A 111,135-nucleotide genomic window follows, 5' to 3' on the forward strand; every position below is an offset into this window, starting at 1 on the left:
GTTGCCAGCGTGACCAGCTCTTCGAGCGCGGCCTGGAGCTGAGCGGCGACGACCGGGTCGGTGGTGACCTGGAGCGCGGCATAAATCTCGTTGATGCTGTCGATCGGATTGACGCCGTCGACGACCGTGGGATTGTTGATCAACGCGCCGCGCACGCCACCTGCCACCGCAGTGTTAAGGCATGTCGGATTGGTCGGATCGATGATGCTCTCGGGCGCGCCCGAGGCGATCAGCGAGAAGCCCGTCAGGCAGTTGGCATAGAGGTCGTAATCGTCGCCGAAGGTGAGATTGTCGTTCACCGTCAGCGTTTCGTTCGAATAGAAGCCGCCGACCAGCCAGTCGACGATCCCCGCCTGGCCCTGCAAACGCAGTTCCTGCGTGAAGGTCTCGAACTTGGTCGTCGCGCCGCCATCGTCATCGCGATAGAGGATGTCGAGATTATTGTAGTCGGCATCCTGCCCGCGCACGAAGTCGTTGATGCGATAGGCGGTGATGCTGGTCAGCTCGGCGCCGCCGAGGTCCCACACCAGTTCGCCCGACAGGCCATAATCCTCGACGTCGCCGCGATAAGTGCGGCCCGGGGTGATGGCGATCTCGCGCTCGAACGTATCGTCGTTGATCTCGGCGCCGAGGCCGCGCAGCAGGGCTGCCACGGTCGAGGGGCCTTCACCAGCGGCGGTATAATCGCGTGCCGGCAGGTAGGTCGCGCCGCAGCATTCCTCGTTGCGGGTCGAATAGTCGCCGATCAGGCGCAGCGACACGTCGCTCGAAGGCTCCCAGAGAAGCTGGCCGCGCAGCAGCCAACGGTCGCGGCCGTTGATGTCGCGGCCCGAAATCTCGTCGGTCAGGAAGCCGTCGCGCTGGAGATAGACGCCGTCGACGCGCGCGGCGAGCGTTTCGCTCAAGGGCGCGGTGGCGCCTGCCTCGAAGCGGCGCAGATTGTAATTGCCGATCGTTGCCTCGACCGCGAGTTCGGGCTCGAACTCGGGCTTGGCGGTGATGACCGAGATGAGGCCGGCCGACGCGTTGCGGCCGAACAGCGTGCCCTGCGGGCCGCGCAGCACCTCGATGCGGTCGATCGCGCCCAGCTCCGACAGACCGGTACCGGTACGCGAGCGATAGACGCCGTCGATGAAGACGGCGACCGAGCTCTCGAGGCCCGCATTGTCACCGACGGTGCCGATGCCGCGGATACGCGCGGTGGCGCCGGCGGCTTCCGAGCTGGTCGAGGAGACGAGCAGCGAAGGGCTGACCTGTGTCAGCTGGCGGATGTCGCTGGCGCCCGAATTCTGGAGGATATCGGCGGTCACCGCCGAGACGGCGAGCGGCACGTCCGAGAGCGCCTCGTTGCGGCGCGTCGCGGTGATGACGATGTCGCTGGTGTCGCGATAGAAATCGTCTTCCTCGACGGTGCTGTCGTCGACCGCGGCGCCTTCGGTCGCGCTCTGCGCGACTTCGGCAGCACCGTCGTCGGTGTCGGTTTCCTGGGCGAAGGCCGGGGTCGAGAGCGCGAAGGCGCCGACCGAGGCCAGAAGGATGGATTTGCGCATGAACATGCCTCCCCTGAAATACGGAACGTGAAATCCTCACCGGACTACGCCAGCAACACGGCTCAAGGGAAGGTTTTTGGAGAGGACCTAACGCTTATTCGGGAGTGAATGCGGCCCAAATGCAACATCGTGCAGCGCAGCATTTACGCTGCACTGCACGATAGGTTGTCTATACTGTACTGATTTACCGCAAAGCGCGCAAATCCGCCAATGGTTACTTCGGCGCAACCACCATCAGCATCTGGCGCCCTTCCATGCGGGGGCGCTGTTCGACCTTGGCGATCTCGGCCGTATCTTCCTCGACACGATTGAGGACTGCCATGCCGAGCTGGTTATGCGCCATCTCGCGACCGCGGAAGCGGATGGTGAGTTTGACCTTGTCGCCGTTCTCGATGAACTGGACGACCTTCTTCATCTTCACCTGATAATCGTGGTCGTCGATATTGGGACGCATCTTGATCTCCTTGATCTCCTGCGTCTTCTGGGCCTTGCGCTTGGCATTGGCCTTCTTCTGCGCCTCATATTTGTGGCGCCCGATATCGAGAAACTTGGCGACGGGCGGATCGGCGTTGGGAGAAATCTCGACCAGGTTGAGGCCAATCTCATTGGCCTGCTCCATCGCCTCGCGGGTGAACATGACGCCCAGATTGTCGCCATTTTCGTCAATCACCCGGACCTTGGGCGACTGGATATGCTTGTCGTAGCGAGGTCCGGAAAGGGGCGGCGGCGACATCCCACGTCGCGAAAGGGGCGGTCGTATAGCGATTTCTCCTTTGAGTCGTTGTCTCTTCTGGGCACGAGGTAGGGATTTTCGCGCCCGAAATAAAGGGGGAGGCCGCCGCGCGGCCCCCGCCATGCGGCCAGCCGAGCCTCGGCCGATCAGGCGGCAGACCTAGGCGGCCTGCGCGTTTTGCAGATCGTTGAGAAATTGCTCGACGTCGATGCGCACCGCATCGGCGAGCTGCGCCAGTTCGCCCGAGGCTGCCTTGACCTGCGTCGCGGCCGCCATGACCGAGCCCGCGCCCTCGTCGACGTTGCGCGCGCGATCGGCGACGGTGTCGGCGACCCGCGCCGCGCCCTCGACGCCATGGCTGAGCTGTTCGGTCGCTTCCGATTGCTGGCGCACCGTCGCCGCGATGGCGGTCGCGGCCTGGCTGATCCGCTGGATCGCCTCGTCGACCTGGGTAAAGCCCGACACCGATCGGGTGATGCCGTCGGCCATGCCGCCCACGGTGCTGCCCGCCTTGGCGGTCGCCTCGCCGGTTTGCTCGGACAAGGCCTTCACCTCGCCCGCGACCACCGCGAAACCGCGCCCTGCCTCGCCCGCGCGCGCCGCCTCGATGGTGGCATTGAGTGCAAGGAGGCCGGTTTTCTTGGCCACATCGTCGATCATCTCGACCATCTGGCCTACGCTACCGGTCGCTTCCGACAATCGCTTGACCTCGCCCGCCGTGTCCGAGCTCTGCCGCGCCGCCAGTTCGGACGAGCTGCGCTGCTCTTCGATCTGGCGCGCGATGTCCGAGATGGCGAGGCGGATCTGGTCCGCCGCCGCTGCCGCTGCGCGCACGTGGCTCGACGCATTGCCCGTCTCGCGCGCCACTTCGGACAACTGCGTCGTGGTCATGCCGAGCTGCTCGACCATGAGGTCCGCGGTGGCATTCATTTCATCGGCTGCGCTTGCCAGCGTCGACACGGTCTCGTGCATGCGCCGGGTGAAGTCGTTGCCCGCATCGGCCAGCTGGCGGGCGCGCAGTTCGCGCTCCTCGACCGCGCGCTGTTCCGCCGCGAGCGCTTCCTCGCGCGCCTCGGCGTTGCGCCGCTCGGCCTCCAGCTTGGCGGCTTCCAGCGCCTCGCGTTCCTTGACCGCCGCCTTGAAGCGGCCCATCGTCTGCGCGATCTGCGCGATCTCGATCGAGCGCGCCTTGGTCGGCAGCCGCACATCGAAGCGTCCCTGTGCCATCAGGCGGGTCGCGCCCATGAGCTCGGCCATCGGCATCTGCACCTGGCGAATGGTCACCCAGACGAGCCCGACGATGGCCAGCATCGCGGCCAGCAGCAGCGCGGCCTGAAGCACGATCGACCACCCTGAGCGGCCATGCTGGCGCTCGACCCAGAACAGCGTCGCCGCCTCGGCCGCGTCGGTCAGTTCGAGCAATGGCTCGATCGCCTCGGTCGAGGCGTCGAACCAGGCATAGGCCCCCATCGGATAGGGCTGGGCCGTATCGCTGGCGGCATAGACGGGCGCGCGCACCTGGTCGTAGTCGACGAAGAAGACCTGCCGCGCATTGTTGATCGCCTTGTCCATGTCGAGATGCGCGGCATTGGCCGATTTCAGCATGCGCAGCGTTTCCCAGCTGTCGAGCACGCGGCCGCGATTCTCGATGATGGTGGCCCGCTGCAGCGGCGTGATCGTCTCGTTGGCAGCGATCTGGCCGGCGACGATGGCGCGCTCGCGCCCGGCATATTCGCCCATCTGCCACGACAGGTGCTTCAGCATCATCAGGTTGGAGATGCTGCCCTCGCTTTGCGCCTGCGCGGCGGCGGTAAAGCGCAATTCCTGCGCCGCGACGATGCGGCGGGTCGCCGCGCCGAGAAAGCGCATTGCCAGATTGGCATCACGCGAGAAACCCGGCTCGCGAATCGCCGCCAGCGCCTGCGTCTCGATCGCGGAAAATTCGCGTTCGGTGTCCTCGAAGGTCGCGAAGATCGCGCGCTCGCTGGGCGTCTGGGGGACGAACCCTTCGAGCGCTGCCTCCATCGCCCGATTACCCGCGAGCCGTTCGCGGCGGATATTGTCGAGCACCTCGCGGCTGACCGGGACGGGCGCCTTTAACGCCGTATAGGTCAGCCCGCGCGACATCGCCCAATGTTCGCCTGCCTCGACCACATCGGTGGTGAAGGCGTTGACGCGGCGCAGCTCGGCGGCCTGCTGGCGATCGTTGATGGAGCCCAGGAAATTGCCCGTCGCCATCGTCAGGATGATGAGCGCCATGATCGTGATGGTGATGATGATCGCGCGCGTCAGCGAAAAGGTGCCCTTCGACACGCGCGAAAAGGTCAGCGCCACTTGCGCCAAGGCCTGTTTGAAGAACGTCACCCGTCGATCCCGTCTGTCCCCGCCGAATCCCGAGCGATCCGGCCTCGCGTCCCGGTCTACGAGGTGACGGCAAACGATTGGTTAACGGTGGCTCAAGGAAAAATGCCTAATAAGCGTTATCGACGCGTCATCGTAACGAGTTCGGCGCCACCTCTTTTGGTCCGGGGTCGGGTCGTTCATGCCGCCCAGCGGGTCGTTGGTGGAATGACACTTGTAGTCGCCCAGCATCGCCGCCCTGCTTCGTCCTTCGTTGCAACAGGGAAGTGACGCATGAGCATGACGATGATGATGGCGCTGGCCGCCGCCGCCCTCCAGCCCGCCGAACCGAGCTGGTCCGACAAGGCGCTGATGGACCTAGAGGCGATCCGCGAGGCGGTCGCCGAGGGCACGCCAGCGCTCCACGATCCGGCCAATCCCTCTTATGCGCGTTGGTATGAAAACGGCTATCCACAGGCGCAATATCTCGCCCGGCAGGCCGACGGCTTCGGCGACTATATCCGCGCGCTGCGCTTTTATACGGCAGGGTTCGAGGACAGCCACATCGCCGCCTATATCGAGGAAGAGGCGCCCGACCGGCTCGTCACGCCGCACCTGCTCGGCAGCGATGCCGATGGGAATGTCGTGGTGGTCGGCAGCAAGGACGCGCGCATTGCGGTGGGCGACCGGCTGCTCGGCTGCGATGGAAAGTCGGCGCTGGCGTGGGTGGGCGAGCTTGTAACGCCCTTTTACGGCAACCGCGCCATCCCCCATTCGATGGGCAACAGCTATTGGGCCCTGACCTTCGGTTATGGCGGCGACGAGGATCGCCTGCCGAAGCGCTGTACGTTCGCGCGCGAGGAGGAGCAGCGCATCGTCGACCTCGACTATCGCCTCATCCCAAACAGCGAGTTGAACGACCTTTTCGCCGAATTGCGCGCCTCGGGCAGCGCATCGGGCGACACCTTTGCAGTCGACGCGGATCCCGACTTGTCATGGGTCCGCGTGGGCACCTTCATGCCGAGCGACGATATGGACGCGTTTCAGGCCGAGGTCGCCGACAAGGTGGAAGCGCTCCGATCGGCGACCGCACTCGTCCTCGACATACGCGGTAATGGCGGAGGATGGAGCGGCAAGGCCGATCTCCTGCTCCGCACCCTGTTCGGCGAGACCCTGCAACAGCAAGCTTACAAGAGCCTCGACTGGACCCTCGATTATCGTGCCAGCCAATATGTCCTCGACGCCTATGACTACAGGATCGAGAACATGATCGCCGGCGGCGCGTCGGAAGCCGACGTCACGAGGATAAGGAATGCGCGCGCCAATCTCGTCGACGCCGTCGCGGCTGGCGAACCGCTCGTCGCCTATATCGACGAGGACAATCCGCCCCCCGTCGCCGCCGATGCCGACAGTCCCGTACAGGGCAAGGTCTACATCCTCGCCGACGCGGGGTGCGGCAGCGCCTGCCTCGACTTTCTCGACAGCGCTTTGCAGATGCCGAACGTCACGCTGATCGGCCAGCCGACTCATGCCGACGCCATCTACAACGACGTGCTCACCGCGCCGCTCCCCAGCGGCTACGGGCAGGTCGTCTTCCCCAAGAAGGTATTCCGCAACCGCGTGCGCGACCACAATCAATGGTACTCGCCCGAGATCGCCTGGCCCGGCGGCCCGATGACCGACGAAGCGGTGCGCGCCTGGGTGAAGAGGCTCTAGCGATCAGCGCCCCGTCCGGCCTTAGGCGAGGTCGGGCGGGGTGGCTTCCTTCGCGGCCATCGCCACGAAAGCATCGAGGTCGACGATCTCCTGGTCGCGGCTGCCCAGGCGACGCAGCGCGACCTTGCCCTCCTCGGCCTCGCGCTTGCCCACGACCGCGATGATCGGGACCTTGGCAAGGCTGTGCTCGCGCACCTTGTAGTTGATCTTCTCGTTGCGAAGGTCGGTCTCGACGCGCAGCCCCGCTGCCTCGAGCTTCGTCGCCGCTTCCTTGGCGAAATCGTCGGCGTCGGAGACGATGGTGGTGACGACGATCTGCGTCGGTGCCAGCCACAGCGGCATCTTGCCGGCATAATGTTCGATGAGCATGCCGATGAAGCGCTCGTACGAACCGAAGATGGCGCGGTGGAGCATGACGGGGCGATGCTTCTCGCCATCCTCGCCGACATAGGTCGCATCGAGGCGTTCGGGCAGGACGCGGTCTGACTGGATCGTGCCGACCTGCCAAGTCCGCCTGATCGCGTCGGTCAGGTGCCATTCGAGCTTGGGCGCGTAGAAGGCACCTTCGCCCTCCAACTCTTCCCAGCCATAGTCCTCATTGTCCATGCCCGCGGCCTTCACCGCGTCGCGCATTTCCTGTTCGGCCTTGTCCCACATCTCGTCGCTGCCGAAGCGCTTTTCGGGGCGCGTCGCCAGCTTCACCGAATAGGTATAACCGAAGTCCTTGTAGATGCGGTCGGCGAGGCGGCAGAACTTGTGGATCTCCTCCACCACCTGGCCTTCGGTGCAGAAAATATGCGCATCGTCCTGCGTGAACTGGCGCACGCGCATGAGGCCGTGGAGCGCGCCATGGGGCTCGTTGCGGTGGCAACAGCCATTCTCGTAGAGCCTGAGCGGCAAGTCGCGGTACGACTTGATGCCCTGGTTGAAGACGAGGATGTGCGCCGGGCAGTTCATCGGCTTGATCGCCATCCAGTCGGCGTCCTCGGCGACATCGGGGGCGGCGGCCTCTTCCTCGCTCTCCACGTTCGGGACGATATCGGGGACCGCGAACATATTCTCGGCATATTTCCCCCAGTGGCCCGAGCGGGTCCACTGCTTGACGTCCATCAGCTGCGGGGTCTTGATCTCGCGATAGCCACCTTCGTCGATGGCGCGGCGCATATAGGCCTCGAGCGCGCGCCACATCTTGAAGCCCTGCGGATGCCAGAAAACGCTGCCATGCGCCTCCTGCTGAAGGTGGAACAGGTCCATCTCGGCGCCCAGCTTGCGATGGTCGCGCTTGGCCGCCTCCTCGAGGCGATGCAGATGCTCGGCGAGCTGTTTCTTGTCGAGCCAGGCGGTGCCGTAGATGCGGCTCAGCATCGGGTTCGACTGGTCGCCGCGCCAGTAAGCGCCCGACACGCGGGTCAACTTGAACGCCTTGGGGTCGAGATAGCCGGTGCTCGGCAGGTGCGGCCCGCGGCACAGGTCGATCCAGTCCGCTTCGCCCTTGCCGGTCTTGTACATGGTGATGGGCTCGTGCTCGGGCAGCTCCATCACCCATTCGGCCTTGAACGCCTCGCCATGGTCGATGAAGAACTGGCGTACCTTCTCGCGGTCCCACACTTCGCGGATCAGCGGCTTGTCGGCCTTGATGATGCGGCGCATCTCTTCTTCGATTTCGGGCAGTTCCTCTTCGGTGAACATCCCCCGGCCCGGCGCCGGTGCGAAATCGTAATAGAAACCGTCGTCGGTCGCGGGGCCGAAGGTGATCTGCGTGCCGGGATAGAGATTCTGCACCGCCTCGGCGAGGACGTGCGCAAAGTCGTGGCGCGCCAGTTCCAAGGCATCGGCCTCGTCGCGCTTGGTGACGAGCGCCAATTCGGCATCGCCCTCGAAGGGACGCTTCAGGTCGCGCAATTCGCCATTCACCCGCGCCGCGATCGCCGCCTTGGCGAGTCCCGGCCCGATCGATGCGGCCACGTCATGCGGGGTCGCGCCCGCGTCCATTTCCTTCACGCTGCCATCGGGCAGGCTGATCTTCACCATCTCGGTCATGGCATCCCACCTAGTGCAGGCGGCCAAGCGCTTCAACCAAAAGGCGAATTCAAGCTCGCTTGTCCTTATGTCAATGTCGCTTGACAAGCGTACTACGCCATGTCAAACACACTTTACAAATTGAAAAGGGAGTTTGACCGATGACCCAGAATGCCCGCGCCCTCATCTTCGGTGCGCTCATCATCCTCGCCGCCATGGCGGCCAAGCAGCTCGGCCTGTCGGACAAGGCGAGCTTCGTCATCATCATGGGACTGATGGCCGCATCGATCATCACGCTGCGCCGTGGCTGCACCCGCTGCGAGAAGGCCGTCTGATGAGCAGCCCGCACAAGCGCTATATGCAGCGCATGGTCCTCGCGTCGATCTTCTACATCGGCACGCTGATGATCGCCGCCTTCATGCATGACGAGGGCGATCCGGTGACCCCGCTCACCGTCATCCTCGCCATCCTCCCCGGCCTCGGGGTGATCGGCTATCTCTGGGCGATCGGGCGGCTCATCATCGAGCAGAAGGACGAATTCATCCGCATGCTCATCGTGCGCCAGTGCCTCTACGGCATCGGCATCGCCCTGAGCGCGGCGGCGGTCCACGGCTTCCTCTCCTCCTTCGACGTGGTACCGAGGATCGACGCCTTCTGGTGGCCCGTCGTCTTCTTCCTCGGCTTCGGCGTCGGCGGGGTGATCAACAAGATGCAGTTCGGCGCCTCGGGGGAATGCGCGTGAAGAACCGTCTGAAGGTCCTGCGCGCGGAGCGCGACTGGAGCCAGCAGGCGCTCGCCGACAAGCTCGGGGTCAGCCGCCAGAGCGTCAATGCCATCGAGACGGGCAAATACGACCCCTCGCTCCCGCTCGCCTTCACCATCGCCGAGGTCTTCGATCTCGCCATCGAAGAGATCTTCGACCCCAAGGGCTAGGCTTTTCCATGGCGCCCTCCCCGGCTAGGGAGGGCGCCATGAACGACCAGCCAACTATCCAGCACCTCGACGTCGAGGGCCGCCCGATCGCCTATCGCCACCGTCGTGGCAAAGGCCTCACCTATCTCTTCCTGCCCGGCTATGCCTCCGACATGGAGGGCGGCAAGGCCACGGCGATCGACGCCTATGCCGCCTCGGGCGGGCGCACCTCGCTGCGTATGGACTATTCGGGCACCGGCAGCTCGGCGGGCGATTTCGCGCAAGGCACGCTGTCGCGCTGGCTGACCGAGGTGCTCGCCGTCATCGACCGGCTCGCCAAGGGTCCGGTCATCCTCATCGGCTCCTCGATGGGCGGCTGGCTCGCCCTCGCCGCCGCGGTCCAGCGCCCCGACAGGGTCGCGGGCGTCCTCGGCCTCGCCGCCGCGCCCGACTTCACCGACTGGGGCTTCTCCGACGAGGAAAAGACCGCCATCGCCACCACCGGCAAACTGGAGCGAGCGAGCCAATATGACGACTCCGTCATGGTCACCCATCGCGGCTTCCTCCAGTCGGGGCTGGAGATGCGCCTCCTCGACGATCCCATCCGCTTCAACGGACCGGTCCGTTTCGTGCATGGCGAAAAGGACAAGGACGTCCCCGCCAAGATCGCCGCCAAGGCCCTGCAGAAACTGACCAGCCCCGACGTTCAGCTGCGCCTCATCAAGAATAGCGGACATCGCCTGTCCGAGCCGCACGAGATCGCGACCATCCTCGCCGAACTCCACGGCCTCGACCAGTTGATCAGCCAGAACGGAGCCACCGCCTGATGCATCTTCTCGCCGCCCTCGCCAGCCTCTTCCTCCTGCAGGACGCGCCCTCGCCCGCGCTTGTTTGCGGGACGGCGGCGGCGAGTGAAAATCGCGAATGCCAGGCCCAGCTGGCGGTGAAGGAAGGGCGCGCCGAGGATGCCGCCGCCATCTTCATGGCCATCGCCGCCGAGGCCACCAACCTCGTCGACACCGCCCGCGCGCAGGCCGCTGCCGCCTCGCTTTTCTTGCAGGCCGGACAGCATGAGGCTGCGCTCGAGGCGGCCAGCGCCGCGGCGGGCGCCAATGTGCTGGCCCCGCTGCAGCAGGGATGGACGCTGCTCGACAAGGCCTACAGTCTGCACCGGCTCGAGCGCTACGACGAGGCGAACAGCGTGCTCGCCAGCGCCGGCACGCTCATCCAGGACGATCCCTTCTACTGGCTCGCCGCGACGCAGATGGCGGGCGAACAGGGCGACTATGACGCTGCCCTCACGCGCATTACCCAGGCCGAGCAGCGCGCTCCCGATGCGCCCGAAGTGCTCTATGCCAAGGGCGAAGTGCTGCTCGCGCGCGGCGACCGCGACGGGGCCCGCGCCGCCTGGACCGCCGCCATCGCTGCCATGCCCGACCATCCGGTCGCAATGATGGCGCAGCAGGCGATCCGCGATCACCTCGATGCACCCTTGGCCGCCACTTCCGACGTCACGCCCGAGGAGCCTGCCCAATGACTGCCTTCCTCCACTCCATGCTGCGCGTCACCGACCCCGATGCCACCGTCGCCTTCTTCAAGCTGCTCGGGCTGGAGGAGCGCCGCCGCAAGGACAGCGAACAGGGCCGCTTCACCCTCATCTTCCTCGGCGTGCCGGGCGAGGATGCGGAGATCGAGCTCACCCACAATTGGGACGGCGAGGCCGAAGATTTCGGCGGCGGGCGCAATTTCGGCCATCTCGCCTTCCACGTTGACGATATCTACGCGACCTGCGCCGAGCTGATGGCGGCGGGCGTCACCATCAATCGCCCGCCGCGCGACGGGCGCATGGCCTTCGTGAAGACCCCCGACGGCATCTCGATCGAATTGCTCAACGCCTCGGGCGCGTTGCCCGAACAGGAGCCTTGGGCCTCGATGGAGAATGAGGGCACATGGTAGAGACCCGCGCCGGCTATGAGATCGACCGCGTCGGCGACGTGGAGATCGCCTGCGTCCCCGCGTTTAGCGACAATTACCACTGGCTGGTAAAATTCGGCGGCGCGGTCGCGGTGGTCGATCCCGGTGACGGTGCCGCCTGCCTGAAGGCCGCCGAGGCCCTGGGCTGGCGCATCACCCATGTCCTCGTCACCCACTGGCATCCCGACCATACCGGCGGCAATCTCGCCATCCGCGAGGCGACCGGCGCGCAGATATTCGGTCCCGCGCCCGAGGAAGAGAAGATCCCCGGCCTCGACGTCGCGCTCGGCGATGACCAGCTCTTCTCGATCGAGGGGCAGGCCATCACCGTCTGGCACGTCCCCGGCCATACGCTCGGCCATATCGCTTATGTTTTCCATGGCGAGGACGGAGCGCCCGGCCCCGTGTTCTGCGGCGACACGCTGTTCGCCATGGGCTGCGGCCGCCTGTTCGAGGGTACGGCGGCGCAGATGCACGCCAGCCTCCAGCGCTTCGCCGCGCTGCCCGCCGACACGCCGCTCTATTGCGCCCACGAATATACGCTGTCGAACGGCCGCTTCGCCGTCACCGCCGAGCCCGACAATGCGGCGATCGCCGAGCGCCTCGCCGCTGTCGAGGACGCCCGCGCCCAAGGCCGCCGCACCGTGCCCACCACCGTCGCCGAGGAACGGGCCACCAACCCCTTCCTGCGCGCCGCCGATGCCGAGCAACTTGCTGCCCGCCGCACCGCCAAGGACAATTTCTAAAGGACCCGGGTCCGCCCGCTCGTTCATCGTGGCGCAACCTGCGCGGGCGGAGGATCGTTACAAGGACGGAACCGCTTTATCAAGGAGTCGCCCGCATGACCCGTACCCTCGCCCTCCTCGCCCCGCTCGCCCTGCTCGGCGGTTGCGCCTCGCCGACGCCCTACGAAATGTCGCCGGACGCCGAGAGCGAATTGGCCGAGTTGCTCGGTGACCGCGTCCCCGGCGAACCCGTCTCCTGCCTGCCGCCCAACGTCACCTCCTCGACCGTCATCGATGAGCGCACGGTGGTCTACCGCTTCGGCGGCACGCGCTATCTCCAGACCTTCAATGCCGACTGCAACGGGCTTGACCGCATCGGCCACGTGCTCGTCATCGAAAGCCCGCTGGGGCGTACCTGCTCGGGTGACATCGCCAAGGTCTACGAGACCGCGACGGGCATGTATGGCGGCTTTTGCGCCTTCAACGATTTCATCCCCTATCGCGACGCGGACTAAGCACCGCACGGACGCGCGCCGCGCTCAACCCTTATAGAGCTTGCCCAGCCGGTCCTCATAAGCGGCGTTGATCTTGTGTCGCCGGATCGACTGCTTGGGCGTGAGCATCTCGTTGTCGACGGTGAAAGGCTCGTCGGCGATGATGAAACGGCGTACCTTTTCGATGACGCTGAGATCCTTGTTGACCCGGTCGACCGCCGCCGAAAGCGCTTTCTTCACCGCCGCATCGTCCATGCCGCGCGTCGCCTCCGCATCGGGCACCAGCAGCGCGACGATGTAAGGACGGCGATCGCCATAGACCATCGCTTGGCCCACCTCGGGCTGCAACGTCAGGATGCCCTCGATCCGCTGCGGCGCGACATTGTCGCCCTTGTCCAGCACGATGAGGTCCTTCTTGCGGTCGGTGATCTTGATCCGGCCCTTCTCGTCGAGATGGCCGACATCGCCGGTCAGCAGCCAGCCTTCCTCGTCGAGCACCTTGGCGGTATCGTCGCGGTTGCGCCAATAGCCCGCCATTACCAGCTCGCCGCGCACGCAAATCTCGCCATCCTCGGCGATCCTGACCTCGGTGTTCTTCAAGGGCGGCCCGACCGTGTCCATCCGCAGCCCCGCCGAGGGCCGATTGCAGCTGATCACTGGTCCGCTCTCGGTCTGGCCATAGCCCTGGAGCATGGTCAATCCCATCGCCTGGAAAAACAGCCCGACCTCGGGATTGAGCGGCGCACCGCCCGACACCATCGCCTTCATCCGCCCACCGAACTTGTCGCGCACCTTCTTGCGCAGCGTCTTCGACAGCAGCGCATCCATCGGCACGTCGAACAGGCTCGAGCGCCCGTGATAGCGCTTTTCCTCGATCTGCAGCGCACGGCGCAGCAGATAGGCCGCCAACCCGCCTTCCTTCTCGATGGTCTTGAGCATCTTGGCGCGCAGCATCTCGAACAGGCGCGGCACCACGACCATGATCGTGGGCTTCACTTCCTCGATATTGGCGGCGAGCTTCTCGAGCCCTTCGGCATAATAGATTTCCGCGCCCAGCCCGATCGGGAAATGCTGCCCGCCGGTATGCTCATAGGCATGGCTCGCGGGCAGGAAGGACAGGAAACGCTCCTCGTCCCAGCCGAAATCATTAGCGATGACGTCGACGCAGCCTTCCACATTGTGGAGGATCATGCCGTGATGCTGCATCACGCCGCGCGGCGCACCGCCCGTTCCCGAAGTGTAGATGAGGCAGGCGAGGTCGCCGCGCGTCTTCTGCCGCGCTTCTTCCTCGAAGGATTCAAGGTCGGCCTCGGTGGCGACGATCTCGTCCCAATAGTGGAATTTGGCGACGTCGGGCGACTGGCCGGTGATGATGTCGTCGATCGAGATGATATGATGGCATTCGCTCGCGAACAGCACCGCGGGAATGAGCGGCTCGGCCAGCTTCTGCGTCGACACGATCACCGCACGCGCGTCCGAATTGCCGAGGATATGCTGGTGGTCGCGCGTCGTGTTGGTGGTGTAGGTCGGCACGGTCACGCAGCCTGCCGCCATGATGGCGAGGTCGGCGATTAGCCATTCGGGCCGGTTCTCGCTGACCAGCATGACGCGGTCGCCTTCCTGCATCCCGAGATCGCGCAGCCCTTGCGCGAGGCCCGCCACCATCTGCGCGGCCTTCGCCCAGCTGATCGAGGTCCACTCGCCATTCTTCTTGGACCAGAGGAACGGCGCATCGCCCTTCTCGCGCGAGCGCGTGAAGAACATCGTCACCAAATTGGGGAAATGTTCGAGTTCGGTTTTTCTGCTCATCTATCGGGCACCCTCTCCGGTGACATCCTTCTGTGTGCGCGGATCGAAGGCCGCGACCCAGCGGTCGCCGACCCGTTCGACCGCATTGGCCTTGAAGCGCGAGGGGATCACGCGAACATTTTCATGACCCTTGGCCCGCAACGCGGCGGCGAGCGCCTCGGCTCCCTCGGCCTGTTCGACGAACAGGACATTGCCCGGCGCATAGACATTGGGCAACGCGATGGCCGCCTGCATTCCCATGCCGAAATCCACCGCCGCGATGATATTCTTGGCGGTCTGGGTGATGATCGTCGGACCGCCCGCCGCGCCGACGCCGAGCCACGGCGACCCGTCCTTGGCAAAGACGATGGCCGGGCTCATCGAGCTGCGCGGTCGCTTGCCCGCCGCGACCGCATTGGCCACCGGCCGGCCGTCCTCGCCGACCGGCGCGAAGCTGAAATCGGTCATCTCGTTATTGAGGAAATAGCCCCCCACCATCAGCCCCGAGCCGAACGGCCCTTCGATCGTCGAGGTCAGCGAGACGACATTGCCATAGGCATCGGCGACCGCGAAATGGCTGGTGCCCTGTTCGACCGGCCCGACATGCATCGCCATCGCCCGGGCGCCCTCGGGGTTGCCGACCGGCGCTTGCGCCATCGCCGCCTCAGGGTTGATGAGGCGGCCGCGCATCCGAAGATAGGCGGGGTCGATCATCCCCGCGACCGGCACGTCGACGAAATCGCTGTCGCCGAGATAAGCGCCGCGATCGGCAAAGGCGAGGCGCGTAGCTTCGGCGAACAGGTGCCAGAAGTCGGGGCTGTCGGGGCCCAGCGCGGCAAGGTCGAACCGCTCGAGCATCCCGAGGATCTGAAGCAATGTCGTCGCCCCCGAGGACGGCGGCCCCATCGAACAGACGCGATGCCCGCGATAGGCGCCGCACACCGGGGCGCGCTCCTTGGCCTCATAAGCAGCGAGGTCGGCGATGGTCATCGGTGCGGGCGCGATCGGCGCGCGGCTCACCCGCGTCGCGATTCCCGCCGCATTGGGGCCGCGATAGAAGGCCTCACGCCCGCCCGCCGCAATGGCTTCCAGCGTATCGGCGAGCACCGGGTTGCGCAGCATCGTCCCCACCGGCCACGGCTTGCCGTCGGGGCCGTAGAAGATCGCGCGGCTCGCCGCATCGACGCTCGCCACCCCGCCCGCATCGCCGAGCAACTCGTCGGTCTCGCGCTCGAGCATGTCATGGAGCCGTTTCGTCATCGGGAAGCCACCCCGCGCGAGACGGATCGCGGGCTCGAACAGCTCGGCCCAGGCGAGCCGCCCATGTTCTTCATGCGCCAGCGCCATCAGCGCGACATTGCCCGGCACCCCGACGCTGCGCCCGCCGGGCACGACGCTGGAAAAGGGCAGCGGCTCGCCATCCTCGCCGAGGAACCAATCGGGACCCGCCGCCGCCGGCGCCGTCTCGCGCCCGTCATAAGTGACGACATTGCCGGAAAGGTCGCTCCTCACCATGAAGCCGCCGCCGCCGATGCCCGAGCTTTGCGGCTCGACCACGGTCAGCGCGACCAGCACCGCAAGCGCCGCATCGGTCGCGCTTCCGCCCTTGGCCAGCATCGCCTCGCCCGCCGCCGTCGCGCGCGGTTCGGCCGAGGACACGGCGCCCTCGAACAGCGCGGGCGGGGCGATCTCGGGCGCCGATCGGGGCGTGCTGCACGAGGCGAGCAGCAGGGCGGTCACGGGAAAAAGGGAGCGCAGCATCGCTGGATCGCTACTCGGTTCCGACGATATCGGCAATGTTCGCGACGCCCTCGGCCTCGAGCCGCTTGGCGAGCTGGCCGTTCAGTCGCATGGCGAGCCCCGGCCCTTCATAGACCAGCGCCGAATAGATCTGGACCAGGCTCGCCCCCGCGCGCAGCCGGTCCCACACGTCGTCGACCGTCTCGATGCCGCCCGCCGCGATCAGCGGGATCTTGCCCTTGGTCTCCTTGGCAAAGGCTCTCAGCGCCTCCAGCGACTTGTCCTTCAGCGGTCGTCCCGACAGGCCGCCCGCCTCTCCCGCATGCGCCGAACGAAGGCTATCGGGTCGGTCGATCGTGGTGTTCGACACGATGATGCCGTCGATCCCCGTCTGGATCGCCACCCGCGCGATCCGCTTGGGATCGTCCTCGGCGAGGTCGGGCGCCACCTTTAGGAAGATGGGCGGCCCCTCGGCGCCGCGCGTCTCGCGCACGGTCGTCAGCAGTTCCTTCAGCGCCTTGGGGCTCTGCAATTGCCGAAGCCCCGGCGTGTTGGGCGAGGAGATGTTGACGGTCAGATAATCGGCATAGGGCGACATGGACACGACGCCGCGACGATAATCGGCGATGCGGTCCGCGCTGTCCTTGTTGGCGCCAATGTTCACGCCCATGATGCCGCGCCGATACTTGCGATGGCTGACCCGACCGCGCACCTTGTCCTGGCCCTCATTGTTGAACCCCATGCGGTTGATCACCGCGCGGTCCTCGGCCAGCCGGAACAGCCGCGGCTTCGCATTGCCCTCCTGCGGCATCGGCGTGACCGTCCCCACTTCGACGAAGCCGAAGCCGAAACCGAGCATGGCATCGGGCACCTCGCCATTCTTGTCGAAGCCCGCCGCCAGCCCGATCGGCCCCGGAAAATGCAGCCCCGCCACCTCCTGCGCGAGAATGGGTGCCAGTTTGGGCACCGGCTTCTTCGGCAGGAGCCGGAGCGCACGGATGGTCAGCCTATGCGCCTTTTCGGCATCCAGGCGGAAAATGAACGGGCGGGTGAGACCGTAGAGCATGGCCGCCTCCCTAGACCCGGCTTGCATCGTCCGGCAAGACGCTCGATACGCGCCCCCGACGCTGCGACTCGCCAATCGCGAACGACTCGCAACAGCCGGATTTCCCTTGAAAAGCGCCCCCCGCGCTCCTAGCTCGCCAATCGGAACGATTTGGTCCGATTAAGATTGAGACAGCGAGTCCCATGCGCCTGACCCACCTTGCCGATTATGCGGTCGTCATGATGACCGCCGCCGCCCGTCGCCCGGGCGAACGGCTGAGTGCGTCCGCCCTCTCGGAGGAAACCGGCGTCCCGCTGCCCACCGCGCAAAAGTTGATGCAGGCATTGGGCCGCGCCGGCCTCCTCGAAGGGCAGCGCGGCGCGGGCGGCGGCTATCGCCTCGCGCGGGCGGCACAGGCGATCAGCCTCGCCGACATCATCGAGGCGGTCGAGGGCCCGATCGCCATGACCCAATGTTCGGACGGCGCGACCGACTGCGCCCTCGACACGCATTGCCGGGTCAAGCCGCACATGGGCCTCGTCGGCCAGAAGGTCCGCGGCGCGCTGCAGGACGTCACCCTCGAAGAATTGAGCATCTGATGAGCGAACAACGCGAACTGACCTCCCGCGAGGAGATGAACCCCGAGGCCCGCGAGGCCCTCGACAAGGATTACGAGTGGGGTTTCTCCACCGACATCGAACAGGATTTCGCGCCCAAGGGCCTCGATGAAAGCACGGTGCGCTTCATCTCGGCCAAGAAGGGCGAGCCCGAATGGATGCTCGACTGGCGATTGAAGGGCTTTCGCGCCTGGCTCGAGATGGAGGAGGTCGACTGGGCCAAGCTCACGATCCCGCCGATCGACTATCAGGGCGCTTATTATTACGCCGAGCCCAAGAAGAAGCCGACGCTGAAGAGCCTCGACGAGCTCGATCCCGAAATCCGCCGCACCTATGAAAAACTCGGCATCCCGATCGAGGAGCAGAAAGTGCTCGCGGGCGTCGAGGGCGCGCGCAAGGTCGCGGTCGATGCCGTCTTCGACAGCGTCTCGGTCGCCACCACCTTCCGCGACGAATTGGAAAAGGCCGGCGTCATCTTCCTGTCGATTTCCGAAGCGGTGAAGAAGCACCCCGAGCTGGTGAAGAAGTATCTCGGCTCTGTCGTGCCGCAGCGCGATAACTATTTCGCCTGCCTCAACAGCGCGGTCTTCTCCGACGGCACCTTCGTCTACATCCCCGAGGGCGTGCGCTGCCCGATGGAGCTGTCGACCTATTTCCGCATCAATGCCGAGAATACCGGCCAGTTCGAGCGCACGCTGATCGTCGCCGAAAAGGGCAGCTACGTCTCCTATCTCGAAGGCTGCACCGCGCCGATGCGCGATGAAAACCAGCTCCATGCCGCCGTGGTCGAAATCTACGCGCACGAAGACGCCGAGGTGAAATATTCCACCGTCCAGAACTGGTATCCGGGCGACAAGCAGGGCAAGGGCGGCATCTACAATTTTGTCACCAAGCGCGCCATCTGCGCGGGCGACCGCTCGAAGGTCAGCTGGACGCAGGTCGAGACCGGCAGCGCGATCACCTGGAAATATCCGTCCTGCATCCTGAAAGGCGACGACAGCGTCGGCGAATTCTATTCGGTCGCATTGACCAACAATTACCAGCAGGCCGACACCGGCACCAAGATGATCCACATCGGCAAGAACAGCCGCTCGACGATCATCTCCAAGGGCATCAGCGCCGGCAAGAGCGACAACACCTATCGCGGCCTCGTGAAAGTGATGCCGGGGGCCGAGAATGTCCGCAACTTCACCCAGTGCGATAGCCTCCTCCTCGGCGCGCAATGCGGCGCGCATACCGTGCCTTATATCGAGGTGAGGAACCCGACTGCCACGATCGAGCATGAGGCCACCACCTCGAAGATCAGCGAAGACCAGATGTTCTACGCCCAGGCCCGCGGCCTCGACGAGGAAGCCGCCGTCGCGCTGATCGTCAACGGTTTCGCCAAGGAAGTGCTGAAGGAACTGCCGATGGAGTTCGCGGTCGAAGCGCAGAAGCTCTTGGCGCTGAGCCTTGAGGGGAGTGTCGGCTGATGATCCTCGCTGCCCTGTTCCTCTCCGCTGCCGTGCAGCAGGTCACGCCCGAGACGATGCAGCTTGCGCAGACGCATGATCGCTGCATGACGACCTTCGCCGTGCGCCTGTCGAAGGAAACCACCGACGACGAGGCGATCTTCGAACAGGCGCAAGCAGGGTGCGCGGAGCTCGAGCAGGCGCTCGATGCCCGGCTCGACGCCGATCTCGGCCCCGATCATGCTCCCGCCTTGAAGGCGCAGCTCGAGGTTGCCGCCAAACCCAATTTTCTCGCCATGCTCGATCGCATCCGCCGCGACCGCGCTGCCCGCGAACCGTCCTTTGAAGGAGAAGCGCAATGATCCGCTACGTACCCAAAGACATCGCCAAGGACGTCACCGCCTTCGTCGAAAAGAGCTGCAAGGATTCATCCGTGCACACCGATCAGGCCTCGGGCCGCGTTGCCATTGCGACGACGAGCAGCAAGGACATGGACGCCCTCTCGAAAAAGTTCGGCGCGAAGGGCCTGCGCTTCTGATGCGTTTCGCCTATCCCCTCCTTGCCCTCTTGCCCCTCGCGAGCTGCGGCAGCGCCGTCGCCGATGAGGGCAGTTGCCACGCGATCGAGCAGCGCTATTTGCCCGAATTCGAAGCGCTCGCCGAACGCGGTGAGGCGCTGGTCGACGGGATGGCCGACCCCCCGACGGCGCAGGATCAGCAAGCAGCATTGCAGCTGCGCGCCGAGTTACAGGAAGTGCACGACCGCGCCAGTGCCGACCTTGCCGGATGCACCGGCCCCAAAAGCGATTTGAAAGGACTTTATGGCGCGCTCTAGCGCCATGCACTGCTTATGCTGACCATCAAGAACCTCCACGTCGCGACCGGCGACAAGCCCATCTTGAAGGGCCTCGACCTCACCGTCCCCGCGGGCGAAGTCCATGCCATCATGGGCCCCAATGGCGCGGGCAAGTCGACGCTCGCTTATGCGCTCGGCGGTCGTCCCGGCTATGAAGTGACCGGCGGCAGCGCCGACTTCCTTGGCGCGGACCTCCTCGACATGGAGCCGCACGAACGCGCCGCCGCGGGCCTCTTCCTCGGCTTCCAATATCCGGTCGAGATCCCCGGCGTGTCGATGTTGCAGTTCCTGCGCGAAAGCCTCAATGCCCAGCGCCGTGAACGCGGTGAAGACGAGCTGTCGGGCGCCGAGTTCATCAAGCTCGCCAAGGAGGAATCCGCCGCCCTCGGGCTCCCCGCCGACATGCTCAAGCGGCCCGTCAATGTCGGCTTTTCCGGCGGCGAGAAGAAGCGCGCCGAGATGGTTCAGATGGGCATCATGAGCCCTAAGTTCGCCATCCTCGACGAGACCGACAGCGGGCTCGACATCGACGCGCTGAAGGCCGTCGGCGAAGGCATCAACCGCATCATGCGCAGCCCCGACAAGGGCGTGCTGCTCATCACCCATTACCAGCGCCTCCTCGACTATGTGCAGCCCGACAAGGTGCACGTCCTGTCGGCGGGCCGCATCGTCAAGTCGGGCGGCCCCGACCTCGCGCTCCAGCTCGAGCGGGACGGCTATGCCGAGGTGGTCGCGTAAGCATGACCGCCCCTCTCCCCACCCGCGCCGACGAGGCCTTTCGCTACGCCGACATCAAGGCGCTGGGCGAGGTCTGGGACGATCTGTCGCCGCCCGAGACGATCGAAATTGCTGCGCACAAAAAGGTGCAGCAAATCTGGATGCCGAGCGGCGAGGCGATCGACGTGAAACGCGCTGCCGTGACCATCGGTGAAGGCGGCAAGTTCGACCTTTACGCGCTCAACTGCGCGCCCCGCTACGGCCGCATCGAACTCGACGTGACGCTGCACGAAGGCGCGGACTTCACCTTTCACGCCGCCAATATCGGTACCGCCGACGCGACGCTTGAAGTGGTGACGTTCGTGCGCCACGTCGCGCCCGGCGCGACCAGCACGCAGACCGTTCGCACGGTGCTCGGCGGCAAGGCCGTCGGCTCCTATCTCGGGCAGGTCGCGGTCGCCCGCGAGGCGCAGAAGACGGAGAGCGAACAGGACGTGAAGGCCATGCTCCTGTCGCGCGAGGCCACCGCCAATGCCAAGCCCGAACTCGAAATCTACGCCGACGATGTCGCCTGCGCCCACGGCGCGACGGTGGGCGAACTCGACGCCATGCAGCTATACTATGCCGCCGCGCGCGGCCTCCCGCCCGAGGACGCCAAGGCGCTCCTCCTCGAAGGGTTCATCGGCGGGCTCTGGGATGAGCTTGGCGACGACAGCGACATCGCCACCCTCGCCCGCACCTGCCTGCGCGAGCTGACGCGATGAACGCCCACGCCGCCTTCCCCACCGACCTGCGCGCCCAATTCCCGGGCGTTGGTGACTGGCACTATCTGGACAGCGCCGCCACCGCGCAGAAACCGCAGGCGGTGATCGATGCGATTGCGCGCGCCTATGGCGAGGATTACGCCACCGTCCACCGCGGCGTCTATGACCGCTCGGCGACCATGACCCGCCGCTACGAGGACGCCCGCGCCCGCCTCGCCGCCTTCCTCGGCGGCCAGCCCGAAGAGGTCGTCTTCACCCGCGGCGCGACCGAGGCGATCAACCTCGTCGCCGCCAGTTGGGGCCGCGAGCATCTCGGCACGGGCGACGTCATCCTCCTCTCGCGTCTCGAACATCATTCCAACATCGTGCCGTGGCAGATGCTCGCCGAGGAGGTTGGCGCCGAGATCCGCGTCGTGGGCCTGACCGACGATTACCGCATCGACCTCGACGACGTCCGCGCCAAATTGGACGGCAAGGTCAAGCTGGTTGCGCTCAGCCACCTCTCCAACGTCACCGGCGCGCTGCTCGACGCCCCCGCCGTCGCCGCCATGGCCAGCGAGGTCGGTGCAAAATTCCTCGTCGACGGTTGCCAGGCCGCCCCGCGCCTGCCCGTCGACGTCGCCGCTTTGGGCTGCGATTTCTACGTCTGTAGCGCGCACAAGATGGTCGGCCCGACCGGCATCGGCGCGCTCTGGGCCCGCGCCGACCTTCTCGCCGCCATGCCCCCCTATCAGGGCGGCGGCTCGATGATCGACCGCGTGTCGTTCGAACAGGGCACCACTTACGCCCCCGCCCCCACGCGCTTCGAGGCGGGCACCCCGCATATCGTCGGCGCGATCGGCCTTCATGCCGCCTGCGACTGGATCGACGGCGTCGGGCGTGCGGCCATCTCGGCGCATGAAAACGCCCTCGTCGCCGCCACGCTCGAGGGGCTTCGCGGCATGAACGACATTGCGCTCTACGGCCCCGCCGACGCGCATGGCATCGTCAGCTTCAACATGGGCGACGTGCACGCCCATGATGTCGCCACCATCCTCGACGATGCCGGGGTCGCGGTGCGCGCGGGCCATCATTGCTGCCAGCCGTTGATGGACCATCTCGGCGTTCCCGCCACCGTGCGCGCCAGCTTTGCCGCGCACAGCGACATGACCGACGTCGAGGCGCTCCTGGACGGCCTTCACAAAGTAAGACGGATTTTCGGATGACCAACGACCGCAAGATCGAAACACAGGAAGTCGACGCCGTCGACAAGCCGCCCCGCGCCCGCGTCGGCGAAACCCCGATGCAGGAAGAGACGTCGGGCGAGAAGCTCGAGCGCAAGCGCGACTATCTCGCCGGCTTCCTCGCCGCCGAAAAGGCCGCGCCCGACAATGCCGAAGAGGTAAAGGCCGCCATCGTCGAGGCGCTGCAGTCGATCTACGACCCCGAAATCCCCGTCGACATCTACAATCTCGGCCTCATCTACGACGTGTCGGTCACCGAAGACGGGGATGCCACCGTTCTGATGACCCTCACCACGCCGCATTGCCCCGTCGCCGAGACCATGCCGGGCGAAGTGGAGATGCGGACGCTCGCCGTACCCGGCGTGCGCGATGCCGAAGTCAAACTCGTCTGGGACCCGCCGTGGGATCCGTCCAAGATGTCCGACGAGGCCCGTCTCGAACTGGGGATGCTGTAGATGAATGCCATGACCGACACCCTTTCGATCACCCTCGCCGATTATCGCGATCCGGCCGACGCCGCCGTGGTCGTCGACCTGCTCGATGCCTATGCGCGCGATCCGATGGGGGGCGGCGAACCGCTCGCCGAGACGACCCGCGCCACCCTCGCCGCAAAGCTTGCCGAAGTGCCTGGCGCCTTCTCGCTGATCGCGCGATTGGACGGCAAGCCCGTCGGCCTCGCCAATTGCTTCACCCATTTCTCGACCTTCGCCGCAGCGCCGATCGTCAACATCCACGACGTCGTCGTCCTCGCGGAGACACGGGGCAAGGGTGTCGGCATGGCACTGATGGGCGCCGTCGAGGACGAGGCCCGCCGCCGCGACGCCGTCAAGGTCACGCTCGAGGTCTTAAGCGGCAATGATCGCGCCAAGGCCGTCTACGAAAAATGCGGTTTCGGAGATTACCAGCTCGACCCCGAAGCCGGCCACGCCCTGTTCTGGCAGAAGAAGCTCAAATGACCGAGACCCGTACCCGCCCCGCCGCGATCACGCTGACGCCCGCTGCCGAAGCGCGCATCGCCGAGCTGATGAGCAAGGCCCCCCAGGACGCCATCGGCGTCAAGCTCTCGACCCCGCGCCGCGGCTGCTCGGGGCTCGCTTATTCGGTCGACTACGTCACCGAGGAATCCTCCTTCGATGAAAAGATCGAGACCCCCGGCGGCGTCTTCTATGTCGACGGCGCGAGCGTCCTCTATCTCGTCGGCAGCATCATGGACTGGAAGGAAGACGATTTCGCCGCAGGCTTCGTCTTCGACAATCCCAACGCCAAGGGTGCCTGCGGCTGCGGCGAGAGTTTTACGGTTTGATCCCGACCTGCTAGAAGCGTCATCGAAAGGAGCCTCGTCATGAAGATCCTCTTGATCCCCGCCGCCCTTTTGCTGCTCGGCGCCGCGCCGCCGACGCTCAAGGTCGATCTCGACCAGCAGCGCAAGGTGGACGCGCCCATCCTTGCCCCCGACGCCCCGGCACTTTGCCCCGAGGACAGCGTCGCACAGGGCGTCACCGAACAGGACGGCCAGTTCCACCGGCTCGCCGACCTGCCGCCGGGCGAGACCTATATGGCGGTCTATCGGCTCGACGAAGACGGCTGCGCCGACCCGCTCACCGCCATCGAATATCGCGCTCGCTAGGCCGGTCGCCTTCCGACATTCCCTAAATTGGATTAAACATCCATTTGTGCTATTCCTGCCTGTTCCAAACAGGGGGAATGTACATGGGACGGATGCTCGCCTTGCTGTACGCGCTCGCCGCATACGGCGTCTTCTTCATTGTCTTTCTGTGGTTCGTCGCCTTCGTCGGCGATATTCGCGAGGTGATGGGGTTCGCCATTCCCACCACCGTCGATGCCGCGCGCTTCAGCGCCGTGCCCGCCATGGCAGCGATCGTCGATATCGGCCTCGTCGCGCTGTTCGGGATCCATCACAGCGTCGCCGCGCGCCTGGGCTTCAAGGAAAAGCTCACCCGCAGCGTGCCCAAGAGCGTCGAACGCTCGACCTATGTCCTCCTCGCCAGCCTCTTGCTCGCGGCGCTGATGTGGTGGTGGCATCCCATCCCGGCGAGCCTGTGGGACCTCACGGGCAGCGCGCTCGAAGTGCCCGTATGGGTACTGTTCGCGATCGGCTGGTTCATCCTCTTCACCGCGACCTGGCTCCTCAATCATTTCGAGCTGTTCGGGCTCCAGCAGGCCTTCCATCACGGCAATCCGGCCGGTGTCCCGCCGCAACAGATGCGCACGCCCGGCTGGTACCGCCTCGTGCGTCACCCGATCTATCTCGGCTTCTTCGTGGCGCTCTGGTCGGCAGTCGAGATGTCGGCAGGCCATCTCGTCCTTTCGGCGGCGATGACGGTCTATATCCTCATCGGCATCCGCTACGAGGAGCGCGATCTCGTCGACCATTTCGGCGAGGATTATGCCGATTACCAGCGCAAGGTCGGCCCGCTCCTGCCGGGGCTCGGCAAGACCCGCGGCTGAAAAGCGTCGCGGCGGCGAGAAATCCCTCGCCGCCGCAACCGCCTCAGAATCGCACGTCGTAGCGCACCGCGCCGCCAAGATCGGCGCGCGCGCCCGCGACATGGCCCGGTTCGGACCGGCGATACGCATTGGCGCTCAGCCAGCCGCCCCTGAAGGGCGTGCCATAGCTCAGCTCGCTCACCCATTCGCGGCCCGAGGGGCTGAGCGAATAACGCTGCTGGCCGAAGCTCGCGGTCTCGCTGGCATAATCCCACGCAGTGGGCAGCCACAGGTCGAGCCCGCCCGCTTCCACCCGCAGCGGCTGCGACACCCGAAGCCCGAGCCGGTCGCTGCCGCGCCACAGGTTGGCGGTGCCGATGCTCGCGCCATAAGCGCTGGTCTCGAGCGCGCCGCCGGCAAAGCCGGTCCAGCCGCGCCGCGCATCGACCGCCACGTCGAACGCGCCGAAGCGGCGGCGCCATTCGGCAGTGAGGTAGCGCGTCGAGGCGCCCTCGCCCCCGCCCAGCACGGGCGATAGCCGTGCGCCGAGCAGCGTTTCATTCTCGTCGACCTGCGTAACGGTCAGCCCCGCCGTGCCAAAGGCACCGAGCTCGCCCGACAGGCCGAGCGACCAGCTGGCATAATCGCTCCGGCGCTCGTCCCGCGCATCGCGGCTCCAGACCGCCCCGCGCTCGGCACCAAGCGACAGGCTGATATCGCCGAGGTCGCGCACCATGGCGAGGCTCTCGCCGCTCGCCGCCGCGAAACCGCGATCGTCGCGACGGGCGGCGAGCCAATGGCCTTCGCTCACGCCCTTGAGCTGGCGCTGCATCGCGCCGGCGCCCTGGCTAAAGCCCATGGCCACCGCCGTCTTGTCGTCGATCCGCGCGACGAGCTGCGCGGCGAGCAGCCGTGCCTCCTCGCGCTCGGTCCCGACCAGCCCCAGCGGCAGCGCATTGATATCGTCCTTGGCATCCTGGCCGAACTGCGGACGCACCGTCATGGCGAGCGCCACGGGCCCCGCCGCGATCGTCTCGCTGCGCACCGCGCCACCCGCCAGCGCCCGGCCCAGCGGCCGTTCGCCCGGCGCGCGCGCCAGCGTCGCCTTGGGATCGAACCCGAAGGCACGATCATAGCGGTCGGTGACCAGCGTGCCCTGGCCGTCGCCCGTGCTGCCAGCGCCGTCGCCCGCCGCCGCGGGCAGGCCGCCATTGTCGAACAGCGAGACTTCCATGTCGGTCCCGGCGATGCTCGTCGTACCGATGGGCTGGAAAGCGGTGGCGAGGTTGAGTCGCCCGTTGCCGAAGATCGTGTCGATCCCAGCCGCGCCGAGGTCGTCGGCGCTCAGGAACAGGATCTCGATGATCTCGGCGCCGGAGAGATTGGGAAAGGCCTGTGCGAGCAATGCGACCGCGCCGGTGATGACCGGGGCCGAAAAGCTAGTCCCCGACCAGAGGAATTCCTGCCCCGTATGATCGGGCGCGCGCACCTGCGTGCCGAGCGCGGTGAGATAGAAAGCCGCACCGTCGCCCGCCTTGTTCGAATAGTCGGCGAGGAGGCTGGTATCCACCGCGCCGCGGCTCGCTTGGCCGACCGCGCCCGCGATGATCACCATCCCCGGCGCTGCCGCTGCAAGGCCGCTCGCGAAGACGTCGGGCTGGTCGCCGAGCGAGGGATCTTCCCCGTCGTTACCCGCCGAGACGACGATCACCACGCCCGCCGCCGCCGCATCGCGCACCGCGTTGAGCACGACGCGTCCAGGATCGCCCCCGCCGAGCGACAGGTTGATCACCCGCGCGCCCGCCGCGACCGCCGCATCGATGCCCTGTGCGATCGCGACGTCGCCGATGGAGCAGTCATCGGCCGTGCCGCAGGTGCCGGGTTCGTCGGCACGATAGGCGAGGATGGTCGCCTCATAGGCCACGCCCATCGTCGCATTGTTGTCGCGCGCGCCCGCAGCGACCGACGCCACCGCAGTGCCATGACCGTCGCTGTCGCTCACCCCGCGATTGCCGGCCACGTCGGCGCTGGCATTGGAGATGCGACCCGAAAAGGCCGACAGAGAGGGATTGATGCCCGTGTCGATGATCGCCACGCCCACGCCGTCGCCGCTGGCGCCATCTTCATAGGCGCTGATCGCCCCGCTCACGCCGAGATAGCTGCTCGCACGATATTCTGCGGTATCGTAATCGACGGTCGGCGTCGGGTCGGGCGTCGGCGTCGGATCGGGCGTGGGTGCGGGATCGGGCGTCGGGCTCGGCGCCTGCGGGTCCGGGTTGGACACCGGCGGCGGCGGGGTCGAGCGCGGACCGCCCCCGCCCCCACAGGCCGCCAGCCCAAGCGCCATCGCACTGATCCCTGCCAGCGCCACCGACCGTGTCATTCGCTCGTTCATCGCGCGCTCGCTCATCCCGTGCCCCTTTGTCCCGCTCTGTCCGCCCATATGTTTTAACCCGTTCTAAACCATGAAGAATTTGGACCTTCATAGTTAAAGAAAACTTACGCTTTGCTGAAAGCCGGACCAAAAGCTAGGACAAGCGTCAAGATGGACCCGCGCCTCTCCCATATCACCGACTGGATTTTCGATCTCGATAATACGCTCTATCCGGCTGCATCGGGACTTTTCCGCCATGTCGACCGGCGCATGACAGCCTATATCGCTACCCTGCTCGATCTCGATCATGACGCCGCCTACAAGGTCCAGAAGGGCTATTTCCATGCCCATGGCACCACGCTCGCGGGGCTGATGGCCGAACATGGGGTCGATCCGCATCATTTTCTCGAAGACGTGCACGACATCCCGCTGGAAGACATCACGCCCGATCCGCGCATCGTCCATGGCATCGCCCGCCTTCCCGGACGCGCCTTCATCTATACAAACGGCGATGCGCCTTACGCCGCCCGCGTGCTTGAACGTCTCGGGCTCGGCAGCCATTTCGTCCATGTCCACGACATCCATGCCACCGACTATCGGCCCAAGCCCGACCGCCACGGCTACGAGCTGCTACTCGACCGGTTCGACATCGATCCCGCCCGCGCGGTGATGGTCGAGGACATGGCCAAGAATTTGAAACCCGCCAAGCAACTCGGCCTCACCACCGTCTGGGTCGACAATGGCTCCGAACAGGCGCAAGAAGCGCCCGAAACCGCCCATGTCGACATCGCCATCACCGATGTCGGCGACTGGCTGCACGCACTCGACCAAGGGGAATAGGGATGAGCATCGAGACCACCATCGAACAGGGCTGGGACCGCCGCGACAGCGTCAGCGCGTCCGACGAAGCGCTTGCCGAGGCCGTCAAGGAGGCCATTCTCCGCCTCGATTCGGGCGAGGCCCGCGTCGCCGAGCCCGACGGCAAGGGTGGCTGGCGCGTCAACCAGTGGCTCAAGAAGGCCGTGCTTCTCTCCTTCCGCCTCAACCCCATGACCACCATCCCCGGCGGCCCCGGCGGCGCGCCCTGGTGGGACAAGGTCGATTCCAAGTTTCTCGGCTGGGGCGAGGATGCCTTCAAACAGGCGGGTTTTCGCGCCGTGCCCGGCGCCATCGTGCGCCGCGGTGCCCATGTCGCCAAAAATGCCGTGCTGATGCCGAGCTTCGTCAACATCGGCGCGCATGTGGGCGAGGGCGCGATGATCGACACCTGGGCGACCGTCGGCAGCTGCGCCCAGATCGGCCGCAACGTCCATCTGTCGGGCGGCGCGGGCATCGGCGGCGTGCTCGAACCCTTGCAGGCCAACCCCGTCATCATCGAGGACGATTGCTTCATCGGCGCGCGCTCCGAGGTCGCCGAGGGCGTCATCGTCGAGAAGGGCGCGGTCCTCTCGATGGGCGTCTTCATCTCGGCCTCGACCAAGATCGTCGAGCGCCACACCGGCAAGGTCCATTATGGCCGCGTCCCCGCTTATTCGGTCGTCGTCCCCGGCACCCTGCCCGGCCGCGAGGGCCAGCCGGGCCTCGCCTGCGCGGTGATCGTCAAGACGGTCGATGAAAAGACGCGCAGCAAGACGAGCATCAACGATTTGCTGCGCGACTGACCGAGCGTAGCGACGCCGAGGCGGAGCCTCGCCGGAGCAGCGCGAAGAGATCAGTCCGCGCGGACGGCCTGCGCGCATTCTTGCGCGACAGGACCGACGGGGTCAGGCCGCCCTGACCCCGCAAACGCCCACGGCCAATATCAATTCAGCTCGTCCAGCAACGCCGCCGCCTCGTCCCCCGACCAGTCGAGATCGCCGAGATAGCGCCACACCTCGCGCCCTTCGGCGTCGTAGAGGATCGTCGTCGGCATCACCGCCACCGGCAGCTTTGTAGACATCGCCATCTCGGGGTCCTGCCACGTCTCGACGCCGACGATCCCGGCATCCTCGAGGAAAGCCGCGACCGAGGGCTGCGGCCCCATGTCCTGGCTGAGCGTCAGCACCTTCACCTCGCCGCGCTGCGCCAGCGTGACCAGCGTCGGCAATTCCTCGACGCACGGCCCGCACCAGCTCGCCCACAGGTTGACGAGCATCGGCTCGCCCGCGGCCACGTCGGCCAGCGCGACTTCCGCGCCCTCGGGATCGAGCACGGTCACCGCCGGCATCGCCGCGCCGGCATGGCTTCGATCGACCCCGCCCTGTTCGCTGACCACCGGCGTATCGCTGGCGGGCGCGCCCTGGTCGCAGGCGCCGAGAAGGAGGGTGAGCATGGCGGCGCCGAGCGCGCGCAGGGGGTTGGTCGATGACATGGCCGTTACCTAGGGTGTTGGCAGGGCCGCTTCAATGCGGCATTGCGGCGGGGATGGACCAGCGCCTTCTCCTCCTTCTTCTCGGTGCCGCAGCGCTCACCGCATGCGGCGATGCCGGGCCGCTGAAGCCGGCCAGCGGGTCGGACCTCCCGCCGCGCCCGGCGCTCGCCAGCGCGACGCCCTCGTCGGACGATCTCCTCACCCCGCCGCCCTATGCGAGGCCCGAGCGGATCGACGAGCTGGTGCGCCGCTCGACCCCGCGTGCGCCCGATCCCTTCGACCTGCCTCCACCCGAAGGCGGCGCCGCGCCCCAGCCCGACCCCGCCACCAATATCGACGATGACAGTGCCGACGTGTCCGACCTGCCCGGCCCCGACGTCGGCCCCGAACCCGAATAAGCATCAGACGAGGAGCCTTCATGCCCAAGCCCGTCAAATATGCCGTCTTTCCCGTCGCCGGTCTCGGCACGCGGCTCCTGCCCGCGACCAAGACCATGCCCAAGGAAATGCTGACGATCGTCGATCGCCCGCTCATCCAATATGCCGTCGACGAAGCGCGCGAGGCGGGCATCGAGCGGCTCGTCTTCGTCACCGGGCGCGGCAAGGCCAGCCTCGTCGACTATTTCGACATGGCCTACGAACTCGAACGCACGATGGAAGAGCGCGGCAAGTCGATGGCGCCGCTGGCCCCCAGCCGCGCCGGCTTCGGCGAACTACTCACCGTGCGCCAGCAGGAACCGCTCGGCCTCGGCCATGCCGTCTGGTGCGCGCGGCACATCACCGGCGACGAACCCTTTGCCGTGCTCCTCCCCGACGACCTCATGGTCGGCAAGCCCGGCGCGCTCAAGCAAATGGTCGACGCCTATGAAAAGCTCGGCGGCAACATCGTCTGCGCGCAGGACGTGCCGCGCGAGAAGACGAGCTCCTATGGTATCGTCGACCCCGGCGCGAGCCGCGACGGTGCGACCGAGGTCAAGGGCATGGTCGAAAAGCCCGCCCCCGCCGACGCCCCCTCGACGCTCGGCATCGTCGGCCGCTACATCCTCCAGCCCGAGGTGATGGACGAACTGTCGGCGCATGAAACCGGTGCGGGCGGCGAAATCCAGCTCACCGACGCCATGGCCAAGCTCATCGGCAGGCAGCCCTTCCACGCGGTCGCGGTCGACGCGGTGCGCCACGATTGTGGCGACAAGGCCGGCTTCGCCCTCGCCAACCTCGCCCTCGGCATGGCCGACCCCGACGTCGCGCCGAAGCTCAAGGAATGGTTGGGCTCGAACGGCTGACGTCCCGTGGCTGATGGCGTCGAATTCGTGGTCAGGCCGGAGCGAAAATCGTGAGCGTACGCGTCCCGGCGCGCAGGCTAGCTTGCGCTAGCTGAGCACCGGAAGCGCGGACGATGGCGATTTGCAGCCCGGCATGGCCGCGAAGGCGATGCCATCAAGCCTCGAGTTCGACATCCCAGTACAGATAATCGCGCCAGCTCTCGTGCAGGTGATTGGGCGGAAAGCCCTTGCCATGTTCCTGCAACTGCCAACTCGTCGGACGAATGGGCTCGCCCGTCAGCAGCGGCATATGTGCTTCCTTGGGCGTCCGCCCGCCCTTCCTCAAATTGCACGGCGCGCAGGCAGTGGCAACATTCTCCCAGCTCGTCACCCCTCCCTGGCGGCGCGGCACGACATGGTCGAAGGTCAATTCGCGGCCCGAGCCGCAATAGACGCAGGAAAAGCGATCGCGCAGGAAAAGGTTGAATCGCGTGAAGGCCGGATATTCGTTCGGTTTGACATATTGGCGGAGCGCAATGACGCTCGGCAGCTTGATATCGCAGCTCGGCGAATGCACCGTCCGTTCGTAATGATCGACGATATCGACCCGCTCGAGGAACATCGCCTTCACCGCCGTCTGCCACGGCCACAGGCTCAAGGGGTAATAGGACAGCGGCGTGTAATCGGCGTTGAGCACCAGGCACGGGCAGCTGTCGGGGTGCCGGGTGAGGTCGGGGTGGTGATGCACAGGACGTTCCCTCCGTGTCGTTCCCTGTCGGGCCTCGACACCGTCTCCCGGGCGCATCGCACTCACCGAGCGGGAGACCGGCGGCGCAAGGGCCCGTCTTTCCGTCTGTCACCACCATGGATGCCAACCCATGATGCAAGCCTGATGACAACAGAATCTCGAGAATCTGACAAGAGTCACTTTTGCAACAGGTCTGAGTCCCGATGATCACGCGTTTCGCCCCCTCGCCGACGGGCCTTTTGCACCTGGGCCACGCCTACAGCCTCGCGCGCGCGGTCAAGGCGGTGGCGTGGGGCGGCGAGATCCGGCTGCGCATCGACGACCTCGACGCCACCCGCTGTCGCCCCGAGTTCGTCACTGCGCTCCATGAAGACATGGAGTGGCTCGGCGTCCATTTCGACGGCCCCGTGATGGTCGAGAGCGAACGCGTCGCCGCCTATGACGAGGCGCTCGCGCAGCTTCGCCGCCGCGGCCTTCTCTATCCCTGTTTCTGCACGCGAAAGGACATCGAGGCCGCATTGGCCGCCCCGCATGGCGATCCGGGCGCGCATTATCCCGGCACCTGCCGCGACCTGCCCGACGATCCCGCGCGCCGCGACGCCGCGCCGCACAGCTGGCGGCTCGACCATGAAAAGGCCTTGAACGCCATCGGCCATTTGCCGAGCTGGCACGATCATGACGGCACCGTCCATTTCGCTACGCCCGATGATCTCGGCGATGCCATCCTTGCGCGCAAGGACGCGCCCGCCGCCTATCATCTCGCCTGCGTGCTCGATGATGCCGCGCAAGGCGTCACGCTGGTGACGCGCAGCGCCGACCTCGCCCCCTCGACCCCCATCCAGCGCCTGCTCCAGCAGCTGCTCGGGCTGCCCGAACCCGCTTATCTCCACCATTGGATCGTCGTAAATGCCGATGGCAAGCGCCTCGCCAAGCGCGACGAGGCCCCCACACTCCGCCAGATGCGCGCCGATGGTGTCGACGGCCCCGCGCTCCTCGATGCGCTGATGGACGAAAGGCTGCCCTTGGGCTACGCTCTTGCCGACCCTATATGGAGGCCATCATGACGACATTCCTCATCCTCCTCCTCATCGCCGCCATGGGCGCCACCGCCTATGTCCTCGTGCGCGGGGTCATCGCGATGGCCAATGGCAAGGACGTCTCGGGCGCCCAGCAGCAGAATTACATGCAGAAGCGCGTGCTCTTCCAAGGCATCGCCATCATGATCATCTGCGCCATCCTGCTGGTCGCGCGCGACTGACTGCGCTAGGCCTCGCCGCATGGTGAAGCTCACGAAAATCTATACCCGCACGGGCGATGACGGCACCTCAGGCCTCGTCGACGGCAGCCGCGTCGCGAAATACGCCTTGCGCATGCAGGCGATCGGCGACGTCGACGAGGCCAACAGCGCCTTGGGCGTCGCGATCGCCGCCATGACCGATGACGCCGACGTCGCGGCGTTGCGCCGCGTGCAGAACGAGCTGTTCGACCTCGGCGCCGACCTGGCCACCCCCGAAGGGGTCGAGGGTGCCTTACGTATCCTGCCCGAGCAGGTCAGCCGCCTTGAGGACGAGATCGACGCGATGAATGCGGGTCTCGAACCGCTCAAGAGCTTCGTGCTGCCAGGCGGCTCCCCCGCCACCGCGCACCTCTATCTCGCCCGCGCCGTCGTCCGCCGTGCCGAGCGCAAGGCGGTCGCGCTGGCCGCCGATGACGCGGTCAACGATCATGCCCTCGCTTATCTCAACCGCCTGTCGGATCACCTCTTCGTCGCCGCCCGCGCCTTGGCCGCGGCGGGGACAGGCGACATTCTATGGAAACCGGGCGCCACCCGCTGAGTTGACCCCTCGCCCAAAAGGACGGTGGCAATTGCCGGGCCGGGGGTTAAGGTAGGCGTAGCATGGCCCGCAGCGACGAACAGCCAAGGCCCGATCTCGGCAAATCCTATACGGCGACCCGTAGCCTGACGCTCGACCTCGCGGCACCCCTGTCCGATGCCGACGCCACGCTCCAGCCGCACCCCGACGCCAGCCCCGCAAAATGGCATCTCGCGCATACGACATGGTTCTTCGAGACCTTCATCCTGCGCGATCATGTCCCCGGCTACGCGTTGTTCGACGAGGCGTGGCCTTTCCTCTTCAACAGCTATTACGAGGGCGAGGGCGAGCGCCATGCCCGCGCCTGCCGCGGCATGATCAGCCGCCCCAGCCTCGATGAGATCCGCGCCTATCGCGCCCATGTCGACGCCGCGCTTCTGGCCGCCCTGCCCGGCTTTGCGCCCGAGGTGCGCAGCCTGGTCGAGCTCGGCATCCACCACGAGCAACAGCATCAGGAGCTGTTCCTCACCGACATTCTCGCGACCTTGCACGAAAACCCGCTCGATCCCGTTTACATGGACGGCCCCGCCGTGGCCGAGGGCAGCGCCCCGCCGCTCGGCTGGACGCGCCATGACGGCGGCGAGGTCGAGATCGGCGATGACGGCACCGGCTTCAGCTTCGACTGCGAGCGCCCGCGCCACCCCACCCTCCTCCAGCCCTTCGAGATCGCCGATCGGCTCGTGACGCAGGGCGAATGGGCCGCCTTCATGCAAGACGGCGGCTATTCCACGCCCGGCCTCTGGCTGTCCGACGGCTGGGCCTGGGTGTGCGACAACAAGGTCGAAAGCCCGCTCTACTGGGCCTGCGAGGATGGGCACTGGACCCGCTTCACCCTCTCGGGCCGCCGCGCAATCGAGCCCGCGCTCCCCGTCACCCACATCAGCTATTACGAAGCCGAGGCCTATGCCCGCTGGGCAGGCGCGCGCCTGCCGACCGAGGCCGAATGGGAAGCCGTTTTCGGCAATGCCGACGCGCACGCGGGCAACCAGCTCGATGCCGCCGCTCCCGTCATGCCCGACGGCACCCCCGGCCCCTTCGGCGATGCGTGGGAATGGACCGGCAGCGCCTATCTCCCCTACCCCGGCTTTGCCCCCGAGGAAGGCACGGTGGGCGAGTATAACGGCAAGTTCATGTGCGGCCAGTTCGTCCTGAAAGGCGCATCCTGCGCCACCCCGCGCGGTCACGCCCGCGCCTCCTATCGCAACTTCTTCTATCCCCAGCAGCGCTGGCAGTTCACCGGAGTTCGTCTTGCCCGAAACGCTTGAGGCGGAAACGCCGACCACCGCCGATCCCGCCTTTCGCGAGGACGTCCTGAACGGGCTCGCCCAAGCCCAGCCCGCCGTGCCCGCGCGCTGGCTCTATGATCGGCGCGGCAGTGAACTGTTCGACGACATCACCCGGCTCGAGGAATATTATCCGACGCGGACCGAGACCGCGATCATGCGCGATAATGCCGCCGCCATCGCTGCCGCGGCCGGCACCGGCGGCGCGCTGATCGAATTCGGTGCCGGGTCGGCGACCAAGACCCCGCTGATAATCGACGCGCTCCGACCCGATCATTATGTGCCGATCGACATCTCGGGCGACTATCTGCGCGCCTCGGCCGCCGCGCTGCAAGCGGACCACCCCGACCTCGCCATCGACCCGGTCGCGGCCGACTTCACCAAGCCCTTCGACCTTCCGCGGGAGATCGCCGGCCTTGATCGGATCGGCTTCTTCCCGGGCTCCACCATCGGCAATTTCGTCCCGCGCAGCGCGACCGACCTCCTGCGTACCTTCCGCGATATTCTGCGCGACGGGTCGAGGCTCCTCATCGGCATGGACCGCATCAAGGACTTGGATCGCCTGCGCGCCGCCTATGACGATCGCGAAGGCGTCACCGCCGCGTTCAACAAGAATCTCCTCACCCGCATGAAGCGCGAACTGGGCGCCGAGGTGGACGAGGACGCCTTCGTCCACGAAGGGCGTTGGAACGAGATGCTGGGCCGCATCGAAATGCACCTCGTCGCCGTCCGCGACACGGTCATCACGCTCGACGGGCATCGATTCGCCTTCCCCGAGGGCGCCACCATCCATACCGAAAACAGTCACAAGTACGGCCCGCGCGGCGCGCGTTGCCTGCTGCTTGCGGGCGGCTGGACCCCGACGCACGAATGGACCGACGCGAACCACGATTTCGCCTTCATCCTCGCCGAAGCGCAGCCCAACCGCTTCGCGCCCTGATCGCCTTTCCGGCGACGAGCGATGTTGCAGGTGCACATGGGGACGGCTAAGCCGTAGACCATGATCTATGCACTCGTCGGTATCGTCTCGCTCCTGCTCACCGCGCTCCTCTGGGTGGTGATCGCGCAGGTCATCATCAGCTGGCTGTTCGTCTTCAAGGTGCTCGACCCCTACAGCCGCACCGTCGCGACCATCGTCGAGGTGCTCGAGCGCATCACCGCGCCCATCTATCGGCCGATCCGCAAGATCATGCCCGATTTCGGACCCATCGACCTGTCGCCCATGGTGGTGCTGTTCGGTATCTGGATTATCCGCGACAACCTCCTGCCCGGCCTGCTTCTCGAGCTCGGGCCGACGGTGGTCCGATGAGCCCAGCACTCCCGACCGGAGGCCCCACGCGCGGACGCGCGATCGATGGCAAGGCCGCCGCCGCCGCGCTGCGCGAAAAGGTCGCCGAGGCCGCGCGCGAATTCTCGCGCAAGGCGCTGCGAAAGCCCGGCCTGCACGTCGTCCTCGTCGGCGAGGACCCGGCATCGTCCGTCTATGTCGGTGCCAAGGAAAAGGCGCTGAATGCCGCCGGGATGACCGGCGCGGTCCACCGCCTGCCCACCGACACCAGCGAAGGCGACCTCCTCGGCCTGGTGCGCAAGTTGAACAGCGATCCCGCGGTCGACGGCATCCTCGTCCAGCTCCCGCTGCCATCGCACCTCGATGAAGCCAAGGTGCTCGACACCATCGATCCGGCAAAGGATGTCGACGGCTTCCATGTCGTCAACGCCGGCAAGCTCGCGGTCGGCAAGGACGCGCTTGTCCCCTGCACGCCGGCAGGCTGCATCCGCCTCCTCAAGGCGGAGCGCGGCGACCTCAGCGGCCTTCACGCCGTCGTCATCGGCCGCTCGAACATCGTCGGCAAGCCGATGGCGCAGTTGCTCCTCGCCGAAAACGCCACCGTCACCATCGCGCACAGCCGCACGCGCAACCTGCCCGAATTGGCGAAGACCGCCGACATTCTCGTTGCCGCCGTCGGTCGCCCGGAAATGGTCAAGGGCGACTGGGTCAAGGAGGGCGCCACCGTCATCGACGTCGGTATCAACCGCCTGCCCCCCGCCGAGGAGGGCGGCAAGGGCAAGCTGGTCGGCGACGTCGCCTATGACGAGGCCGCGAAGCACGCCGCCGCCATCACCCCCGTTCCCGGCGGCGTCGGGCCGATGACCATCGCCATGCTGCTTGCCAACACGCTCGCCGCCGCCCATGCGCGCGAAGGTTTCGAAGCGCCGTCGCTTTGATCCTCGCCGCGCTCCTCCTCGCGGCTGAGCCCGGCCCGGCGACCGCCGTGGAGGCCGAACGCGCTTTCGCCGCGGACGCGCTCGACCATGGGCAATGGCAGGCTTTCGCCACTTGGGCGGCCGAGGATGCCGTGCTCGTCGGGCGCACCGTGGTGGGGGCCCGCGCGCTCGCCACCGTCCTCGCTGCGCAGGGCGAACCCGAACAGGCGATCCGCTGGTGGCCCACGCTTGGTATCACCAGCTGCGATGGCGCTTTTGCCATCAACAGCGGCCCCTATGTCGATCCCGGCAGCAACGGCGTCGGGCGTTTTCACACCGGCTGGCGGAAGGGCGAGGAGGGCTGGCGCTACATTCTCGACATGGGAATGGAGGCCGACGCCCCCGTGACCGGCCCGGTTGAGTCCCCCGCCATCGCCTGCACTGACCTGCCCGCCTACGAGCCACCCATCACCTTCGAGGCCGAGCGCGCCAGCGGCGGCATCGCCATGTCCCCCGACGCCAGCCTTAAGTGGGAATGGCGCATCGGCCAGTGGGACGATGAAATGGCCCCACACCGCCTGTTCCGCGCCTGGGCGTGGGACGGCGCGGCCTATGCGCCGCTAATCGAGACGCTGCGCCCTATCGCCGACGGCAGCGGCAACCGCACCGTCTCCGCCGTGCAGGCCGAGGTCGCCATGGCCGCGCTGGCCGAGCATGCCGGGCAATGGGCCGCGCTCGATGCCTTCGGCGATGACGAGACCGTCATGCTCGCCTCGACCATCCAGAATATTCGCAAGCGCGCCGCTCATGACGCCGCGCTCCCCGAGCCGCCTCCGCCCGCCCCGCGCTGGTGGCCGCTCGAGAGCCATGTCAGCTGCGATTCCACGCTCGCGCTCAACACCAGCGGCTGGCGGATGCACGATGGCGGCTACGGCCTCCTCTACACGCTGTGGACGCGTCCCGACACCGCCGCGGGCTGGACGCTCGAGGCGATCGTGCCCGCCAATGGCGAGCCCGGGGCGCCGGGTAACCTGCCCGACCCCGTCGTCGCCGCCTGCCAAGGCACGCCGCCGCCGGTCGAACCGCGCAGCCTCGCCCCGGTCGAGGAACGTCAATTCGCCTCCGCTGACGGCACCATGACGGTGGTGTGGAGTTACGAACTCATGCAACCCATCCCGCGCCTCCATGTGCACCAGTGGGACGGCACGACCCGCGCGCTCACCCTCGACATCAGGGTCCAGTAATGACCGCCAGCCTCCTCGCCCTCTTTTCCTCGGCCTTCGTGACCTTCCTTGTCATCGTTGACCCGCCCGGCAATGCGCCGATCTTTGCCGGCCTTACCCGCGACGCCTCGGCCGCCGATCGTCGTCGAATGGCGATCCGCGCCGCGATCGTCGCCTGGTTCATCCTCCTCTTCTTCGCCTTCCTCGGCGAACCCTTGCTCGACGCGTTGGGCATCAGCCTCGCCGCCTTCCGCATCGCGGGCGGCATCATGCTGTTCATTATCGCGCTCGACATGGTGTTCGAAAAACGCACCGAGCGCCGCGAGAACCGCGCGCACGAGATCGAAGGCACCCCCGAGGCCGAAGACGTCTCGGTCTTCCCCATGGCCATCCCGATGATCGCCGGGCCCGGCACCATCGCCGCCATCATGCTCTACATGGCCGAGGCCACGACCTTTGCCGAGCGCATGGTCATCACCGGCGCGATGACGCTGACCATCCTCATCACCATGATCGCGCTGCTCGCCGCCGGGCCGCTCATGAAGCTCATGGGCGCAAAGTTGGAAGCGATGATCACGCGCCTCCTCGGCGTCATCCTCGCCGCGCTGGCCAGCCAGTTCGTCATCGACGGCATCGCCGCCGCTCTGATCAGCGAACTGCAAACACTCTGATCGGCAGCCCTTCGAGGAACGGCTCCTCGACCGGTTCGAGCCAGTCGGGCGTCTCGCCGCGCAGCAAGCGCGCCTCGAGCTGGTCGCTGGCAGGCGGCGCATCGCCCGGCGCGCGCTCGTCGCAGATCATCAGATAGTCGGCCCCATAATGACGCACCGTGCGCGCGGCGTCCTCGGCCTCGGCGGACGGCGATTGCAGTACCGACAAGACATGGCCGATTGCCTCGTCGTTGCGGTGATAGGGACCGGTGATCGTGTCGTGATGCGTCAGCACGAGAAGGCGCGGCGCGAGGTCGATATGGGTGAAGACAGTCGACGGCTCGATCCGATTGAGCAACCCCATCACCCGCGCTTCCTTGCAGAAGAGCACGCCCTCCCCATTGGTCTTGCCCGCCGTCTCCAGCGAGGTGCGAGTGCGCTCCTTGGTCTTTTCCTCGGCGCTCATCGGCAGCACATGCGCAAGGATCGGTGCCAGCGCGCCGATGCCGAGCACCACCACCGCATAGGTGCCAAGGATGCGCACCACCGCCGACCCCGCCGCCAGCGTGCGCGGCAGGAGGAGCGTGACGAACAGCGCCGCGCCCGGAATGGCAAGCAGCTGCGCCGCCGCCCCGGCTCGCACCTGCCAGAACAACAGGCTCGTCGCGACCAGCGCGGGCAACGCGACGATCAGGATCCGCCGCCGCTGATCGCCGTCCTTGGGGCCTAGCCACCAGCCGACCGCATAACCCGCCAGCCCGACCCCCACCGGCAACAGCGCCACGAAGGCGAGGCGCGGGCTGTGCGTCTGCACCCCGCGCGCTTCGGTCACCCGGTCGAGCCATAGCGCGCTGACTTCCGCCGACACGCCCTCGAGCCGGGTCAGGCACTGCGGAAAGGCGAGCGCGTGATAAACAGCGATGCCCACGCCTGCGAGCCCCGCCATCAGCAGCCTACGCCGCCAGTCCGCCGGGCTCGCCCAGGCCAATGCGAATGCCGCCGCCCCCGCGAGCAGCATGTCCGACAGCCACACCGGCGTCAGCGCATCGCAAAGGAGTGCGCGATTGGCCTCGGATGCGAACAGCGCGAAACCGATCGCGCAGCCCCCCGCAAGGCTCGCGCCATAGCTCGCCAAGCGCCGCGATTCCTCGGCGCGCCACACCCAGCCGAGCACCAGCCCCGCGCCGATCAGCGCCAGCGGGACCAGCAATTCCAGTCCGATCACCAGCGACGCCGCCGTTCCCAGCCCCGCGACGATCCCGCCGCGCCGCGCCTGCGGATCGACCGCGCCCGCCAGCACCCAGGCGAGGCAGGCGAGCTGCCAGCCATGATGGTCGATCCGCAAGGGCATGAAGGTCGCCACCGCCAGCGAGGCGAAGATCATTGCCACGACGGCGGGCTGCCAGCCCTTGGGTCCCGCGACCCGCCGCGCGACGAGCGCGACCCCGAGCATGGTGACGAGCAGCGCGACCAGTGGCACCACCGTCGCCGCGAACATCTCGGCGCGATCCTGGCCGACGAAGGGTTCGGCCAGCATGATGAGACCGGCGAGCGGCAGGTCGACCAGCCGCGACCAGTGGATGTCGGCGCCCTCGGGGCTGAGCATTCGATATTGGCGCAGGTCGTACCAACCCTGCCCGGCCAGCCAGTCGCGTACCTGCAGGAGCCGCAGATTGTCGTCGGTGTCGCGCAGGTTCAGCGTGGCGATGGCGACGGCATTGGTCGCGGTAACGATGCTCGTGAAAAGCATCCACACCAGCATCGTGCCGACGACCCAGCGCCGCTCCATCACGTCACGCAACAACCCGAGCATTGTCATCCCCCGCCCTTGTCAAGCTCGACCATCCCCGAGCCTCTTGCCCCATGCAAGCGAAAAGCCTGCGCGCCAAAATCTTTAGAAGCCGTTTACCATGGGGGTGGCACAAGACGCGAAAGCAGCTAGATTCGCCGATCGGGGGGACGACAGGAATAATGGAAGCGGCAATGCGCGAGGCGTGGGACAGGCTCGATCCGGAGCGGCAGGCCGTGCTGGTACAGGTCGTGCGCTATGCCGCGACCGGCTTCGCCATCACCTTGGGCGTGGCACTAGCCTATTGGGTGCTCGCCCATTGGATCGACCCCAATCTGTCGCTCCTCCTCGTCTTCATCGTCTTCAATTTCATTTCCTACGCGCTGCACGGCGCGATCAGCTTCAAGGGTCATGGCAGCCGCGACAATCCGGCGCGCCGCAACCTTCGCTTCGCCATCGTCAACATCGCGGGCTTCGCGGTGAACCAGTTCTGGATCTGGCTGCTCGTCAAGGAGATGGGCGGCCCGACATGGTGGCCGACCGTGCCGCTGGTGCTGGTCACCCCGTGGCTGACGTTCGCGCTGCATCGCAAATGGGTCTACGCATGAACATGATGGACAAGATCGCCCCGCCCCAGCTCACCCTGCTCGTGCCGGTCAAGGACGAGGAAGAGGCCATTCCCGCCTTTCTCGCCACCATCGTCCCGCTCTTGGAAGCGCTCGACGATCCCGCGGCGAAAAGCTTCGAGATCCTGTTTGTCGACGATGGGTCGTCCGACGCCACGCTCCCCCTCATTCGCGCCGCCGCCGCGAAGGACCCGAGGGTCCGTGGTCTCTCGCTGTCGCGCAATTTCGGCAAGGAAGCCGCGCTAACCGCCGGCATCGACCATGCCCGTGGGGCATCCGTCATCCCCTATGACGTCGATATGCAGGACCCGCCCTCGGCAATTGCCCCGATGCTCGCGAAATGGCGCGAAGGGCATGAAGTCGTCGTCGGCGTGCGCGACAACCGCGAGAGCGACGGGCTCCTCAAGCGCTGGAGCGCGGGGGCTTATTACCGCACCCACAATGCCCTTTCGAAGGACAAGATCCCCGAACATGCGGGCGATTTCCGCCTGCTCGATCGCAAGGTCGTCGAGGTCATCCGCGGCCTGCCCGAGCGCAATCGGTTCATGAAGGGCCTGTTCGGCTGGGCGGGGTTTCGCACCGCCACCGTCAGCTATCGCCGCGAGGAACGCGAGGCGGGCACCACCAAGTTCGGTTTCTGGAAGCTGTGGACGCTCGCCCTGGACGGCATCACCTCGGCATCGACCGTCCCCTTGCGCATCTGGTCCTATGTCGGCGGCCTCGTCGCGCTGGGCACGCTCGCTTATGCCGCCTTCATCGTCATCCAGACGATCGTCACCGGGGTGGACGTCCCCGGCTATGCCTCGATCATGGTCGCCGTGCTCTTCCTCGGCTCGGTCCAGCTCATCAGCCTCGGGATCCTCGGCGAATATGTCGGGCGCATCCTTACCGAAACCAAGCAGCGCCCGCTCTATGTCGTGGCCGAAACCATCGGAGACAGCGAATGACCGCCCCCTCTGCCGCCACCGCCGACATGGCCCCCGACGCCATCCGCGCCGCCGAAGGGTCGGCCGACGATGTCGCCTTCCAGCGCAACCTCTACACCGATCCCAACGCCACCCGCCGCCAGCTCCACTGGGACCGCCGCCATTTCGTGATGGACCGCGTGGAGAAATATAGCGCGCCGGGCGACCGGCTGCTCGAGATCGGCGTCGGCTGCGGCATCTTCACCGAGGAAATGGCCGGCCTCGGGCGCCAGGTCGATGCGGTCGACATCCACCCCGCCTATCTCGCCAATGTCGAGGGCAAGCCGGGGATCGCCGTCCACAAGAAGGACGCGACGCAAGAGCTCGGCCTCGGCCCGCACAAGCTCGCCATCTGCTCCGAGGTCCTCGAACATGTACCTCCCTCGGGTAGCCAGGGCCTGCTCGATGCCGTCTTCGACAGCCTCGAGCCCGGCGGTCACTTCATCCTTACCACCCCACAGCGCTGGGCCACCGTGGAACTGATGGCCCGCCTGTTCAAATTCCCCGCCGTCCTCTGGCTCGCGCGCAAAATCTACGGCCATGCCGAGGAACTGGGCCATATCAACCTGCTCACCGCAGGCCAGCTGCGCGCCCAGATCGATCGCGCGGGCTTCGAGGTGGTCGACCAGAAGCGCTTCGGCTTCTACCTCCCGCTCATCGCCGAGGCGGGCGGCAAGCCCGGTGCCAAGCTCCTCAAGGCGCTCGACAAGGCGCTTGCGAAGCTGCCTGTCCTGCGCGGCCTTTTGTGGACGCAGGGCTACGTCCTCAGGAAGCCGGCCTGATCCGGTAGAGCGCCGACGCCTCGTTGCGGCGAAGGAGCTCGAATTCCTCCACATATGCCTCGGGCAGTTGCGCATCGACCATCCACAGATAGTCGAAGGATTCGCGCGGGAAATCGGCCAGCGTCTCGTCGAACAGCGGCATGTAGGGCGGCTTGCATCCCGGCAGCCGCGTCAAATGCGACGGATCGCTGCCGAAGTCGCCGGGCACCTCGTAACGGATCTCCAGCGGGCTCGCGCTGCCGAGGTCCCACATCGAATTGACGAACCCCTTGTTGCGCCAGACATGATAGCCGCCGAGGTGGATGGTGCGGCGCAGCGGCCAGTCGTTCGCGCAATGGTTGGGGCCGTGCACCATGAACAAGCGCGATCCCGTCGGCAGCCCCTCGATCAGCGCGAGCCGTTCCTCGATCTTCGCATCCCACTGCAATGACGTGACCGTGAGTGTCCCCACCCGGAACAGCGCCACGGCGAGCGTGACGCCGGCGATGATGGCGCCGCCCCGCGCATTCTTCACTCCCAGCGCCGCGACGACTACACCCATCAGCACCGGCAGCAGGCGCATGTCGGCAAAGGCCGAACCGACCAGCGTGAAGGGCATCAGCACGTAGGTGACGAGCAACAGCCCCGCCGCGAGCCGCAGCGCCAGTCCGCGAAAGGGCAGGTCGCGCGCGATCGTCCCCAGCCCGATGAAGAACAGCACCGCCACCAGCGTGGCGAGATCGAGCAGCCTGTAGGTATCGCGAAAGGTCGCATTGATATGCGCCAGCTTGAAGCTGAACCAGAAGCCGGTGAACGCGGCTTCGCTTTCGCGCCCCAGCGCCCAGATGAAGAGGTGAACCAACGGCAGGAGAAGCGGCCACATCGCCAGCGCCGCGCGCGCCGCCGCCTGGATCCAGGACGCCCCGTCCTCGCGCCGCCGCGCGACCTCGGCGGCAAAGGCGATCAGCCCCAAAAGCCCCCAGCCCACGACATGGGCGAAATAGACGATGAGCGCGATCGGCAGGAACAGAAGCGCACGCTTCTTCAAGCTGCCCCGCCGCCCCAGCTCCACCCAATAGGCCGCCGCCAAGAGCGCCAGCGCGGCAGCGAGACAATAGTTGGCGAAACCGTAGATATAGGGGTAAGCGAAGGCGAGCGGCACGGCGAGCGCGCTGGCGGGCGACACCCGTCCCGTCGCCGCCTTCGACAGCGTCCACAGTCCCGACACGAACAAGAGCGGGATCGCCATCACCACCAGCTTTACCGACCATTGCAGGCCGATCAACGGCGCCAGCGCGAGGACGAGCACATCGGCGCCGAGGTTCCCCGTCAGCTTCCATCGGTAGCCGTAATAGCGCGCCAGTTCGGGGGTCTGGCCGCCATCCACCGCCACCGCATAGCGCCCGAGATGCCCCGGCAAGTCGCCCAGCGGCGGAATGCTCGTCAGCGCGAAGGGCAGCAGGCACAGCAGCAACAGGAAGAGCAGGTAGGCGCGCCGCTCCCACCATGGGATGCCAGCCATTGCGCTTATCCTCGCTGCTCGTCCATCGACCGATAGCGCGCCTCGGCTTCGGCCATATAGTCGCGCGTGATCGGCAGCGCGCGCCGATCCTTCACATATTGCACCTGGTAGTTGCCCGCGCCGCCATCTTCGAACATCACGATGCCGCCGGCGAGATAGAAGCACCACATGCGATAGAATGTCTCGTCATACATGGCGACGATCGCCTCGCGCTGCGCCTCGCACCGCTCGAGCCAATGGCGCAGCGTGAAGGCATAATGCAGCCGCAGCGTCTCGACATCGCTCGCGATCAGCCGCGCCTTCTCGCTCGCCGCGCACATCTGCGACAGCGAGGGGATATGATAGCCGGGGAAGATATATTTGTCGGTGAACGGGTCGGGGCCAGAGGCCATGCCGAACTTGCCGATCGTATGTACCAGCATCACCCCGTCGTCGGCGAGAAGCCCCCGGCAGGTGCGATAGAATTCATCGTAATGCGCTTCGCCGACATGCTCGAACATGCCGACCGACACGATGCGGTCGTAGGTGCCCGTCAGGCTGCGATAGTCGGCCAGTTGGAAACGCACCGCATCGCCGCATCCCGCCGCCTCGGCCGCCTTTCGTGCATAATCGAGCTGCTCGGTCGACAGGGTCACGCCCGTCACCTTCACCCCGGCGACCTTGTGCAGGTAGATCGCCAGCCCGCCCCAGCCCGACCCGATGTCGAGCACATGATCGCCTTCGCGCAGGTAGAGCTTGGCCGCGATATGCGCGAGCTTGTCCGCCTGGATTTCCTCCAGCCCCGCGCCTTCGTCGCGCACATAGCCGCAGCTATATTGCCGCCGCTCGTCGAGGAAGAGTTTGTAGAGGTCGTTCCCGATATCGTAATGATGCGCCACGTTCTGGCGGCTCGTCACCGGATTGTTGCGCCGCAGCCAGCGCGCCGCCTTGCCCAGCGTCGAACTGGTCTTGAACGGCGACGCCGCCAGCCCGCCCTCTTCCCAGCGCGAGGATTTCTGCACGATCTCGAGCAGGTCGAGGATCGACCCGTCCTCGATCGTCAGCCGCCCGTCCATATAGGCCTCGCCGAGCTTCAACCGCGGATTGCGCACGATATCGCCGACCACCTTGGCATCATGCAATGTCAGCGTGAGCGTGCGCTCGCCCGACCCGATCACTTCCTCGCTGCCGTCATGCCGGATCAGCCGGATCGTCCCGGCGGTCAGATGCTGGTCGGCCAGTTTCTTGAGCAATGACATGAACGATGCTCCCCCTTCGCTCCCTGTCTGGCAAGCAGCACGGATGCGCGCAAGACGAGATGCGCCTAGGGGGTCGTGATCCGATAGAGCGCCGCGCCTTCATTGCCCGCCACCAGTTCCAAGCCCTCGTCCTTGGGCCGCGGCAGGTTGGCGATGAACAGATAGTCGAACGCCTCGCGCGGGAAGCGCGCCAGCGCCTCCTCATAGGAGATCGTCACCGCGCGGCCGCAATCGCCGATGCGCACATATTGCGACGGATCGGAGCCGAACTCGTCATCGGCAAGATAATGGCGCGTCAGCGGGCTGGCATTGCCGAGCCGCCACATATTGTTCGAAAAGCCCTGCTTCTCTGCGATGTGATAGGCGCCAATCTGCGGCAGGCGATTGAGAATCCACGACGATCGGCAATCGAACTGCGGCTGGATGTTGAAGACCCGCGCGCTTGTCGGCGCTGCCGCCAGCACCTCGAGCCGCTCCTGCATCTCGGCGTCGAAGGCGGCGGCCGACACGCTTACCGTCGCCACCCGTGCCCCGAACACCGCCAGCGCGACCAGCGCCAGAACCGAGGCGCCCTTGGCCGAACGCGGCACCAGCACCAGCAGCGGCAGTACGAACAAGGCAGGCGCCATGCGCATGTCGGCATAGGCCGATCCCAGAAGCGTGCGCGGCATCAGCACGTAAGCGACGACCAGCAGCCCCGCCCCGACGAGCAGCCCCTTGCTGCGCCAATGAAAGTCCTTCCGGCCCAGCGCTGCCACGACCAGCACGCCGACAATCGCCAGCACGGGCAACAGGTCGGCAGGCATGAAGCGGTCGCGCATCACGCCGAGAAGATAACTCGCCTTCTCGCGCCAGATGAAGAAGAAGGCGGTCACCGATTCGGACCCCGGCCCGCGGCTCAGCGACCATCCGGCGAGATGCAGCAGCGGGAGGCACAGCGGCCACATCGCCAGCGCGCCGCGCCACGCCGCCTCGATCCGCCCCGCGCCGCCCTCGCGCCGCGCCGCCCATTCGGCGGCGAAGGCGGTCAGCCCGAGGATGCCCCAGGCGGTGACATGGCTGAGATAGACGAGGCTGGAGAGCAGCACCATCGCGGCCAGCCGCGGCGCGGTCCAGCGCGCGCGCCGCCATTCAATCCACGCCGCCAGCACCCACGGCCACAAGGCGAGCCCCAGCGCGAAATTGACGAAGCCGAACAGATAGGGGTGCGAAAAGGACAGTCCGGCGGCCAGCCCGAACAGCGGCGACACGCCCCCCGTAGCCGCCCTCGACAGCCGCCACAGCCCGGCGATGAACAGCGGCGGGATCGCCATCACCACGGCCTTGGTCGCCAGTTTGACGCCCAACAAAGGCCCCAACAGGGCGACCAGCGCATCGACGCCCAGATTCCCCGCGATCAGCCAGCGAAAGCTGTAATGCGGATTGGCCGCATCATCGGCGGCGATGGCGAAACGTGCATAATGGCCCGGCAGGTCGGCAAGCGGCGGCAAGGCTTGCGGCGCGAAAGGAACAAGGCTGAGCAGGAGCAGCAGCCAGAGCAGCCAGCGCTGCTCCCACCAGCCACCCGGTACCGCCTGCCTGTCGCCCCCGGCCCCCGCCATGGCGCCTTAGCCCGCGTCCTGCGCGGCGGCCTCGCGGTCGCGCTCGGCGCGGCTCTTCTTCTCCGCCGCGGTCTTCAATTGCCCGCAGGCCGCGTCGATGTCGCGCCCGCGCGGGGTGCGCACCGGCGCCGAAATGCCGCCTTCGAAGACGATGTCGCTGAACGACCTGATCCGCTCCGGGCTCGAACATTCATATGCCGACCCCTCCCACGGATTGAAGGGGATGAGGTTCACCTTGGCGGGAAGGTCATATTCCTTCAGCAGCCGGACCAGCTCGCGCGCGTCCTCGTCGCTGTCATTCTTGTCCTTGAGCATCACATATTCGAAGGTGATACGACGCGCATTGTTGGCGCAAGGGTATGCCGCGCAGGCGGTGAGCAATTCCTCGATGCCGTATTTCTTGTTGAGCGGCACGATCTCGTCGCGCACGTCCTTGGTCACGGCATGGAGCGAGACTGCGAGATTGACGCCGATTTCCTCGCCGCAACGCTCCATCATCGGTACCACGCCCGAGGTCGACAAGGTGATGCGCCGCTTCGACAAGCCCAGCCCGTCGCCGTCCATGACGATCTTCAGCGCCTGCTTCACATTGTCGAAATTGTAGAGCGGCTCGCCCATGCCCATCATGACGATGTTGGTGAGCAGGCGCCCGTCGGGACGGCTCGGCCATTCGCCCAGCGCATCGCGCGCCAGCATGACCTGCCCGACGATCTCATAGGGCTCGAGATTGCGCACCAGCCGCATCGTGCCGGTATGACAGAAACGACAATTGAGGGTGCACCCGACCTGGCTCGACACGCACAGCGTGCCGCGATCGGCATCGGGGATGAAGACCATCTCGAAATCGTGGCTGTCGTGGGTGCGCAGCAGCCACTTGCGCGTGCCGTCGCTCGACACCTGTGCCTCGACCACCTGCGGCCGCCGGATGGTGAACCGTTCCTCCAGCCACGGACGCTGCGCCTTGGCGATGTCGGTCATGTCCTCGAAACTGGTCGCGCCACGGTTGTAGATCCAGTGCCAGATCTGCTTGCCGCGCAGCTTGGCCTGCTTGTCCGCCATGCCGCCGGCGAGAAGCGCCTCGCGCAGCCCCTCCTTCGACAGGCCGACGAGGTTGACCTTTCCGTCAACGTCGGGCGCGGGGGCACGGCCGGCGGGAACCGGATCGACATGGCCGGCAATCGGCATCAGGGGGGTATCGGCGCTCATGATCGGGGGCGATCTAGTTGCTTTTGCGAATGTTTTCCAGTCCTAAGACGGGCCCGTGCCTCAGGCACAGCCCGCCGCCGCCGCGTCGATCGCGGCGGGCACGCCGCCGACCGGATAATAATCGGTGAAACGCCCGCCGCCGCGATGCCGCGCGCTCACCCGCATCTTGGTCGCATCGCGCAACGCCGCGATCATCCCCAGCGCCGCCGCGCCGCCGGCAAAGGCGCTATGCCCCTCGCCCGTCAGGATGAAAGGCGTCTCGTCAACCACCAGCTGGACCCGCGTGCCCTTGGCCACCGCGCGGCGCAGCCGGACGTGGACATAGGGACCCTCGCGGCCTTTTTCGAACAGGAAACTCACCATCGGCTGGCGATGCCGCTGGCTGTCGGGCAGCACGCGCCACCCGCGCCCGCGCGCTTCGCAGCGCCCGTCGGCCCAGCGAAACGCCGCCCAGCGTTCCTGCCCGCCGAGCAGGACCGGCGAGGATTGCGCCAGCGACAGCGCCAGCACGAGGCTCAGACCCGCAGCCACAGGCTCGTCCCCACCACGCCCACGCCGATCGCCACACCGTAAGGTATGAGCCGCTCCATGCGTTTCTCGCTGCCGCGCACCGCCACCTTGGCCATGAGCAGGAGCAGCGTGAGCACCCCGCCGACGATCACCGTCGTCACCAGCATCCGCGCGCCGTCGGCAAGGTCGAACCACAGCGCGCTGGCGGCGAGCAACTTCACATCGCCCCCGCCGAGCCAGCCGCGCCCGAAGCTGAACGTCCCGACGACGAGGATCGCAACCATCAGCAGCGCATTCTGCCACAGGCTCGCCTCGAACCCGGCCAGCACCACCGCCACCACCGCGCCAAGGACCAGCGCGATCGGCGCGGCATTGGGGATCTTGCGCTTCCATATGTCGATCACGGCGGCGTAGAGAAACACCAGCCCGAACAGGACAAACAGCCAGTCGGGCACTTGCGAGACGAGGGTCATGGGCTGGAGTCGAGCCTTTCGAGATTGTGCGCGGCGCGCGCATAATGGGTGCTAGAGGCGGTGAGCGCGCGGGTAAAGGCGGCGCGCGCCTCGGCCCCACGTCCCGCGATGGCGGCGGCGACCCCGGCATCGTTCAATCGCCGCGCAAAGGCTTCGGCCTGCTCGCCCGGCGCGCGCTGCGGCAATCCCTGTCCCATCGCCCAGCCTGCGAAATCGCGATTGGCGGCATAAAGCGGCTTGTCGGGCGCCAGCGCTGCCGCCTTCACGCCAAGCGCATGTGCCTCCGCCCAGCGGCCCTGGAGCAGCTTGGAAAACCCCCAATTGTTGAGCAGCATCGGTTGATCGCCCGCGATGCCGTACGCGGCGGCATAGGCCAATTCGGCGCGCGCATAATCGCCCATCCGGTCGGCGATCACCCCGCGGATGTTCTGCGCCCGCCAATCGCCCGCGACGACGGTCTGTGCCAGCGCCCGATCCATCCACGCCGCCGCCTCGTCGAGCCGCCCGAGTTCGAGCGCCGTGCGCGCCGCGCGCGCCGCCATCGGCGCATCACCCTCGCCCCGCGCCATCAGCCCGCGATAATAGCCATAAGCCGCCGTCCAGTCGCCGAGCCCATGGGCAAGATCGCCGCGCCGCCGTTCCGACGCCGCCAAACTGGCACCCGCCCCCTGCGCCTGGTCGAGGAGGATGCGCGCCTGTTCGTAGCGCTGCATCGCCAATGCATGATCGGCCTCGGCGAGCAGTCGCTCCGCCTCGCTCGGCGCCGGCGTCACGGCGCCCTCCTGGGCCCCTATCAACGCAAGGGACAGGACCGCGGCGAGCATCACCCGTTGGGGCCGAGCGCCTCTCGCGCATCCGCCCCGAGGTGGAGCGTGATGCGGCTCACCGGCCCGCGCTGCGCGGCGATGCGATAGCCGAGCCGGGCGGCGAGCAATTGCGCCGCCGCTTCCTCGCCTTCGGGATAGAGGATGATCGAGCGCGCACGCCGCTGCGACCCGTCATGGACGTCGGCATCCATGATCCCGGCCTGCGCCACCATCTCGCTGGCGCGCGCGGCAAGGCTCAGCAGCGCCGGCGCCACCGGCACCACGCTCGCCGCGACCATCGACGCGGGCGCAATAGGCGCGGGCGGCGCGGCGACCGGCAGGATTGCCGGCGGCGGCGCCATCGGTGCGGCCACGATCGGCGGCACGCGCACCGGCACCGGGGCCACCGGCGGCGGCGCAAGCGTGCGAATGGGAGCGAGCGCGGTCAGGCTTTCGTCCGCGGCCAGCGCTACCGCCGCGATCATTGCCGTGTCGATCACGGTTAAGCGCGCGCTCGCAACCGGCGCGGTCAGCGTTGGCGGCGCAGCGGCCACGATGGCGCTGATGTCGATCGGCGCGCGCGAGGGCGCGGGCGGTGCCACCACCGCCCCGCTCGCCACTGCGGGCAAGGCCGCCAGCGCGACCATCGGCACCGGCAGAACGGGTGCAGGCGGCACGGAGATGATGCTTCCTGCGACGGGCGCGAGCGAGGCGCCCATCATCGGCACCATCGGCGCTGCAATCGGAGCGGAAGCAACGGTGACGATCGTCGCGACCGGCATTGGCGCGACCGGCGCGGGCGGCGCGACGATGGCCCCGCTCGCCACCGGCGCGGCCGCTGCCAGCGTCACCATCGGAATGACCGGGACCGCCGCTGCCATCGGCGCGGCCAGCGTGAGGTCGGGCGTCGGCCCGTTGATCGCGCCCGACAGCAGCGCGGCCGCCGCCACATTGGCAGCGCGCTCGTCGGCCAGTTCGCGCGAGGCGATCCGCACCACGGCGGGCCGCTCGTCGTCGATCGTAAGGGTCGCCAGTCGCGCCCCCATTTCCTCGCGGCTGAAAGCGCGGGCCACCGCGACCGCTTCTGCTTGCGGCGCGGCATCGGCGGGGAGCGCAGGCGCCCCGCTGCTCGCCAGCAGCACCTCATGCCCGCTCAACCGCTCGAGCCGGGGCCCTCTGCGTTCGGGTGTTACGACCTCGGGCACCTGTGCGGCCATCGGCGCTGCCGCGATTTTTGCGGGCGCTGGCGCGCTTACCGGCGGCATCGCCGCGCTCAGTCCGTCCATCGCCGCCAAGGCGGCGCGCTGTGCCTGCCGGTCGCTCGCCTCGGCGAGCAACGCATTGGCCCCCGCCCGATCGCCCTGCCTCAGCTTGGAGGCGGCAAAGGCCTCGTACATCGCCGGATCGCCCGGCGCATGCGCGAGCGCGGTTTCGTAATAGCGTTTCGACAGGTCGAAGCGGCCCATCCGATCATAGGCGCGCGCCAGCCCCGCATGGGCGCGCGCCATGGTCGGGTCGGCGCGCAGCACCTTGCGATAGGATTCGATCGCGAGCCCCGTATTGCCCAGCCGCATCAGCCCTTCGGCCTCGGCCAGCCGCGAGGCGGCATCGAGCTCGGCGCTCGAGATTCCCCGGTCGATCATCCGCACGTCGACGCCCGGCGCCGCGCAGGCGGCGGTCATCATCAGCGGCAGCATCATCAGGTTTCGCATCATCGTCCCCCTTCTCGAAATTCTTCTACCCCAGCGCGGGCACCACCACGCGCAGCGCGCGAATGACGGCCGGCACCATCAGCACCCCGATCATCACCGGGAGCATGCACCCGACCAGCGGCACCGCCAGCAGCACCGGCAGACGGTGCGCACGCTCCTCCGCCCGCATCCGCCGTTTTTCGCGCATCTCGGCAGCATAGACGCGCAACGTCGCGGCCACCGAGCTACCCAACTTCTGGCTCTGGATCAGCAGCGTGGAGAAAGCGCGAATTTCATCCACCCCCGCTCGGTCGGCAAAGCGCCGCAGCGCATCCTCGCGGCTCCGCCCGGCGCGCAGTTCGAGCACCACGCCCGCAAAATGCCGCGCCAGGTCGGGGTGCGAATGATACATTTCCTGCCCGACCCGGTCGAAGGCCGTCTCGAGCCCCAGCCCCGCCTCGACGCAGACCAGCATGAGGTCGAGCGCGTCGGGGAAACCGTTGAGCAAATCCTCCTGTCGCCGGTCGGCCTTGGCCTGGATGACGAGGATGGGGATGACATAGCCCAATCCCGCAGTGAACACGGCGATGAAATAGCTCGTCGCCAGGCCGATCTCGGCCCCGCTAATCACCGCATAGGCGACCAGCAGGAGGGGAAAGCCCAGCGTCGAGATGATGCGGATGAGCGTGAAGACGCGCGGCGCGCTCGGGTCCTCATACCCCGCCGCGACCAGCTTGCGCCTGAGGCCCTGGTCCTTGGTCGATACGAGGTTGACCCCGCGCTTCTCGAGCTGGTTGACGATGTCGATCCACGCGCCCCGCGCCTGTTCGCCGCGCAGCCGCGCCGCACCGGTCGCCGCCGCCGCTGCCGCCTCGCCGCGCGATCCGGTGGTGCCGGTCGCCAGCCGCGATCGCACTCCGCGCCGTTCGCTCACCACATTGGCGCCGATCACCACGATGATCGCCACCGCCGCGAACAGCAGCACCAGCGCCGCAATGCGCGCTACGTCGTTTTCGATGAGATAATCGAGCATCGCGTCTACACCTTGAGGTCGATCAGCTTGCGGATCATCATCACGCCGATGAACCACATCAGGACGAGCACGCCGAAGCTCGGGATGAAGGCCGGGTCATCGGCGACGTCGAGGAAGAAGCCCGGATTGCCGATAAACACGATCATGAAGGCGAGCAGCGGCAGGAGCGAGAGGATCCACGCCGTCATCCGCCCCTCGGACGACAGGGCCCGCACCTTCATGTAGAGCGCATGACGGTCGCGGATGACCTTTGACAGATTGTCGAGCACCTCGGCGAGATTGCCCCCCGTCTCCGCCTGCACCGACAGGCTGACGACGAACATGCGAAGATCGTCCATGTCCCAGCGTTCGGCCATTTCCTCCAGCGCCTCGCGCAGGTCCGCGCCATAGGTGACCTCGTCGACCACCAGCCCGAATTCGGAACCGATCGGGTCGGGCATCTCGACCGTCAGCATCTCGAGCGCGGCAGCCACCGGATGACCGGCGCGCAGGCCCCGAACGAAGATGTCGAGCGCGACGGGGAATTGCTCGCCCATCTTCTTGCGCCGCCGCTCGGCGACGAAATTGATGACGACCATCGGCAGCAGCAGGCCGACGATGACCGACAGGATGATGAACAGGAAGATGCGCCCGCCCCCCAGCGTGCCGCCCATCAGCAGCGACAGACTGGCGAAGAACAGGAACAGCGCTACCGGGGCCAGCATCAGTGAGATGACCATCGTCGGGGTCGGCGTGACGACGCCGGCCTGCACCAGCTTGCGGTGGAGCGTGTCGCCCCAGCGCCGCAGCGGCCCCGGCACGCCTTCGCCCAGCGTGAAGGCCTTGCGCCTGAGCCGCAGCATCGTCTCCTCGCGCGTGGCCCCCGCCTCGATCATGCCGAGACGGCGGTTGATCGCCCCGCCATGACGGCGGCTGGCGAGGATCGCATTGGTGGTCAGCCCCGCCACCACCATCACGGCCAGCGTGATGAGCGCGAGGAAGAGGACGCGGATGAAGACGTCCATCAGTCGAGCTTCGCGTCAGGGCGGAACAGCTCGGGGCTGACCGCGATGCCATGCGCGTCGAAGGCGTCGAGGAAGCGCGGGCGGATGCCGGTCGCCTCGAAGCTGCCCTTGACCGACCCGTCGCTCTCGCGGCCCTGCAAGCGGAACCGGAAGATTTCCTGCAAGGTGATCACTTCCCCCTCCATCCCCGTGATTTCCGAGACGCTCGTCAGGCGGCGCCGACCGTCGGACAGGCGGCTGACCTGGATGACGACATTGACCGCGCTCGCGATCTGCGCGCGAGCCGCCTTGGCGGGCATGTCGATCCCCGCCATGCCGATCATCTGCTCGACACGGCTCAAGGCATCGCGCGGCGTGTTGGCGTGGATCGTCGTCATCGAGCCTTCGTGGCCCGTGTTCATCGCCTGCAGCATGTCGAACGCCTCCCCGGCGCGCACTTCGCCGACGATGATGCGGTCGGGCCGCATGCGCAGCGCGTTCTTGACGAGGTCGCGCATGGCGACTTCGCCGCGCCCCTCGACATTGGGCGGCCGCGTTTCCAACCGCGCCACATGCTCCTGCTGGAGCTGGAGTTCGGCCGAATCCTCGATCGTGACGATGCGCTCGTCATGGCCGATAAAGGCGCTCATGGCGTTGAGCATCGTCGTCTTGCCCGAGCCCGTGCCGCCCGAGATAAGAATGTTGCGCCGCGCCCCGACGCAACCGCGCAGGATCTCGGCGACGGGTTCGGGCACCGAACCGATCTCGACCAGCCGTTCAAGGCTGATCGGCACCTTGGCAAACTTGCGGATGGATAGCAGCGAGCCGTCGAGCGCCAGCGGCGGCACCACCGCATTGACGCGGCTGCCGTCCGAGAGGCGCGCATCGACCATCGGCGATGATTCATCGATTCGGCGCCCGACGTCGGACACGATCTTCTGGATGATGCGCAACAGGTGGCGCTCGTCCTTGAACATCACCGGCGAGCGCTCGAGCGTGCCGAACCGCTCGACGAACACGTCCTTGTAGCCGTTCACCAGGATATCCGTGATCGTCGTGTCCTTGAGCAGCGGCTCCAATGGTCCCAGCCCGAGCAATTCGTCGAGCACGTCGTCGACCAGCTGCTTGCGCTCGGCGGCATTGAGCGCATGGCTCTTCTTGGCCAGCTCGTCGGCGATGATGTCGCCGATCTCGTCGGCGACCTGCTCGCGGCTCATCGCATCGAGGGCAGCAAGGTTGATCTGGTCGAGGAGGCTCTGGTGCAATTCGACCTTGAGGTCGATGTTGGCATCGCGCTTGGCAAAGGCCCCGGCATCGCCGATCGAGACGAGCTTGCGCTTCTCCTCGCGGTCGCGGTCCATCTCCTCGCTGGGCGCCTCGGTCGGCTCGAGCGCCTGGCTCTCCGCGCCGTCGCGGTTCGGTTTCTTGATCTGAAACATGCTCATCGCTCCAATCCCAGCCTGGCTGCGACATCGCCCTCGAGGATTTTCAAATCCTTGTTGAGCGCGCCCTTGCGGCGGATTTCGGCGACCGGAATCCCCTGTTCGATCGCCGCCGTCATGGTCGCATGGTCATTGGCCAGCGTGTACGCCACCGGGCGACCCAGCACACGTTCGGCATCCTCGCGCGTCACATTCTTGAACAGTCCCTTCTCGAACCGGTTGACGGCGATTCGCACGTCGAGGTGGCCAAGGTCCTGCGCGGTGATGAGATCGAGCTGCCGCTTGGCCCGGTGCAGGCTCGCGATCGACAATTCGCACACCATGATGACGAGGTCCGAGCGCGCCAGGAGCGACAGGCTCCAGTCGGTCCAGTTGGTCGGCAGGTCGACGAAGACCGTGCCATATTCCTTCATCGCCGCCTCGACGAGCGCCAGCGCCTGATCGACATCGAGCGCGTCGAGCCGGGTGATCTCGGCGGGCGCGGCGATGACATTCAATCCGCTCGGATGCGGCGCCGCCACCGTGCGCATCATGTCGCCGTCCATCCGCGTGCCCGCCGCGAGCAAATCGTCGACCCCCAGCTTGGGATGAAGCCCCAGCTGGAAGGCGGCATCGCCGAACTGGATGTCGAGATCGAGCAGCAGCGCTTCGCGGCCTGCGCGATTTTCGAGCGCGGCAAAGCGGCTGGCGAGCTGGCCCATCAGCGCGGTCGCCCCGACCCCGCCTTCGGACTTGATCATCGTGATGAGCTTGGCCGGCCCCGTGCTCTGGCGGCGGTCGCGTGCCTGCATTTCGTCGCGGATCGGCTGCAGCGAGGTCTCGAGCTCGGCGACATCGAGCGGCAGGGGGATGACGTCATGCGCCCCGCCCCTGATCAACGCGCGCACGAAGGAGAGCGACGGATCGAAGGCGGCGGCAATGAGCGGCGTCTCGGTCGCCCGCGCCATCGCGCCAAAGCGCTCGGCGGCGCCATCCTCGTCCTCAGCGACCTGGATGATCGCGGCAGCGGCGCGGTCGACCTCGGCAAGGTCGATCTCGTCGCCCGGACGCGTGATGACGAGCTGCAGCGGCAGCCCGGCGGCTTCCGCCCCCGCCAGCGCCCCGGCATCGCCCTCGGCGACATTGAGATACAGCTGGACCGCCGGCCGCGTGTCCGACGCTTTCCAGCTGGGATCTCTCCGATTGTCACCGCTCATGCGCATGTCATCTCTCTCATCATCATCAATTCGACACCGTGCCGCTCATGTCCTCGGCGGTGATCGCCGAGGCGAAGCTGCCGAAGGGAAGGCTCACCGGAAACAGCGCCGACACCAGCGGCCGGAAGCTCATTCCGGTCAGCGACACGGTGATCAGCGGCTGGACGTCCGAACCCGACGGATCGCCGGCAAAGCCCAGCCCCACATTCTCGTAGGTCACCACCACATTGGCCGCGCCCACCGCCGGGTCGTAAAGGGCCATATGCTCGACCAGGCCCGCGAAGGCCGTGTTGTCGAGACCGAAATCGCCGCACTCGCTGCCGGTGCAGCTACAGCTCGCGCTGGTGCAGACCGCCTTGCCGAAATAGCTCGTCGGGACGACATCGCCGCCCGACAAGGGCGTGCCAGGTTCGGTTGCGAAACCGTGATCGGCCAGCCCCTCCAGCACGGGGTCGGTCACCGCGAGGTAGCGCGCGCCCATCATCGTCGCTTTTTCGGCGCGATTGGCCTCCCACATCCAGCGCCCGGCATCGATGATGCCCATGAGCAGCAGCAGGAGCAGCGGCAGGACCAGCGCGAATTCAACCGCCGAGGCACCGCGCGTATCGCGCCGCAGGGCGCAAAGGAGACCCTGCCTGCTCATGCGCCGAACACCGCGGCCTGGTTGTCGGCATTGACCGACAGCAGCTTGGGCAGGAAGGGCAGGCCGAACAGGCTCTGATAGGGCACCGAGGCGTTCACCCGCACCCGCGGTGCGCCGTCGGGAAAGCCGCTGAAAACCCCCGCATAGGTACCCGTGTCATCGCACTCGAGCGTCACCGTCAGGGTCGAATTGTCGCTCCAGAAATTGAGCCGTGGCTCGGCCGTGCCGTCGACGCTGCCGGTGCGCGCGACATTCTTGATCGCCGTCTCGAAGGCCGTGCCCGAATTGAAGGTGCAACTCGACGAGGACAGGTCATCGTACCGGATGCGCGCGGCATAGCGCGAGGCATCGCGCACGCCCTTCTGCACCGCATGGCCCGAGACGAAATAATTGCCGAGCTCCACCGCCCCCAACAGCAGCACGAGCAGCATCGGGATGGCGAGCGCCAGTTCGGCCGCCGCCGCGCCCTTGTCGTCGCGCCGCAGGCGGCGGGAGGTCGAGGCGAGCGCTCGTATCATTCGATCAGATAGGGCACATTCTTGACGACCAGCTGGACCTCGGCCTCATTGTCGCCGCCCGCCTCCACGCCGCGGATGATCTCGACATAAAGGTCGCCATATTCGGTGAAGGCGCCCGGCCCGCTGCCACGCGCATAGCTCGGCTCGACGAGGAACACGTCCATCCATTCCGCGACCGGGATATTGGGCTTCGACCCGGTTAGTCCGGCGCCGCCATTATAAGCATTGCAATTGACCACCGCGACCGTGACGCGGCGTCGGTCGAGCGTCCATTCGCCGGTCGCGGCATCATAGCCGGGCACCATCCCCGTCGGATTGCACACCGCACTGCCATAGGTCGAGGCATCGACCGGAGGCAGGCCGGTCGCTTTCAGGCGCGCGGCGGGAATGCCGACGGTGGCCTGGTGCGTCGTCGTGTTGAACGAGGCCGAGGCCCGCGTCTCGATCTCCCACAGATAAACCATGTAGCGCGTCGGGAAGGTCTGCCCCGCCGGCAGGCTCTGCTTGCTCACCGACACGATCGTCGGGGTCAGGCTGGTCGGATAGCTCGCCGCGCCGTGATTGACCCGCCAATAGGTGTCGATGTCCCAGTCGCCATCGCCGAGATGCGATTGCGCCAGCGTCGTTCCCGCCACCGGATCGACCACGAAATCGCAATTGCCGAGGTTGCTGATTGCGTGGCAGCGATCGCGCGGATGTCCCATGGCGTCGGGCGTGTCGGTGTAATTGTCGACATATTTGGCGCTCGATGCATCGGTGACCGGGCGATAGGGATTGTTGCTGAGCTTCCACCCCTTCGATCCGCCCGAGGAGGGACCGCAGGACAGGTTGGCGCCATTCTTGTCCATCACCAGGTCCTTGTGACTGTTGACGGACGAGGAGCATTTGCCCCCCGCCGAATTGCAGTCGATGACGTTCAGCTGGCCGTTGGTGAGAATGTCGAAGCGGCTGTTGATGGCGCTCATCACCGCTTCCTTGGCGCCGGTTTCCGAATGCACCCCGCTGCCCGGCTGGCAATTGCCCGGCGGATTGTCCCAACCGAGCGCCTTCTTCAACTCGTTGGTCCCCGAGGCGGTCGAGCCATCCGACAGGCCGGTGCGCAGGAAGCCGAAATTGCCCGGCACCATCCCGCCACCGTCATTGACCACGAGGCGGAGGCCATCGCCCCGGCGGCTGTCGGCATTGAAGGCGAGCCCCTCGTCCTCGAGCGGGTTGCACAACATGATCGGCGGGGTCTTGCACACCGCGGTGTTCACGCCCGCAAAGGCGATCGCGATCATGCCGTCGTTGGACAGCGCGCCGACCACCGGGGTCAGCGCGAAATTGATGTCGCGCGCATCGACCTCGACCTCGACGAAATTGGCGTTGCTGTCGGCATCCGCCGCCGTGGTCTTGGCCTTGTCCTGGTAGAAGCGCACCTTGCCCACCGCATCGCAGCTACTTTCCTCGGGCACGGTAATCGCCAGCCCGCGCCCGTCGTTCGACAGGCGGGTTTCGTTCGACAGGAAGGCGCGAGCGGCGAGCGCGGCGCGCTGGCAGGCGCCGGTCGATCCGTCGAGCTGCGAGGCGGCGGCCAGCGTCGCCTGGTCGGCGGCGCTCTGCAATTCGGTATCGAGACTCGCCATCCGGGCATAATCGAACGCGATCCCTCCGGCCCCGACCAGCGCGAACAGCGACAGGGCGATGGTTGGGGCGGCAGCGCCCTCGTTCGACAATCCTAGCCTTCTAACCGAGCGATACACCTTTCATCTCCTCATGGCGCGCGCCCCCTTTTGCGGGAGCGCGCCGATCAGCCCCCGCCGCCCGACACTTCGGTGCTGCGCACCGCCTCGACCTCGGTCACCGTGCCCGTGCGGTAGCGCTCGGCTGCCGCGGCGCCGACGTCGGCATTGTCGCCGGGCTGCGCACCGCCATCGGCATAGACGGGGTCGGGATTCACGGTCTGCGCCGCCTTGGCGTAGGCGAGCGTCTCGCCGAACCCGTGGTCGACCGGTGCACAGGCACCGAGGCCCAGGCCAAGACAGGCGAGGCCGAGCGCGGCGCGGCGATCCAGCTTAATAGTCATGGCCATATTCCCCTTCGAGCGTGGCAGGATCGAGCGCGGCCATGCCGCCGCCATAGATGTGATTATCGGGCGCCGCCTCGGTCGGCGGCTCGCCGATCGGATACCAGACCTCGCCCGCCGGCTCGCCGGGCAGCGACACGGCAGGCACGCCGCTGTCGGTCCGGCCCAAGAGGAACAGGTCGATCTCGTCGGGCGGGCTGACCCGGTCGGTCGGCACCGGCAGCGTGCCCGCGGGCACCGGGCGCACCAGCCGCGGCGTGACGACGATAACCAGTTCGGTCTCTTCGCGCTGAAAGCTCGTCGAGCGGAACAGCGACCCGATGATCGGGATCGAACCCAGCAGCGGGAATTGGCGCACCGTGTCGTTGAAATCGGTGCGGATCAGCCCGGCCAGCGCGAAGCTTTCGCCATCGCGTAATTCGATAACGGTCGAGGCGCGGCGCGTCTGCAGGCCCGGCACGACCAGTCCGTTGACGGTCACCGAGGCCGAAGTGTCGATCGAGCTCACCTCGGGCTCGACGACCAGGTTGATGACCCCGTCGGCGAGCACGGTCGGCGTGAAGGCCAGCCCCACCCCGAACGGCTTGAACTGGACGGTGATGGCATTGTTGCCACCGATGCCCCCGCCGCCTTGCGCGATGGGGATCGGGAATTCCCCGCCCGCGAGGAAGCTCGCGGTCTCGCCCGACAGCGCGACCAGCGTCGGCTCGGCCAGCGTCGAGACCATGCCCTTGCGTTCGAGCGCATCGAGCGTCGCCGAAATATCCGCGCCCAGCGCCGAGAAGCTCCCCGAGATGATCCCGAACGCATCGGTGATGCTCGACAAGGTGAGCTGGTTCTGGCCCGTCTCGGGGTCGGTACCGAGCGAGGCGCCGTCGCCGAACGCGCCGTCGACGTCGCCGCCGCCGAAGAACCACCCGACGCCCATGTCCTTCAAGGCGTTGCGCTTGATCTCGGAGAAGCGCACCTCGAGCATCACCTGCTGCGAGGAGCCGATCGACATCATGTTGATGACCCGCGCCGGATTATAGGCCTCGGCCAGCCGCAGCGCGCGGTCCGCCGCGACCGAGGAGGAGACGATCCCCTCGAGCACGATCGCATCGCCGAGCATGCGCGCCCCGATGCTGTCGCCGGGCATCAGTTCGGCCAGCTGGCGCTTCAGGCCGCCGACATCGGGGCCGACCGCGATATCGACCACCGCGATCAGCCGGTCGCGACTGTCGTAGAGAGTGAGGCTGGTGGTGCCGATCGACTGGCCCAGCACGTAGAGCGAATCGTCGGTCAGCGGCAGGATGTCGGCGATCTCGCTATTGCCGACCAGCGCCTTGGCATAGGGGCGGTCGACGCGCAGCACCTGGCTCTTGTTGAGCGGCACCTGCAATTCGCCCGCATAATCGCCCATTGCCGGGGCGATCGTCTGCGCTGCTGCTGCCTGCGGCATCGCCAGCGCACTGGCTATCAACGCCGCCGCCGCGGCTTTCCAACATGCCCCCATGGTCATTCCCCCACCTCGTAAGTTTCAGATTGCAGTCCGCGCGTGATTTCCACCGTCGGCTTGGGCGGCGGTGGCGGCGGCGCGGGCTGACGCGCCGGTTGCGGGCGCGCGGCCCGCTGGGTCATCGCCTGCGCCGGCGCCGGGCGCTGCTGGGGCGCCGGACGGCTGAGGTCGCGGCGCATCCCCGACAGTTCATATTGCAGGTCATCGAGGCTCACCGTCTCGACCATGGCGATATTCTCTTCCTCGCCGGGCTTGCGGAGCACCAGGCTGAGCTGCCCCAGCCGCTGGCCGAGCGCCAGCTTCTGCGCCTCGACGGGTGTCACCTCGAGCGTGGCTGTATTCGACACCCGCGCGCGCTCGTCCTCGCCCTGCGAATCCTGGTCCATCGCGATGACGCGAATATTCTGGAGCAGCACGTCGGTCACCTGTTCGCCGGCCCCGGTGAGGTCCTGCCGGGTGATCAGCACGTCGACCGTGTCATTGGGCTGGATGAAGCCCGCCACCCCCGACACTGCATTCACCCGCACCGTCGCGGCGCGCATCCCGGCGGGCAACAGCGCGGCGATCGAGGCGCCCTCGCCCTCGCCCGTCAAGTCCGCGGCAAGCAGCGGCTGGTTGACCTCGATCGGGCGGAGCGCGTGGCGCGCCTGCCCCTCGGGCATCAATTCATCCATCGTGGTGAAGACCCCGACCGGCAGCATGTCGGTGGGGTAATTGGCAAAGCGCACCTTGTCGGCGGTGATGGGCGTGCCATAGGCCAGCGGCACCGCGGCGACCGCCACTTCGGTCGTGCCCTGATTGGCCTCCGCGATGCGCGCCTCGCGGCCTGAAAGCCATGTGTTGGCAAGGTAAACCGCAACGATCCCGAGGACCAATGCGATGGCGATGGCGATAACCGATTGACGTCTCATGCCAGTCCCCCGAGCACGGCGTCCTGTACGAACGCCCGTTTACACCCTTAATCTATATCAGCATCGGACCGTAAAACCGAGAGGAAATCAACCTTTCGGAAACCATCTGTCCCAAAAGAGGAAGGGCGGCGGATCGATCGCTCGACCCGCCGCCCCTCTTTCAACGCTGCCTGAAGGCTTAGTTCTGGCAAGCGCTGTTACGGTTGCCCGAATCCGCATTGAGGCAGTTCGACGCATCGTTCATGGCGCCGCCGATGGCGTTGCCGAGCAGGATCGAGGCAATCGCCACGGTCGCGCCGATAATGGCGAGAATCAGCGCATATTCAGCCGCCGAACCACCGTTTTCGTCTTTGATCATCTTGATGAAGTTGGTCATGTTACGTCCCCTAATCGCTATGGTCATGGTTGCGAGCAACCGTGACCGGCCACTCCCTCCAACCCGGCTCGGCACTCGCTCGGATCGTTCGTCCCGGATGGTCTGCCCGGGCTTCCCGATCCTCGCTTGGATGAGTGCCACCCCCGCATCGGATGACCTCATGAAGGGGGTGAAAGTAAGGAAGTGTCAACCATTGAAATTTAACTCGCATTAAAATCGTCAATCATGCGTCAAAGCATAAGTTGCTGTTTTTACGCGTTAAATGCGAATTAACGCCGAGTCGGAACTCAAGGTCATGGTTAAGATTTGTATCAGATTCGGACAGGCTGTCGCGGCCCCGCCCTCCCCCGAAAGCGATTTAACTCGCACTTCAATCGCGATTCGCCGCGCGCGACTCAGGGCTGCGACTCGGCTAGTCGCCGATTCGACCCACCTGGCCGTTAATGCGGAAGGAAAGCGCTCAGCCGCGCGCGATGCGCTGGCGGTAGGTCACGTTGACCCGCTCGGACAGCAGCAGATAGGGCGCCCACAGCGCCATTGAGATCAGCACCTTCTTCACATTGCCGTCGAGCAGCGTGTGCAGCGGCTCGGCGATCCCATGCGGCAGGCCCGCCGCCGTCACCGTCTGCGCGACGATGAGCTGCATGGTGAGATCGAGCATCCAGATCGCGCCGAGCAGCAGCGGGAAGAAGGGCACCTTGCGCAGCGCCGCGCAGAAGGCGAGCGTATAAAGGCTCGTCAGCAGCACGACATCGAGCGTCATCATGAAATGCAGGGTCGACAGCCAAGTCGGGGTCACCGAGGGAATCGCCGGGATAGACACCAGATATTCGGTCACCCGGATTGGCACATTGAGGAGCATGCCGACCAGCAGCGAGACCATGATCCCGCCTGTCCCATAGAGTCGGTGCGCGCGCGCCCGCGCGCGAGTCACCGGCTCCCAGCGCCCGATCTTGGCGATCGGGTTGGCCGAACGCGCCATCTCCTCGCCGCCGCGAAAGCCGTACAGCCCGAAGGCCAGCGTCAGCACCGGGCCGAGCACCACGAAGACATAGGGCATCGCCGTTTCCAAGCCGCGCACCTGTCCCATGTCGGGGCTGGCAACGACGCGGAGCGAACAGGCCGACATCGCCAGGAGCACCCAGAACAGCGCCACCTTCGACAGGTTCGCCTCCAGCCCCCGATGGATCGCCGCCGCACGCGCCGACAGTCGCTGGCCGTGGCGCTGGACGATCTGGCGAAACTGCTGCTGGGCGTAAGCGGTCATCGGTGAGGCCGGGTCCTTCTGGTGTCTCCACCCCCGTCACTACCCCGTTAACCTTACCGTCCAGTAAAGATCGGCCGCCGCGCCCGTTCCCAGCCTTTCGCGCCCGTATCGAAAGCCCTTGCATGGATTAAACATCTGTTTATGGCTTGGGGGGCTCGGAACACACGCGGACAGGGGGACCCCGCATGACCGGCCGAGCTTTCCGACCATCTTGCGGCATGGCGCCGGAGGCGCTTTCGTGAGCAGCCTGCTGCCCGCCATCGCCGCCGAACTGGCGCTCTTCGCCGCCGTCGGCTTTCTCCTCTTCGCGCTCGACGACCTCCTCGTCGACCTGCTCTATTTCACCCGCCGCCTGTGGCGCCACCTCACCGTCTATCGCCGCTATCCGCGCGCCTTCGCGAGCCGCCTCGACGCGCCCGCCACGCCCGGCTGGATGGCGGTCTTCATCCCCGCCTGGGACGAAGGCGCGGTGATCGGCGACATGCTGCGCACCACGCTCGAGCGCTATGGCACCAGCGCCGACTATCTGCTCTTCGTCGGCCACTATCCCAACGACCCCAAGACCACCGCCGCCATCACCGCCTTGCGCGACAGCCGCATCGTCCCCGTGCTGCTCCCCCATGCCGGGCCGACCACCAAGGCCGATTGCCTCAATCATCTCCATGCCGCGCTGCTCGACGAAGAAGCCGCGCGCGGCCGTCTCGCCAAAGCGATCATCCTCCACGACGCCGAGGACGTGGTGCACCCGCTCGAACTGCCATTGTTCGACGCGCTCGTCCTGCGCGGCGGCGCGGTCCAGCTTCCCGTCGTCCCGCTGATCGATGCGGCCAGCCGCTGGATCGGCGGCCATTATTGCGACGAATTCGCCGAGGCGCATGGCAAGGAGCTCGTCGTGCGCGAAGCCGTCGGCGCCGCCGTCCCGCTCGCCGGGGTCGGCTGCGCGCTCAACCGCGAGGCCTTGGGGCGCATCGCCGCCTATCAAGACGGCCGCCCCTTCGATGCCGACAGCCAGACCGAAGATTACGAACTCGGCCTGAAACTCGGCCAGATGGGGCTCCGCACCCTGTTCGTGCGCATTCCGGCCACCGCGGGCAGCCCCGCGATGGTCGCCAGCCGCGGCCATTTCCCCGGCTCCTTTTCCGCCGCCGTGCGCCAGAAGGCGCGCTGGATCGGCGGCATCGCCTTTTCGGGTTGGGACCGTCTGGGCTGGCGCGGCGGGCTGGGTGAGCGATGGATGCGACTGCGCGACCGGCGCGGCCCGCTCGCCGCGCTGCTTCTCCTGACCGGCTATGCCGCCTTCTTCCTCTTCGCCCAGCTCTGGATCGCCGCCCGCCTCGGCGCGCCCGTCACCTGGCCGCACGAACCGCTGCTCGAGACGCTGCTCGTCATCAACGCCGTGCTGTTGACGTGGCGCGTCGCCATGCGCGCGCTCTTCACCGGCATGACCTACGGCCTCGCCGAGGGTCTGCGCGCCGTGCCCCGGCTCGTCGTCGGCAACACCATCGCCATCTTCGCCGCTTGGCGCGCGCTCAAGCTCCACCTCACCCCGGGCCCCAAGGCGTGGGACAAGACCGATCACGTCTTTCCGCGGGAGTATCGCGCATGAGCAACGCCACTCGTTTTCTCGCCCTGATCGTTGCCGGTTGGGTCGGCTTGCGCGTCCTCGGCACCGGCCTGTCGGGCGACCCCAGCCTCGCCGCGCCGCCGGCCAGCGCCTCGGACCTGCCGCCCGCGACCCTCGCCGCTGCCGCAGCGCCGCCTGCCGTCCCGACCGACAGTGCCCCGCTCGGTGCGCGTTACTCCATCCCCTCGAGCACCGCGCCAGCCGTCCCCCCGGGCGCGGTGCTCACCCCTTATGGCTATCTCATCCCCTTCGCGGGTCCGCCCGGCGCGGCGGCGGCCTATTACCTCCCACCCCAAGGCCAGCCCGCACCGGCACCGGCCCCGGCCGCGCATACCCACCGCTACGAGCAGATCCCCATCCCGTTGCCTTATGCCGTGCCCCAGCCGGTCGCCACCGCCAGCGCCATGCTCGACCCCGCGCTCATCGGCTATTCGCTCTCCGACGGCAGCCCGCTCTACGCCAGCGCGAGCAGCAGCAGCGCGACCGCCGCCGTCCCGCCGCCCGTCATGACCACCCCCGCTGCCGCTGGCACGCGCGATGCCGGTCCCGCCCCCCTCGATCGCTGGCAGCTGTCGGGCTGGAGCTTTACCCGCGAGGCCTATTCGACCGACCTCGCCGGCACCCCCGGCCTTGCCCCCGGCTCGATGCTCGGCGGCGACCAGGCGGGCGTCCGCCTGATCTACAACCACAACCGCCGTCTCGGCCTCGCCGCCCGCCTCTCCTCGGCAACCGGTGCGGTGCGCGGCGACGAGGTCGCGCTGGGGCTACGCTACACCCCCGTCCCCGGCCTTCCGCTCGCGCTCACCGCCGAACGGCGCGAGGCGATCGGCGAGGGGCCGGCCGCCCGCTCCGCCTTCGCTTTCTTCGCCGAGACGGGCCTCTACGGCCGCCCGCTCGGGCGCGGGCTGACGCTCGACGCCTATGCCCAGGCCGGGCTCGTCGGCATCACCGACCCCGACCTGTTCATCGATGGCGCCGCCACCGCGAGCCTCCCCTTGTGGCGCAAGATTCGCCTCGGCGGCGGCCTGTGGGGCGCGGCTCAGCCCGGTGCGTCACGGCTCGACATCGGCCCTCGCCTCTCCATGCCCGTCTATCGCGGCGTCACGCTCCACGCTGACTATCGCCAGCAACTCGCCGGCAATGCCCGCCCCGGCTCGGGCCCCGCGCTCACTCTCGCCGCCGACTTCTAGGGCACGAAAAAGCGCGAGCGCCCCACACGCCGCCTTCATTTCGTCGCGAGGGGCGGCTAGTCCGAGCTTCGTGGATATCTACCTGCCCATCGCCGAGATGGCCGTGAACGGCCTCTTCATCATCGCGCTGGGGCTTGTCGTCGGCATTCTGTCGGGGCTGTTCGGGGTCGGCGGCGGCTTTCTCACCACCCCACTCCTCATCTTCTACGGCGTGCCGCCCACCGTCGCGGTCGCCAGCGCCACCACGCAGGTTACCGGCACCAGCGTCTCGGGCGTCGCCGCGCACATGCGCCGCGGCGGCGTCGATTTCCAGATGGGCGGCGTGATGATCGCGGGCGGCATCCTCGGCTCGCTGTTCGGCGCCTTCCTTTTCCGCCTGCTCCAGGCGTCGGGACAGGTCGATCTCGTCATCGGCTTTCTCTACGTCGCCCTCTTGGGCGGGGTCGGCGGCCTCATGCTGCGCGACGCGCTCGTCGCCCTCAAATGGATCGACCCGCCCGAAAAGTCGGGCCCGCCCAAGCGCCACCACCGCGCCATCGCCGCGCTGCCCTTCCGCTGGCGCTTCTATGCCTCGGGTCTCTACATCAGCCCCATCGCGCCCATGCTCGTGGGCTTCGGCGCGGGCATCCTCACCGTCCTCCTCGGTGTCGGCGGCGGCTTTATCGTCATCCCGGCGATGATCTACATCCTCGGCATGGCCGCGCGCGTCGTCGTCGGCACCAGCCTCGTCATGATCCTCGCCGTCAGCGCCGTCACCACCCTCGTCCACGCCATGACGACACAGGCGGTCGACATCGTTCTCGCCGCGCTCCTCCTCCTCGGCAGCGTTGTCGGCGCCCAATATGGCGCCATCATCGCCACCAAGGTGAAGCCCGACCTGTTGCGCCTGCTCCTCGCGCTCATGATCCTCGCCGTCGCCCTGCGCATGCTCCTCGGCCTGGCCTGGCGGCCCGACGAGATCTTCACGATACAGGTGCTCTAGCGATGCGGCGGCTGCTCCTCCCCCTCCTGTGCTGGCTCGCCTTCACCGGCGCCGCGACACCGGCTCCCACGCTCGTCCCGGACGTCTCGGCGCGCGAGGTGCAGATCCGCACCAGCTTCACTGGCGCCCAGCTCCTCCTGTTCGGCGCCATCCTCTACCCCGGCGGCGAACCGCCCGAGGAACCCGCCGACATCGCCGTCGTCCTGCGCGGTCCCGCCGAGCCCTTGCTCATCCGCCAGAAACAGAAGATCGCGGGCATCTGGATGAACGCCGATGCGCACCGCTTCCGCTCGGTCCCCGGCTTCTACGCCGTCGCCAGCTCGGCCCCGCTCGACCGCCTGCTCGATGAACGCACCGCCGCCATCTACGAGCTCGGCCCCGAGCATCTCCAGCTTTCCCCCGGCCCCGGCGCGGCCGCCGCCACCATCCGCACCTTCGAATCCGGCCTCGTCGAGCGCCGCACCCGCGAGGGGCTCTATGCCAGCTACGAGGACGGCGTCGAAATCTCCGACCGCGTCCTCTACCGCGCGCGCATCCCCATCCCCAGCCGCGTTCCGGTCGGCACCTATACCGCCGAAACCTTCCTCATCGCCGATGGCCGCGTCCTCGCCGTCGCCACCCGCGAGATCGAGATCGGCAAATCGGGCTTCGAGCGCTTCGTCGCGCTGGCCGCCCAGCGCCGCCCCTTCCTCTACGGGCTCGTCGCCATCGCCGTGTCGCTCTTTCTCGGCTGGTTCGCCGCCTTCGTCTTTTCGCGCCGAACCTGACCTTTTTGAAAGGCGTGTCTAACCGCCTCTTAACTGCTATGAGCTACAAAGCGGAAAAACTTCACCTGCGTTAAGAAAAGGCGGAACGGGGCATGAGCGACCAGTCGAACCTCAACGATTTCCTGAGCGAACTCAAAAGCTATGCCGATGGCGAGGCGCCCGGCAGCGCCGCCGACGGCCCCATCGTCCAGCACGAAGCCATCGGCCAGGTCGCCGAGATCGCCGGCTCCTCCTCGGCCATCGTGATCGACCCTGCGCGGCTCCACCAGCTCGCCGAAGAGGACGATCCCGCGCTGCGCCTCTCGGGGCAGGTCGGTTCACAGGTCAAGGTCGGCGTCGGCAAGAACTGGCTCATCGCCAACGTGCGCACCATGCGCGCGGGCGAGGGCGGCACCGTCCTCGCCAATGTCGACTTCCTCGGCGAAGGCAATCGCGAAAGCGACGGGCGCCTGTCGGGCTTCAAGCGCGGTGTCACCCGCTTCCCGATCCCCGGCGCCGAAGTTTTTCCCGTGACCACGCGCGACCTTCGCAGCGTGTTCGCCGCCGATTCGCGCCCGCATATCGAGATTGGCACCGTCTATCCGACCGACGACATCCGCGGTGCGCTCTATGTCGACCCCATGCTCGGCAAGCACTTTGCCGTCCTCGGCTCGACCGGTACGGGTAAATCGACCTCGGTGTCGCTGATCCTCCACCGCATCTGCGATGCCAGCCCCGAGGGGCACATCGTCATGATCGATCCGCACGGCGAATATTCGGCCGCCTTCAAGAATCACGGCGAGATCTTCAACGTCGACAACCTCCAGCTGCCCTACTGGCTGATGAACTTCGAGGAACATGCCGAGGTCCTCCTCACCAGCGACGGCACCGAGCGCCAGCGCGACGAGGACATTCTCGCCAAGATCCTTCTGGAAGCGCGCAGCCGCAACAAGATGGCCGACCAGTTCGGCAAGGTCACCGTCGACAGCCCGATCCCCTACCTCCTCACCGACCTGAACCAGATCCTCGTCAACGAGATGGGCAAGCTTGATCGCGCCGGCGACGCTACCCCATACAAGCGCATCAAGAACAAGCTCGATGAACTGCGCGCCGACCCGCGCTTCACCTTCATGTTCTCCGGCATGATGGTGTCCGACACCATGCACAAGTTCATCGCCAAAATGTTCCGCCTGCCCGCCAATGGCCGCCCAATCAGTATCGTCGACGTCTCGGGCGTGCCGTCCGAAGTCACCTCGACCGTGGTCAGCGTGCTCGCGCGCATGGTGTTCGACTATGCCATCTGGAGCCGTACCGAGACGCTGCGCCCCATCCTCCTCGTCTGCGAGGAAGCGCACCGCTACGTTCCCAAGGAAACCGACACCGGCAAGGGCCAGGCCGTGCGCCGCATCCTCGAACGCATCGCCAAGGAAGGCCGTAAATATGGCGTGTCGCTGGGCCTCATCACCCAGCGCCCGTCCGACTTGGCCGAAGGCGTGCTGTCGCAGTGCGGCACCATCCTCTCGATGCGCCTCAACAACGAGCGCGACCAGGACATGGTGCGTGCCGCCATGCCCGAAGGCGCGCGCGGCTTCCTCGACGCCATCCCCGCGCTTCGCAACCGCGAGGTCATCGTCTGCGGCGAGGGCGTCAACATTCCGATCCGCGTGTCCTTCGACAATCTCGAGGCCGAGAAACGGCCCGCCTCGTCCGACCCCAGCTTCGCCGAGATGTGGCGCGACGTCGGCGACGAGGAAGGCATTATCAGCCGCGTCGTCAAACGCTGGCGCGGGCATGGGAAGTGAGTCTGCGCGGAAAGTCCGGGGGACTTTTCGCGCGCCTCACCACGGACCGGGCTCCGGTCCGGGCATCAAGACAAGAGCGCCGGGCTCGATGCCCGGCTTTTTTGTTGGTCCGAGACCGCGCGCGGCAGCACGCCCTCATTCGTTGGAACCCGCTCGCTGACTAGCCGACCGGTAGCGCCCGATATTCTTCGAGGCGCGCCTTGAACGCCGCCAGCGCCTCGCCCGACAGCGTCGCGCGCTGGACCGAGCCGACGCCGCGCGGATCGACCGCGCGCCCGCCCTGGTGAACCTCGTAATGCAGATGCGGGCCCGTCGACAGGCCGGTCGAGCCGACGGTGCCGATGACATCGCCCTGCGCAACCCGCGTCCCTGCGGCGACCGAAAGCCGCGCCATGTGGCTGTAGCTCGTCACCGTCCCGTCCTCATGGCGGATGCGCACCTGATTGCCATAGCCACCGGCGCGCCCGGAGCGGATCACCACCCCGTCGGCCGCCGCCTGGATCGGCGTGCCGCGGGTCGCGGCAAAATCGATCCCCTTGTGCATGCGCTTGTAGCGCAGGATCGGGTGCCGCCGCATGCCGAAGCCGGAGGAGATGCGCGCCGCCACCGGCCAGATCATGCCTTCGGCCTCGCCGCCCAGACGACCGGCATCGAGCCAGCGCGTCTCGCCGCCGACGCTCCACTGCAGCATCTCGACATCGCTCGCCCCTACTCGGTCGAGCCCGGCATACAGCAGCCGTCCGGCATTGGCCTCGCCATCCTGGCTGGCACGCTGTTCGATGACGAGGTCGAAGCGGTCCTCCGCGCCTACCTCGCCGACATCGACCGCACCGCCGATGGCCTTGAGATAATCCTGCGCCGCACGCGCGGAGACGCCCGCGCCGCGCAATGCCCAATAGAGCCCGTCGCCCGCACGGCCCGACACCCGCAGCGGGGTGACCGTCACGCCGATCGCCTCGCGCCGCACTGAAAAATCGCCTGCCGCCGTGCGCTCGAGCGTCACCGACAGATCATCGCGCGGCTTGAGCGTCAGCGCCTCGAGCGGACGCATCCCGCCCCCGCCCGGCTTACCCAGCCTGATGTCGACCCGCGTGCCCGCGTGCACCGGTCCACCGGCCGCCGCGCGAACCGCGTCCGCCGCCGCCTGTGCATCGCCGCGCGTGACACCCGCGCGCCTGAGGCTGGCGGCGAGCCCGTCGGCCTCGCCGACCCGCGCCACCAATTCGCGAAACGCCCGCTCGGGCGCCGCTTTCAACATCGTGACCGCGCGTCCGGCGACCATCCGCCGCCCGGACAGCGCCCCGCGATCCGCGCTCGACACCCCCGCCGCCGCCAGTTCGGCGGCCATGTCGGGTCCCGGCACGTCGGCGCCGTCATCGGCGAGCGCGGCGGAAAATGGGGCTGCCGCCATCAACGCCACGCCCGAGACGAGTGCCAGCGCACCGCCGGCAACCCGCCAGCCGCGCCGCTTTCCACCCGTCTCCCGCATGTGATGCGCCATGTCCGTTTATCGCTCCCAAGCCATGCCCGAGCCGCGCGCGCGACTCGTCTCAGCCTCCCTTATGCACCCTCATGGTTAAGATTGCTTAATGACAAGAGCATGGCGCGCCATGATGCGCGAAAGACACTCTTGCATCGCTGCCTCCGCTCCATCATGCTGACCTCATGTCCCGGTCGGATGACGGCCTCGTACGGGCCATCCTGGGCCCCACCAACACCGGCAAGACCCACTTGGCGATCGAGCGGATGTGCGCCCATTCATCGGGCGTCATCGGCTTCCCGCTGCGCCTGCTCGCGCGCGAGGTCTACGACCGCGTCGTCGCCATCAAGGGCGAGAAACAGGTCGCGCTCGTCACCGGCGAGGAACGCATCGTCCCGCCTACCGCGCGCTACGTCCTGTGCACCGCCGAATCGATGCCCGTGCCCAGCGACGAAGCGCTCCCCGGCGATCCGGGCGACCTGCCGCGCGATTTCGCCTTCGCCGCCATCGACGAGGCGCAGCTCGGCATCGACCCCGAGCGTGGTCATGTGTTCACCGACCGCATGCTGCGCGCGCGGGGCCGCGAGGAAACCCTGATCCTCGGCTCCTCCACCTTGCGCCCGATCATCGAGGAACTGCTCCCCGACACCGAAATCGTCACCCGCCCGCGCTTCTCCACCCTCTCCTATGCGGGGCATTCCAAGCTCACCCGCCTGCCCGCCCGCAGCGTGATTGTCGCCTTCTCCGCCGAGCAGGTCTACGCGCTCGCCGAGATGCTCAGGCGCTTCAAAGGGGGTGCCGCCGTCGTCATGGGGGCCCTCTCGCCCGCCACCCGCAACGCACAGGTCGACCTCTTCCAGCGCGGCGAAGTGGACTATCTCGTCGCCACCGATGCCATCGGCATGGGCCTCAACATGGACGTCAAGCACGTCGCCTTTGCCGGAATGAGCAAGTTCGACGGTGCCCGCCGCCGCCGCCTCCACATCCATGAAATGGCCCAGATCGCGGGCCGCGCCGGGCGCCACCAGACCGACGGCAGCTTCGGCAGCCTCGGGATCGAGGAGGACGACGCCTCAAGCTTCACCGACGAGGAAATCCACGCCATCACGGGGCACCATTTCAAGCCCCTGTCCAACGTCTTCTGGCGTAATGCCGACCTCGATTTCACCGACGTCACCGCGCTCATCGCCAGCCTCGATGCCAAGCCCGCCGACCCGATGTTGCGCGCCGCGCCGCTGTCGATCGACCTCGCCGTCCTCAAGCATCTCGCCGAGGATCCGAGCATCGCCCATCTGAAGGCGGGGCAGGCGCGCCGCCTCTGGTCCTGCTGCGGCCTCCCCGATTTCCGCAAGGTGGGCGCCACCCACCATGCCCGCATGGTACGGCGCATCTACAGCTACATTTCCGATGGCGGCCATATCAGCCAGGACTGGTTCAACGCCGAGGTGAACCGGCTCGACCACGTCATGGGCGACATCGAAACGCTGGCCGACCGGCTCGCCGGCATCCGCAGCTGGGCCTATATCGCCCAGCGCTCCGACTGGCTGAAGGACCCGCCGCGCTGGGCCGAACGCACCCGCGAGGTCGAAGCCCGCCTGTCGGATGCGCTCCACGCCGCCCTCACCCAGCGTTTCGTCGATCGCCGCACCGCCATGCTGGTGCGCGACATCGGTGCGTCGGGCGCCGACGCCCTCCCCGTGACCGTCGCCGCCGATGGTGAGGTCTCGGTCGGCCCCGAGCCCATCGGTCATCTCATGGGCTTCGAGTTTAGCGTCGATCCCACCGCCCGCGCCCATGACAAGCGTCTCCTGCTGGCCGCCGCCGAACGCCGCTTGGGCGAGGAACTGGCGCGCCGCGCGCAAAGCCTCATCGACGGCCCCGACAGCGCTTTCAAGCTGATCGAGGACGGCGACCGCCTCGGCGTCGGCTGGGATGGCCAGCTTCTCGCCCGTCTCGCCCCCGGCCGCTCGCTGACCGAGCCCGCGCTGCGCACCGTGCGCGCCCTCGATCGCCTCTCGGCCTCCCAGCGCAGCGCGCTGCGGGCTCGTCTCGAACAGTGGCTCGACCGCCAGATCACCGCGCATCTCGCGCCGCTGCGCCGCCTTGCCGATGCCGCCGCCGATCCCGAGACGCCGGGCAGCGTGCGCGCCATCGCCGCCATGCTCGCCGATGCCGGCGGCCACTTGCCGCGCAAGAGCCTCGCCAGCGCCATCGCCGCGCTCGACAAGCCCGCGCGCTCGCGCCTCCATGGCCTGCGCGTCCGCCTCGGCCCGCTCGACGTCTTCGTCGCCACCCTCATGAAACCCAAGGCGCAGGAATTGCGCGCCATGCTCGCCGCCATCCGCGACGGCACCAGCCTGCCCGCGCTCCCCGACCCCGGCGCCTCGGTGCTCGAGGATACGCCCGACCTCGACCGCACCGGCGCCGCGCTCGCCTATCGCCGCCTCGGCCCGCAGTGGCTGCGCATCGACCTCGCCGACCGGCTCGCCGCCCATGCCATGGCGTCCAAGGGCTCGACCGCCGACCCGCTCGACGTCGCGCTCGCCACCTCGGTCGGCCTCCATGACAAGGCGGTGCGCCGCCTCATGGCAGACCTCGGCTTCCAGCCCGGCAAGGCGGGCTATGAATATAAGGGCCGCCGCGCCAAGAAGCCGCACCCCCATGCGAAAAAGCACCGCCGCGCCAAGGCCCCGCGCCCGGGCAACGCCTTTGCCGACGCGCTGAAAGGTTTGAAGCGCTGAACCCCACGCTCCGCCTCGATACGCTCCTCACCCGCCTGCGCCTCGTCAAGACACGTGGCCAGGCGCAGCGCCTGATCGACGAAGGGCATTGCCGCATCGACCGCCGCCGCGCCGAGAAATCCTCCTGCCAGGTCGCCCCCGGACAGGTCCTGACCGTCCCCGTCCATGGCGACGTGCGCGTCATCGAGATCCTTGACCTCCCCGTGCGCCGCGGCCCGCCCTCGGAGGCCGAAGCCTGCTATCGCCGTCTCGACGGCACCGGCCGAACGATCCCGCTGTACTAGCGTCGGCGCGCCTATTGAAAATGCGAACCACTCGCATGAACCGCTTGGCCGTTGACGCCTCGCTCCTGCCTTGCTTAGCGAGAGGAAACGACCGTCCAATCAGGGAAATGCCATGACCTATCTCGTCACCGACGCCTGCATCAAATGCAAATATACCGACTGTGTCGAGGTCTGTCCGGTCGACTGTTTCTACGAAGGCGAGAACATGCTCGTCATCAACCCCAACGAATGCATCGACTGCGGCGTGTGCGAGCCCGAATGCCCCGCCGAGGCGATCCTCCCCGATACCGAGCCCGACACCGAGAAGTGGCTCGAGATCAATTCAAAGTTCAGCGCCGAATGGCCCAACCTCACCACCAAGAAGGACGAGCTGCCCGAGGCCGACAAGCACAAGGGCGAAGAGGGCAAGTTCGAGAAATATTTCTCGCCCGAGGCCGGCGAGGGCGACTGAGCCCGGCCTGCCATCGCGGCATGACGAGAGGCGGCCCGGCGTGGCCGCCTTTTTCATGCCTGAAATCCGCCGTTAACCGCGCCTTGACGCCTTTTTCGTATCGAGGGCGGCATGATCACCATCCTCTTCTCGCAGCCCAAGAAATGCCCGGCCTATGCGCTGGCGAAGACGCTCGCCGACCAGGTGCCGCCCTTCACTTGGACCATCGGCGAAGACGATACCGGCAGCGAGGCCTATACCCCGCGCTACAGCCCGCCCCTGCTGCTTGCCGGTCGCGGCGGCGGCACCACGCTCTTCATGGATGTGCGCCAAGTGCACGGCGATGAACCCGCCCTGCCGCCGCACGCCCAGCGGGTCGTGGTCAATCGCCCGACCACCGAGGATGACGGCCTTGCCGAGCGCGTGGCGCTCATCGCCGCCCTCACCATGGCCTTCGCCGACCGCGACCATGCGCTCCTGCGCGTGCCCGGCAGCGACCATTGGCTTACCGTCGAGGAAAGTGCCAAGCTCGCCGAACTCGTTCTTGGCGGCGAGGCGATCGCCACCCTTTCGCCCGCCATGGGCCGCCCCGCCGATGCCCTTACATCTCTCGCCCCCGCGCCCGAACCGACCCCCGCGCGCGCCCTGGAAACCGGCAATGGCAACCCGCCGGCCCCCGGTCTCGGCCACAGCTCCAACCTGCGCGGCATGCCCTATGACGACCGCGCCCCCGCGGTGCGCGGCGCGATCCTCGGCGCCAATGTCCTCGGCCTCGCCGCCAACGAGAAAGGCTTCCTCGACGTGCTGCGCGAACAGGACGGCCTCGCCAGCATCTACGACTTCAGCCAGCTCCCCGTCTTTCACGATGAACAGGTGCGCGCCGACCGGCTGCCCACCCTCGTCCTCCTCGCCAACCAGCGTCTCGCCCTCGATGTCGCCAAGCTGACCGAAGGCCTCGGCGTCATCGATCCCGAGGGCGGCTGGACCGTCACCGCGACCGACAGCGGCCTCACCGCCCATGGGCGCGACACGGTGATCACGCTCGCCAACCACGCCTTCCCGCTCCCCGCCTATATGGTCGAGCTCGGCCTCGACCGCTCGCTCGGCGCCACTGAAGGCGAGGCGATGAGACGCCTGCGCCAACACACGCACCACGTCACCCTCAGCGCCGACGTGGACCCGACCAGCGCCGACTGGACCGCCGTGCGCGAGACCGCCAAGGCGATGGTGATGACGATGGCGATCGCGCATATGCCGCAGGGCCCTGGCGGCAATCTCGTCGGCGTCTACAATGCCGCCACCGCCAGCTTCTTTACCGACGACATGATCCCCGACCTCGTCGGCGCGCTGGCGCAGGGCGAAGTGTCGATCAAGACCTTCATCTGGCACGCCTTCCCCTCGCGCGAGGACGGCCGCATCTCCATTTCTTCGGCGGGCATGCTGCCCTTCATCGGGCGCGAGGTCGAAATCCTCGATGCCCCCGGCGACATCCCCCATGTCGGCGAACAGCTCAACATGATCGAACGCTACCTTCTCATGAAGGGCCCGGTGATGGGCGATGGCGACACCATCAAGACCGAAGAGGACGCCGAGCCGCTCGCCCGCGCCTTCCACGCCATGAGCGACGCGCATGGCCGTGCCGAGCCGGTCCCCGTCCTGCGCTTCGAGATCCGCGGCCCCGACGGGCGCTGGCGCCCCCGCCACGACCCGCCCCGTGGCGACGCCCCGCTCGGATCGGGCGGCGGCATCGCCCGCCCCGCACCCGCCGCCGACCCGGCACCTGCACCTGCACGCCCCACCTTCGGCCGCCGCGCCCCCGGCGGCTTCGGCCGCAAGGGGCTCTGACCCCCGCCGTCTTTTTCGGAACCGCAACGAGCCTCGACCGCTTGACCCCCTGAACCAAAAACTCAGGGGACCCCATGCGCCTTTTCGCCATCCTGCCGCTCGCCCTCCTCGCCACCCCAGCCCACGCGCAGGTCGCCGAGGCCGAACCGCAGATCCCCGACATCGAGATGCCGAGCCGCTCGGTCACCGTGGGCGTCGGCCTTCTCACCGGTCCCGATTACGAGGGGTCGGACGATTATCGCCTCATCCCCGGCGCCGCCTTTCGCGCCGATCTCGGCGATGTGGAAATCCTGACTCGCGGCCTCAAGCTCTACGTCGATGTCATCCCCGACAGCGACGCCAAGGTCGCCTTCACCGCCGGGCCCATCGCGGGCGTGCGCTTCGGGCGCAGCGACAATGTGAAGGACGAGATCGTCGCGCTCCTCCCCGAAACCGGGACCGCGATCGAAATCGGCGGTTTCGCGGGCGTCCAGTTCAAGCAGCTCACCAATCCCTATGACAGCCTCACCGCCCGCATCGACGTCCTTCACGACGTCAACGGCGCGCACGGCTCGACCATCATCTCGCCCGCCGTCGATTTCTCCACGCCCCTGTCGCGCAGCGCTTTCGCCAGCCTCGGGGCCAGCATGGATATCGTCCAGGACGGCTATATGGACACCTATTTCGGCGTGCCCGGGCCAGCTGCGGATTTCGACCTCCTGCCCGAATATGATCCCGACGGCGGAGTGAAGTCGGCCACTGCCACGCTCGTCACCGGCTACAGCCTCGAAGGCGATCTCAGGCGCGGCTGGGCGCTGTTCGGACTCTTGTCCTACACCCGCCTCATGGGCGATGCGGCCGACAGCCCGATCGTCGCCACCCGCGGTTCGGCAAGCCAATGGTTCGGCGGCGCGGGCATCGGATACAGCTTCTAGTCAGCTTGCCTCCTCCCTGTTAGCCTCGCGCTCAATCAGTCAGGGAGAATCATCCATGTTGCTTACCGCCATCACGCTCGGCCTCGCCGCCCAGGCGGCCCAGCCCGCCGCCGCCGCGCAACCCGTCACCCGCGACGGCTATGCCCAGATGCTCGACCGCCGCTTCGCCAATCTCGACGGCAATGGCGATGGCGAGCTCGCCCCCGACGAGGTGCAGGCCGCCGTCGACCGCCGCAATGCGCGCGTCATGGCCAATGCGCGCGAGCGCCTCGCGGCGCAATTCGCCCGTCTCGACGCCAACTCGGACGGCAGCCTCAGCCTCGACGAATGGCAAGCCGGCGCCCCCAAGCCGCGGCTTGCCGACAATGATCCCGACGAGGCCATCGAACGGCTCGACAGCGACGAGGACGGCACCGTCACCCGCGCCGAATATCGCGACAACCAACTCGCCACCTTCGATCGCCTCGACAGCAATGGCGATGGCCAGCTGACCGTCGCCGAACGCCGCGCCGGCGCCGCCGCCGCTGCCCCCGCCAACCACAACGTCCAGCGCTCGAACCGAAACTAGGCTGGACCCCGCGACCCCATGGAAAAGGGGGCGCTTCCTTGTCCGGGAAGCGCCCCCTTTCCTATTGCCGCCATATCGGCGCTCTCCGACCTTATTCGAAGATGCTCTCCGGCAACTCGACGCGGCTCGCGGGCAATGGCGCATCGCGGTCGCCCGTCATGAGATAGGTGTCGAACCAGCGCATCATGCGCAGGTTATAGTCGTACTTGGCCGCCGCAAGGCGATTGCCATGCCCCTCGCCCGGGAACAGCACGAGACGCACCGGCGTGTCTGGCTGCCGCACCTTGATCGAGCGATACAGTTCGTAGCTCTGGCTCGGGCTGACGCGCGTGTCTTCCTCGCCGTGCATGATCAGGATCGGCGTCCGGGCCTTGTCGACATGATAGATGGGCGAGACCTCGAGCATCTTCTGCCAATCGTCCCACGGCCAGGCGCGCGAATGGACATTGTACATCTCGTAGGGAATGTCGGTCGTGCCGAACTTGCTGATCTGGTTCGAGATACCGACGAACATCACGCTCGCCGCATATTCGGCGCTGTCGTGCGTCGCGCCCCATGCCGAAGCGTAACCGCCATAGCTGCCCCCGGTGATCCCGGTACGGTCGCCATCGGCGATGCCGTCGGCGACTAGCGCGCGCTTGGCATCGACGAGGTCGGTGAATTCGGGATCGGTGTAATTGCCCTGGTGCTGCTTGGAAAAGGCCGTGCCATAGCCTGTCGACCCGCGATAGTTGGGCAGGAACACCGCATAGCCCTTGCCCGCCGCCACCTGGCCCGGGCCGCCGTAATTGGTGACCCAACCATTCGATTCATGCGCCTCGGGACCGCCATGCACGTCGAGGATGAGCGGCGCACCGCCCGCCGGCGCACCACCGACCGGCTCGACCAGCACGCCTTCGACCTGCTGGCCATCGCGCGCGGTATAGGTGTAGGCGCGCTGGGCACCGAAATCGATCTCGCCGAGCCAGTCGTTCGAGTTGGTCCAGCGGGTGAAACTGCTCCGCGTCAGGCTGAACAATTCGCTCGGATGCGTCGGCGACGAGGCGCGCACGACGATCGTCGAGCCTTGGGCTTCGACCGCCGAGAGCGCGAGCCCCTCGGCTGCCACTTCGCGCTTCATCGTGCCGGTCGGGCCGTAGATGCGCAGCGCGCTGCTGACGCCCTTGTGGATGACCGCGGCCATGTCGCCATTGCCGAGGAATTCGACGTCCACCGCCGCTTCGGCCGCGCCTGCATTCAAGGCGCGATAGTCACCCGTGGCGACATCGACGAGGTGCAGCGTGGTCGCCGCCGGATCGTTCATGTCCACCCCGGCGATCAGGCTCAGCGTCTTGCCGTCGGGCGAAATCTCGACATCGCCGATCTTGCCCGGCGTCTCGACCACCGTCACCCCGCCGGTGGCGAGGTCGACGATGTTGATCCGCTGCTTCACATAAGTGTCGTCGACCTGCGGCGTGGGCTGGGTGCCGACGATCATGAAGCGCCCGTCGTTCGACACGTCGAAATCGTTGACGAAACCGGGCAGCGCGATCTGCGCCGGCTCGGCGTCCAGCTCGGCATCATCGAGGGTCGCGCGGAAGAGGCGCGGCGCGCGAGCCTCTTCTTCATAGACGATCGAGGTGAAGCCCTTCTTCGATTCCTTGTCGCGCTGCGTGTCCTCGCCCGCGCCGACTAGCATGTAGACCGTGTTGCCATCGGGGCCCCAGACGAAGTCGCGCACATTGGTGCCCTCGACCGCTGCGATCTTGCGATACGAACCGCCATCCAATGGCACCGCATAGACGCCGGTCTCGCTATCGTCGTCGCCCTTGTGCGTGAAGCCGAGCCATTTTCCGTCGGGCGAGAAGGCGATATTGCCCGCGCTCATCCCATAAGGAAGATAGGCCTTGGCCTCGCCCGGCGCGGTGGCGACCATCAGCTGACCGACATAGGCTCCATTGTCCTCGCCGCCGAGGATGTCGGGCGCGCCGCCGAGCGAATAAGCGACTTCGCCATTGAGACCGACGGCGACCTGGCCGACCGATTGCAGCACGGCCACATCCTCGGGCGTCATCGGGCGCGCCAGCGCCGGGGTAGCGGTGATCATCGCGCCCAGAGCGGCGGCAGTGGTAAGGCGAATAAGGGTCAAGGCTCTCTCCTTGGCTGACCGGGTTCGTTTCGGGCGCCACCCTAACCATCCGCTGCGCAAAGGCAATCGCCGCCCTTGGGCGGTGCCGGAACCATGCGAAAAGGGCGGCGCCGTTTGGCACCGCCCCTCGTCGGTCACGATCTGGCGCGCTCAGCGCATCAGGTCGGGGCTGGCGACATCCACCTTGCGACGGGTCGGGCGCGCCGCGCCGCTATCGACCTCGGCCGCGGTCTCGATCGTGGTGCCGTTCTGGCTGGTCTTGCCGCGAGCACTGCTTTCGCCCGGGATATCGTCGATCTTGAGATAGCCGGTCAGCGCGGGCTGCGGGCCGGTCCCCGGCGCCTGCACCTCGTCGGCGGTCTCGACGGTGGTGTGGCCGTTCTGGCTCATTTCCTCGTCTTCGCCGACCGGCTTCTTTCCGTTCGCGATCGAGACCTTGGCGCGGCCTGAGCGATCGCCGCTTTCCTGCGCATGGGTGGTGTAATCGGCATCGCCCTCGGTAGGACGGCTCGCCGCCCGCTTGGCCTGGACGGCAGGCAGCAGCAGCGCGGCTTCGTCGTCCTCGTTCACCGGCTTCTTGCCATTTTCCACGGCGACCGAGGCGCGGCCGCTGCTGTCCTTGTTCGCCGCCTGCAACGCGGCGATGTCATACCAGACTTCATGTTCGTCGCCCGCCTGCGGGGTTTGCGGCGCCTGGACCTCGTCGGCCGTCTCGACCGTCGTGTGACCGGCCTGGAGCAGCGCGCCGGTGGCACCGTCGATCACCCGGACATGGCCTTCGGCGCTCTTGACGATGATGTCGGGGATGCCGTCGCCATTGACGTCGGCGCTCGCGGTCTGCGGGCTGCCGGTGGCCGCCTCGGGTGCCAGCACCTCGTCGGCGGTCTCGACGGTCGTGCCATTTTGCACGAGGCCCGCGAGCGCGCCCCAGCCGATCTGGCCCATGTCGATTTCCTCTTCGTGCGGCGTCGTGCCCGCCGCTGCACTGCCGCCGTCCGCCTCTCCGAGCGCGGCATCGGCAACCGCGCCGAGGCCCTTCTGTTCGGCGACGTCGCGCGCCTTCTTCTCGACGATTTCGCCCGCCGCCTTCTTGAGGAAGTCGAAGGGACCCGCCGCGCTCATGCTCGCGGCATGGGCGGGCTGGCAGGCAAAGCCCGCGACGCTCGCCAACATGGCGGCGGCAATGGTCTTAATGGCGCTGTTCTGGATGATGTTGGTCATGATACCTCTCTTTGAAATCCGTGAAAAAATGTCAGCGGCCGACGCCATGGTCGGGAGCGGCATCGGCCGCCGACGGGACGGGGAGCATCGCGAACCGGTCCGCATCGGGATACGCGGGGTTGGACTGGGGGAGTGCCCCGAGCGAACCGGTCGCGAGGATGAGCATGACGCATCCCAGACCCGACAGGCCGGCCAGCCCGCGTTGGCGGACCGGGACCTTGGAGGTGGCAGCGATGGCGATCATTCTCTTGGCTCCTCGAACATTCGCGGCCGCCTCGTTGCGACCGTCGAAGAGCCTTTTCGCCCCGCCCCGTCAGCGCCCCATGTTTTTGGAGCAGCGATCTTGTTTCAATTGTTTCAGGCTTGTATCACGTCCCAAAGCGGCTAGCCTTTGGCGCTGAGTGGGGGACGCGTGATGAGCGAGGACGGCAAGGCATTCCACATCGTCTCGGTCGACGACGAGGTCGAGATCGGCGCGCTCATCAAGCGCTACTTCGAAAAACACGGCCTGCCCGTCTCGACCTGTGCCTCGGCCGCCGAATTTCGCGACCTCGCCGCCAGCCGCCCCGTCGACATCGCGCTGCTCGATATCAACATGCCGGGCGAGGACGGGCTCTCCATCGCCCGCGACCTCGTCAAGCGGGGGACATGCGGCATCATCTTTCTCACCGCCGACAATGACGATGTCGACAAGATCGTCGGGCTCGAGCTGGGTGCCGACGATTATATCACCAAGCCCTTCAATCCGCGCGAACTGCTCGCCCGCACCCGGGCGTTGATGCGCCGCCTGTCGAAGGACGGCGAGGACGCGAGCGCCACGCTGGGCAGCGAGATCGCCATCGGCACCGCGCGCCTCAATCTCGACACGCGCCGTCTGTTCGACGCCGAGGGCAAGGAAATCCCGCTGACCGCGATGGAATATGATCTCCTCGCCGCCTTCGCGCGCCATCCCAACCAGATCCTCAGCCGCGACCGCCTCCTCGACCTTGCCCATGGCAAGGAGGACAAGGCCTTCGACCGCTCGATCGACACCCGCATCGTGCGGCTGCGCAAGAAGATCGAAGTGGACCCCGCCCACCCCCGCGCCATCCGCACCGTGCGCGGCATGGGCTACCGCTTCTGCCCGGGCGAGGGTTGAGCCGCCTGTCGTTTCGCCTGCGCAAAAAAGGGTGACACCACCGCACGCGTCCCTAAATAGGACGCATGGTCCAGTCGCGTAGTAAAACCACTCGCGAGCGCGTGCTCGCGGCCACCACCGACCTCCTCATGGAGCGCGGGATCGCGGGCGTCACGATCAAGGACATCCGCGACGCCTCGGGCGTGTCCAACGGCTCGATCTTCCATCATTTCGGCTCAAAGGACGGCGTCGTCGCCGAGATTTTCGCGCGCGAACGGCTCGCCTATCTCGGCAGCGTGGCCGACGCGATCATCGGCCATGAGGGCGATCCCTGCGATGCCTTTGGCGAGGGCGCGCGCGCTGCGCTCCACTGGCAGGTCGCCCATCCCAACCGTTTCTCGCGCCTCGTCTCGGCCTTCAACGAAAGCGACTGGCTGCGCGAGAATGGCGACATCTGGCGCGAACTTGCGCACGAGATCGAAAATCCCGTCATCGAATGGGCGCTGCCCCATTTCCAGTCGGGCCGCCTGCCGCTGCTTCCCGCCACCTTCTTCCAGTCCTTCATCACCGGCGCGACCGAGCGGCTGACCCATGGCTGGATGACGCAGCGCCTCGACCGCACCCCGACCGATTTCGCCGACGAGGTCGCGCTGATGACCGCCGCGGGATTGAAGGCGCTGCGCGAGGCCCAGGGCCAGAAGCGCTAGCGCCGCTCCCTCGCCCTAGCCGCCCGGCGTGTAGAAGGTCGGGCTTCCCGGTCCCACCGGCAGGCCGATGACGAAGGTCCAGACGTAGAAGAAGATGCTCCACGCGGTCAGGAAGAAGATCGTATAGGGCAGCATCATCGCGATCAGCGTGCCGACGCCCAGGTCCTTCTGATAGCGCGTCGCCCAGGCGAGGATCAGCCCGAAATAGCTCATCATCGGGGTGATGATGTTGGTCGTGCTGTCGCCGATCCGATAGGCCGCCTGGATCGCCTCGGGCGCATAGCCGATCAGCATCAGCATCGGCACGAAGATCGGCGCGGTCACCGCCCACTGCGCGCTCGCCGAGCCCAGCGACAGGTTGATGATCGCGCACAACAGGATGAAGGCGAAAAAGACCAGCGGCCCCGTCAGCCCCGTGTCGACGAGAAACTGCGCCCCCGTCACCGCCGTGATCGCCCCGAGGTTGGTCCAGCCGAAAAAGGCCACGAACTGCGCCGCGAAGAACACCAGCACGATGTACAAGCCGAGGCTCGACAGCGCCTTCGACATCGCATCGATCACGTCGCGGTCGGTCTTCATCGTTCCCGCCGCGCGCCCATAGGCATAGCCGATCACCACGAAGAAGATGAAGATCCACACCACGAAGCCGTCGAAGAAGGGCGAGTCCATCCGGTCGCCATCCTCGGGATTCCTCAGCACCCCCCATTCGGGCACCAGCGTCAGCGCCATCAGCGCCAGCACGCCGACCAGCGCGATCCCCGCCCAGCGGAGTCCCTTGCGCTCCTTGTCGTCCAGCGGCTCCATCATGTGATCGTCGAGGATCGTCGGATCGGCTTTCGACTTGTCGTAGGCCCCCAACTGCGGCTCGACGATATAGAGCGACACGAGGCTCCCGATCGCGGCGATGAGGAAGGTCGAGGCGAACATGAAATACCAGTTGGCCGTCGCCAGCACGGTATAATCGCCATCGATCAGCTGCGCCGCCTCCTCGGTGATCCCCGCGAGCAGCGGGTCGACCGTGCCGATCAGCAAATTGGCGCTATATCCCCCCGACACCCCGGCAAAGGCCGCCGCCATGCCCGCCAGCGGATGGCGCCCCAGCGCATAATAGATCGCCCCGCCCAGGGGGATCAGCACCACGTAACCGACCTCGCTCGCCGTGTTGGAGATGATCCCCGCGAACACGATCGCCACCGTCACCAGCTTGGGCGGCGCTTTCAGCACGAGGCTGCGCACCGCCGCCGACAACATCCCTGAATGCTCCGCCACGCCGACGCCCAGCATCGCCACCAGCACCACGCCCAAGGGCGCGAAACCGGTGAAATTGTCGACCAGCCCGGTAAAGATGCGCCGCACCCCGTCGCCATCCATCAGGCTCACCGCGCGGATCATCCCGTCGGCCGCCACGCCATTTGCGCCTTCGGGCCGGGGGTCGACCACCGCCACCCCCATCCAGCCCATCAGCCCCGACAACAGCACGATCCCCAGCGCCAAGAGCGCGAACAGCGTCACCGGATGCGGCAGCAAATTGCCCAGCCACTCGACCCCGTCGAGAAAGCGCGAAAAGGCATTCTTCTTGGCGCGCGCCTGTTCCTGCGGCGGGATGGGAAATTCGTTCATGGGGGACTCCGGGGGGAAAGGTCGCGCCAGCCTAGCGACTCCGCCTTATTCATCAACCGCCAAGCCGAACCCTTCCCAAACGCCCCCGCGCCTCCTACACAGGAGCCATCCCCGGGGAGCCAGTGCTGGCTGAGAGGGGCAGGTCACGCTGCCCGACCCGTCGAACCTGATGCCTGAAAAGGCCGTAGGGAGTGGAGCGCGGCGCCCGCGTGTCCACTCCACCATTGGAGACTAGACACATGGCCGACCGCGACCCCAACCTTCCCAACGCCGGCGAATTTGGCGACCAGCGCGGCGGCGCGCTCGCCGTCACCACCGGCCCCATCCGGGGCTCCAAGAAGATCCATGTCGAAGGCAAGGGCGGCATCAAGGTCGCCATGCGCGAAGTGCACCTCGAACCCACCAGCGGCGAGCCCCCCGTCCCCGTCTACGACCCCTCCGGCCCCTACACCGACGCGAACGCCACCATCGACATCACCTCGGGCCTCCCCGAACTGCGCCGCGACTGGATCCGCGCCCGCGGCGACGTCGAGGAAAAGGCCCAGCGCACGGTCAAGCCCGAAGACAATGGCCAGCTCGGCCCCGATCGTTCGGGGGGCGTCGACCCCTTCCCCAACGTCCGCCGCCAGGTGCTCCGCGCCAAGCCCGGCCATAACGTCACCCAGATGCACTATGCCCGCAAGGGCATCATCACCCCCGAGATGGAATATGTCGCCATCCGCGAAAACCTCGGCCGGAGCCAGAGGCTCGATCGGGCGACTGATGGAGAATCGTTCGGCGCCTCGATCCCGCCCATCGTGACCCCCGAATTCGTCCGCGAGGAAATCGCCCGCGGCCGCGCCATCATCCCCAACAACATCAACCACCCCGAGAGCGAGCCGATGGCGATCGGCCGCAACTTCCTCGTCAAGATCAACGCCAATATCGGCAACAGCGCGGTCGCCTCCGACGTCGCTTCCGAAGTCGACAAGATGGTCTGGGCGATCCGCTGGGGCGCCGACACGGTCATGGACCTCTCCACCGGCCGCAACATCCACGACACGCGCGAATGGATCATCCGCAACTCGCCCGTCCCCATCGGCACCGTCCCCATCTACCAGGCGCTGGAGAAAGTCGGCGGCGTGGCCGAGGACCTCACCTGGGACATCTTCGCCGACACGCTGATCGAACAGGCCGAACAGGGCGTAGACTATTTCACCATCCACGCGGGCGTGCGCCTGCCCTACGTCCCCATGGCCGCCAAGCGCGTCACCGGCATCGTCAGCCGAGGCGGCTCGATCATGGCCAAATGGTGCCTCGCCCATCACCGCGAGAGCTTCCTCTACGAAAAGTTCGACGAGATCTGCGAGATCATGAAGGCCTATGACATCGCCTTCAGCCTTGGCGATGGCCTGCGCCCCGGCTCCATCGCCGACGCCAACGACGAAGCCCAGTTCGCCGAACTCTACACCCTCGGAGAGCTCACCAAGAAAGCGTGGGAACAGGATGTCCAGGTCATGATCGAAGGCCCCGGCCACGTGCCGATGCACAAGATCAAGGAGAATATGGAAAAGCAGCTCGAGGCCTGCGACGAAGCGCCCTTCTACACGCTCGGGCCGCTCACCACCGACATCGCGCCCGGCTACGACCATATCACCAGCGCCATCGGCGCCGCCCAGATCGGCTGGTACGGCACCGCGATGCTCTGCTACGTCACCCCCAAGGAGCATCTGGGCCTCCCCGACCGCGACGACGTAAAGGTCGGCGTGGTGACCTACAAGCTAGCCGCCCACGCCGCCGATTTGGCGAAAGGCCACCCCGCCGCACAGGTCCGCGACGACGCGCTTTCCAAAGCCCGCTTCGAATTCCGCTGGCGCGACCAGTTCAACCTCTCGCTCGATCCCGACACTGCCGAGCAATATCACGACCAGACCCTGCCCGCCGAAGGCGCCAAGACCGCCCACTTCTGCTCCATGTGCGGGCCGAAGTTCTGCTCGATGAAGATCAGCCAGGAAGTGCGCGAATTCGCGGCGAAGCAGAACAGCGCGCTCGGCGAACAGGTCCTCGATGGCGAGGAAGCCGAGAAGGGCATGGCGGAAATGAGCGAGCGCTTTACAGAAAAGGGCGGTAAACTCTATCTCTAGTTTTCTTTAAACGAAAGTTGAGCATGTCCCATTCCACGCCCCTCATCCTGCTCTCGTCTGGATTGAGAGCACGCTATCGTGAGGATGTCGTTCGCGCGTTAGCACTGCCAACTGGTAGGAAACTTCAATTCCGATATCGAAAAAGACACATTGAGTCCGCGCTTGTAAAAAACCTAAAGTCTTTGACCGGTCGGACGGTTTTTATTTGCTACCTGGAATGCTCTGATCCCAATCGTCAGATTCGTTTGCTTCCAGTGAGAAGTGCTAAAATTGGTGCGGTCGAAGCGGCGGGGGAGAAGTTCATATTTACTCTCATTGTCGAGAAGTACTTCTCTTCTCCAAATGATGCCGCGAAGCTGATTGAAGCTGACAAAAAGTTTAAGGTCCCGGCTTGGAAAACTCCGGCTGATGGAGGATCGACGTACGCGTCTGGGCTCTGGGCACAGGGTTCAGAGCTTTCTTTGAGCGACTTCGAACTCGTAAAGCATAACCGAGACGGTGGTCACTTGCTGGCTTTCGAAAATACTGCGGTTCAACTCGGGGCAACATCAGATTTCTCGTCAGTCGAAGAACGGCTGTTCTTCAATCTCGTTGCGCTTGAGGAGGCAGGTAAGCGATATGAGTTTGGTCCTTCGCCAACCTTCAAGCGGAATGGTGTTCAGTCGGTTCTGATCCACCATTTGACCCCCAATATGCCTACCGGTCCGGAGGCTCCCACTCTGTTTCTTAAGTATGCTGTGTTCGGTCACGGCCTTGAGCCCATCCACGGCAACTTATTAAAAATTGATAGTGAATACGACCTCAAACGTCTCAGACTCGATGTAAAAAAAGGAGTACGTGACACTATCAACTCCCTATCTATAGGAAGGACTTCTGCATCGAAACCAGACGAATTGCAGGACTCTGAGGTTGAGGTCGAGATACGTGTACGAAGCAGTCAATGGAAGGTTCTGCTGAATATCCTATTCATCATGTCAGGGATCGCAGCTGCAGGTATTGTTGCCGCCGGAAGCTCACTGACCCTAAACAAAGCACTCTTAATTCTTTTCGCCGCTTTCATTGCGGCCGCCTCGAGCGTTTTAGGTTATAAGACACGAGCTTGACCTTTCAGGACCACAGAGAGGCCTTCCGAGAATGTTGGGCGAGGGATGTAAGCGGTGCCCGCGTCGCTGATGGGCCCGACAGGTCAATCGTCCACAAGGCATACGCTCAGAAAATTATCGAGCGAGCTCGCCGGGAATCCGGGTTCTTCGCGCAAACTAAGGGTTTATTTCAATCGTACATAGCACAAGGTTCTAGCGTCAGTCCCGAACGAATTTGTCCAAGACTTGTCATCGTGACTGACAATTTTGAAAAGAAGCTTTTCCGGGCAGCCACATCGTATTGGTCGATCCCCGTCTCACAGGGGTTTGGTCGCCGGATTCGATTCTTAGTCATTGATGAAAATACTGGCTGCCTAATTGGCATTTTCGCAATTGGAGACCCAGTATTCAATCTGGCAGCTCGAGATAGGTATATCGATTGGACTTCGGACCAGAGGGTCTCCAGACTTTCATGCGTGATGGACGCGTATGTGCTGGGCGCCCTCCCGCCATACTCTAGCATTCTCGGAGGAAAGCTGGTCGCGAGTTTGGTCCGCTCGCGCGAAGTGTCTCAAATCTTTGACGCGAAATATGGCAATCGAGAAAGCATCATCTCGGGTAGGTGCAGTTATAATCGCTTGGCTATGGTTACGGTAAGCTCTGCCTTTGGCAGGTCCTCGTTGTATAATCGACTAAAATTAGATGGAGATTGGATCTTCCGCTCGGTGGGTTACTCAAAGGGGTGGGGGCATCACCACGTGACCGAAGAAGCCTTTGACCTCGCAAAGAAACTCTTGTCGGCGAAGCAGTCAAATACGCTTGAAACTTACGAGTTTGGCAAGGGGCCGAATTGGAAAATTCGGGTTCTAAGAGAAGCGATGAAAATTGCGGGTATAGCTAGGAATGAACTGCTCCACGGAATTCAAAGAGAGGTCTTCGTCTCGGAGTTCGGCGCTAACACTAAAGCCTATTTGTGCGGCCTCGAACATGAGCTCGACAACGAGTCTCTGTCGTCGGTCGAATGCATTACAAAATCGAGCTTGAGGCGGTGGGTGCTACCAAGAGCGGATCGCAGAAAGGATTTTGTTCTTTCTTCACCGCACGCCACAGTTCGCCAAATTGAACGCAACCTTTCACTCTCGGGATAATGAGCGCGAGGGCGGCCTCGCGCCGTCGAAGCTGTCGGCGCCAAAGCGCCGCAGCCCGGCCGTGTCGGCGCGGCTCTTCGACGCAGCTTTCGCTCGCTTCGCTCCGCTCTTGCTGCGCTCGGCGCGCCTTCGTGCAACCGCCGCCCTTCCTCGCGCTTTGTCCTTGCGAACCCCGCCGCGTCACCCCCGGCGCGGGGGCAAGAAGCGTAAGGAACCCGACATGCAGTTCATGTTCAACACCGACAATAATATCGACGGCACGCAGGAAGTCGCCGAGCGCATCGAGACCGGCATTCGCGGCACGCTCTCGCGCTTCGAGGACCAGCTCACCCGCGTCGTGCTCCATGTAAATCAGGAAACCGACGAGCATTACACCGCCTCGCTGGAAGCCCGCATCGAGGGCCAGCAGCCCCAGGCCGTCACCGCCGACGGCGGCAGCGTCGACGGCGTCGCCATGGAAGCGGGCGAGAAGATGGAGCGCCTGCTCGACAGCCACTTCGGCAAACTCGAAGCCCGCCGCCCCCAACCCGACACCATCGGCTAGGTGCCGGCGGCACGATCCGCCGACTTGGGCGGCGCCCGCGTGGCGCCGCCCCTGTCCTACACGCGCCCCGCGATGTTATGACGGGCAAGGCGCCACCCACGCCCCCGCTCTTTCTCCCCGTCGCCCCCCGCCCCCGCCCGCAATGCAGCGACCCCGCAGCGGGCAATTTCAGACACTTAGCCGCAAAAAGTTCCATAAGTGGACAAAGTGGACAAACCCCCGATTTCGTCCAACAGCGCTACCCGCGCCGCGCCACCAACACCCGATCCAGCGCCTGCAGGAACCGGCTCCGATCCGTCTTCGTGAACGGCGGCGGCCCGCCCCCGATGCCGTCCGCCCCCGCACGCAAATCCGCCATGATCGCCCGCGTCGCGATGGCGCTACCGATATTCCCCGCATCGAACGGCTTGCCGTTCGGCGCCAGCACCGCCGCGCCCGCCTTGAGGCACCGCTCGGCGAGCAGGATGTCCGCGGTCACCACCACCGCCTCCGGCCCCGCCTTATCCGCGATCCAGTCGTCGGCGGCATCGAACCCATCGCTGACCACTACGCGGGACACGTCGGGATGATCGGGCACGCGCAAATGGCTGTTCGCCACCACCACGACCTTCGCGCCGTGCCGCCACGCGACCTTGTAGATCTCGTCCTTCACCGGACAGGCATCGCCATCGACTAGGATCATCATGCGCCCCTCCATGCCCGGCCCCACCCGCCAGCGAAAGCCCGCGCCTTATTTGAGCGTCGCGTCCAGGGTAATCTCGCAATCCAAGAGCTTGGACAGCGGGCAATTCTCCTTCGCCTCGCCCGCGATCTTCTGGAAATCCTCATCGCTGATCCCCGGCACCGCCGCCTCCAGCGTCAAGGCCGACTTGGTCACCGTAAACCCCTCGCCGTCCTTCTCCAGCGTCACCTCGCACTTGGTATCGAGCTGTCCGTCCTCATAACCCGCCTTCGCGAGGCCAAAACTCGTCGCCATGGTGAAACAGGAAGCATGCGCCGCCCCGATCAGTTCCTCGGGATTGGTCCCCGGCGCATCTTCGAACCGCGTGTTGAACCCATAGGGCTGCGCGTCGAGCGCCCCGCTCTCGGTCCAGATATGCCCCTTGCCATCCTTGCCCAAGCCCTCATAGCGCGCCGATGCGTGATTGATGGTCGCCATCTCTTTGTCTCCACTTTCGAAATAAATAGTCGGCGGTATCGCCTTTTCAGGCGGTCCACTCGCCCTCCTCGCGGCCCTTCCACCAGGCGATCCGCTCGGGCGTCAGCTCGATCAGGATCAGCCCCTCGGTGTCGAGCCCGTCCTCGAACCAATTGTCGAGATCGGGCACCCAGTGCTTCTCGTGCACCGCCCGGTCGCGGTGGAGCTTCCCGCGCCCTTGGACCGCGACATAGGTCTCCTTGCCGGCATAGGTCGCGCCGCAGCGGTCGTCGGCCCTCAGATCATTGTCGATCCGCCCGTCGTCGGTGCTGAAATAATAGGTCGTGCCGTCATCGGCGACATCCTTGTTGTTGGACATCGGCCGCGCCGCGATATCGCCGCCATCGGTCTTGGTCACCAGCATCGAGATATCGATGCCCTTCATCATGTCGATCAACTTGTCGTCGGGGCGTGTCATTTTCTGTCTCCACAGCTATGTTTCGACTTCAACAGACGAGGTAAGCCGAAGGTGCCCCGGCCAGGATTATTCGTGCCCCCAATGCGACGCCTTCGTCCACATCACCGCCCCGCGCTTCAGGCCCGCTTGACAGGCAGCCGCCCCATTTTAGCATCGCCACCACGTGACGCGCCGGGCCCGGGGGAGTTTGCATGATCAGGATTTGTTTGTTCGCCGCGAGCCTTTCGCTCGTCCTTGCCGCCTGTGCGGGCCCGCCCGATTATCCCCAGCCGACCGAGCGCGACGCGCTGGCCGCCTACAAGAATGGCATCCGCGCCGACCTCGCCGTGCCGCTGCCGCCCGATCCGAAGGTCGGCGGCACCGCGATCGGCGACACGCCGGGCGAGGCCTATGCCAAGACGGTCACGACCTTCGAATATGAAAGCTTGCGCGGTGGCCGCGAGATCCTGCGCCGCCGCCTGCCCGCCATCCGCAAGGTGCGCCTCGGCGAATGCACCGGCGCCCGCGTCAGCCTCGACCGCGTCCAGGACTATAGCCACCACCGTCTCGCCGATGTGGACCGGGCGTGGGAATGCGCCTTCACCGACGAGGTCGACAGCGCCCGCGGCCGCGTCGCGGCGAACGGGACCGCCTATTTCTACCGCGCCGACGAAAAGTGGCTGATGGCCACCTTCCGCAAGGGTCGCGGCAGCTACGAGCGCGTGCGCTAGCCCGCGCTCAGCGCTTCACCCAGGCCTTGGCTTCCTCGAGGTCGGCGACGTCGAACAAGCGGCTGTCCACGTCCCACAGCGGCGCGAACAGCTTGGCCGCGCGGCGCACCCAGCCGATGTCGGTGACCAGCGCGATGCGCTTGAAATTGCGGACATGGCCCAGCCCGAACTTGGCATCGGCCCACGCCGCATCGGGGCTGTAACCGGCATAATCATCGTCCATCACGACCAGCATCTTGACCGCCTCGCGATCCTCCAGCCGCGCCTCGATCATCGGGATCAGCGTTTTGTCATAATCCTCCGCCGTGATGACGCCGACGAGCCGCACCGCGACCACGTCGCGCGGTAGCCCCTCGATCTCCTCGAAGCGTCCCGGGTCATCGCCCTGCGCCGTGGCCCACGCCACCGCCTGCTCGGCCTTGTCGGCAGGGAAATGCCGTACCCTCGTCTTGGTGAAGGCATCGGCGATGCCCGGCATCATCGCGGCAAACACGCCGGACCCCACCACCGCCACCTTGGGAATGACTTTCTTGTGAACCGATACGAAATGGAAATGCCGCGCCATCGCCGCGACGCTTTCCCAGTGCGGCACGGCGTCCAGCATGATGACGAGGCTCGGCACCACGTCATGCGTGTTGATGCTTCCGTCGACCGCCTTCTCCAGCGCGTCGAGATCGGACGTGTTGAGCGCCCCCTCGGGCGTCAGGATCGCGACCTTGGGGTCGGACAGGTCGATGGTCAGCATGGCATCCTCCTTTGAGCATGCCATTGCTTCTATCCCGTCATGCCCACGCGCGCCTTGATCAGGGTCAAGCGCTTGAAAAGCATCAGCTTCCCCAATGCGGCGGCGGCGATGCCACCGGCTGCGTCAGGTCGAATTCGGCGCGGAAATGGCGCCCCGTCGGCCGCTTGAGTTCATAGGCGAATGCGCGGTCCGAGATGTCCATCGCCCACACATTGACCACCGAAGCGTCCAGCCCCTCGGTCTCGAACAGCGCGATGCTCTCCTCGTCGACCGGAAATGACTGCCGCGCCGCCGTGCCTGCCACCTCGCTCGTGCCGCCATACATCGTCACCGCGTCGGGCGATCCATCCTCGTGGCGGTGGTCATGCTTCAATGCGAGACGGTCGGCCCCGATCCGCGTCACGACCCAGGTCCGCGACCGATCCTCGCCGACGGTGAGCGGGATGCGTATCTGCTCGTCGCTGCAGTCGGCGACATGCATGACGAGCGGCTTGCCGTCCCAGTCGCCGCTCCCACCCTCGTCGACCACTGCGCGCCCGGCATAGGCCTTGCCGCAATGCGCGCTCAGCGTCTCGAAGAAGCGCGCCGCGGGGACCTCCTCCACCGGCGCCACGCTGGCGCATCCCGCCAATGCCGCCACCCCGATCGTCGCGATTGCCGTCATCCGCATCATCCGCTCCTGTCCTACAGTCGGGGTCGCATGATAGGCTCCTCCCGGCTCCTGCCAACCGCTCTTTGATCCTGTCCGCACCCGCACCTGTCATTCGCCGCCACCAGGGCGCCCTCTGGCGACCCGTGTGGCGCGATTTCAAGGACTTGCCCGGAGAAAGTTCCACGAAGTGGACAAAGTGGACACTGTTCGGATTTCCTCCAACAGCCGTCAGGCGAAGGGCCGATGCGCCCCCAGCCCGTGCCGCGCGATGCCGCTCACCCGCTGTGGGCGCGCCGTCAGGACGAGCACGCCCCACATGGCGACCGTCACGCCCCACAGGAGAAGCTTGGGATTGACCTCGAGATAGTTGAGGAACAGTCCGCCATGGAGCGCCAGATAGGCGAAGATCAGTGTCACCCCGCGCCGACGCGCGCCGCGCCACCAGCTCATCGCCCCCGCGACCAGCACCACACCCATCGCCATGATGACGAGGAAGTAGCTGGCAGGCGTGAAGGCGAAGACCAGCGCCCGATCGGCGCGCTCGGCGAGGAAGGGGGCGACCTGCGCCAACCCCTCGGCCATCTCGCCCGTCGCCGTCCACCAGCCGTTCGCCGCCGCGAACATCAGCGCACCCACGCCGACCCGGACCAGTCCGAAGAGGAAGAAGAACAGGACGATGGCCCCGACGAGGAGGCGCTGGAGCGAAAGGCGCGGCGCGCGCTGGCGGGCAAGGCTGGTCATGCCGTCCTGCTAGGCCGACACACCATCGAGGACAAGCCCGATCGGCCCTCGTCCACCCTTCCTTAACCTCGCCGATTTACCCCGGACACAACGAAAATTGCGTGCGGGTGGAATGATGGGGCGAGAGGAACGACTAAACGTCGACCGGGCGGCGATGGCGGATGCCGTCAACCACCCCGGCTATGTCCACATCCCGAGCGCCCAGACCGAGGGCGTTCGCTCCTACCGCGAACCGCCCGAGCCGCATCCCGCCCAGCTCACCTATCTCACCCCCGAGGGCGAGCATCAGTTCACCGAGCGGCTGCGCGGCCTGCTCATCGACGGACGATTCGACGAGGCCGCCCGCGTCCTCGAGGAAGCGCTCGCCCCCTTCGACGGCAAGATCGCCCGCCTGTGCAAGGCGACGCGCATCGAGGATATCGTCATCGAGGGCTGGGAAGACCTCGACGAGATCATCGCCGAATTCGAGGGTCCGCCGATCACTGCCATCACCGCGGGGCTGGGCAACGAACCCGACCTCGTCTTCGACCTCACCAAGGAGCATGAGCCCACGCTCATCTTCGCGCTCTATTCGGACGATGTCTTCGATTTCTCGCGGCTCGACGATGCGCAGCTCCTCGACCAGTGCATGAGCGATTGCCCGGGCTGGGTCGGGCATGAGGAAGACGTGGAATTCTACGTCAACATCGAGGGCCTCGCCCCGCTCAACACCGCGCTCATCCACTGCAAGCATTTGCATTTCCTGCGCGACGGGCGTGACGGGGTCGAGGGGCGCGCGCCGGGCGGCTATGTCGAATATCAGCTCGGCTGCTGGTGGCGCGCCACCCGCTTCCTCCAGGCGGTCGATGCTAAGGTGCGACAGGTCGGGTTGCCCAAGGGTGTGCGGCTCATCACCGGGCTCATCGGCATGAACGCCGACCTCGCCACCCTGCTCGGCCAGCGCCGCGCCCCGGCCCCTGCCGCCGCGCCGTCGGTGCTCGCGACCAAGGGCGGTGCGGGCGGCGGCGCGGGCGAGGACGCTTTCGCCACGCTGACCATGAAGAAATGGGTGCCCAAGCACGATCCGCTCGCCGATATGGAGTCGGGCTCGAGCCTGCGCCAGCGCATCGCCGCGAGCGAGGAAGCGCCGGCGCCCGACGCCGCGCCCGCACCGACTCCGATGCCCGCTCCCGCAGCGCCGATCACGGCAAGCGCTCCGGCCTATCGAGGCGCCGCCGCGCAGGAGCATATGATGGCCTCAGCTCCGGTCGCCCCTCCGGCAACCGCGCCCGATGCCTCGGTGTTCGATCCGCTGCCCGAACCGGTGGCCGAGCCCGCCCGTCCGCGCGGCGGTTTCCTCGCCCGCCTGTTTCAGCGCCGCAAGAAGAAGAACTAGGCGACCCCCGCCTTGTCGAGCTCGGGCTTCAGGCGCCCGGTCAGCCACAGCCACCACATCTTAAAATCGGCTGCCAGCGACCAGAGCGGATAGGTAAAGGTCGCGGGCCGGTTCTTCTCGACGAGGAAATGGCCGACCCAGGCGAAGAAATAGCCCGCCAGCGGCAGCGCGGCGAGCAGCAGCCAGTGCCCCGTCACCGCGAACAACACCGCCAGCGCGACCGCCAGGCTGGTCCCGAAATAATGCAGCGCCCGTGTCCGCGGCTTCGAATGCTCGCGCAGGTAATAGGGCCAGAAATCGGCAAAGCTGGTGATGGGATCAGCCATGCGCCGCACCCTGCCAAGTCGGCGCGCCCCTGTCCATCGAGGGAACGACCGGCAGTCGGCCCCGTTCGATGACATGCGAAAGGAAGCCTCCATGCTCAAGAGCGTCAACCCCGTCACCGGCGAGACCATCGCCACCCACGAACCGCTCGACGAAGCGGGGATCGACGCCGCGCTGGATCGCGCGCACTCGGCCTATGCCGATTGGCGCACGAGTTCGCTCGAGGCGCGCTGCGACCTGCTGCGCGCCATTGCAGGACGCTTCGAGGCGGACCGCGACGCCATGGCCGAGATCGCCACCCGCGAGATGGGCAAGACGCTGCGCGAAAGCCGCGCCGAGGTCGACAAATGCGCCAGCGCGCTGCGCCATTTCGCCGATCATGGCCCCGCGATGCTGGAGCCAGAGCCGATCCCCGGCGGCAAGGGCGAATTGCGCTGGCTCCCCATCGGCCCGGTGCTCGCGGTCATGCCGTGGAATTTTCCCTATTGGCAGGTCGTGCGATTTCTCACCCCCATGGTGCTGGCGGGCAACGTCGGGCTTCTGAAGCATGCCAGCAACGTCCAGGGCGTCGGCAAGGCGATCGAGCAGGCGGTGCAAGAGGCGGGTGCGCCGGACGGCCTGTTCCAGAACCTCGTCATCGGCTCCAAGCCCATCGCCGGCATCATCGAGGACGATCGCGTTCGCGCCGTCACGCTGACGGGCAGCGAGGGGGCCGGACGCGCGGTCGCCGAAACCGCCGGGCGTGCGCTCAAGAAGGTCGTGCTCGAACTGGGCGGCTCGGACCCCTTCATCGTCATGCCCTCGGCCGACATGGAGGCGGCGGTCGAGACGGCGGTCAAGGCGCGCATCCAGAATGCGGGCCAGAGCTGCATCTGCGGCAAGCGCATGATCGTCCACGCCGACATCTACGAGGACTTCGAGGGCCGTTTCATCGAGGCGATGCTGGACGTGAAGGCAGGCGACCCGATGGACGAGGCGAGCGACATCGGCCCGATGTCGAGCGAGGAACAGCGCGACACCGTGCTCGACCAGCTCGAGAAGGCGATGGAGGCCGGCGGGCATCTGGTCGGCGGCGAAAAGAAGGACGGCCCGGGAGCCTATCTGAGCGCGGGCGTGCTGACCGGGCTCGAACCCGATGGCGCGATGCAGGACGAGGAGTTGTTCGGCCCCGTCGCCATGCTGTTCGAGGCAAAGGACGTGGAGGATGCTATCCGCATCGCCAACATCACGCCCTATGGGCTCGGGTCGGCCGTGTTTACCGAGGACGAGACGGAGGCAGAAACCTTCATCACCGGCCTCGATGCCGGCATGACCGCAATCAACCAGATGACCGCCTCGACCCCCGAAGCACCCTTCGGCGGCGTCAAGAACTCGGGCCACGGCCGCGAACTGGCGCGCTTCGGCCTGCATGAGTTCATGAATTTGAAGAGCGTCTTTCGCAAAAGTTGAAGGGCCGCCCGCTCGGCTTGAGCGGACGGCCCTTCGCTGACCTTCGCGGTCCCGCTAGTGCTAGCGCAGCGGGCCGTACAGCGCCTGTTCGGCGAAGGTCGGGTTCTTCGGCATGAGGATGATCTTCTCGCGCTTGGCGAGCGTCGTCTGGCCGGAAGACGCCGACATCGGCGTGCAGACCGCCTTGCCCCCCGCCATGTAATCGAGTGCCTCGGCGATCGAATCCTCGCGGGCATCGCCCATCGGCAAGGTGTAGTCGTCAGGCGCGCGGCAGGTCACCGGATAGGTATCCGCCAGCCCGTCGAAATAATCGCCGACGCCATCGGCATTGACCGTCTTGAAGGCGATGACGCGCAGGCGGTCGTCGCAAGCCTCGCGGTCGATGGCGATCTGGCCGACCGCCTTGCCGTAGGTGTTGGAGCCGACGAGCGCGGTATTGTCACCGAAATAGGGCGGGAAGGCATTGGCCAGCAATTCGCTCGCCGAAGCGGAGCGGTCGGTGGTGATGAAGGCGAGACGGTTCGGCTGCAGCTGCTGCGTTGTCGTCTGGAAATATTCCTTCTTGTCCGCCTCGGTCACGTTGTAGTTGCGCAGCACGCCGTCCGAATAGATCGTCTCGCTGAACAGCTCGCCGTTGAGCCCTTCAGACAGGAGGTCGCCGAAATGTTCGGCGACATCGACGAGCCCGCCGCCATTGTAGCGCAGGTCGACGACGATCTGGTCGACACCCGCGCTGTTGAATTCGGCGAAGGCGCTGCTGAGCTGGGTCTTGGCATTGCTGGTCGCGAAGGTGCGCAGGTTGACGTAGCCCACATTGCCGATCACTTCGACGCCGTAGCGCTTCGATACCGGATCGAGGCTATATTCGCTCGCCGTCAGCGTGACCGTCTGCGCCGGCAGATAGCTACCCGGGTTGGAATAGTCGGCGGGCTGGAATTCGACCACCGTCTGGGCACCGTCCTCGGCAGGGAAGAGAAGGTCGATCAGCGTGCCGTTATTGTACGCCGTGACCGGGTCGGTCAGCGTCGCGGCGGTCCGCCCGACGCGCTTGATCAACGCACCGCGGTCGATCCCGGCCTGCTTGTAGGCGGGGCCGTTCTCGAAGGTTTCGAGGACGATCAGCGCATTACCCGCCTCGAACGAGGGACGCCAGCCGAAGTCCTGGTAGGTCGCGTTGGCGATCTGGGCTTCTTCCTCCTCGATCGAGCGCACATAGGTGAAGCCCGCCTTGTCCAGTTTCTGCGCATAAGCAGGTGCCAGCAGCGCCTCGATATAGCTTTGCAGGGTCGTGTAATTGTCGGGATTGACCGTATCGTCGACGAGGTCGGGATAGAGGTAATATTCCTTCAGCGTCTCGAGCACCCATTCCTTACGCGCCGAAAGCGAGCAGCTGGTGCCCGAAGTCGGGGGCGGGGTGACGACGCCGCCGCCGCCATCGCCGCCGGAACGCGGCGGGGTGGTGGTCCCACCGCTGCCGCCGCCGCAGCTCGCCAGCATGGTGCTGGCTAGAACCAGGCCGAGAAACTTGTCCGCTCGCATATGCTTTACTCCGTCCAAATGCCCCGCTCCCCTGCCGTACGGAAGGCAGGATGAAGGACAAAACCCCATGAAAATCAATGCACTGTTAAATTTGCGCGGCTGAACCTAGCGTTTCCAGCGCGTTCGTCTAGCGCTTGGCCATTTCTTCCACGGCCTGCAGCGTTTTTGCCACATGTTCGGCATAGTCCATTTCCGAATGCACCATCGCCACGCTGCCGTCCTGCGCGATGACATAGGAGGTGCGGTTGGCGACCGGCACCACCGCGCCGATTCCAGCCAGCTCGACATCATAGGCCGCGAGGAGGTCGGCGGAGGCGTGCGCCATCGGCACCTTGGAGCGGCACACGTCGGTCGAGAAGCGCGCCAACGTATCCAGATCGTCGGTCGACAGGCCGATCACCCGCGCGCCAGCGGCCTCGAAGCGAGGCATCGCGTCGGCGAAGGCCTTGCTCTCCAGCGTGCAGCCCTTGGTGAAGGCCTTGGGAAAAAAATAAAGCACGACCGGTCCGTGGCGCAGCTGCTCGGCGAGATGGACGCGGAAGGTCTTGTCGCCGAGCATGCCCATCGTCTTGAAGTCGGGCGCGCTCGTCCCGCTCGCCAGTTGGGCCGGGAGCGGCCCCACAACGGCCATCGCCAGCGCGGCGCCCAGCAGCATTTTCTTCATCCTTGCGTCCCTTCGCTTGCATCGAGCAACCTTTGGCGGCTGCCCATGCGTTGTGTCTGTTCGAACGAGCCGGGAGACTGTCATGATCCATCGCCAGCGCCTAGCACGGATTTCGGCCGTAGCGCCGCTGCTTGCCCTGACGCTAACCGGCTGCGGCGACGCGCGGCAAGACGATGCCCGGACGACGCGCCTCGAGGGCCAGCCGACGGCGGCGCCCGAGGAGGCGCTCGGCACGGGCGAGGAGCAATTGGTCGCCCCATTATCGCCCGTCGGCGCATCGCAAGGCTGGACGGTCGAACAGTCGGCCGGCGGCGCGCGGCTCGTCTACGACCCGCTCGATCCCGCCGACGACACCTCGCTCGACCCGGTCCTCGTCCTGACCTGCACGGGCGGAGGGCACCTCATCGTGCGCCTTCCCCGTGTCGCAGCGATCGGCAGCGAGGAGCGGCTCAGCATCGGCTCCGGTGACAATGTGGTGGCGCTCGTCGCGGACACGACGCCTGAGCGCGGCGGCATTGCGGCGCGGGGCGAGGTCCCCAACCGCTTGGGCGCCATGCTGGGTGCTGGCTTCGCCGTGTCCTACGGGGCCTATTCGACCGGCGTATTGCCGCCCGTTCCGCCAGCGAGCATCGATGCCATCCGCTCGTCCTGCAACTGAGGATCGAGCCCGCTACCGTCGGGGAAGAGCACCTGGTCGGGATTTTTGGGATAGAGGCTTTTGAAGAAGCGCATCGCCGGTTCCATATCCTTGTCCATGTCGCCGGTCGGGTGGATGATCGGGCCGAGAATGCCGAGCTTGTTAACGTAGTCGGGACCCGCGCAGACGATCGGTATGCCCGCTTCCTGCGCGATGCGATAATAGCCCGTGCGCCATTCCTGCGTCTTGGAGCGCGTGCCCTCGATCGCGATGACCAGCGCGAAATCCTCGGCCTCCTCGATCTTCTGCACCACCTGCTGGACCATGTTGGCGCGCTTGCGGCGGTCGACCGCCACGCCCCCCATCGCGCGCATGAAGCCGCCCATGGGCCAGCGGAACAGCGTGTGCTTGCCGAGATAGCGCGGGGTGATGCCGAAATGGTCGACCACGCCCAGAAAGACGAGGAAGTCGAAGTTGGAACTGTGCGGCGCGCCCGCGATGATGAACTTGTCGGTATCGGGCAACGAACCGATGACGCGCCAGCCATCGCTGTGGAACCAGCGCAGCGAGGCCCATTTCAGGAGCCGCGCGAGTAGCGACATGGGTTGGTCCTTACGGGTCGCGGAAGCATCGGTCTGGGGCGCGGTCATGCCCCTCAATCGGCGCTGAGTGCCGCTTATGCAAGCCGGAACCGCGCGCGGGGCTGCCGGGTTGGCCTTCGCGAACGACGTGCAATTTACGAGGTAGACCATGACCCGCCTGACCCTTCCCCTGCTCCTGCTCGCCGCGACCGCGGCCTGCGGCAATACCGAGAGTGATGCCGACACTGCGCTCGACCCCACCCCCGATGTCGAGACGTTGCAGAACGTGCCCGACGACTATGAGCCAGCGGTCGTCAACGAAGAGGAAGCCATGACCCAGCCGGTCGCCGAGGATCCCGACCTGTCGGCCACCGAACCCGACCCCGCGCCGGTCGACTAGGCCCTACCTCCTTTGGTCCAAGCATGGAACGCGGCCCCGCTGCGACCCGTTGGTTGACCGATTCCCAACGAATTTTCGGAGAATAGGATTATGAAGACGATCACGCTCGCCCTGATGAGTTCGGCCGCGCTGGCGCTTAGCGCTTGCGGCGACACCGACACGACGGTGGAGACCGAAACCGACACCAACATGCCCGCGAACGAAATGGCCATGGAAGAAGAGCAGGGCGACACCATCGTCGACCTCGCCTCGAGCAACGAGAATTTCTCGACCCTCGTCAGCGCGGTGACCACCGCCGAATTGGCCGAGACGCTGTCGGGCGAGGGTCCCTACACCGTCTTTGCCCCCGACAATGCCGCCTTCGAGAAGCTCGATAGCGCCACGCTCGAAGGGCTGATGACCGAGGAACAGCGTGATCAGCTGACCAACATCCTCACCTATCATGTCGTCGAAGGCGACCTGATGGCTGAAGGCGTCCTGAAGCAGATCGAGGACGCGGGCGGCACGCTCGAACTGACGACCGTCGGTGGCGGTACGCTGAGCGCCAGCGTGGTCGACGGCAATGTCGTGCTGACCGACGCCAATGGCGGCACTGCGACCGTGACGCAGACCGACCTCGACGCTTCGAATGGCGTCATCCACGTCATCGATACCGTGCTGATGCCCGCCGGCTAAGCGCAGCGAACAGCGGTCGGCGTCCCCCCGCTCTTAAGGGTGCGCCGACAGCATGGGCGCCGTCGATCCTTTGGTATCGGCGGCGTCTTTTTGCGTTGAACTAACGGAGCGCTCAGCGCGCGGCGACGAGATCGACGAACCGGTCTGCGGCTTGCGCGGCGCGCACGGCAGCGCGGTTGAGGTTGGTTTGGAAATCGGCCACGCCCGCGCCATCGGCGGCGTCGGACACCGCGCGGATCCCGGCCCAGGGCAGGTCGTGATGGCCCGCGATCTGCGCTACCGAGCCGGTTTCCATGTCGACCAGATCGGCCTCGAACTGCCCGGCAAGTGCCTCGGCCCGGACCTCGTCCTCGATGAAGCTGTCACCGGTCAGGATGGTGGCCGTGGGCAGGCCGAGCCCGGGGTCGGCCATCGCCAGCATCGGTTCCAGCCGCGAAATACCGATTGGCAGCGTGCCGGCACGATAGGCGACGAACTCGTCCTGTCGCCACGCCCCGAAATCATGCTGAAAGGCGTCGGCGATCCAGAACAAGGGGTCACGACGCGGGCCGATCCGGCCCGCCACGCCGAGACTGAGCAGGCAGTCGGCACCGTGAGAAATGAGGCAGGTCGCAGCAAGCGCCGCATTGACCTTGCCGACACCCGCGCAGGCCACGGTCCAATGCTCGCCCTCACGACAGTAGAAGGGCATATCGCGATGCGCATGCCCCTGCCCGGGGCGAAAGCTGTCGGCTTCCTCGAGAAGTCCCGTAATGATGCCGATGCGCATGACACGCGTCCTACAAAAGCCCGCCTGCAGTACATAGCAAGCAAGCGGATCCGTCACACCCCGGTCTTTAAGCGGTGACGCTACGGATTACTAGACTTTTTAGAGAGTTTCTACAGCGCGGGAATGATCCACACCAGCGACATGGCAATGACGATCAGAAGGAGCGAGATGCCCAGCACCCAGCGAGTGATATGCGGCTTGACCGCTCCCGTCGCCTCTTCTTCAGACACATGCACTTCATCGCCCTTGCGATACATAGAAAATTCCTCCGCTATTCAGAATCGAAAACCAGCGAGCCCCGTCATTGGTTGCAAGTAACCACCCCCCGCTTTGGTCCGGGTCGCGGCGGCGGCAGCGAAAAACCTGTATTTTCTCCGATAGCGGGCTAGGATCACGCCGACCGGGCGGCCGCATGCGCCGCCAAGCCATTCGAGGTGCCCTGCTGACGTGTTGAGCCTGCCATCCCTTCACGCCGCCCTCGCGCTCCTTGTCGCAGTGTGCATGTTCGCGGCCTTTGCCTCGAACCGTTTTCGCATCGAGATCATCAGCCTGATGACCATCGGCGCGATCGCGCTGATGCTCTATCTCATCCCCTTGCCCCAGACCAATCCCAAGGACGGCCTCGAGCTCGCCTTCGGCGGGTTCGGTCATACCGCGCTGGTCACCATCTGCGCGCTGATGGTGATGGGACGCGGACTGGTGGTGACCGGCGCGCTCGAGCCCGCCGCGCGGGCGCTCGGCAGCATCTTTCGCATCAACAATCATCTCGGCCTGCTGGTCACGCTGAGCCTCGCCATGTTCGCCTCGATGGTGGTCAACGACACCCCGGTGCTGGTTCTCCTCATCCCGGTCATGGTCCAGCTCGCGGCCGGCGGGGCCATGCCCGCCTCGAAGACGCTCATACCGCTGAACGCCGCCATCCTCATCGGCGGCATGGCAACGACCATCGGCACCTCGACCAACCTCCTCGTCGTCTCCATCGCGGCCGATCTCGGAATGCAGGAGATCCCGATCTTCCACTTCACGCCGATCGTCCTGATGGCCGCGCTCATCTGCCTGCCCTACATCTGGCTGGTGATGCCAAGGCTCTTGCCCGACAACAGTCCCGAGGCCGGGCACGAGCCGCGCAAGTTCATCGCCACCTTGCGCGTCGGGACGGGGTCGAGCTGGCTCGAGCGCTCCTATGACGATTTCAAGGAGAAGCTTCCCGAGACCTTCTCCTTCCTGCGCAACCCCAAGACGCTCCAGCCGGGGCAGCGGCTCGCCGCCTTCGGGACCGCCGATGCACTGCGCGATGCGGCGCGCAAATTGGGCGCCACCGCCGCGCCGCGCTGGCTGATCGAACGGCTAGGGCGCGACAGCGCCGCCAATGGCGAGGACCTTGTCGAGGCCGAAATGGCGGTGTCGGGCGACAGCCGCCTCGTCGGGCGCACGCTCCAGACCGCGGGCATTCGCGGCGTCGCCGTGCTCGGCGTGGCGCAGGCCCCCACCCGCAGCTTCGCCGCCCCGCGCGAGATGAGCGCCGAGGCGCGGTTGGCCGAGGGCGACATCCTCCTCGTGCTCGGGCGCGAAAGCGCGCTCCAGGAATTCGCGCAAAATGACGCCCTGCTGATGCTCGACGGCGCGCGTCCGCTGCCGCGCCGAAGGAAGGCGCTCACCGCCGTGCTCATCATGGGCACCGCCGTGCTCCTCGCCTCGCTCGGCATCGTGCCGATCGCCATCTCGGCGCTGGCGGGCGCGGTCGCCATGTTCGTCACCGGCTGCGTGCATTTCGACAAGGTCGGGCGCGCGCTGTCGGCCAAGGTGATCGTGCTGGTCGCCGCCTCGATCGCCATCGGACGCCTGATCTTCGAAAGCGGCGCGGCACAGTGGATGGGCGAGATCCTCGGCTATGCGATGAGCGGGCTCGCCCCGCCCTTCGTCCTCGCGCTCATCATGCTGTTCGTGACGCTGCTCACCAACTTCGCGTCCAACGCCACGGCGGCGGCGGTCGGCACCCCCATCGCCTTTTCGCTGGCCGGGCAATTGGGGCTCGAGGTCGAGCCGCTGGTGCTGGCCGTCCTGTTCGGCTGCAACCTGTGCTACGCCACCCCCATCGCCTATCAGACCAACATGCTGATCATGGCCGAGGGCGATTATCGGTTTAACGACTATCTCAAGACCGGTATCCCGCTCGTTATCCTGATGGTGGCGAGCCTGTCGGTGATCCTGTCGATCACCTACGGCCTCTAGCCTTCCCATAAGGCAAAAGGCCCGCCGATCGGTCGGATCGGCGAGCCTCGTCGCTCGGCCCGCCCGGCGCCGCGTCGCGCCGGGGGCATGGGGTCGTCGCTCTTATGCGGTGGGAGCGACGAGGCCCGTGATGAAGTAGAAGAGCAGCGCGGTGCCGGCGGAGACGAAGAAGGCGAGCACCCAAGCGAGGCGCACCAGCGTGACGTCGATCCCGGTATAATCGGCGATCCCGGCGGAGACGCCCATCAGCTTGCCGTCATTCTTGTTGATGAGAAACTTGCGGTCCATTGGTCTTGGTCTTTCCTTTTTCAGATCTTGGGTCGGTTAGGCGATCGGAGCACCCGACAAAGCGGCACCGAGAAACAGGCTGGCGACGATGAGCGATCCGGCGATCGACACGAGGACGTCTTTGGCAGCATTTTGAGCAAACATGGTCTTTCTCCCTTTTGGCGAACCCGTCATTGGGCTCACTGGGTACAATGCAGGGAGCGTGCCAAATGAAAAAAGCGTGCAAAATCAATGCACGCCCTCATCATTCCGAATTTTCGGTGGTGTCTTATCCCGATTGTTCGGGAAAATTTCCCAACTCGGTCCGTAGCGCCACGGGGATGGCTTCGATCTTGCGGCATTCCGCCTCGATCCACGGCGTGTCGAGATCGCTCGCGCGCATCAACGCTGCATCGATCGTCGCCTCGCAAGCCGCCTGGCTCTGGAACGCCAACTGGCCCGTCGCGACAGGTTCGCACATCGCGCCACCATCGGCGCAGGCAAAGAGGAGGACGGCGAAATCGAACGGGGACGGCATGAACAAGTCTTTCTGACCAATGGCTTATTTCCATGACGAACGTCGATTGCATCGCCCCGTTCCGGCATTTCCGCAGGCGTAACGAAATGCGGGGGGCCGAAGCCCGCATTGCGATTGGTGCCCTCGCTCCCTACCTCCCTTTCATGGCCCGCCCCACCAAAGGACATGCCCCTGAGGGCGGCGACTTTCGTATCCTGCTGCGATTCCTGCCCTGGCTCTGGCCCGACGGCCGCGCCGACCTCAAGACCCGCGTGGTCGTCTCGATCATCCTCGTCATCCTCGGCAAGGCGGTCGTGCTCGCCGTGCCCTTCTTCTACAAGGAGGTCGTCGACCGCATGGCGGGCGACGGCGCGGGCGCGGGCGCGGCGCTCGGTATCATTCTCGGCCTCGTCGCGGCCTATGCGAGCATGCGGCTCCTCGGCACGCTCATCGACAATGTGCGCAACGGTATCTTCGAGCGGGTCGGGCAGGAAGCGGCGCGCGGGCTCGCCTCCAAGCTCTTTCGTCACATTCACCGGCTATCGCTACGCTTCCACCTCGAACGCCGTACCGGCAGCCTCACGCGCCTCGTCGAGCGCGGGACCAAGAGCGTGGACTCCATGCTCTATTTCATCCTGTTCAACATCGCGCCGACCGCGATCGAGCTGATCGGCATCGCCATCATCTTCACGGTCGAGTTCGGCATCGCGCTGACCGCCGCCACCATGGTGATGGTCGTCGCCTATATCTGGTTCACCCGCGTCGTCACCGATTGGCGCAACCAGATCCGCCGCGACATGAATACCGTCGATCAGAAGGCCGCCCAGCGCGCGGTCGACAGCCTGCTCAACTACGAGACGGTCAAATATTTTGGCGCGGAGGAGCGCGAGAGCGCGCGCTATGATGCCGCCGTCGCCAGCTATACCGACGCCGCGGTGAAGAACGAGACCAGCCTCGCCTGGCTCAACGCGGGGCAGGCGGTCATCACCAACCTGATGATGGCGGGCGCGATGGGCTATACCGTCTGGGGGTGGAGCGAGGGACGCTTCACGCCGGGCGACGTCGTCCTCGTCAATTCGCTCCTCATGCAGCTTTATCGCCCGCTCAACATGCTCGGCTGGGTTTATCGCTCGATCAAGCAGGGGCTGATCGACATGGAAGAGATGTTCGGCCTCCTCGACACGCCGGTCGAGATCGAGGACGCGGACGGGGCGCAGGACCTGCGCGTGGGCGCGGGCCATGTCCGCTTCGAAAATGTTCGCTTCGGCTATGGTCCGGATCGCGAGATCCTGAAAGGAATCAGCCTCGATGTGCCCGCCGGCACCAGCCTCGCCGTCGTCGGCCCGTCGGGCGCGGGCAAGTCGACGCTCGCCCGCCTCCTCTATCGTTTTTACGAATCGCAGGGCGGGCGCATTACCATCGACGGCGTGGACATCGCCGCCGTGACGCAGGCAAGCCTGCGCGCCGCCATCGGCATCGTCCCGCAGGACGCGGTGCTGTTCAACGACACCATCGGCTACAACATCGGCTATGGCCGCGAAAATGCCGGCATGGCGGATATCGAGGCGGCGGCGAAAGGCGCCAGCATCGACCGGTTCATCGAGAGCCTGGCGCAAGGTTATGACACCAAGGTCGGCGAACGCGGGTTGAAGCTGTCGGGCGGCGAGAAACAGCGTGTCGCCATCGCCCGCACGCTCCTGAAGGACCCGCCGATCCTGATCCTCGACGAGGCGACGAGCGCCCTCGACAGCGCGACCGAACAGGACATTCAGGCGACTCTCGAGGATGTCATGCAGCGCCGCACCAGCATCATGATCGCCCACCGCCTCTCGACCGTCGTCCATGCTGATCAGATCGTCGTCCTCGACCAAGGCCACATCGCCGAACGCGGCACGCATGAGGAATTACTCAGCTTGGGCGGCCTCTACGCCGACCTCTGGGCGCGGCAGGCACGCGAGCGAGCGTTGGAGAAGGCGGCGGAGTAGACGCTTAGTCGTCCATCCCCAGCGCCGGGATGATATGCTCGCCGATGAAGCGTTGGCGCCAGCGGCTCCACACGCCGCCGTGATAATAATTGCCCCCGGTCATCGCCACCGCCAGCTCCAATTCGGGCACGACGATCAGCAGTTGCCCGCCATTTCCATTGGCCTCGTAGCTGTCGTAGCTGCGATCGCCGACGCGGACCGTGTCGATGCGCCAATGATACCCCTGCCACGCGCGCGAGGTTTCATTGTCGAACTCCTCCTGCGTCATGCCGGTGGTCTCGGGCGAGATCTCGATATGCTTCGTGAAGCTCTCTTCGACCCACGCCGCCGGGATCAGCCGCTGCCCATTCCACGTCCCGCCCGAGGCATAGACGGCCCCGATCTTGAGCAAATCGCGCGGGCGCATGTAGACCCCGCCGCCGAGATAGCCCTCGCCATTGGGCGCCAGTGCCCAGTGATAGGGCCCGAAGTCGAGCGGGCGGGCGATGAGTTGGTCGAACAGGGCGACCACCGGCTTACCGCTGGCGGCGCGCAGACTGGCACCGACGATATCGGCGCTGGCCGAACAATAGGCATAGCGCTCGCCCGGCGCGAACAGCACTGGAAGGCGCGCGGTGTAGCGCCAGTAATTGGGTTCCTGCGTCTGCGTCCACAGCGCCTCTTCGGAGCCGAGCGCGGAATTTTCCGAACAGTCGAGCCCGCTCGAATAGGTCATCAGGTCGCCGAAGCGGATATCGGCCTTGCGCGGATCGTCGAGCGGCTCGCCCATGCCATCGAAAATGTCGACCAGCGTGCGCGTATCGGCATGGATGTCCACGCCCTGCTGCTGCAAGGCGCCGACCATTGCCGAGCCGAACATCTTCGATGCCGAGCGCAGATCATGACGATCCTCGCGGTCATGCCCGTAGAAATATTCCTCGTAGACGAGCTCGCCCTGGTGGGAGACCAGCAAGGAGTGAAGCAGTTGCGGCTGCAGGGAGGTGGGGTCGTAGCCCGCGATCTGCGCCGTCATCGCGCCGAGCGCGGCGCGGTCGAAACCGTGATCGGCGGCATCGGCCACGCGCCACCCGTCGTCCTGCGCAGACGGCGGCGCGTAGGTCGTATCGCTACCCGGCAATCGCGGCAAATAGGCGCTGGCCTCGTCGCGGGCGACCTGCCGGAGCGCGATCGGATGCGCGAAATCGGGATGGGCGAGGCGCAGTGTGCCATCGCCGCCTGGCTCGATCGACAGCGGCCCGGGGTCCTGCCCGGCGATGCTCACCAGCGTGAAACTGCCATCGCCATCGTCATCGACGCGAAAGCCGATCTTGCCGAGCGCATAGCGTTCGGGGTTGCGAATGACCGCGCGCTGGCGGCCATCGTCATCGGTGAAGAAGTCGAGGAAGAGCGTGTAAGGGCGCGACTGGACCGAGAGGTTAGCCTGCCAACTGTCGTCGAACCCCTTGTCGGGGGAGACATGAAAGGGCGTCGCCATCGGTTGGTAGCCAAGCGGTCCGCGCGGCTGCACCCACATGCCCGACAGGCTTCCATCGGGCTCGACGTGCGCATCGACCCGACCGCCATTATCGGCGCGAAAGGACAAGCGGTCGTCGCGATGGTCGAACTGCATCGAGATTCCGCCCTCCTGCGCAAGCCACTCGCCGTCCACGTCGAGGAGCAGAAATTCGCGTTTGTCGGAAAGGGCAGGGATGGTGAACTGCCACAAGCCTTCCGGCTGCGCGGCCACCGCCTGCGCGTTCAAGGCGAGCCCCATCGCCACCGATCCAATCATCATCCGTCCCCTATTCGTTGCGGTGACGGTCTCATCGTCGAGGCACTACCGCAAGGCCGTTCGTCCCGTTTAGCGTGTCGTTCGTAGAAGAGGCGGGTTTCGCGGTGCTAAGGGGCTGCCAAGCCGAGCTCTAGGCGCGGAAGGCGTGCGAATGGGTAGTACAGAGAGCGCCGATATGACGCCTTTCGCAATCCACTTCATAGTGTAACTAGACACCATGAGCCCGGAGATTTTTAACGTTCGAGATGAACGAGGTCGCTTCCTCTGCCCAGCATGCGGATGGCCCGAGTTATTTGACGGGACGTCATACGACAAGCGGGGAGGCGTCATTGGAACTGGCACCTGCGCATGTTGCCTTTGGGAACCTGGGTTCGACGACGACCCAAACGCAAGCGCCGACGCGAAAGCCACGATCATCGCATCGTTGCGCCACTACCGTCGAAATTGGGATGCAGACAATTTTTCATGGGCGCGCTCTGGCGAGCCGCCCGAAAATTGGGACGGCGCTGCCCAAATCGAAAAGTTATTCTCAGTTGCGCCGTTCGTGAAGTAGCATCCCACCTACGCCGCCGCCGTCGTCCAGCCGAGCGCGGGAAGCGTAATGCTCGTCTTGCCGCCCATGTCGGTGCGTTTCACGATGAGTTCGCGCTCCTCGATATAGTCGACGAGGCGGCGTGCGCGCGACAGGCTGGCGGTGCCGTAGATGGCGGCGATCGCATCTTCGCTCGGGCTGGGCGCGCCGTCGCGGGCCGCCTTGGCGATGAGGAGGAAGGGCGCGAGCATGTCGTCGGGCAGGCGCTCCGCGGCCTGCAGCACCTCGCCCCATTCGCCCGCCGGATCCTCGGGAATGCCCGCGCGCGCAGCCGCCATGCGCTGGCCGAAGGCGGACAGGTCGAGCGGCGTCTCGCGCAGCCCCTTCATCCGGCAGCGGACCGAGAAATCCTGATAGGCGATGGCGGTCGAGCGCGGCTTGCCATCTTCTTCATCGACC

General features: G+C 66.3%; 115 protein-coding genes (2 of these 115 running past the window's edge). 63 read left to right on the forward strand and 52 right to left on the reverse strand.

Annotated features, from left to right (window positions below; genetic code table 11):
* The 3 genes from NUW51_RS09525 to NUW51_RS09535 all read right to left on the reverse strand — a co-directional run.
* Positions 1-1,550, reverse strand: the beginning of a protein-coding gene (locus tag NUW51_RS09525; RefSeq protein WP_265587279.1) for a TonB-dependent receptor. It extends 1,600 nt beyond the left edge of the window; 1,550 of the gene's 3,150 nt are visible here — the first part of the coding sequence; its start codon is at positions 1,548-1,550; the stop codon falls past the left edge of the window.
* A 214-nt stretch (positions 1,551-1,764) separates the two neighbouring features.
* Positions 1,765-2,283 carry a translation initiation factor IF-3 gene (infC, locus tag NUW51_RS09530; RefSeq protein ID WP_265587280.1) on the reverse strand — a complete coding sequence of 173 codons (519 nt, stop codon included), beginning with the start codon at positions 2,281-2,283 and terminating at the stop codon, positions 1,765-1,767.
* A gap of 159 nt (positions 2,284-2,442) precedes the next feature.
* The gene (locus NUW51_RS09535) at positions 2,443-4,647 is read right to left on the reverse strand and encodes a methyl-accepting chemotaxis protein (protein ID WP_265587281.1); all 2,205 of its coding nucleotides are present in this window, start codon (positions 4,645-4,647) and stop codon (positions 2,443-2,445) included.
* Positions 4,648-4,917: 270 nt separating this feature from the next.
* Between NUW51_RS09535 and NUW51_RS09540 the strand changes: the two genes are divergently transcribed.
* Positions 4,918-6,339 (forward strand): S41 family peptidase, encoded by a 1,422-nt coding sequence (locus NUW51_RS09540; RefSeq protein WP_265587282.1) that lies wholly within the window; start codon positions 4,918-4,920, stop codon positions 6,337-6,339.
* A gap of 21 nt (positions 6,340-6,360) precedes the next feature.
* Here NUW51_RS09540 and thrS read toward each other — a convergent pair whose 3' ends face one another.
* Entirely contained in the window at positions 6,361-8,379 is a 2,019-nt protein-coding gene (gene thrS / locus NUW51_RS09545) for a threonine--tRNA ligase (RefSeq protein ID WP_265587283.1), read from the reverse strand.
* Between the two features lie 140 nt (positions 8,380-8,519).
* On the opposite strand from thrS, the gene NUW51_RS09550 reads away from it, so the two are divergent.
* The 8 genes from NUW51_RS09550 to NUW51_RS09585 all read left to right on the forward strand — a co-directional run bounded on the left by NUW51_RS09550 (position 8,520) and on the right by NUW51_RS09585 (position 12,484).
* On the forward strand, positions 8,520-8,693 hold the full coding sequence (locus NUW51_RS09550; RefSeq protein ID WP_265587284.1) for a hypothetical protein: 174 nt from the start codon (positions 8,520-8,522) through the stop codon (positions 8,691-8,693).
* The gene (locus NUW51_RS09555) at positions 8,693-9,100 is read left to right on the forward strand and encodes a hypothetical protein (protein ID WP_265587285.1); all 408 of its coding nucleotides are present in this window, start codon (positions 8,693-8,695) and stop codon (positions 9,098-9,100) included. The genes NUW51_RS09550 and NUW51_RS09555 overlap by 1 nt, the downstream gene beginning before the upstream one ends.
* Positions 9,097-9,291 (forward strand): helix-turn-helix transcriptional regulator, encoded by a 195-nt coding sequence (locus tag NUW51_RS09560; protein WP_265587286.1) that lies wholly within the window; start codon positions 9,097-9,099, stop codon positions 9,289-9,291. The genes NUW51_RS09555 and NUW51_RS09560 overlap by 4 nt, the downstream gene beginning before the upstream one ends.
* Positions 9,292-9,329: 38 nt before the next feature.
* The gene (locus NUW51_RS09565) at positions 9,330-10,097 is read left to right on the forward strand and encodes an alpha/beta fold hydrolase (RefSeq protein ID WP_265587287.1); all 768 of its coding nucleotides are present in this window, start codon (positions 9,330-9,332) and stop codon (positions 10,095-10,097) included.
* On the forward strand, positions 10,097-10,807 hold the full coding sequence (locus NUW51_RS09570; protein ID WP_265587288.1) for a tetratricopeptide repeat protein: 711 nt from the start codon (positions 10,097-10,099) through the stop codon (positions 10,805-10,807). The genes NUW51_RS09565 and NUW51_RS09570 overlap by 1 nt, the downstream gene beginning before the upstream one ends.
* Positions 10,804-11,226 (forward strand): VOC family protein, encoded by a 423-nt coding sequence (locus tag NUW51_RS09575; protein WP_265587289.1) that lies wholly within the window; start codon positions 10,804-10,806, stop codon positions 11,224-11,226. The genes NUW51_RS09570 and NUW51_RS09575 overlap by 4 nt, the downstream gene beginning before the upstream one ends.
* The gene (gloB, locus tag NUW51_RS09580) at positions 11,220-11,990 is read left to right on the forward strand and encodes a hydroxyacylglutathione hydrolase (RefSeq protein ID WP_265587290.1); all 771 of its coding nucleotides are present in this window, start codon (positions 11,220-11,222) and stop codon (positions 11,988-11,990) included. The genes NUW51_RS09575 and gloB overlap by 7 nt, the downstream gene beginning before the upstream one ends.
* 95 nt (positions 11,991-12,085) lie before the next feature.
* On the forward strand, positions 12,086-12,484 hold the full coding sequence (locus NUW51_RS09585; RefSeq protein WP_265587291.1) for a hypothetical protein: 399 nt from the start codon (positions 12,086-12,088) through the stop codon (positions 12,482-12,484).
* Positions 12,485-12,508: 24 nt separating this feature from the next.
* Here NUW51_RS09585 and NUW51_RS09590 read toward each other — a convergent pair whose 3' ends face one another.
* The 3 genes from NUW51_RS09590 to NUW51_RS09600 are packed head-to-tail and all read right to left on the reverse strand — an operon-like array spanning position 12,509 to position 17,057.
* The gene (locus NUW51_RS09590) at positions 12,509-14,272 is read right to left on the reverse strand and encodes an AMP-dependent synthetase/ligase (protein ID WP_265587292.1); all 1,764 of its coding nucleotides are present in this window, start codon (positions 14,270-14,272) and stop codon (positions 12,509-12,511) included.
* Positions 14,273-16,012: a gamma-glutamyltransferase gene (gene ggt, locus NUW51_RS09595; RefSeq protein WP_265587293.1), complete on the reverse strand. Its 1,740-nt coding sequence runs from the start codon at positions 16,010-16,012 to the stop codon at positions 14,273-14,275.
* 10 nt (positions 16,013-16,022) lie between these two features.
* Positions 16,023-17,057 (reverse strand): quinone-dependent dihydroorotate dehydrogenase, encoded by a 1,035-nt coding sequence (locus tag NUW51_RS09600; RefSeq protein WP_265587294.1) that lies wholly within the window; start codon positions 17,055-17,057, stop codon positions 16,023-16,025.
* A gap of 182 nt (positions 17,058-17,239) precedes the next feature.
* Here NUW51_RS09600 and NUW51_RS09605 point away from each other — a divergent pair, with 182 nt between their 5' ends.
* The 13 genes from NUW51_RS09605 (at position 17,240) to NUW51_RS09665 (ending at position 25,132) form a co-directional block, all read left to right on the forward strand.
* Entirely contained in the window at positions 17,240-17,635 is a 396-nt protein-coding gene (locus tag NUW51_RS09605; RefSeq protein ID WP_265587295.1) for an SUF system Fe-S cluster assembly regulator, read from the forward strand.
* Positions 17,635-19,125 (forward strand): Fe-S cluster assembly protein SufB, encoded by a 1,491-nt coding sequence (sufB, locus tag NUW51_RS09610; RefSeq protein ID WP_407696340.1) that lies wholly within the window; start codon positions 17,635-17,637, stop codon positions 19,123-19,125. Before NUW51_RS09605 ends, sufB begins: the two co-directional genes overlap by 1 nt.
* Positions 19,125-19,466, forward strand: a complete 342-nt coding sequence (locus NUW51_RS09615; RefSeq protein WP_265587296.1) for a hypothetical protein — start codon at positions 19,125-19,127, stop codon at positions 19,464-19,466. Before sufB ends, NUW51_RS09615 begins: the two co-directional genes overlap by 1 nt.
* Positions 19,463-19,642 (forward strand): hypothetical protein, encoded by a 180-nt coding sequence (locus NUW51_RS09620; RefSeq protein WP_265587297.1) that lies wholly within the window; start codon positions 19,463-19,465, stop codon positions 19,640-19,642. Before NUW51_RS09615 ends, NUW51_RS09620 begins: the two co-directional genes overlap by 4 nt.
* A complete protein-coding gene (locus tag NUW51_RS09625; RefSeq protein ID WP_265587298.1) occupies positions 19,642-19,938 on the forward strand; it encodes a hypothetical protein in 297 nt (98 codons plus the stop codon). The genes NUW51_RS09620 and NUW51_RS09625 overlap by 1 nt, the downstream gene beginning before the upstream one ends.
* Positions 19,939-19,953: 15 nt before the next feature.
* Positions 19,954-20,697, forward strand: coding sequence for a Fe-S cluster assembly ATPase SufC (gene sufC, locus NUW51_RS09630; protein WP_265587299.1), 744 nt, complete (start codon positions 19,954-19,956; stop codon positions 20,695-20,697).
* A gap of 2 nt (positions 20,698-20,699) precedes the next feature.
* Positions 20,700-21,440 carry a SufD family Fe-S cluster assembly protein gene (locus NUW51_RS09635; protein WP_265587300.1) on the forward strand — a complete coding sequence of 247 codons (741 nt, stop codon included), beginning with the start codon at positions 20,700-20,702 and terminating at the stop codon, positions 21,438-21,440.
* A complete protein-coding gene (locus NUW51_RS09640; RefSeq protein ID WP_265587301.1) occupies positions 21,437-22,645 on the forward strand; it encodes an aminotransferase class V-fold PLP-dependent enzyme in 1,209 nt (402 codons plus the stop codon). Before NUW51_RS09635 ends, NUW51_RS09640 begins: the two co-directional genes overlap by 4 nt.
* Positions 22,642-23,118, forward strand: a complete 477-nt coding sequence (locus NUW51_RS09645; protein ID WP_265587302.1) for an SUF system Fe-S cluster assembly protein — start codon at positions 22,642-22,644, stop codon at positions 23,116-23,118. Before NUW51_RS09640 ends, NUW51_RS09645 begins: the two co-directional genes overlap by 4 nt.
* 9 nt (positions 23,119-23,127) lie before the next feature.
* Complete coding sequence (locus NUW51_RS09650) at positions 23,128-23,619, forward strand: GNAT family N-acetyltransferase (protein WP_265587303.1); 492 nt, start codon at positions 23,128-23,130, stop codon at positions 23,617-23,619.
* Entirely contained in the window at positions 23,616-23,966 is a 351-nt protein-coding gene (locus tag NUW51_RS09655) for a HesB/IscA family protein (protein ID WP_265587304.1), read from the forward strand. The genes NUW51_RS09650 and NUW51_RS09655 overlap by 4 nt, the downstream gene beginning before the upstream one ends.
* Positions 23,967-24,005: 39 nt before the next feature.
* A complete protein-coding gene (locus NUW51_RS09660) occupies positions 24,006-24,290 on the forward strand; it encodes a hypothetical protein (protein ID WP_265587305.1) in 285 nt (94 codons plus the stop codon).
* Positions 24,291-24,373: 83 nt separating this feature from the next.
* The gene (locus NUW51_RS09665) at positions 24,374-25,132 is read left to right on the forward strand and encodes a methyltransferase family protein (RefSeq protein ID WP_265587306.1); all 759 of its coding nucleotides are present in this window, start codon (positions 24,374-24,376) and stop codon (positions 25,130-25,132) included.
* Between the two features lie 43 nt (positions 25,133-25,175).
* Here the strand turns inward: NUW51_RS09665 and NUW51_RS09670 are convergent, their stop codons facing one another.
* Entirely contained in the window at positions 25,176-27,521 is a 2,346-nt protein-coding gene (locus NUW51_RS09670) for a S8 family peptidase (protein WP_265587307.1), read from the reverse strand.
* 135 nt (positions 27,522-27,656) lie between these two features.
* On the opposite strand from NUW51_RS09670, the gene NUW51_RS09675 reads away from it, so the two are divergent.
* Positions 27,657-28,325, forward strand: a complete 669-nt coding sequence (locus NUW51_RS09675) for a pyrimidine 5'-nucleotidase (protein ID WP_265587308.1) — start codon at positions 27,657-27,659, stop codon at positions 28,323-28,325.
* Positions 28,326-28,327: 2 nt separating this feature from the next.
* Positions 28,328-29,146: a 2,3,4,5-tetrahydropyridine-2,6-dicarboxylate N-succinyltransferase gene (dapD, locus tag NUW51_RS09680; protein ID WP_265587309.1), complete on the forward strand. Its 819-nt coding sequence runs from the start codon at positions 28,328-28,330 to the stop codon at positions 29,144-29,146.
* Between the two features lie 140 nt (positions 29,147-29,286).
* Here the strand turns inward: dapD and NUW51_RS09685 are convergent, their stop codons facing one another.
* A complete protein-coding gene (locus tag NUW51_RS09685) occupies positions 29,287-29,835 on the reverse strand; it encodes a TlpA family protein disulfide reductase (RefSeq protein ID WP_265587310.1) in 549 nt (182 codons plus the stop codon).
* A 53-nt stretch (positions 29,836-29,888) separates the two neighbouring features.
* Here NUW51_RS09685 and NUW51_RS09690 point away from each other — a divergent pair, with 53 nt between their 5' ends.
* Positions 29,889-30,233 carry a hypothetical protein gene (locus NUW51_RS09690; RefSeq protein ID WP_265587311.1) on the forward strand — a complete coding sequence of 115 codons (345 nt, stop codon included), beginning with the start codon at positions 29,889-29,891 and terminating at the stop codon, positions 30,231-30,233.
* Between the two features lie 20 nt (positions 30,234-30,253).
* Complete coding sequence (locus NUW51_RS09695) at positions 30,254-31,117, forward strand: UTP--glucose-1-phosphate uridylyltransferase (protein WP_265587312.1); 864 nt, start codon at positions 30,254-30,256, stop codon at positions 31,115-31,117.
* A gap of 154 nt (positions 31,118-31,271) precedes the next feature.
* Here the strand turns inward: NUW51_RS09695 and NUW51_RS09700 are convergent, their stop codons facing one another.
* Positions 31,272-31,844: an HNH endonuclease gene (locus NUW51_RS09700; protein ID WP_265587313.1), complete on the reverse strand. Its 573-nt coding sequence runs from the start codon at positions 31,842-31,844 to the stop codon at positions 31,272-31,274.
* Between the two features lie 203 nt (positions 31,845-32,047).
* Here NUW51_RS09700 and gluQRS point away from each other — a divergent pair, with 203 nt between their 5' ends.
* From gluQRS to NUW51_RS09745, 9 genes are all read left to right on the forward strand, one after another.
* Complete coding sequence (gluQRS, locus tag NUW51_RS09705) at positions 32,048-32,908, forward strand: tRNA glutamyl-Q(34) synthetase GluQRS (protein ID WP_265587314.1); 861 nt, start codon at positions 32,048-32,050, stop codon at positions 32,906-32,908.
* The gene (locus NUW51_RS09710) at positions 32,905-33,102 is read left to right on the forward strand and encodes an HIG1 domain-containing protein (protein ID WP_265587315.1); all 198 of its coding nucleotides are present in this window, start codon (positions 32,905-32,907) and stop codon (positions 33,100-33,102) included. The genes gluQRS and NUW51_RS09710 overlap by 4 nt, the downstream gene beginning before the upstream one ends.
* 19 nt (positions 33,103-33,121) lie before the next feature.
* A complete protein-coding gene (locus tag NUW51_RS09715; RefSeq protein ID WP_265587316.1) occupies positions 33,122-33,679 on the forward strand; it encodes a cob(I)yrinic acid a,c-diamide adenosyltransferase in 558 nt (185 codons plus the stop codon).
* A 62-nt stretch (positions 33,680-33,741) separates the two neighbouring features.
* Positions 33,742-34,983, forward strand: coding sequence for an ergothioneine biosynthesis protein EgtB (gene egtB / locus NUW51_RS09720; protein ID WP_265587317.1), 1,242 nt, complete (start codon positions 33,742-33,744; stop codon positions 34,981-34,983).
* Positions 34,967-35,941, forward strand: coding sequence for an L-histidine N(alpha)-methyltransferase (egtD, locus tag NUW51_RS09725; protein WP_265587318.1), 975 nt, complete (start codon positions 34,967-34,969; stop codon positions 35,939-35,941). The genes egtB and egtD overlap by 17 nt, the downstream gene beginning before the upstream one ends.
* A gap of 60 nt (positions 35,942-36,001) precedes the next feature.
* Entirely contained in the window at positions 36,002-36,310 is a 309-nt protein-coding gene (locus NUW51_RS09730) for a YggT family protein (RefSeq protein ID WP_265587319.1), read from the forward strand.
* Complete coding sequence (gene folD, locus NUW51_RS09735) at positions 36,307-37,227, forward strand: bifunctional methylenetetrahydrofolate dehydrogenase/methenyltetrahydrofolate cyclohydrolase FolD (protein ID WP_265587320.1); 921 nt, start codon at positions 36,307-36,309, stop codon at positions 37,225-37,227. Before NUW51_RS09730 ends, folD begins: the two co-directional genes overlap by 4 nt.
* Complete coding sequence (locus NUW51_RS09740) at positions 37,224-38,450, forward strand: hypothetical protein (protein WP_265587321.1); 1,227 nt, start codon at positions 37,224-37,226, stop codon at positions 38,448-38,450. The genes folD and NUW51_RS09740 overlap by 4 nt, the downstream gene beginning before the upstream one ends.
* Positions 38,450-39,100 (forward strand): MarC family protein, encoded by a 651-nt coding sequence (locus NUW51_RS09745; protein WP_265587322.1) that lies wholly within the window; start codon positions 38,450-38,452, stop codon positions 39,098-39,100. The genes NUW51_RS09740 and NUW51_RS09745 overlap by 1 nt, the downstream gene beginning before the upstream one ends.
* On the opposite strand, the gene NUW51_RS09750 is transcribed toward NUW51_RS09745, so the two are convergent.
* Positions 39,078-40,892 (reverse strand): AcrB/AcrD/AcrF family protein, encoded by a 1,815-nt coding sequence (locus NUW51_RS09750; RefSeq protein WP_265587323.1) that lies wholly within the window; start codon positions 40,890-40,892, stop codon positions 39,078-39,080. The two genes, NUW51_RS09745 and NUW51_RS09750, sit on opposite strands and share 23 nt — an antisense overlap.
* A gap of 158 nt (positions 40,893-41,050) precedes the next feature.
* Here NUW51_RS09750 and NUW51_RS09755 point away from each other — a divergent pair, with 158 nt between their 5' ends.
* Genes NUW51_RS09755 through NUW51_RS09765 form a run of 3 tightly spaced genes read left to right on the forward strand, consistent with a single transcriptional unit; the run spans position 41,051 to position 43,241 of the window.
* Positions 41,051-41,476 (forward strand): GtrA family protein, encoded by a 426-nt coding sequence (locus tag NUW51_RS09755; RefSeq protein WP_265587324.1) that lies wholly within the window; start codon positions 41,051-41,053, stop codon positions 41,474-41,476.
* Positions 41,473-42,441, forward strand: coding sequence for a glycosyltransferase family 2 protein (locus NUW51_RS09760; protein WP_265587325.1), 969 nt, complete (start codon positions 41,473-41,475; stop codon positions 42,439-42,441). Before NUW51_RS09755 ends, NUW51_RS09760 begins: the two co-directional genes overlap by 4 nt.
* Positions 42,438-43,241 (forward strand): class I SAM-dependent methyltransferase, encoded by an 804-nt coding sequence (locus NUW51_RS09765; RefSeq protein WP_265587326.1) that lies wholly within the window; start codon positions 42,438-42,440, stop codon positions 43,239-43,241. Before NUW51_RS09760 ends, NUW51_RS09765 begins: the two co-directional genes overlap by 4 nt.
* On the opposite strand, the gene NUW51_RS09770 is transcribed toward NUW51_RS09765, so the two are convergent.
* The 20 genes from NUW51_RS09770 to NUW51_RS09865 form a co-directional block, all read right to left on the reverse strand.
* Complete coding sequence (locus tag NUW51_RS09770) at positions 43,225-44,742, reverse strand: hypothetical protein (RefSeq protein WP_265587327.1); 1,518 nt, start codon at positions 44,740-44,742, stop codon at positions 43,225-43,227. The genes NUW51_RS09765 and NUW51_RS09770 overlap by 17 nt on opposite strands.
* 5 nt (positions 44,743-44,747) lie before the next feature.
* On the reverse strand, positions 44,748-45,980 hold the full coding sequence (locus NUW51_RS09775; protein WP_265587328.1) for an SAM-dependent methyltransferase: 1,233 nt from the start codon (positions 45,978-45,980) through the stop codon (positions 44,748-44,750).
* Between the two features lie 65 nt (positions 45,981-46,045).
* Complete coding sequence (locus tag NUW51_RS09780; protein WP_265587329.1) at positions 46,046-47,581, reverse strand: hypothetical protein; 1,536 nt, start codon at positions 47,579-47,581, stop codon at positions 46,046-46,048.
* A 6-nt stretch (positions 47,582-47,587) separates the two neighbouring features.
* Positions 47,588-48,787 carry a 23S rRNA (adenine(2503)-C(2))-methyltransferase RlmN gene (gene rlmN, locus NUW51_RS09785; RefSeq protein WP_265587330.1) on the reverse strand — a complete coding sequence of 400 codons (1,200 nt, stop codon included), beginning with the start codon at positions 48,785-48,787 and terminating at the stop codon, positions 47,588-47,590.
* A 60-nt stretch (positions 48,788-48,847) separates the two neighbouring features.
* The gene (locus NUW51_RS09790; protein WP_265587331.1) at positions 48,848-49,318 is read right to left on the reverse strand and encodes a hypothetical protein; all 471 of its coding nucleotides are present in this window, start codon (positions 49,316-49,318) and stop codon (positions 48,848-48,850) included.
* Positions 49,303-49,770: an A24 family peptidase gene (locus NUW51_RS09795; protein ID WP_265587332.1), complete on the reverse strand. Its 468-nt coding sequence runs from the start codon at positions 49,768-49,770 to the stop codon at positions 49,303-49,305. The genes NUW51_RS09790 and NUW51_RS09795 overlap by 16 nt, the downstream gene beginning before the upstream one ends.
* Positions 49,767-50,543, reverse strand: coding sequence for a tetratricopeptide repeat protein (locus tag NUW51_RS09800; protein ID WP_265587333.1), 777 nt, complete (start codon positions 50,541-50,543; stop codon positions 49,767-49,769). The genes NUW51_RS09795 and NUW51_RS09800 overlap by 4 nt, the downstream gene beginning before the upstream one ends.
* Before the next feature lie 50 nt (positions 50,544-50,593).
* Positions 50,594-52,288 carry a tetratricopeptide repeat protein gene (locus NUW51_RS09805; RefSeq protein ID WP_265587334.1) on the reverse strand — a complete coding sequence of 565 codons (1,695 nt, stop codon included), beginning with the start codon at positions 52,286-52,288 and terminating at the stop codon, positions 50,594-50,596.
* A 25-nt stretch (positions 52,289-52,313) separates the two neighbouring features.
* Positions 52,314-53,300, reverse strand: coding sequence for a type II secretion system F family protein (locus NUW51_RS09810; RefSeq protein WP_265587335.1), 987 nt, complete (start codon positions 53,298-53,300; stop codon positions 52,314-52,316).
* Positions 53,301-53,305: 5 nt separating this feature from the next.
* Positions 53,306-54,304 carry a type II secretion system F family protein gene (locus NUW51_RS09815; RefSeq protein ID WP_265587336.1) on the reverse strand — a complete coding sequence of 333 codons (999 nt, stop codon included), beginning with the start codon at positions 54,302-54,304 and terminating at the stop codon, positions 53,306-53,308.
* Positions 54,304-55,728: a CpaF family protein gene (locus NUW51_RS09820; RefSeq protein ID WP_265587337.1), complete on the reverse strand. Its 1,425-nt coding sequence runs from the start codon at positions 55,726-55,728 to the stop codon at positions 54,304-54,306. Before NUW51_RS09820 ends, NUW51_RS09815 begins: the two co-directional genes overlap by 1 nt.
* The gene (locus tag NUW51_RS09825) at positions 55,725-56,927 is read right to left on the reverse strand and encodes an AAA family ATPase (RefSeq protein ID WP_265587338.1); all 1,203 of its coding nucleotides are present in this window, start codon (positions 56,925-56,927) and stop codon (positions 55,725-55,727) included. The genes NUW51_RS09820 and NUW51_RS09825 overlap by 4 nt, the downstream gene beginning before the upstream one ends.
* Before the next feature lie 19 nt (positions 56,928-56,946).
* Complete coding sequence (locus NUW51_RS09830; protein ID WP_265587339.1) at positions 56,947-57,564, reverse strand: TadE/TadG family type IV pilus assembly protein; 618 nt, start codon at positions 57,562-57,564, stop codon at positions 56,947-56,949.
* Positions 57,561-58,082, reverse strand: a complete 522-nt coding sequence (locus NUW51_RS09835; RefSeq protein ID WP_265587340.1) for a TadE/TadG family type IV pilus assembly protein — start codon at positions 58,080-58,082, stop codon at positions 57,561-57,563. Before NUW51_RS09835 ends, NUW51_RS09830 begins: the two co-directional genes overlap by 4 nt.
* Entirely contained in the window at positions 58,079-59,797 is a 1,719-nt protein-coding gene (locus tag NUW51_RS09840) for a pilus assembly protein TadG-related protein (RefSeq protein ID WP_265587341.1), read from the reverse strand. Before NUW51_RS09840 ends, NUW51_RS09835 begins: the two co-directional genes overlap by 4 nt.
* 74 nt (positions 59,798-59,871) lie before the next feature.
* Entirely contained in the window at positions 59,872-60,147 is a 276-nt protein-coding gene (locus NUW51_RS09845) for a hypothetical protein (protein ID WP_265587342.1), read from the reverse strand.
* Positions 60,137-61,648, reverse strand: a complete 1,512-nt coding sequence (locus tag NUW51_RS09850; RefSeq protein ID WP_265587343.1) for a type II and III secretion system protein family protein — start codon at positions 61,646-61,648, stop codon at positions 60,137-60,139. Before NUW51_RS09850 ends, NUW51_RS09845 begins: the two co-directional genes overlap by 11 nt.
* Positions 61,645-62,556, reverse strand: coding sequence for a Flp pilus assembly protein CpaB (gene cpaB / locus NUW51_RS09855; protein ID WP_265587344.1), 912 nt, complete (start codon positions 62,554-62,556; stop codon positions 61,645-61,647). Before cpaB ends, NUW51_RS09850 begins: the two co-directional genes overlap by 4 nt.
* A gap of 178 nt (positions 62,557-62,734) precedes the next feature.
* Positions 62,735-62,932 carry a Flp family type IVb pilin gene (locus tag NUW51_RS09860; protein WP_265587345.1) on the reverse strand — a complete coding sequence of 66 codons (198 nt, stop codon included), beginning with the start codon at positions 62,930-62,932 and terminating at the stop codon, positions 62,735-62,737.
* Positions 62,933-63,392: 460 nt separating this feature from the next.
* Positions 63,393-64,199: a DUF2569 domain-containing protein gene (locus NUW51_RS09865; protein ID WP_265587346.1), complete on the reverse strand. Its 807-nt coding sequence runs from the start codon at positions 64,197-64,199 to the stop codon at positions 63,393-63,395.
* Positions 64,200-64,437: 238 nt separating this feature from the next.
* On the opposite strand from NUW51_RS09865, the gene NUW51_RS09870 reads away from it, so the two are divergent.
* The 5 genes from NUW51_RS09870 to NUW51_RS09890 all read left to right on the forward strand — a co-directional run bounded on the left by NUW51_RS09870 (position 64,438) and on the right by NUW51_RS09890 (position 70,543).
* Entirely contained in the window at positions 64,438-65,805 is a 1,368-nt protein-coding gene (locus NUW51_RS09870) for a glycosyl transferase family protein (RefSeq protein WP_265587347.1), read from the forward strand.
* Positions 65,802-67,013, forward strand: a complete 1,212-nt coding sequence (locus tag NUW51_RS09875; RefSeq protein WP_265587348.1) for a hypothetical protein — start codon at positions 65,802-65,804, stop codon at positions 67,011-67,013. The genes NUW51_RS09870 and NUW51_RS09875 overlap by 4 nt, the downstream gene beginning before the upstream one ends.
* 70 nt (positions 67,014-67,083) lie before the next feature.
* The gene (locus tag NUW51_RS09880) at positions 67,084-67,995 is read left to right on the forward strand and encodes a sulfite exporter TauE/SafE family protein (protein ID WP_265587349.1); all 912 of its coding nucleotides are present in this window, start codon (positions 67,084-67,086) and stop codon (positions 67,993-67,995) included.
* A 2-nt stretch (positions 67,996-67,997) separates the two neighbouring features.
* A complete protein-coding gene (locus NUW51_RS09885; RefSeq protein ID WP_265587350.1) occupies positions 67,998-68,762 on the forward strand; it encodes a TIGR02186 family protein in 765 nt (254 codons plus the stop codon).
* A gap of 92 nt (positions 68,763-68,854) precedes the next feature.
* Complete coding sequence (locus NUW51_RS09890; RefSeq protein WP_265587351.1) at positions 68,855-70,543, forward strand: ATP-binding protein; 1,689 nt, start codon at positions 68,855-68,857, stop codon at positions 70,541-70,543.
* Positions 70,544-70,703: 160 nt separating this feature from the next.
* Here NUW51_RS09890 and NUW51_RS09895 read toward each other — a convergent pair whose 3' ends face one another.
* Positions 70,704-72,032: a M23 family metallopeptidase gene (locus NUW51_RS09895; protein WP_265587352.1), complete on the reverse strand. Its 1,329-nt coding sequence runs from the start codon at positions 72,030-72,032 to the stop codon at positions 70,704-70,706.
* Positions 72,033-72,208: 176 nt separating this feature from the next.
* On the opposite strand from NUW51_RS09895, the gene NUW51_RS09900 reads away from it, so the two are divergent.
* From NUW51_RS09900 to NUW51_RS09925, 6 genes are all read left to right on the forward strand, one after another.
* The gene (locus NUW51_RS09900) at positions 72,209-74,764 is read left to right on the forward strand and encodes a helicase-related protein (protein WP_265587353.1); all 2,556 of its coding nucleotides are present in this window, start codon (positions 72,209-72,211) and stop codon (positions 74,762-74,764) included.
* 35 nt (positions 74,765-74,799) lie between these two features.
* Positions 74,800-75,048 carry a S4 domain-containing protein gene (locus tag NUW51_RS09905; RefSeq protein ID WP_265587973.1) on the forward strand — a complete coding sequence of 83 codons (249 nt, stop codon included), beginning with the start codon at positions 74,800-74,802 and terminating at the stop codon, positions 75,046-75,048.
* A 112-nt stretch (positions 75,049-75,160) separates the two neighbouring features.
* A complete protein-coding gene (gene fdxA, locus NUW51_RS09910) occupies positions 75,161-75,499 on the forward strand; it encodes a ferredoxin FdxA (protein ID WP_265587354.1) in 339 nt (112 codons plus the stop codon).
* Between the two features lie 111 nt (positions 75,500-75,610).
* On the forward strand, positions 75,611-77,323 hold the full coding sequence (locus NUW51_RS09915; protein ID WP_265587355.1) for a DUF4261 domain-containing protein: 1,713 nt from the start codon (positions 75,611-75,613) through the stop codon (positions 77,321-77,323).
* A gap of 74 nt (positions 77,324-77,397) precedes the next feature.
* Complete coding sequence (locus NUW51_RS09920; RefSeq protein WP_265587356.1) at positions 77,398-78,237, forward strand: MipA/OmpV family protein; 840 nt, start codon at positions 77,398-77,400, stop codon at positions 78,235-78,237.
* Positions 78,238-78,292: 55 nt separating this feature from the next.
* Complete coding sequence (locus NUW51_RS09925) at positions 78,293-78,805, forward strand: EF-hand domain-containing protein (RefSeq protein ID WP_265587357.1); 513 nt, start codon at positions 78,293-78,295, stop codon at positions 78,803-78,805.
* A 91-nt stretch (positions 78,806-78,896) separates the two neighbouring features.
* Here the strand turns inward: NUW51_RS09925 and NUW51_RS09930 are convergent, their stop codons facing one another.
* The 3 genes from NUW51_RS09930 to NUW51_RS09940 all read right to left on the reverse strand — a co-directional run bounded on the left by NUW51_RS09930 (position 78,897) and on the right by NUW51_RS09940 (position 82,398).
* Complete coding sequence (locus NUW51_RS09930) at positions 78,897-80,933, reverse strand: alpha/beta hydrolase family protein (protein WP_265587358.1); 2,037 nt, start codon at positions 80,931-80,933, stop codon at positions 78,897-78,899.
* A 150-nt stretch (positions 80,934-81,083) separates the two neighbouring features.
* A complete protein-coding gene (locus NUW51_RS09935; RefSeq protein ID WP_265587359.1) occupies positions 81,084-82,154 on the reverse strand; it encodes an Hcp family type VI secretion system effector in 1,071 nt (356 codons plus the stop codon).
* A 31-nt stretch (positions 82,155-82,185) separates the two neighbouring features.
* Positions 82,186-82,398 (reverse strand): hypothetical protein, encoded by a 213-nt coding sequence (locus tag NUW51_RS09940; protein ID WP_265587360.1) that lies wholly within the window; start codon positions 82,396-82,398, stop codon positions 82,186-82,188.
* 171 nt (positions 82,399-82,569) lie between these two features.
* Here NUW51_RS09940 and NUW51_RS09945 point away from each other — a divergent pair, with 171 nt between their 5' ends.
* Both NUW51_RS09945 and NUW51_RS09950 read left to right on the forward strand, forming a co-directional pair.
* Positions 82,570-83,292, forward strand: coding sequence for a response regulator (locus NUW51_RS09945; RefSeq protein ID WP_265587361.1), 723 nt, complete (start codon positions 82,570-82,572; stop codon positions 83,290-83,292).
* Positions 83,293-83,357: 65 nt separating this feature from the next.
* Positions 83,358-83,978, forward strand: coding sequence for a TetR/AcrR family transcriptional regulator (locus NUW51_RS09950; protein ID WP_265587362.1), 621 nt, complete (start codon positions 83,358-83,360; stop codon positions 83,976-83,978).
* A gap of 15 nt (positions 83,979-83,993) precedes the next feature.
* Here NUW51_RS09950 and NUW51_RS09955 read toward each other — a convergent pair whose 3' ends face one another.
* Positions 83,994-85,598 carry an AbgT family transporter gene (locus tag NUW51_RS09955; RefSeq protein WP_265587363.1) on the reverse strand — a complete coding sequence of 535 codons (1,605 nt, stop codon included), beginning with the start codon at positions 85,596-85,598 and terminating at the stop codon, positions 83,994-83,996.
* 239 nt (positions 85,599-85,837) lie between these two features.
* On the opposite strand from NUW51_RS09955, the gene thiC reads away from it, so the two are divergent.
* From thiC to NUW51_RS09975, 4 genes are all read left to right on the forward strand, one after another.
* Positions 85,838-87,721 carry a phosphomethylpyrimidine synthase ThiC gene (gene thiC / locus NUW51_RS09960; protein WP_265587364.1) on the forward strand — a complete coding sequence of 628 codons (1,884 nt, stop codon included), beginning with the start codon at positions 85,838-85,840 and terminating at the stop codon, positions 87,719-87,721.
* A gap of 23 nt (positions 87,722-87,744) precedes the next feature.
* Positions 87,745-88,824 carry a hypothetical protein gene (locus NUW51_RS09965; RefSeq protein ID WP_265587365.1) on the forward strand — a complete coding sequence of 360 codons (1,080 nt, stop codon included), beginning with the start codon at positions 87,745-87,747 and terminating at the stop codon, positions 88,822-88,824.
* A complete protein-coding gene (locus NUW51_RS09970; RefSeq protein ID WP_265587366.1) occupies positions 88,821-89,951 on the forward strand; it encodes a Druantia anti-phage system protein DruA in 1,131 nt (376 codons plus the stop codon). The genes NUW51_RS09965 and NUW51_RS09970 overlap by 4 nt, the downstream gene beginning before the upstream one ends.
* A gap of 220 nt (positions 89,952-90,171) precedes the next feature.
* The gene (locus NUW51_RS09975; RefSeq protein ID WP_265587367.1) at positions 90,172-90,495 is read left to right on the forward strand and encodes an HPF/RaiA family ribosome-associated protein; all 324 of its coding nucleotides are present in this window, start codon (positions 90,172-90,174) and stop codon (positions 90,493-90,495) included.
* Between the two features lie 238 nt (positions 90,496-90,733).
* Here NUW51_RS09975 and NUW51_RS09980 read toward each other — a convergent pair whose 3' ends face one another.
* The 3 genes from NUW51_RS09980 to NUW51_RS09990 are packed head-to-tail and all read right to left on the reverse strand — an operon-like array spanning position 90,734 to position 92,111.
* A complete protein-coding gene (locus NUW51_RS09980) occupies positions 90,734-91,180 on the reverse strand; it encodes a YaiI/YqxD family protein (protein WP_265587368.1) in 447 nt (148 codons plus the stop codon).
* Positions 91,181-91,225: 45 nt separating this feature from the next.
* A complete protein-coding gene (locus tag NUW51_RS09985) occupies positions 91,226-91,654 on the reverse strand; it encodes an OsmC family protein (protein ID WP_265587369.1) in 429 nt (142 codons plus the stop codon).
* A 46-nt stretch (positions 91,655-91,700) separates the two neighbouring features.
* Entirely contained in the window at positions 91,701-92,111 is a 411-nt protein-coding gene (locus tag NUW51_RS09990) for a pyridoxamine 5'-phosphate oxidase family protein (protein WP_265587370.1), read from the reverse strand.
* Positions 92,112-92,302: 191 nt separating this feature from the next.
* On the opposite strand from NUW51_RS09990, the gene NUW51_RS09995 reads away from it, so the two are divergent.
* Positions 92,303-92,821 carry a hypothetical protein gene (locus NUW51_RS09995; protein ID WP_265587371.1) on the forward strand — a complete coding sequence of 173 codons (519 nt, stop codon included), beginning with the start codon at positions 92,303-92,305 and terminating at the stop codon, positions 92,819-92,821.
* A 7-nt stretch (positions 92,822-92,828) separates the two neighbouring features.
* Here the strand turns inward: NUW51_RS09995 and NUW51_RS10000 are convergent, their stop codons facing one another.
* From NUW51_RS10000 to NUW51_RS10010, 3 genes are all read right to left on the reverse strand, one after another.
* Complete coding sequence (locus NUW51_RS10000) at positions 92,829-93,566, reverse strand: SpoIIAA family protein (RefSeq protein WP_265587372.1); 738 nt, start codon at positions 93,564-93,566, stop codon at positions 92,829-92,831.
* A gap of 82 nt (positions 93,567-93,648) precedes the next feature.
* Positions 93,649-94,239, reverse strand: coding sequence for a hypothetical protein (locus NUW51_RS10005; protein WP_265587373.1), 591 nt, complete (start codon positions 94,237-94,239; stop codon positions 93,649-93,651).
* Positions 94,240-94,446: 207 nt separating this feature from the next.
* A complete protein-coding gene (locus tag NUW51_RS10010; protein WP_265587374.1) occupies positions 94,447-94,959 on the reverse strand; it encodes a hypothetical protein in 513 nt (170 codons plus the stop codon).
* A 112-nt stretch (positions 94,960-95,071) separates the two neighbouring features.
* On the opposite strand from NUW51_RS10010, the gene NUW51_RS10015 reads away from it, so the two are divergent.
* Positions 95,072-96,334 (forward strand): hypothetical protein, encoded by a 1,263-nt coding sequence (locus tag NUW51_RS10015; RefSeq protein ID WP_265587376.1) that lies wholly within the window; start codon positions 95,072-95,074, stop codon positions 96,332-96,334.
* Here NUW51_RS10015 and NUW51_RS10020 read toward each other — a convergent pair.
* Positions 96,331-96,660 carry a DUF962 domain-containing protein gene (locus NUW51_RS10020; RefSeq protein WP_265587377.1) on the reverse strand — a complete coding sequence of 110 codons (330 nt, stop codon included), beginning with the start codon at positions 96,658-96,660 and terminating at the stop codon, positions 96,331-96,333. The genes NUW51_RS10015 and NUW51_RS10020 overlap by 4 nt on opposite strands.
* 91 nt (positions 96,661-96,751) lie before the next feature.
* Here NUW51_RS10020 and NUW51_RS10025 point away from each other — a divergent pair, with 91 nt between their 5' ends.
* Positions 96,752-98,107, forward strand: a complete 1,356-nt coding sequence (locus NUW51_RS10025) for an NAD-dependent succinate-semialdehyde dehydrogenase (RefSeq protein WP_265587378.1) — start codon at positions 96,752-96,754, stop codon at positions 98,105-98,107.
* A 60-nt stretch (positions 98,108-98,167) separates the two neighbouring features.
* On the opposite strand, the gene NUW51_RS10030 is transcribed toward NUW51_RS10025, so the two are convergent.
* Positions 98,168-99,646 carry a S41 family peptidase gene (locus tag NUW51_RS10030; RefSeq protein WP_265587379.1) on the reverse strand — a complete coding sequence of 493 codons (1,479 nt, stop codon included), beginning with the start codon at positions 99,644-99,646 and terminating at the stop codon, positions 98,168-98,170.
* Between the two features lie 127 nt (positions 99,647-99,773).
* Entirely contained in the window at positions 99,774-100,310 is a 537-nt protein-coding gene (locus NUW51_RS10035) for a peroxiredoxin (protein WP_265587380.1), read from the reverse strand.
* Positions 100,311-100,392: 82 nt separating this feature from the next.
* On the opposite strand from NUW51_RS10035, the gene NUW51_RS10040 reads away from it, so the two are divergent.
* Positions 100,393-100,968 carry a hypothetical protein gene (locus NUW51_RS10040; protein WP_265587381.1) on the forward strand — a complete coding sequence of 192 codons (576 nt, stop codon included), beginning with the start codon at positions 100,393-100,395 and terminating at the stop codon, positions 100,966-100,968.
* On the opposite strand, the gene NUW51_RS10045 is transcribed toward NUW51_RS10040, so the two are convergent.
* Positions 100,899-101,549, reverse strand: a complete 651-nt coding sequence (locus NUW51_RS10045; RefSeq protein ID WP_265587382.1) for a 1-acyl-sn-glycerol-3-phosphate acyltransferase — start codon at positions 101,547-101,549, stop codon at positions 100,899-100,901. The genes NUW51_RS10040 and NUW51_RS10045 overlap by 70 nt on opposite strands.
* Positions 101,550-101,697: 148 nt before the next feature.
* Between NUW51_RS10045 and NUW51_RS10050 the strand changes: the two genes are divergently transcribed.
* Positions 101,698-101,928 (forward strand): hypothetical protein, encoded by a 231-nt coding sequence (locus NUW51_RS10050; protein WP_265587383.1) that lies wholly within the window; start codon positions 101,698-101,700, stop codon positions 101,926-101,928.
* Between the two features lie 90 nt (positions 101,929-102,018).
* The gene (locus NUW51_RS10055; RefSeq protein WP_265587384.1) at positions 102,019-102,603 is read left to right on the forward strand and encodes a fasciclin domain-containing protein; all 585 of its coding nucleotides are present in this window, start codon (positions 102,019-102,021) and stop codon (positions 102,601-102,603) included.
* 112 nt (positions 102,604-102,715) lie between these two features.
* On the opposite strand, the gene NUW51_RS10060 is transcribed toward NUW51_RS10055, so the two are convergent.
* Together NUW51_RS10060 and NUW51_RS10065 are read right to left on the reverse strand one after the other, a co-directional pair.
* Positions 102,716-103,372: a 5'-methylthioadenosine/S-adenosylhomocysteine nucleosidase family protein gene (locus NUW51_RS10060; protein WP_265587385.1), complete on the reverse strand. Its 657-nt coding sequence runs from the start codon at positions 103,370-103,372 to the stop codon at positions 102,716-102,718.
* A 110-nt stretch (positions 103,373-103,482) separates the two neighbouring features.
* Positions 103,483-103,629: a hypothetical protein gene (locus NUW51_RS10065; RefSeq protein WP_265587386.1), complete on the reverse strand. Its 147-nt coding sequence runs from the start codon at positions 103,627-103,629 to the stop codon at positions 103,483-103,485.
* 190 nt (positions 103,630-103,819) lie between these two features.
* On the opposite strand from NUW51_RS10065, the gene NUW51_RS10070 reads away from it, so the two are divergent.
* Positions 103,820-105,604, forward strand: coding sequence for an SLC13 family permease (locus NUW51_RS10070; RefSeq protein ID WP_265587387.1), 1,785 nt, complete (start codon positions 103,820-103,822; stop codon positions 105,602-105,604).
* A gap of 102 nt (positions 105,605-105,706) precedes the next feature.
* Here the strand turns inward: NUW51_RS10070 and NUW51_RS10075 are convergent, their stop codons facing one another.
* Positions 105,707-105,892 carry a PspC domain-containing protein gene (locus NUW51_RS10075; protein WP_265587388.1) on the reverse strand — a complete coding sequence of 62 codons (186 nt, stop codon included), beginning with the start codon at positions 105,890-105,892 and terminating at the stop codon, positions 105,707-105,709.
* Between the two features lie 268 nt (positions 105,893-106,160).
* Complete coding sequence (locus NUW51_RS10080; RefSeq protein ID WP_265587389.1) at positions 106,161-106,409, reverse strand: hypothetical protein; 249 nt, start codon at positions 106,407-106,409, stop codon at positions 106,161-106,163.
* A gap of 143 nt (positions 106,410-106,552) precedes the next feature.
* Between NUW51_RS10080 and NUW51_RS10085 the strand changes: the two genes are divergently transcribed.
* Positions 106,553-108,373, forward strand: coding sequence for an ABCB family ABC transporter ATP-binding protein/permease (locus NUW51_RS10085; protein WP_265587390.1), 1,821 nt, complete (start codon positions 106,553-106,555; stop codon positions 108,371-108,373).
* 4 nt (positions 108,374-108,377) lie between these two features.
* Here the strand turns inward: NUW51_RS10085 and NUW51_RS10090 are convergent, their stop codons facing one another.
* On the reverse strand, positions 108,378-110,147 hold the full coding sequence (locus NUW51_RS10090; protein WP_265587391.1) for a serine hydrolase domain-containing protein: 1,770 nt from the start codon (positions 110,145-110,147) through the stop codon (positions 108,378-108,380).
* A gap of 558 nt (positions 110,148-110,705) precedes the next feature.
* On the reverse strand, positions 110,706-111,135 hold the final stretch of the coding sequence (locus NUW51_RS10095; protein ID WP_265587392.1) for an ATP-binding protein. It continues 1,031 nt past the right edge of the window; the window shows 430 of its 1,461 coding nt (coding positions 1,032-1,461); the start codon falls outside the window, past its right edge — the gene reads right to left on this strand; the stop codon is at positions 110,706-110,708.

Origin of the sequence: Sphingomicrobium arenosum (assembly GCF_026157085.1) — a bacterium.
Taxonomy (GTDB): domain Bacteria; phylum Pseudomonadota; class Alphaproteobacteria; order Sphingomonadales; family Sphingomonadaceae; genus Sphingomicrobium; species Sphingomicrobium arenosum.

Coding starts and splice junctions, on each gene's coding strand:
- NUW51_RS09675 (WP_265587308.1), top strand. CDS start 27,657: ATGGACCCGCGCCTCTCCCATATCACCGACTGGATTTTCGATCTCGAT.
- thiC (WP_265587364.1), top strand. CDS start 85,838: ATGGCCGACCGCGACCCCAACCTTCCCAACGCCGGCGAATTTGGCGAC.
- NUW51_RS09685 (WP_265587310.1), bottom strand. CDS start 29,835: ATGTCATCGACCAACCCCCTGCGCGCGCTCGGCGCCGCCATGCTCACC.
- NUW51_RS09845 (WP_265587342.1), bottom strand. CDS start 60,147: ATGACTATTAAGCTGGATCGCCGCGCCGCGCTCGGCCTCGCCTGTCTT.
- NUW51_RS10090 (WP_265587391.1), bottom strand. CDS start 110,147: ATGATGATTGGATCGGTGGCGATGGGGCTCGCCTTGAACGCGCAGGCG.
- NUW51_RS10085 (WP_265587390.1), top strand. CDS start 106,553: ATGGCCCGCCCCACCAAAGGACATGCCCCTGAGGGCGGCGACTTTCGT.
- NUW51_RS10025 (WP_265587378.1), top strand. CDS start 96,752: ATGCTCAAGAGCGTCAACCCCGTCACCGGCGAGACCATCGCCACCCAC.
- NUW51_RS09615 (WP_265587296.1), top strand. CDS start 19,125: ATGATCCTCGCTGCCCTGTTCCTCTCCGCTGCCGTGCAGCAGGTCACG.
- NUW51_RS09695 (WP_265587312.1), top strand. CDS start 30,254: ATGCCCAAGCCCGTCAAATATGCCGTCTTTCCCGTCGCCGGTCTCGGC.
- NUW51_RS10050 (WP_265587383.1), top strand. CDS start 101,698: ATGACCCGCCTGACCCTTCCCCTGCTCCTGCTCGCCGCGACCGCGGCC.
- NUW51_RS09995 (WP_265587371.1), top strand. CDS start 92,303: ATGATCAGGATTTGTTTGTTCGCCGCGAGCCTTTCGCTCGTCCTTGCC.
- NUW51_RS09815 (WP_265587336.1), bottom strand. CDS start 54,304: ATGGACGTCTTCATCCGCGTCCTCTTCCTCGCGCTCATCACGCTGGCC.
- rlmN (WP_265587330.1), bottom strand. CDS start 48,787: ATGAGCGCCGATACCCCCCTGATGCCGATTGCCGGCCATGTCGATCCG.
- NUW51_RS09925 (WP_265587357.1), top strand. CDS start 78,293: ATGTTGCTTACCGCCATCACGCTCGGCCTCGCCGCCCAGGCGGCCCAG.
- NUW51_RS09660 (WP_265587305.1), top strand. CDS start 24,006: ATGAAGATCCTCTTGATCCCCGCCGCCCTTTTGCTGCTCGGCGCCGCG.
- NUW51_RS09690 (WP_265587311.1), top strand. CDS start 29,889: ATGGACCAGCGCCTTCTCCTCCTTCTTCTCGGTGCCGCAGCGCTCACC.
- NUW51_RS09860 (WP_265587345.1), bottom strand. CDS start 62,932: ATGACCAACTTCATCAAGATGATCAAAGACGAAAACGGTGGTTCGGCG.
- NUW51_RS09730 (WP_265587319.1), top strand. CDS start 36,002: ATGATCTATGCACTCGTCGGTATCGTCTCGCTCCTGCTCACCGCGCTC.
- NUW51_RS09990 (WP_265587370.1), bottom strand. CDS start 92,111: ATGACACGCCCCGACGACAAGTTGATCGACATGATGAAGGGCATCGAT.
- NUW51_RS10060 (WP_265587385.1), bottom strand. CDS start 103,372: ATGCGCATCGGCATCATTACGGGACTTCTCGAGGAAGCCGACAGCTTT.
- NUW51_RS09770 (WP_265587327.1), bottom strand. CDS start 44,742: ATGGCTGGCATCCCATGGTGGGAGCGGCGCGCCTACCTGCTCTTCCTG.
- NUW51_RS09565 (WP_265587287.1), top strand. CDS start 9,330: ATGAACGACCAGCCAACTATCCAGCACCTCGACGTCGAGGGCCGCCCG.
- NUW51_RS09900 (WP_265587353.1), top strand. CDS start 72,209: ATGTCCCGGTCGGATGACGGCCTCGTACGGGCCATCCTGGGCCCCACC.
- NUW51_RS09540 (WP_265587282.1), top strand. CDS start 4,918: ATGAGCATGACGATGATGATGGCGCTGGCCGCCGCCGCCCTCCAGCCC.
- NUW51_RS09620 (WP_265587297.1), top strand. CDS start 19,463: ATGATCCGCTACGTACCCAAAGACATCGCCAAGGACGTCACCGCCTTC.
- egtB (WP_265587317.1), top strand. CDS start 33,742: ATGGCCCGCAGCGACGAACAGCCAAGGCCCGATCTCGGCAAATCCTAT.
- sufB (WP_407696340.1), top strand. CDS start 17,635: ATGAGCGAACAACGCGAACTGACCTCCCGCGAGGAGATGAACCCCGAG.
- NUW51_RS09805 (WP_265587334.1), bottom strand. CDS start 52,288: ATGCGAAACCTGATGATGCTGCCGCTGATGATGACCGCCGCCTGCGCG.
- NUW51_RS09980 (WP_265587368.1), bottom strand. CDS start 91,180: ATGATGATCCTAGTCGATGGCGATGCCTGTCCGGTGAAGGACGAGATC.
- ggt (WP_265587293.1), bottom strand. CDS start 16,012: ATGCTGCGCTCCCTTTTTCCCGTGACCGCCCTGCTGCTCGCCTCGTGC.
- NUW51_RS09885 (WP_265587350.1), top strand. CDS start 67,998: ATGCGGCGGCTGCTCCTCCCCCTCCTGTGCTGGCTCGCCTTCACCGGC.
- NUW51_RS09635 (WP_265587300.1), top strand. CDS start 20,700: ATGACCGCCCCTCTCCCCACCCGCGCCGACGAGGCCTTTCGCTACGCC.
- NUW51_RS09810 (WP_265587335.1), bottom strand. CDS start 53,300: ATGCTCGATTATCTCATCGAAAACGACGTAGCGCGCATTGCGGCGCTG.
- NUW51_RS09555 (WP_265587285.1), top strand. CDS start 8,693: ATGAGCAGCCCGCACAAGCGCTATATGCAGCGCATGGTCCTCGCGTCG.
- NUW51_RS09650 (WP_265587303.1), top strand. CDS start 23,128: ATGACCGACACCCTTTCGATCACCCTCGCCGATTATCGCGATCCGGCC.
- NUW51_RS09665 (WP_265587306.1), top strand. CDS start 24,374: ATGGGACGGATGCTCGCCTTGCTGTACGCGCTCGCCGCATACGGCGTC.
- NUW51_RS09985 (WP_265587369.1), bottom strand. CDS start 91,654: ATGGCGACCATCAATCACGCATCGGCGCGCTATGAGGGCTTGGGCAAG.
- NUW51_RS09710 (WP_265587315.1), top strand. CDS start 32,905: ATGACGACATTCCTCATCCTCCTCCTCATCGCCGCCATGGGCGCCACC.
- NUW51_RS10040 (WP_265587381.1), top strand. CDS start 100,393: ATGATCCATCGCCAGCGCCTAGCACGGATTTCGGCCGTAGCGCCGCTG.
- NUW51_RS10075 (WP_265587388.1), bottom strand. CDS start 105,892: ATGGACCGCAAGTTTCTCATCAACAAGAATGACGGCAAGCTGATGGGC.
- NUW51_RS09965 (WP_265587365.1), top strand. CDS start 87,745: ATGTCCCATTCCACGCCCCTCATCCTGCTCTCGTCTGGATTGAGAGCA.
- dapD (WP_265587309.1), top strand. CDS start 28,328: ATGAGCATCGAGACCACCATCGAACAGGGCTGGGACCGCCGCGACAGC.
- NUW51_RS09935 (WP_265587359.1), bottom strand. CDS start 82,154: ATGACCAACATCATCCAGAACAGCGCCATTAAGACCATTGCCGCCGCC.
- NUW51_RS10055 (WP_265587384.1), top strand. CDS start 102,019: ATGAAGACGATCACGCTCGCCCTGATGAGTTCGGCCGCGCTGGCGCTT.
- NUW51_RS09945 (WP_265587361.1), top strand. CDS start 82,570: ATGAGCGAGGACGGCAAGGCATTCCACATCGTCTCGGTCGACGACGAG.
- NUW51_RS09550 (WP_265587284.1), top strand. CDS start 8,520: ATGACCCAGAATGCCCGCGCCCTCATCTTCGGTGCGCTCATCATCCTC.
- NUW51_RS09715 (WP_265587316.1), top strand. CDS start 33,122: ATGGTGAAGCTCACGAAAATCTATACCCGCACGGGCGATGACGGCACC.
- NUW51_RS09670 (WP_265587307.1), bottom strand. CDS start 27,521: ATGAGCGAGCGCGCGATGAACGAGCGAATGACACGGTCGGTGGCGCTG.
- NUW51_RS10010 (WP_265587374.1), bottom strand. CDS start 94,959: ATGACCAGCCTTGCCCGCCAGCGCGCGCCGCGCCTTTCGCTCCAGCGC.
- NUW51_RS09825 (WP_265587338.1), bottom strand. CDS start 56,927: ATGCGCATGAGCGGTGACAATCGGAGAGATCCCAGCTGGAAAGCGTCG.
- NUW51_RS10005 (WP_265587373.1), bottom strand. CDS start 94,239: ATGATGCGGATGACGGCAATCGCGACGATCGGGGTGGCGGCATTGGCG.
- NUW51_RS09755 (WP_265587324.1), top strand. CDS start 41,051: ATGGAAGCGGCAATGCGCGAGGCGTGGGACAGGCTCGATCCGGAGCGG.
- NUW51_RS09875 (WP_265587348.1), top strand. CDS start 65,802: ATGAGCAACGCCACTCGTTTTCTCGCCCTGATCGTTGCCGGTTGGGTC.
- NUW51_RS10015 (WP_265587376.1), top strand. CDS start 95,072: ATGATGGGGCGAGAGGAACGACTAAACGTCGACCGGGCGGCGATGGCG.
- fdxA (WP_265587354.1), top strand. CDS start 75,161: ATGACCTATCTCGTCACCGACGCCTGCATCAAATGCAAATATACCGAC.
- NUW51_RS09625 (WP_265587298.1), top strand. CDS start 19,642: ATGCGTTTCGCCTATCCCCTCCTTGCCCTCTTGCCCCTCGCGAGCTGC.
- NUW51_RS10080 (WP_265587389.1), bottom strand. CDS start 106,409: ATGCCGTCCCCGTTCGATTTCGCCGTCCTCCTCTTTGCCTGCGCCGAT.
- NUW51_RS10020 (WP_265587377.1), bottom strand. CDS start 96,660: ATGGCTGATCCCATCACCAGCTTTGCCGATTTCTGGCCCTATTACCTG.
- NUW51_RS09955 (WP_265587363.1), bottom strand. CDS start 85,598: ATGAACGAATTTCCCATCCCGCCGCAGGAACAGGCGCGCGCCAAGAAG.
- NUW51_RS09655 (WP_265587304.1), top strand. CDS start 23,616: ATGACCGAGACCCGTACCCGCCCCGCCGCGATCACGCTGACGCCCGCT.
- NUW51_RS09830 (WP_265587339.1), bottom strand. CDS start 57,564: ATGAGCAGGCAGGGTCTCCTTTGCGCCCTGCGGCGCGATACGCGCGGT.
- NUW51_RS09975 (WP_265587367.1), top strand. CDS start 90,172: ATGCAGTTCATGTTCAACACCGACAATAATATCGACGGCACGCAGGAA.
- NUW51_RS09640 (WP_265587301.1), top strand. CDS start 21,437: ATGAACGCCCACGCCGCCTTCCCCACCGACCTGCGCGCCCAATTCCCG.
- NUW51_RS09895 (WP_265587352.1), bottom strand. CDS start 72,032: ATGCGGGAGACGGGTGGAAAGCGGCGCGGCTGGCGGGTTGCCGGCGGT.
- NUW51_RS09835 (WP_265587340.1), bottom strand. CDS start 58,082: ATGATACGAGCGCTCGCCTCGACCTCCCGCCGCCTGCGGCGCGACGAC.
- NUW51_RS09590 (WP_265587292.1), bottom strand. CDS start 14,272: ATGAGCAGAAAAACCGAACTCGAACATTTCCCCAATTTGGTGACGATG.
- NUW51_RS09575 (WP_265587289.1), top strand. CDS start 10,804: ATGACTGCCTTCCTCCACTCCATGCTGCGCGTCACCGACCCCGATGCC.
- NUW51_RS09775 (WP_265587328.1), bottom strand. CDS start 45,980: ATGTCATTGCTCAAGAAACTGGCCGACCAGCATCTGACCGCCGGGACG.
- NUW51_RS10065 (WP_265587386.1), bottom strand. CDS start 103,629: ATGTATCGCAAGGGCGATGAAGTGCATGTGTCTGAAGAAGAGGCGACG.
- infC (WP_265587280.1), bottom strand. CDS start 2,283: ATGTCGCCGCCGCCCCTTTCCGGACCTCGCTACGACAAGCATATCCAG.
- NUW51_RS09865 (WP_265587346.1), bottom strand. CDS start 64,199: ATGACCGCTTACGCCCAGCAGCAGTTTCGCCAGATCGTCCAGCGCCAC.
- NUW51_RS09570 (WP_265587288.1), top strand. CDS start 10,097: ATGCATCTTCTCGCCGCCCTCGCCAGCCTCTTCCTCCTGCAGGACGCG.
- NUW51_RS09605 (WP_265587295.1), top strand. CDS start 17,240: ATGCGCCTGACCCACCTTGCCGATTATGCGGTCGTCATGATGACCGCC.
- NUW51_RS09600 (WP_265587294.1), bottom strand. CDS start 17,057: ATGCTCTACGGTCTCACCCGCCCGTTCATTTTCCGCCTGGATGCCGAA.
- NUW51_RS10045 (WP_265587382.1), bottom strand. CDS start 101,549: ATGTCGCTACTCGCGCGGCTCCTGAAATGGGCCTCGCTGCGCTGGTTC.
- folD (WP_265587320.1), top strand. CDS start 36,307: ATGAGCCCAGCACTCCCGACCGGAGGCCCCACGCGCGGACGCGCGATC.
- NUW51_RS09920 (WP_265587356.1), top strand. CDS start 77,398: ATGCGCCTTTTCGCCATCCTGCCGCTCGCCCTCCTCGCCACCCCAGCC.
- NUW51_RS09645 (WP_265587302.1), top strand. CDS start 22,642: ATGACCAACGACCGCAAGATCGAAACACAGGAAGTCGACGCCGTCGAC.
- NUW51_RS09745 (WP_265587322.1), top strand. CDS start 38,450: ATGACCGCCAGCCTCCTCGCCCTCTTTTCCTCGGCCTTCGTGACCTTC.
- NUW51_RS10035 (WP_265587380.1), bottom strand. CDS start 100,310: ATGAAGAAAATGCTGCTGGGCGCCGCGCTGGCGATGGCCGTTGTGGGG.
- gloB (WP_265587290.1), top strand. CDS start 11,220: ATGGTAGAGACCCGCGCCGGCTATGAGATCGACCGCGTCGGCGACGTG.
- thrS (WP_265587283.1), bottom strand. CDS start 8,379: ATGACCGAGATGGTGAAGATCAGCCTGCCCGATGGCAGCGTGAAGGAA.
- NUW51_RS09950 (WP_265587362.1), top strand. CDS start 83,358: ATGGTCCAGTCGCGTAGTAAAACCACTCGCGAGCGCGTGCTCGCGGCC.
- NUW51_RS10000 (WP_265587372.1), bottom strand. CDS start 93,566: ATGCTGACCATCGACCTGTCCGACCCCAAGGTCGCGATCCTGACGCCC.
- cpaB (WP_265587344.1), bottom strand. CDS start 62,556: ATGAGACGTCAATCGGTTATCGCCATCGCCATCGCATTGGTCCTCGGG.
- NUW51_RS09585 (WP_265587291.1), top strand. CDS start 12,086: ATGACCCGTACCCTCGCCCTCCTCGCCCCGCTCGCCCTGCTCGGCGGT.
- NUW51_RS09940 (WP_265587360.1), bottom strand. CDS start 82,398: ATGATCGCCATCGCTGCCACCTCCAAGGTCCCGGTCCGCCAACGCGGG.
- NUW51_RS09765 (WP_265587326.1), top strand. CDS start 42,438: ATGACCGCCCCCTCTGCCGCCACCGCCGACATGGCCCCCGACGCCATC.
- gluQRS (WP_265587314.1), top strand. CDS start 32,048: ATGATCACGCGTTTCGCCCCCTCGCCGACGGGCCTTTTGCACCTGGGC.
- NUW51_RS09890 (WP_265587351.1), top strand. CDS start 68,855: ATGAGCGACCAGTCGAACCTCAACGATTTCCTGAGCGAACTCAAAAGC.
- NUW51_RS10030 (WP_265587379.1), bottom strand. CDS start 99,646: ATGCGAGCGGACAAGTTTCTCGGCCTGGTTCTAGCCAGCACCATGCTG.
- NUW51_RS09760 (WP_265587325.1), top strand. CDS start 41,473: ATGAACATGATGGACAAGATCGCCCCGCCCCAGCTCACCCTGCTCGTG.
- NUW51_RS09750 (WP_265587323.1), bottom strand. CDS start 40,892: ATGCTCGGGTTGTTGCGTGACGTGATGGAGCGGCGCTGGGTCGTCGGC.
- sufC (WP_265587299.1), top strand. CDS start 19,954: ATGCTGACCATCAAGAACCTCCACGTCGCGACCGGCGACAAGCCCATC.
- NUW51_RS09795 (WP_265587332.1), bottom strand. CDS start 49,770: ATGACCCTCGTCTCGCAAGTGCCCGACTGGCTGTTTGTCCTGTTCGGG.
- NUW51_RS09820 (WP_265587337.1), bottom strand. CDS start 55,728: ATGAGCATGTTTCAGATCAAGAAACCGAACCGCGACGGCGCGGAGAGC.
- NUW51_RS09915 (WP_265587355.1), top strand. CDS start 75,611: ATGATCACCATCCTCTTCTCGCAGCCCAAGAAATGCCCGGCCTATGCG.
- NUW51_RS09850 (WP_265587343.1), bottom strand. CDS start 61,648: ATGACCATGGGGGCATGTTGGAAAGCCGCGGCGGCGGCGTTGATAGCC.
- NUW51_RS09780 (WP_265587329.1), bottom strand. CDS start 47,581: ATGGCGGGGGCCGGGGGCGACAGGCAGGCGGTACCGGGTGGCTGGTGG.